This is a genomic window from Pseudactinotalea sp. HY160 (assembly GCF_009372055.1).
Classification (GTDB): domain Bacteria; phylum Actinomycetota; class Actinomycetes; order Actinomycetales; family Beutenbergiaceae; genus HY158.
Window position 1 is genome coordinate 115,344 of record NZ_WHMT01000001.1, and the last position, 112,030, is coordinate 227,373.

The window sequence follows — 112,030 nt, forward strand, 5'->3', positions numbered from 1 at the left end:
CAGCAGGACGAATCCGGTCAGTCCGATCACCCCGCCGGCGAGGAGGGTCATGTAGAGCTGGTTGTCCAGCAGGATGTACCGCTCGGGGGTGATCATCCCGGCTCCGCGGCCGAGCCACGGGCGCCGGCTCCACAGGTCGATCACATAGCCGGTGCGGGCGATCCGGTCGAGCACGCTCGGATCGTCGTCCACGTTGAGGAACAGCCCCTTGATCGTTCCCAGCACCCCGCGATTGACGACGTGGAATGCGGCCGTGGCGAGCACGGCGACGACCGCGGCGTTGTACCGATGCCGCCACGGCCACACCACGGCCAGCAGGCCCATCGTCATGACCACGGTGAGGATCGCGGATCGGGAGATCGACAACGGGATGCCGGACGCGATGAGGCCGACCGCGACCCAGCGCCATGCCCGGGTGCGCCCGCGGGGGGAGAAGAGCGCGTAGTGCAGCGCGATCGGCAGCACGATCGCGAGCACGACGCCGAATTCGATGTAGTGGTTCGCGGTGCCGGCCACCCTCGGGAAGTGGCCGTCGCCGCGCGCTCCGACGGCGATGAGGTCGGCATTGAGATGCAGTCCCGGAATGCGGATATACCGGGTGAGGTCCACGATCCCGGTGAACTGGAGCACCCCGACCACGGCCATCGCCGCCGCGACGGCCACGAGGGTCTGGAGGAGCCGGTCCACGTCGCGGCGGTCGTGGAGCCCGTCCGCGGCGGCGAGCGCGACCCCGGCCATGGCGACGATGAAGATGAGCCACATATTCGCCGCACTCAGTTCACCCGCCGTGGGGCCGCGATCGACCCCGACCGCGTAGCCGAACAGCTGCAGGGCCACGAAGAGGCCGAGCACCAGTCGAATCGGCGTGACGCCCCCGGGCAGCCGGTGCGGGCGGACGGCGCACAGGCACCACAGGAAGGCGATCATCACCCCGACCGCCACCGAGGGGCGCCCGACGGCCCCCATCCCGCCGATGACGAGCCGGGACGGGATGAGGAACTGCAGGGCGAGGAAGGCGACGAGCAGGCCGAGCACGGTGACCTGCCGGCGCCGGAGCAGCAGCGGGATCCAGTGCGTCCGGAGCCGCCGGAGCACGGTCGGCGTGCGCAGCAGCGCGGGTTCCCACTCGTCGCGGGATGCGGCGCGCGGGAGTGTGGACGTGGGCGCCCGGCCGGACCGGCTCATCCGCGACTCACCCCGCAGGCAGGGCCGGCATTGCCGGGATCAGCGGGATCGCCGGGATCGTTGGTATCGACGGCATCGATGGCACAGCGGGTGCGCGGCGGCTCCCCGTCATCGCCGCTCATCCGTCCAGGAGGAGCCGGACAGGTCGAGTTCGCGTCCCGGGTCGGGGGCGGACTCCCCGGACGGGCGCGCCGGTGAATGCTCGATCGGGCCGGTCGCGACGCCTGGGGCCGGACCGGCGGGGGAGGTGGCCCCGGAATCGTCCGGATCGGCCGGATCGACCGGCGCGCTCGCGGCCGGCGCAACCGCGGGCGCCTCCCGCCGGTCGCGCCGATCCTCCCGCAGGCCGCGGCGGCGCCGGACGAGCCCGACGATGTCGTCGAAGAGCACGGCGACGACGAGTGCCACACTGGCGCCGAGCAGGCCGACGATGGCCTGGATGCGGGTCCTGCCGTCGTAGACGACGTCGAGCACGGAGGGGGGCGCGAGCACGGCGATGCCGAACCGGCTCGCCTTCGCCACTCCCGCCGCCTGCTGGCGGGCGGCCAACTCCGACGTCGCCAGATCGAGCACCGCCGCCCCGGTGGCGATCGCGGTGTCCGCATCGTCCGCGCGCACGGTGAGCCGCATGATGGAGCTGCGCGTCTCGGGCGTGACCACATAGTCCGTACTCAGCCCCTGGGCGGCGATCGCCGCGTGGGACTCGGCGCTGTTGAGCACGATCCCGACGGCCTGGTTCGCGTCGTTGAGCGAACCGTAGGGATTCGGGATCGTCGCCTCGGCCTGCCCGGGGGTGAGCATCGCCGTGGCATCGACCTCGTACTCGGGATGGACACTGTGACCGGCCGACACGGCCGCCCAGCCGGTCAGGGCCAGCAGCGGAATGAGGATGTACCACCGCCGTAGTGCCGCAAGCGTGATTCGCCAGACGTCCACCGACGCCACCTTCTCTCACGATGAGCCGTGCTCCCTCGACTCCTGCCATCCTAGGGGCGGTCGGTGCACCGGGCGCAAGGTCGATGCGAAACCGGCACAGTACATTCCCACGAGCCACACCCGCGGCTCATACTGGGCGTATGTCCGGACTTCGGGTCGTGCTCGCCGGTGCGGCGATCGGCAACGGCAATCGGGGGGTCGAGGCCCTCGGCCGATCGGTGGCGGACGCGGTCGAGCGGAATGCCCCCGACAGCACCGTGAGCGTGCTGGACGACGGCTGGGGCACCCGGCCGGATGTGGTGGTCGGGCCGGTCGGGCCGGGCGGGCCGGGCGGGCCGGGCTGGCACGGCGGGCTCGGCACGGTGGAATACGTCGGCGTCCGACGCTCGCGCCGGTGGTATCGCCCGGAGAGCTGGGCGCAGGTGCGTTGCGCGCAGGCCGTGGGCCCCTGGGCCAATCCGGTCGCGCGCCGGATCGCGCGCGCCGACGCCGTGCTGGACCTGAGCGCCGGGGACAGCTTCACCGACCTGTACGGTCCGGGCCGCCTCGAATCCGTCTCCGCCCCCAAGCGCGCCGCGCTCCGGGCGAGGCGGCCACTCGTGCTGCTGCCGCAGACCTACGGGCCGTTCACCACGATCGCCGGGCGCCGCCTCGCCGAACGGCTGGTCCGGGCCGCCACGCTCGCCTATGCGCGCGATGGGTGGAGCTACGACCGGCTGCTCGAGCTCGCCGGGCCGGACGCGGACGCCGACCGGCTCCGGCGCGGCGTCGACGTCGCCTTCGCGCTCGAGCCGCGCCGGCCGCCCGCCGAGGTCGCCACCCACCTGGAGCGGCTCGCCGGGCTCGTGGTGGCCGGGGTCAACGTGAGCGGGCTGCTCCACGGCCCGGCCGCGGCGGGACGGTTCGGCCTGGCGGGGGACTACCTCGCCACGATGACCGACCTGATCCGGGCGCTCATCGCGCGCGGGGCGCACGTCGTGCTCGTGCCCCACGTGCACCTGCCCGGCGGGCGGGGGGAGAGCGACGTGACGGCGATCGCCGCCGTGCGCTCGGCCTTGAGCGACGCCGAGCGGCGCCGCACCACCGTGCTGCCCGCGGAACTGGACGCGGCCCAGCTCAAGTGGTGCATCGGACGGCTCGACTGGTTCGCCGGCAGCCGCATGCACGCCACGATCGGGGCCCTGTCCTCACTCGTGCCCGCCTACGCCTACGCCTACAGTGACAAGGCCCGGGGGGTGTTCGAGACCTGCGGCATGGGCGACCAGGTGGGCGACGCCCGGGCCCTCACCGGGTCCGCGGCGGTGGCGGCGATGACGGCCGCCTTCGACGCCCGGGCGAGCACCGGGGCGGCGCTGTCGGAGGCCGCCCCCGCCGTGATCCGCCGCTCCCACGAGCAGCTGCGCGAGGTGCTCGACGACGTCCGGCAGTGGCAGCAGGGGCCCGCGACCGCCCGAGCGATCGCATGAGCAACCGCGACCTGAGCTCGATCGACGGCATCGTCGACGCGCACCTGTGCACCGGCTGCGGCGTGTGCGCCCACCTGCGCCCGGACGCGCTGCGGATGGTGGACGTCCCCGACGTCGGTCGGCGCCCGCTGCCGATCGCGGGGATCACCGGCGCAGTCCGCGGCGAGGCCGTGGCGGCGTGCCCGGGGGCCCGCCTCGAACACGCGGCCGGGACGCTCGACGGGGCCCCCTTCGGCGGGGAGTGGGGGCCGATCCTCGCCCTGTACGAATGCTGGTCCACCGATCCCGCCGTCCGGCACCGGGGATCCTCCGGGGGCGTGGTCAGCGCGCTCGCCGCCCACTGCGTGACCTCGGGCCGCGCCGTCGGCGCGCTGCAGGTCCAGGCGCGCGCCGACCGGCCGCTGCTCAACGAGACCGTGCTCAACCGCACCTACGACGAGATCGTCGGGGCGGCCGGCTCACGGTATTCGCCCGCGAGCCCCGGGGAGCGCCTCGACCTGGTCGAATCGGCGGACGGTCCGTGCGTGGTCGTCGGCAAGCCCTGCGACATCGCGGGCATCCGCACCGCGGCCGACCTGCGGCCCGAGCTCGCCGCGAAGATCGCCCTGTCCATCGGGATCTTCTGCGCCGGCACGCCCTCGACCCGCGCCACCGAGGAGATGGTCCGGCGCCTGCAGGCCGATCCCGCCGAGGTGACGAGGCTGGACTACCGGGGCGAGGGATGGCCCGGACGGTTCCGGATCCGCACCCGGGCCGGCACCGCGCGCTCGGCGAGCTATGAGGAGTCCTGGGGCGAGGTGCTGAACAAGCACCGGCAGTGGCGGTGCATGATCTGCCCGGATCACACCGGAGAGTTCGCGGACCTGTCGGTCGGCGATCCCTGGTACCGGACGGTGCGCGAGGGGGAGCCCGGCCGGTCCCTCGTCGTCGTGCGGACCGAGCGCGGCCGCGCCGCCCTGCTGGCCGCCCTGGCCGCGGGCGCCGTCGCCGGCAGCCCCCTGCCGATGCCTCGCCTGCCGGAGTCGCAACCGAGCCTGGCGAGCACCCGCGGCGCCGTCTGGGCGCGGGTGCTCACCCTGCGCCTGGCGGGCGTGGCCGCCCCCACCTACCGGGGAATGCCCGGGTTCCGGCCGTGGCGCCGGCTCCCGTTCCGCCGCAAGCTGGCCTCGGTCGGCGGCACGCTCCGCCGGATCCGGGTCCGCGGCCTGCGCCGACCCGAGTTCGACCGCGACGAGGCGACCCCGTGACCCGGCGCGCGGACGTCGTCATGATCACCTACCGCAGCGCCGGGTACCTCCACCTGAGCCTGCCCCGCCTGCTCGAGACCCTCGGCCCCGGCGACCGGGTCTGGCTCTGGCACAACGGCGACGACGAGGCCACCATCGAGGCGCTGCGCCCGTTCCGCACGGATCCGCGGGTGGAGCGCTACCACCACAGCCGCGAGAACGTGCGCCTGCGGGAACCGACGAACTGGCTGTGGCAGGAATCCACCGCGGACTTCGTGTCCAAGGTGGACGACGACTGCCTCGTATCGCCCGGATGGCTCGACACGTTCGAGTCGGCGCACGCGGCGAATCCGGAGTTCGGGGTGATCGGAAGCTGGCGCCATCCGGCCGAGGACTTCCGTCCGGCGCTCGCGGAGAAGAAGATCGAGGCCTTCGCCGGCGGGCACCGGCTCATGCGTAACCACTGGGTGCAGGGCAGCGGCTACCTGCTGCGGCACGCGCTCGTCGACCGGCACGGCGGGCTCCGACCCGAGGAGTCGTTCACGGGCTACTGCCTGCGGCTCGCCCGTGCCGGCGCGGTGAACGGCTTCTACTACCCGTTCGTGGCCGAGGAGCACATGGACGACCCCCGCTGCGCGCACACCCTCATCCATACCGAGGCCGACCTCGTCGCGAGAATGCCGCTGTCCGCCCAGGCGAACGGGGTGCGCACGGTGGCCGACTGGACCGCGCAGCTCGTGCGGAGCGCGCTGCTGCTCCAGGCCGCATCCCTGGACCTGCGCGCATACGAGGGCTGGCGACACGCGGTGGCCTCGGCGCGGCGCCGGATCAACCTCGCGCTCGGGCGGACGGCGCGTTGGTGAGCGGGCCCGTTCCGCCGCCGGCCGGTGCCCCCGCCGGCGCCGCCCCCGGCGGGGCCCCCGACGTCGTCCTCCTCGCCGTCACCTACGATTCGGCGGCGATCGTGCCGGAGTTCCTGCGGGCGCTCCCGGCGGCGCTCGCCGGGATCGACAGCGCCCGGGTCGTCGTGGTCGACAACGCCTCCACGGACGGCACGGCCGGGCTCGTGCGCACGATCGCACCGTGGGCGGAGGTGGTGGAGGCGGGCGCCAACCTCGGATACGGGGCGGCGATCAACCTCGGCCTGCGGCACGCGCGCCCCCGGCGCGGGGCCTACATCCTCAATCCCGACGCCGTGCCCTCGCCGGGGAGCGTGCTGACGCTGCTGCGGGCCGTCGAGGCGGACCCCCGGATCGGGATGGCCGTTCCCCGGATCCTCACCGATGCCGGCGACCTGAAGTACTCGCTCCGGCGCGAGCCGACGCTGCTGCGCGCCCTGGGGGAGGCGCTGCTGGGCGGGCGCCGCGCCGCCGCCTTCGCGCCGCTCGGCGACCTGATCCGGGATCCGGCGTACTACGTCGACGGCGCGAGCGCGGATTGGGCCACGGGCGCCGCGATGTTCGTGCCGGCCCACGCCGCACGCACCGTGGGGACGTGGGACGAGCGGTTCTTCCTCTACTCGGAGGAGACGGACTACGCCCTCCGGCTGCGGGACGCCGGGCTGCGGGTCCACCTCGTGCACGCCGCGTCGGTCGCCCACCCCGGGGGCGAGATGTCGAGCTCGCCCTGGCTGTGGAGCCTCGTGGCCGTGAACCGGACGCGGCTGTACTCGAAGCGTCACGGCCGCCTCGCCGCGGGCGCGTACTGGCTCGTCGTGCTCGGGAACGAGTCGGTGCGCTCCCTGCTCGGCCGCCCGACCCACCGGGCGGCGGCCATCGCGCTCGTGCGCGGCCATCCCGCGCTGCGCGAACGGGGCCTGACCGGGCTCAGCCGGCGGCGCGCGCGTGTGCCCGCCACTCCCCGGCCCGGCGCCGATAGTCGTTGAGCCAGGCCCCCGCGGCCCCGATACGGGCGAGGGCGAGCGCGGGGGTCGGGGACGAGCCCGCCCGCACGGCCGCGGCGGCGGCCGCGATCGCGTCGTCGTCGAGGAGCGAGCCGGATCCCAGCCCCGACTCGAGCAGGTCGGCCAGCCGGCCCGCGTACGCCGGCCGGCGGCGGAGGAACACGTCGGCGGGGAACACCGCTCGCCGGCCGTCCAGCCGATCCGCGGCCCGGTCGAGCGGGGGATACCCGCGCAGCCGCGCCGCGCCCACGTCGAGCACCCTGCGGCCGCCGCGCCGCACCCCGGCGACCGGATGGCGGGCGGTGAGCGCGACCATCTGCGCCGCGATCGACCGGTCCCCGGACCAGTAGACGTGATCGAGGGCGCGCGGCGGGTTGCCGTCGTCGCTGCGTTCGATGTCGGCGGCGGCCGAGAGCACCTCCCGATGCACCCGCAGGTACAGGGTCCCGTTGAGCCGCTGAGCCGGGGTCAGCCGGGCCGAGTAGGCGGCGAAGCGCCGGTCCAGGAACGGGGCCTCGAGCCGGATCCCGGCGCGGCGCAGGCTGTTGGTCAGCATGCTCCCCCAGCGCAGCATCTTGTTCGCCTGCTTCCAGAACATGACCATGTCGGCGCGCTCGCCGAAGTCCCAGCCCCGCAACGCGGCGTCGATGCCGGTCGAGACGATCCCGGCGAGACCCGGTCCGCCTCCGGTGCGGACGTAGGGGGTCGCGGCGCGCAGGGCCCCCGCGAACCGGTCCCGCAGCTGCCGCGCGACCGTGTCCGGGTCGCTCATCCCCATCGTCTTGTCGTCGCCCCACATCGGGCCCGCGATCATCCCGTTGACGACGACGTCGGCGAAGGAGCGCAGCGTGTCGTCGAACCAGGACTCGTACATCTCGCCCGGGCTGTGCGCGCCGTCCAGGGCGTCGAGGATGCGGGGCGCCCCGCGCAGCAGCCGGTCGTCGGTGACGGGCACGACCGTGTGCGGCAGGCGCAGGCGCTCGGCGACCCGGGTCGCGGTGCGGGTCTCCTCGTTGCGGGAGGAGCCGTACGTGTACGCCGCCGGGCGCCAGCCGATGCCGGCGGCGCCGACCGCGATCGCCCGGCTGTCCAGCCCCCCGCTCAGGGCCAGCACCGTCCGGCTCGCACCGCCCCGCCCGCGCACGCGGTCCAGCAGCTCCGGCCACAGGGCGGCGAACTCGGCGACGGCCTCCGCATCCGTCATCGCCTCCGCGCTCGGGGCGTAGAGCGGGCGCGCCTCCACCCGGACCGGCTCGCCGGCCCGCCAGCGCACGAGACCGCCGGGGGCGAGCAGCCGGGCCCGTTCGAGGAGCGTGCGATGGCCCCACGGGTGCATATGCACGAGGTATTCCGCCACGGCCTGCTCGTCGATGTCGGCGGGCAGGCCGAGGCTGACGAGCGAGGCCAGGTGCGTGGAGAGCACGAGTCCGTCGTCGGTCCGCCCCCAATACGCGGGCACGAACGCGAGCCCGTCGGTCGCCACCGTGAGCCCGTCGGGTCCGATCCGGGCGAGCACGTGGCCCGCCTCGGCCCCGAGCTCGTGCGGCCGGTCGGTGTCGACGGCCGCGCGCAGCCCGTCCTCGGTCACGGCGAGCGCCGCCAGCACGCGCTCGCCGTCCCGTTCGAGGACCGCGCTCGAGCCGCCGGCCGGTTCGGTGTGGACCAGGGCCACGGCCGCGAGCGGCGTCTCGACGAGCTCGTGGCGGACGGCGCCCGGTACCCGGCGCGCCGCGTGGGCGACCCGATCGAGCCGGTCGGCGTGCAGCCCCGGCGCGCCCGCGACGAGGAGAAGTTCGTGGCTCATGAGGCCGGCTCCCGGATCGGCTCGCCCGTCTCCTGCCAGACGTTGCCCCGCCACTCGTTCCCGCGGGAGCCCGCCGCGAACCCCGCCACCGGGCCGTACCGTCCGCACGTCGGGAAGTACCTGGTCGAGAACCTGTTGTCGATGAACCGGACGTCCGCGCCGTCCGGGAAGCTCTTCGACTCCACGCTGCCGCCGTAGGCGCAGTAGGAGCCCGTCGAGGCGATGACGTTGTGTTCGACCAGCACGCCGTCGACGGGGGCGTGGTCCCCGTACATCGTGATGGCCGCCGAGCAGCCGACGTTCTCGCAGATGATGACGTTGTTCCGCAGCACGATGTGCTCGCCCCCGTGCGTGCTCACCCCGCTGCGATGGGCACCCTCCCAGGTGCGGGTGAGGAAGATATAGGAGTTCTCGACCACGACGTCGTTCGCGATCCGGATTCCGCGGCCGACGTGATGGACGAGGCCGTGATCCAGGGTGAATCCGCATTCCGGGGAGTAGATGGGGATCGAATCCGCCGGGGCGCCGGAACCGTCCACCTCGACGTACTCGAGCCGCACATTCTCCGGGCACCCGCCCCCGGACTTCTCCTGCACGTAGATCATGTAGGTGCCCGTTCCGCGCACCGTGACGTCGCGAACCGTCACGTCGTCGTGGCTGATCGTCAACCGCCCGGTGATCGTGGTCCCCTCGATCGTCTGCCCGGCGCGGTCCGTCGCCACCGGGCCCGTGCTCCGGGCCGGGTCGCTGCGCGGACCCGTCGTGCTCACGGAGGGGACGGCGGTGCCGCTCGTCGATGCCTCGGCGCCCGGCTCGGGAGCGCTCGAGCTCTCGCCCGCGGGACTCGGGCTCGCTCCGTCGTCCGTACTCGAGGTGCACGCGGCGAGGGTGGCCGCGAGGGCGACCAGAGCGACGACGCCCCTCGCCCCCCGCCCGCGGGACGGCCCGTGGCGCCGGGCCACCCGCGCGTTCACACCTCGCCCCCGCCCGCTCGCGTGGCGGGTGTCGGCGGCGCGGCGGGACGGTCCGCGCGCACCTCCTCATCCGCGCGTCGTCGCGGACTGCGGTCGGCTCCCGGCCGCCGCCGGCGCCACGCGCGCTGCAGCACCCCCCGCACCTCCCGGTCGAGGGCGACGAGCGTCGCCGCGGCGCACAGCAGCCCGGCCACCCCGCCTGCACCCGCCGCGGCGACCGGGGCGGCCGGGCCCACGGCGTGGACCACCGCGCCGGCGGCCACGGCGGTGCACGCCGCGCTCACACCGGCCGGGACCCACGAGCGCGCGACGGTGCGCACGCGGATCCCGAGGGTCCGGGCGCTGACGATCGTGATCACCGTCGAGCTCAGCGCGGTCGCGCCGATCATGGCCAGGCACAGCGCCGTGAGCTCGTCGGGGCCGCCACCCGCGAGGAGCCACGCCCCGACGAGGGCGGCGGCCTTGATCCCGCCCGCGGACCAGAGCAGGATCGCGAGCGTGCCCGGATGGCCCCGGGCCTGGAGCGCCGGGCCGAGCAGGAGGGTCGCGGCGATGCAGAGCTGGACGAGTGCGAGCAGCTGGATCGCCCGCGCGGTGCCGTCCCACTCGGGCCCGAGGACCTGTTCGACGGCGGGGGCGACCCCCGCGACGAGGCCGAGCAGCGGAAACGCGAGCGCCGCCGTGATCCGCTGCATTCCGGACAGTCGCGTGGAGAAGGCGTCGCGGTCGTCCTGAACCTCGGCGAGGCCCGGGAGGGAGACCGACTGCATTCCCCGGGCCGTCACGTCGACCACCATGGCGGTGAGCCGCTGACCCATCCGGTACGTGCCGATCACGATGGGGCCGAAGAACGCCCCGGCGAGCACGATGTCCAGCCGGCCGCTGACGAACAGGCCGATGCTCGAGCCGGCGGACCGCATCGAGTACGAGCGGAGCTCCCGGGCCGCCACCCGGCTGAAACGCAGCCGTGGCCGCCAGGGGGAGACCCCCCACAGGGTGAGGGCCGCGACCGCCGCCATGACCATCTGCTGCGTCACGAGCGACCACACGCCCCAGCCGAGGATCGCCGCAGCGATGCCCGCGACCCCGCCCGCGATGACCGACGCCCACGTTCGGATCGTCAGCTTCCTGAACTCGAGACTGCGACGCAGGAGGGCCTCGTGCACGACGACCGTCGAGGTGAGGGGGACGGTGAGCGCGAGCACCTGGATCACCGGCCCGAGCTCGGGCAGGCCGTTGATCTCGGCCCAGAGGGGCGCCAGCGCGATGCCCGCGGCCGTGCACACGAGGCCGAATCCGGTGACGAGCCAGAACGCCGTGTCCGCGTGCTCGTCGCGGAGGACCTTGCGGGAGATGATCGCGGGCATGAGCCCCTGCTTCTGGAGCATCTCGATGAAGTTGGTGAACACCAGGGCCATCGCGATCACGCCGAAGGCGCGCGGCCCGAGCATGGCGGCCAGCACGAGCGAGAGGCCCAGGGTGATGACCATCTTGCCCAGGGAGAGCGCATAGGACCACGTGGCCGCGGTCCGCAGGCCACCGCTCGCGGGCCGGGCCTGGGTGGCGGGTGCCCTCATCGCCGGACCGCCCGACGGCGGGGCGCGTCGCCGAGCAGCGCGTCGAAGACCCCGACATAGGCCCGGGCCTGGTGGGACCACGCGAGCTCGCCCTCGATCCGGGCCCTGCCGATCCGGCCCATGCGCTCCCGTGCGGCCGGGTCGTCGAGGAGGTCGGAGATCGCCGCCGCCATGGCGATCGGTTCGCCCTCCGGAACGTAGACCGCGGCATCGGCGGCGCACCGGGCGGTCTCGCGCAGCCGGGTCGCGACCGTGGCCAGCTCGTGGGCCATGTACTCGAGCGTCTTGTTCATCGTGGAGCGGTGGTTGAACTCGTTCGGGGGATCCGGGGTCACCCCGAGGTCGGCGCTGGAGAGCCAGCGCCCGAGTTCGTCGTGGTCGACCCGCCCGGTGAACGTGACCCACGGATCGAGCTCGCGGCGGGTGCAGTCGGCGCGCAGGTCGGCGAGGGAGTCGCCGAACCCGAGGAGGGCGAACGTCGTGTCCGTGCGGCCCCGCTCGTGCACGAAGTGATCGATCGCGGCGAGCAGCCGGTCCACGCCGTCCTGCGGGCCCATGATCCCGACGTAGGTCACGAGGTGGCGGCGCCCCCGGCGCAGCTCGCGGCACGGTGCGCCCCGCCTCATCCGGGCGGCGTCGGGGGTGCTCATCACGACGGCGGTACGCCCGAGCGGGACCCGGCCGCGCTCCAGCGCCACGGCCTGATAGGCGGGGTTGGGGCACACCACCCGGTCCGCCACCCGGTAGGTCAGGGCCTCGAGCCCGAGGAGGACTCGGAACGGCACCCCGCGCCGGCCGAATCGAGCCTCGTACACCTCCGGGCACAGGTCGTGCTGATCGAAGACGTACGGCCGGCCGCGCAGCCGCCACAGCGCGCCGAGGAGCCAATAGGTGTCGGGCGGATTGCACGCCTGCAGCACGTCGAACCCCTCGGCGGCGGCCACCCGGCGGGAGAGCCGGGCGGTGCGCACCCAGCACACGAGGAACTCCCACAGATAGCTCCACAGGCCCCGGGATCCGGAGGGGGCCGGATAGCTGTGGACGACGACCCCGTCGAGCTCGTGCCGGTCGGGCTCGCCGGCATGCTCCTTCGGGCAGATGACGCTCACCCCGTAGCCGGCGTCGATGAGGGCGCGGCACTCCGACCGGACCCGCCGGTCGATGCGCAGCGGCAGGTTCTGGATGACCACGAGGACGCGGGGCGAACGCTCGGCCACGGTGGCGGCCGAACCGGTGCTCTCTCCGTTTCGCCACATCTGGTGCTGCTCCCGTCCGGGGCCGTCCACGATCGACACTTGTCAAGGCGGCCGGCGTCGTCGGACGTCCCGCGCCCGCGGGCTCGGCACGCCCGGACCCAGCTGGTCCTCCCCAGGCTAGGCGAGGCCCGCCGATCCCGGCCGGCCCGTGTGGGTGGAGCACGGGTGAACCTGGACCGCCCGAGCCGGTGGCGACCCCTCACCCCCGGGGTGAGGCGGCGCGGGCCGCGCCCTGTGATACTTCGGAGGTGGTCTCGATCGTCATTCCCGCGCACGACGAGGAACGCGTGCTCGCCCGGCTGCTCGACGCGCTGGGGGGCGGCGAGGTGCCCGGCGTGGAGATCGTCGTCGTGGCGAACGGCTGCACGGACCGGACGGCGGATGTGGCCCGCCGGTACCCGGTCGTCCTCGTGGAGACGCCCGTGCCGTCGAAGATCCGGGCGCTGGCCCTCGGAGACGCGCGCGCCTCCTCCTTCCCGCGGCTGTACGTCGACGGCGACGTCGTGCTGGGGATCGCGGACGTGCGGGCGCTCTGCGGGGCGCTCGGCGGCGAGGTTCATGCCGCCGGGCCGACCCGGTTCGTTCCCATGACGGGCGCCTCCCTCCCCGTGCGCTGGTACTACGACGTCTGGCAGCGCCTCGACGGCACCCGGGCGGAGCTCTACGGTCGGGGGGTGCTCGCCGTGGACCGGGCCGGGCACGAACGGGTGAGCCCGTGGCGGGAGGCGATGTCCGATGACCTGATGATCGCCATGAGCTTCGCCCCGGCGGAACGCCGCGTGGTTCCCGGCGCGACCGTGGTCATCATGCCGCCGCGCACGTACCGGAACCTCCTGCGGCGCCGGGTCCGGGCGATGACGGGGAATCGGCAGCTCGCCCATGACGGTGGTGCCCACCTGCGCCGGCCGGCCCCGCCGGGCCCCGCCCTGCGCCGGCTCGCCGCGGCCGAGCCTCGGCTGATCCCGCGGATCGCCCTGTTCCTCGCCACCGCGGCGATCGCCAAGGCCCGGGGTGTGGTCGCCGCCCGGCGGTCCGGGCAGACGTGGCTGCGGGACGACAGCCGGTCCTGACCGGGGCCGCAGGAACGCCACCCGCACACACGAACGCGGCCCCGCTCCGTGCAGGGAGCGGGGCCGCGTGGGTGGGAGTCCGTGTGTGGGAGTCCGTGTATGGGTGTCCGGGCCGGTGATCAGCGGCGGACGGGCTCTCCCGACTCGTGCCACACGTTGCCGGTGAACGTGTTCCCGCGCTCACCCGTGTCGTGGCTGGTGATCGGACCGTAGCGGCCGCACGTGTCGAAGTACTTGGTCGAGAAGTGGTTGTCGACGATCTTGACGTTCGACCCGTTCGGGTAGTTCTTCGACCCCACGCTGCCGCCGTAGACGCAGTAGGAGCCCGTGGTGGCGATGAGGTTCCCCTTGAGCAGGTAGCCGTCGACCGGGGCGTGGTCACCGTACATGGTGACGGCCGCGGAGCAGCCGGTCTTCTCGCACATGATGACGTTGTTCGTCACCTTGATGTTCTTGCCGCCGTGGGTGCTGATCCCCGCGCGGTGCGCGCCGTCCCAGGTCTTGGTCAGGTGGAGGTAGGAGTTGCTGATCGTCACGTCGTTCGCGATCCGGATGCCGCGGCCGATGTTGTGGACCAGGCCGTGGTCGAAGGTGAATCCGCACTCCGGTGCGTACATCGGGATCGCCGTGGCGGGCGCGTTCTTCCCGTTGATCTCCGTGTGCTCGACCCGGACGTTGGTCGGGCACGTGCCGTCGGCCGTCTTGACCACGTAGATCATGTAGGTGCCCGTGCCGTTGACGGTGACGTCCCGAACGGTGACGTTGTCATGGCGAATGGTCAGCCGGCCGTTCACCTCGGTGCGCTCGATCACCTGGCCGTCACGCGAGGTCTTGAGGGAGCCGGTCGTCTGCGTGGCCGCCGAGCGCGGGCCGGTCGTGGCCTTGGTCGGGAAGTCGCCCGAGGGCTCCGGGTCGGGGGTCGGCTCGGGGTCCGGGGCGGGCTCGGGGTCCGGGGTGGGCTCGGGGTCCGGGGTGGGCTCGGGGTCCGGGGTGGGCTCGGGGTCCGGGGTGGGCTCCGGGTCCGGCGTGGGCTCGGGCTCCGGCGTGGGCTCGGGGTCCGGGGTGGGCGTCGGCTCGGGATCCGGCGTGGACGCCTCGGTCGAGAACGGCACGCCGTCGACCGAGCTGTCGATCACCGTGGCGGGGTTCTTCTCGGAGAACATGAAGTCGTTGCGACAGCCCTCGAGGCTGACTCGCTCCGCGGTGTAGCCGCCGAAGACCACGCCGTTGGTCCGCGGTCCGGTGCACTCGACGGTGGTGTCGACGATCCGGGTGCCGGTGACCCCCGGGTAGATGCGAATGCTGTGGTATCCGCCGTAGGTGACGGTGGTGTTGCGGATGGTCACGTTGTCGGCGCGGACGGCGATCGAGCCGTTCACGTGCTTCGAATCGATCACCGTTCCGGCCTCGCGGACCGCGATGCTGTCCGACGGGGTCAGCTCGGCGGCGGCTGCGCCATCGGCCTCCGGCTGGGAATCGAACGGGTGGGCGGAGGCCGTGACGACGCCGGCCCCGGCGAGCAGCAGCGATGCTGCCATCGTGATGCCGGCGCGCAGGCGCCGATGAATTCGGACGTGGTTGGTCACGTAAGTCTCTCTCGGTTGCTCGGGTGTCCGTCGCGATGGACGGCCCGCCGGTGCACCTCGTTCGGGCGGACAAGCCGGCGGTCGGCTCCGGTCACAGAACCGGAAGCGCCATATTTGTAACGAGACCGTAACAGCCGAGAAAACGGTGCCGATCGGAGGGGTGACCGCGACCAATCGTCATGGTGACCAAGAGGAATGAACCGGCGCGAACGCGTGTGAGGTGCCTAACAGAATCGCACGGCTCAAGTCCTTGACGGCTCGGAGCCGGCCGGCGGCGGGCCTCGGTTCACCGGGAGTCGGCGCGCTTCCGCTCGACGAAGCGGGCGAGATTCTCGATGCTGTCCAGGTTCGCCGGAACGGTCTCGTGGTCGGCGACCGGCACGCCGAGGTCGTCCTCCAGGAACTCCACGAGCTCGAGCACGCCCGTGGAATCGACCACGCCGGCGGCGAGCAGCGACTCCGCGTCCCCCGGCATCCGGGCGGTGTCCCCGAACAGGAAGTTGGCGACGACGAATGCCCTCACCTGGTCGATTACTGCGGTGTCCATGTTGCCCCCACTGGCGATCCGACCCATGCTGTGATGTGACCCAGGTTACTCTATGAAGGTACGGCCGTGATGAGCGTGCGTCCGTGCAGCTTCCGGACGGAGGAGGGCAGATGGTCGAGGATCCCGCCAATGTCGGCGACTACCTCCTGGGCACCGGCCGCGGGGACGACGTCGCGCTCATCGACCGAACGGGAGCGCACACCTACGCGGATCTTCGCCGCGCGACCGCAGCGCTCGCGGGGCACATCGCGGGCTGGGGACTCCCCGCGGGATCGCGGATCGCCCTGCTGAGCCGGAACTCGCTCTTCTGGGCTGCGGCCTACCTCGCCATCCTGCGTTCGGGTCACGTGGTGGTGCCGCTCGCCACGGCGCTGACGGCGCGGGACGCCGTGCGCAACGCCCGATTCGTCGACTGCGCGGCCGTCGTCGTCGACTCGGCCCTCGCCGGCCGATTCGCGCCGCTGCTCCGGGTCGCCGATCACGTCGCCGACGAGCGCGCGATGACCGGCCCGGTTCCGGGTGCCGGCGGCCCCGTTCGCCAGGCGGGCACCACGGCCCCGGACAGTGACGCCGTCCTCGTCTTCACGTCGGGAACGACCGCCAGCCCGCGGGCCGTGCGGGTGAGCCATCGCAACATCCGCGCGAACACGGACTCGATCATCCGGTACCTGGAGCTGACGCGGGCGGACCGGGTCCTCGTGGTGCTGCCGTTCTCCTACTGCTACGGGGCCTCGCTGCTGCACACCCACCTGCGCGCCGGTGGCGGGCTCTCCATCTGTGACACCTTCGCCTATCCGGAGACCGTGATCGAGGCGATCGAACGCGACGGGTGCACCGGGCTCGCCGGAGTCCCGTCGACCTATCAACTGCTGTTGCGGGCCAGCTCGTTCGAGAGCACCCGGTTGCCGACGCTGCGCACCCTCCAGCAGGCCGGTGGGAGGCTGGCTCAGCCGCAGGTCGATCGGGTCGCCGCCGCCCAGCCGCAGGCGAGGCTCTTCGTCATGTACGGCCAGACCGAGGCGACCGCGCGCTTGTCCTACCTGCCGCCCGAGCTGTGGGAGGAACGGCGCGGCTCGATCGGGCGCGGAATCCCCGGGGTCTCGCTCACCGTCGTCGACCCGGACGGCCGCGAGGTCGCTCCCGGCGTCGTGGGGGAGATCGTCGCCCACGGCGAGAACATCACGAACGGATACTGGAACGACCCCGAGGGGACCGCCGCCAGGTTCGTCGACGGCGGGCTGCGCACCGGGGATCTCGCGCACGTCGACGAGGACGGCTTCGTCTATATCGACGACCGCCAGGCCGACTTCATCAAGTCCTGGGGCTTTCGGGTCTCGACCCACGAGATCGAGGACTCCGTGCTCACGCTCCCGGGCGTCACCGGCGCCGCGGTCGTCGGGCGCCCCGACGACGAGGCGGGCGAGGCCGTCGTCCTGTTCTACGTCACGGCGCCGGCGGGCGAGGTGACGCCCGCGCAGGTCCTCGCCCACTGCCGGACGGCGCTCGCCCGCCACCTCGTGCCCCGGGAGGCCCGCCGGGTGCCGGGGCTTCCCCTGAACCAGAACGGCAAGGTCGTCAAGGCGACCCTCAAGGAGTGGGCCGCGCGCGCGGACGGCCCCGGCGGGGAGTGAGGCCGTGGACATCGTCGGCGTCGGCACGGATCTCGTGGAGGTGGCCAGGTTCGAACGGCTCCTCCGGCGGGGCGGACGGCGCTTCCTCGACCGATGGTTCCGGGCGGCCGAGATCGAGTACTGCATCGCCCGGGGCGATCCGCACCGGCACGTCGCGGCCCGGTTCGCGGCGAAGGAGGCGGTGCTCAAGTCGCTGCGCCTGCCCCGGCCCGGCCCGGCCCGCTGGCGGGAGATCGAGGTCACCCGCGACGTCGACGGGCTGCCGGGCGTGGCGCTCCACGGATCGATGTGGGAGGCGGCCGCGGCGGCGGGCGTCGTCACGGTGCACGTCTCGCTCTCGCACGGCGGGACCTACGCGAGCGCCACGGCCACGGCCGTCGGCCGATCCGGCGGGCCCGAGCCGGCTCAGCCGCCGGGGTCGTAGGCGTCGATGAAGCCCTGGACGTCGGTGGACATGATCCGGCCCATCGCCCCGGTGAGCCGCTCCTCGCTCCAGTCCCACCAGCGGATGCGCAGGAGGGCCGCGATCTGCTCGGGCTCGAACCTGAATCCCGCGACCCGGGCGGGATTGCCCGCCACGATCGCATACGGCGGAACGCTCTGTCGCACGACGCTGCCGGCCCCCACGACGACCCCGTCGCCCAGGGTCACGCCCGAGAGGATGATGCTCCCGTGGCCGATCCAGACGTCGTTGCCGATCGTCACGTCCCCGCGGCTCGTCGAGGTCTCGGCAGGGAGGAGCCCGGCCGGGTCGCGGAACGGCGCGTACGCCCCGAATCGATAGGTCGAGACGAAGTCCGTGCGGTGCTCGCCGCCGAGCAGCACGTGGCAGCCGTGGGCGAACGAGCAGAACCGGCCGATCCGGAGCGTGCAGCCGGGAGTGCGGGAGGTGACGCTCAGGTGGCCCCACGAGTATCGCCCGATCTCGTACCGGCGCAGGTCCGGGCGCAGATCGAGTCGCTCCCCGGGCGGCAGCATCCCGGTTCGGCGGCGCTCGAGACGTCGCCGAAGCCGGCCGAGGCGGGCCCGCGCGCCGGTGAGCATCGTCAGATCTCCGGCACGGCGCCGGCGAGCACGGGCGCCAGGTGCAGATATTCGGTCGTGCTCCGCTTCTGATCGATGTCGCGGAACACCCGGTCGACCTGTTCGAGGGTGAGCCCGGCCGCGCGGGCGACCTGCTCGCGCGGCACGGCGTTGTTCTTGCCGTACAGGCACAGGTCCATCCGGTCGTGGGGGAGGGAGAAGTAGAACTCCTCCTGGGACTGCGGCAGGGAGTAGGTGTCGGTCGTCGAGGGGCGGGTGCGGATCTCCGCGGGCACGCCGAGGTGTGCGGCGAGCGCGTAGACCTGGCACTTGTACAGGTGCGCGATCGGCTTGACGTCGGCCGCGCCGTCGCCCAGCTTGACGAAGAAGCCCTGGTCGTACTCGAGCCGGTTCGGGGTGCCGGCGACCGCGTAGTTGAGGCGGTCGGCCCAGTGGTAGGCGAGCATCGTGCGCACGCGCTGCTTGAAGTTCGTGGCGGCGACGATCCCCAGGTAGGCCTCGGGCGAGAGCCGGTACTGCTCCTGCCCGCCGTCGGGGTCGACCACCACGACCGAATAGAGCCGGTAGCGGTCGGAGTCGATGACCGAGGGCAGCACGATCTTCGATCGGTAGCCGGGCCCGTAGTCCGGGCACACGAGCCGGATGGCGTCGTCCCGGCGGGCGTAGGCGCCGACCGCCTCGAGGATCGGGGTGATGTCCTCCACCTCCGAGCCGATCCCGAACGCGTCCGAGAGGCTCGTGCTGATGCGCAGGGTCTCGGGGGAGGACTCCCGCTCGGGCAGGTGGAGCCCGACGACCCGGTCCGGCCCGAGCGTCGTGGCGGCGAGCGCGGCGACCACGCTCGAGTCGATTCCGCCCGAGAGGGCGACGACGACGCCGCGTCGCCTCGTGCGTTGCAGGTAGTGCTCGAGCTGCTCGCCGATTCGCTCGGTCTCCGCTGCCGGGTCGATGTCGAGCGTGTCCCGCCCGAAGGGTGCCGCCATGTCTGTCTCCTACCGGGTTGTCACCAGATCGGTCACTGTCATCGGCTCGGCCGGGGCGTGGTCCGCCGGCGAGGATCCGTCGCCGTCGATGAACTGGCGATGCAGGAGCTGGGTCGAGAGCACGGCCAGGATGCGCATGTTGTCCGTGTTGCTCATCCGCACCCCGCCGGTGCGCCGGCACTTGGCGACGAGCGCGGCGACGGCCCGTGGCTGGAAGATCCCGGCGGCGGCGACGGCCTCGGGCCGGGTCGCCTCCTCGATCCAGGGCGGCGGGTCGGCGCCGAAGAAGGCGGCCGCGTCCGGCGCCCGGTACGGCTGCTTCGGGCGGGTGAGGATCTCGTCGGGGAGGAGGTCGGCGAACGCCCGCTTGAGGATGTGCTTCTCGTCGAGCCCCTGCAGCTTGTGGCGTCCCGGCAGCCGGCCGGCGAGGTCGACGACGTCGCGGTCGAGGAACGGGAAGCGTCCCTCGACCGAGTGCGCCATGAGCATCCGGTCCCCCTGGGAGGCGAGGATGTAGCCGGGCAGGAGCGTCGACATCTCCAGCCACTGCGCGCGGCTGAGCGGGTCCCAGCGGCGATGCGAGGGCGGCATGCGCTCGAGCAGCCCGGCCGTCACGTCCGACTCCCAGTCCGGGTGGGGCACGGTCATCCGCAGCAGGGCCGAGGTCGTATCCCACCGTGGCCGGTGCGAGAGCGCCGGGTCGGCGGCGTCCAGGTGGCGGCCGAAGAACTCCCGGGCGAAGGCGGGCGCCGCCCCGGGGGAACGCGCCAGCCACGGGTAGAGCAGCTCGAGGCCGCGCGCGCGGATCCGCGAATCCGGATCCCGTGCCAGGAACTCGCGCAGCCGGGCCTCGCGGAAGAGGTCGTAGCCGGCGAACACCTCGTCGGCGCCCTCCCCGGTGACCACGACCTTGTAGCCGTGCTCGCGGGCGAGACCGGACAGGAGGAACATCGGCACCGGCGCGGCCCGCAGCATGGGCGCCTCGGCGTGGCGGACCACCTCGGGGAAGGCCGCGCCGATGTCGCCGGCGCGCACCGTCACCTCGTGATGCTCGGTGCCGAGCCGGGCGGCCATGACCGACTGGAACGCCCCCTCGTCGAAGTCGGCGTCGGCGAACCGCAGCGAGAACGTCTGCAGCGGCACGTCGGTGTACCGGGCGATGACGGCGGCTGTGATCGCGGAGTCGAGCCCGCCGGAGAGATAGGCGCCGACGGGCACGTCGCTGCGCAGGAACCGCAGCCGCACCGCCTCGACCACCCGGTCGCGAACGGCCGCCGTGTTTTGCGTCAGGTCCTGCAGGGGCTCGGTGCCGCGCTCGGGGAAGTCGGGCTGCCAGAACGGGAAGAGCCGTTCGCCCCGCTCGTCGATGATCGCCACGTGTCCCGGCGGCAGCTGGCGGATCCCGGCGAAGACCGTCCGGGGGGCGACGGTGCTCCAGAAGGTCATCGTCTCGGCGAGTCCGACGCGGTCGAAGGCCCTCGGCAGCCGCGGATCGGCGAGGAGCGACTTCACCTCGGAGGCGAACAGCAGCCGGTGCCGGTCGCGGGTGAAGTACAGGGGCCGGACCCCGAGCCGGTCCCGGCACAGGATGAGGCGGCGGCTGCCGCGTTCCCAGATCGCCAGCGCCCACTGGCCGTTGAACCGTTCGAAGCAGTCCTCCCGCCACTGCTCCCAGGCGTGCACGATCACCTCGGTGTCACTCGCCGAGACGAATCGATGGCCGAGCCCGATCAGTTCCCGGCGCAGTTCGACGTAGTTGAAGATCTCGCCGTTGAACGTGACCCAGACCGAGCCGTCCGCGTTGCCCATCGGCTGGGCGCCGCCGTCCGCGTCGATGATGGCCAGCCGCGCATGGCCGAGGGCCACGTGCTCGTCTCGGAAGAGGCCGCTACCGTCCGGGCCGCGGTGCGGCACCCGCGAGAGCATGCGGATCGCCAGGTCGAGGTCGGGGGCGCCGTCGAACGAGCGCACCCCTACGATGCCGCACATCGCTCCCCTCCGGCGAGGGTGCACAGGAGGGACTCGATCGCCTCCCACCGCCCGAGGTGGGCGACGTCGATCGCGTCCTCGGGGAGCGTCACGCCGCAGGCGTCCTCGAGTGCGATCGCCATGCGGATCGCGTCGAGCTCGCCCGCATCCGGCCCGAGCGGGAGCGGGAGTTCGGCCAGAATCCGGCGTCGGTCGACGGTCATCCGCTCAGCTCCCGTTCCTGCGGTGTGAGGGCAGCACGTGCTCACCCCAAGGATGACACGCGGGGCGCCCGATCCGGCAGGGGGTGAGGGCCACGGATTCCGGAGCGCCCCGGCTCCGTGCCAGGTCCGGTCCAGGCCTGTGCCAGGCCTGTGCCGGGATCCGGGCGCGGATCGCTCGCCTCGGCCCACCCCCACCTCACCCCCGTCTCACCTCGAGCCGCCGTGAGGTTCACCCCTCGATCATGCGCCCGGGCGGCGGAGTCTGGGCTAGCTTCTCGAGTAGCCGGCGACGCTGCGGGGCGGGGCCGCCCGGTCGGCGATGGGAGGCCGAGATGAGGCTGCGGGTCGATGATGTCAGTTGTCGTGAGATCGACGACGAGATGGTGCTGCTCGACCTGAGGACGTCGACCTACCTCACGGCGAACCGGGTCGGCACGACGCTCCTGCGCCTGCTGGCCGAGGAGTGCTCCACGGCGGACCTGGCCGACGCGCTGGTCGCCGCGTTCGGGATCGAGCGAGCGGCCGCGCTCGCGGACACCCGCGCGTTCCTGGGGGATCTGCACCACCGCGGCCTGCTCGAGCGCGCCGAGCCCGGGATCGCCGCCGGGACGCCGGGCCGTGACTCCGATCCGTGAGGTGCCCGCGGTCGCCGCGGCGCTCCTGGTCGCCTGCGCCGTCGAGGTCGCCCTGCACCTGCTGTCGTTGCCGCGCACGGCCCGGGCGGTGGGCGCCCCGCTGCGCCAGGGGGGTGGCGCCGCCCCGGACGCGAGGGGAAACGCGCGGCTCGGCCCGCGCGGCCGCCGCCGGGTGCGAGCGGTGCGGCGCGTCATGCGGCACTGGCCGTTCGGGGACACGTGCCTGCGGCACGCGCTCGTCGCCGGCCAGCGGCTCCGCCGACTCCACCCGGAGCTCGTCGTCGGGGTGAGGAAGACCGGTGGCGTGGTGCGGGCGCACGCCTGGCTCGAGTTCGAGACCGGGCTCTACGATCCGCTCGGTGTCGCGCGGGCCTACCTGCCGCTCGAGCCGCTTCCGGGCGAGGAGGGTACGTGATGCGCACCGGGGCGCCGGGCCACTCCCGGCCGACCCAGCCGAACCGGCCGAACCGGCCGACCCGGCCGACTCGGCCGACCCGGCTGTACCGGCTCTACGGGCTCGTGATCGACAGCGAGATCGACCTGCACCAGGATCGGCCCGCGACGGGGCGGGCCGACCTCACGGTCCGGATCGGCGCCGCCATGACGGCGACCACCGCGCCACCGATCGGGCGCAGGCTGCTGCACCTGGAGACCGCGGAATCGGTCCTCGCCACGGCGACCACGACCGGGTCGGGCTATCACCTGCGCTTCTACGGAACGTGCGACGTCGAGATCGATCGCGCGCTGACCACGGTGGTGACGCACGCGGTGACCGGGGCGGATCCGGACACGGTGGCCGTGCTCGTCTCGGGAACCGTGCTCTCGTTCGTGCTCGCGATGCGCCGCGAGCCGGTGCTGCACGCGAGCGCGGTCGAGGTCGAGGCCGGCGCGGTGGCGTTCGTGGGCGGGTCCGGGATGGGCAAGTCCACGATGGCGACCCTCCTGTGCGCCGCGGGCGGCCGGCTCGTCACGGACGACGTGTTGCGCGTGGACCTGCGTGGGGCCCGGCCGCGGTGCTACCTGGGCGGGACCGCGCTGCGGCTGCGCAAGTCGGCCGCCGAACTCTCCGCGCTCTTCGACACGCGTCCGGCCCGCCGGGTCACGGGGGACGGGCGGGATGCGCTGACGATGGCGCCCGCCGTGCGGGAGCTGTTGCCGCTGGCCGCGATCGTCATTCCCGTGCCGCGCCACGACGCCCCCGGGAGCCGGCCCGAACTCGTGCGGCTGGACCCGGCGCGGGCACTGCTCGCGCTGCTCCGGTTCCCGCGCATCGTCGGCTGGGAGGATCCGGACACGCTCGATCGCCAGTTGCAGGAGCTCGGGGCGATCGTCGAGGCCGTGCCGGTTCACGTCGCCGGCCTCCCGTGGGGGCCGCCGTTCCCGGACTCGCTGGCCGCCGACGTGCTCGAGGGGGTCAGGGGCGAGGCGGAGCCGCGGGCGGGATCATCGGCAGGCCCTCCTGGTGCAGCCAGGCCATCTGCGCGAGGAAATAGCTCACCGGATGTGGCCGGTCGCTGAGCCAGACGGCACGGAGGCGTTCCTCGTCGATGAAGTCCGGGGAGAAGGCCCCGCCCCGGAAGCCCTCGGCGAACCGGCGCTCCCGCTCGCCCCACCGGGAGGCGTTGAAGGCCGCCTTCGACCGGCGAGCGAGGATCGCATCCGGGAGCAGGTCGGCGCCGAGGAGGCGGAAGAGGTTCGTCCGGCCCCGGAAGCCCCAGCCGCCCCCGGCGCGTGCGAGCGCGGCGACCACGGGGGCCTCGGCGATCGGATGCCGCAGGGTGAGCCCGTACTCGGCGGCGCTCGCGGTGGCGTTGTCCAGGCCGAGCCTCGTCGCGCGCCGGGAGTAGATCGCCCAGGTGGCCGCGTCCCAGCGCAGCGGGCCTCGTTCCGCCGCCTCGTCCCGGGCGAGGATGTCCCGTGCCGCCGGTCGCAGCCACCCGAGCGCGTCGGGGTCGGCGAACCTGCGCCGCGACTGCCGCCGCGCGACGACGGCCGGGCTCAGCGCCGCGGCCGCCGCCCGCACGAGCGCCCCGCTGGGGCGGCGACGCCGGCCGAGGAGCAGGTACAGGGGCGTGATCCGGCGTCCCTCGATGAACGCGTCACCGCCCTCGCCGGTGAGCACGGTCCCGGGGTCGAGCTGGTCGAAGAAGAGTGGTTGGGTATGCACGGCCTCCGGCCAGACGAGCCCGCGCCGGCGCAGGTGTCGGGTCGCCAGGTCGCCCAGCGTGGACCGCTCATGGGTGACCGGCACGACGATCCGCTCGGTGAGACCGAGGTGGCCGAGCACCAGGTCCTGCCATGCGGACTCGTCGGCCCGCGCGTCCCCCGGATACACGGCCGTGACCGGCACCGGATCCGGGACCCCGAGCGCGCGGGCAGCCCGGGTCGCCAGAGCGAGCACGAGGGAGGAGTCCCTCCCCCCGGAGAACAGCACGTAGCACGGGCCGTCGGCCACCGCGTCGCGGGCGGCGTGGTCCAGGGCGTCTCGGACCGTTCCGCCGTCTCGGACCGTTCTGCCGTCTCGGACCGTTCGACCGGGGACCATCGCCTCCCACGGCACGGGCATCGCCCCCAACGGCGCGCCGACGTCGAGCTCGCGGCCCGCGAGCCGCTCATACGTCGCGGCACGGTCGCGACGCGACGCCGCGTCCCGATCACGATCGGCACGCGGCGTCGTAGCCACGGTCAGCTGAACGTGCCCGGTGCAGGCACCGTCCACTTCCACAGCCGGATCTCGTCCGACCAGTCCTGCAGGTTGTGACCACCGAGGGTCATCTCGCGCACGCTGCCGACTTCGGTCAGCTTCGGTGCTTCGTAGTCATTCACGTCGTTCCCTTCCTTCTTCTCGTGCGAGGGACGCGCTGCCGCGCCTCATCGGATGGATTCCCAGGCGATCGACTCAGCCTAGGAGGCGGCCTGCTCCCGTGTTCGGGCGAAGCCGGATTCTCCGCGGGTGAATCGTGGGTGCGCGGGCGAGTGGCGGGGGGTGAGCAGGGTGAGGTCGTTGGGCCCGCTGTGTCCTCCGGGTCCGCAGCCGACTACGACGACCGGATCGCGCCCTCGACCCGGTCGAGATAGACGCCGAGGGCGCGCTGGCCGGCCACGACGCGATCGGCCCGGCCGGACCGGGCGGCCTGGGCGGCCCGGTCCCGCTGCAGCACGTGGCGGGCCACGCCCCGGGAGGCGGCCAGCGCCGTGCGGGCCGCCCCCGGCTGCGCGGCCCGGGCCACGAGCCGGGCGATGCCGGGCTCGGACCGGGTGCCCGGCACGGGGGCGATGCGGTCGACCGCCCCTGTCAGAGCCCGGAACGCCGGGGAGGACCCGAGGAGGCGGTCGAGGCCGATGGGCAGATCGCCCCCCAGGCCGGACCGGGCGCGTCGCAGCACGAGCGAGACGTGCGGGGCGGCCTTCCACGCGGCCGCCCGCCGGGCCACCTCGGCCCAGTCCGTGACCCGTGCGGCACTGCGTTGGGCGTCCACGAGGTAGAGCAGCCTGTTGGCGCCCGTGAGCGCGGCGTGGAGGCAGACGTGGATGAGCGTGTCCGCGGGGTCGAGGGTCCACCCGGGCACGAACCCGAGCCGGATCGGTACCCGCCGCTCGAGGATCCGGGCGGTCGGCACGTCGAGCCGCCGCCGCCGGCCGGCCGTGTTGATCATCGACCAGTGCAGGTCCATGAGCGCCCCGGACGGGCTCCGCCAGTGCATCTCGCCGGGGACGTCGGGATTGCCGAGCATGTCGTCGAAGTCGGCGATCGTCCACCCCGCCTCGAGCAGCCGCGCGCTCGCCGTCCGCAGGTCGCCCGGGGCCACGAGGAGGTCGAGGTCCCCGTAGCTGCGCAGGCCGGCCACGGGGTGGGCGACCTCGGAGAGCACCGGCCCCTTGAACACGACCCACGGGAGGTCCTCGAACAGGTCGCCGAGCGCCCCGACGAGGGTCGTCATGTGCAGGTGGGTCGCCCGCGCCCGGTCCCGGTCGTCCTCGACGAGCCGCGCCAGGTCCCCGGCCGTCTCGCGCAGCAGCGTGTGCGCCAGCGGGGCCAGGCGGTGGTAGCGGACGGCGCCCGCGAACGCCTCGGGGCGGGCCCGCACCGACGGCGCGATCGCCGGGGTCTCGCCCCGTGCGATCTGCACGAGCGCGTGCGAGAGGGCGGAGCGGGCTCGGCGCCGCGGGGGGCGGTCCGTGACCGTGCTGCGAAGTGACACCATTCCTCCCGGTTCGTCCACAGTGCGAGCGGGTCGGCGCTGTTCGCGGTCGTCTGTGGTATGAGACGATGCTACCTATGCGCGTCGCCGTCGTTGGTTGCGGATATCTCGGTGCCGTGCACGCCGCTGCCATGGCCGAGTTCGGGCACGACGTCATCGGCTTCGACGTCGACGAGCGCAAGATCGCGGCGCTGCGGGCCGGTGAGCCGCCGATCTTCGAGCCCGGCCTGCCCGAGCTCCTCAGCGCGGGGATCTCCTCGGGCCGGCTGAACTTCTCGAGCGACGTCGCGGACATCGCCGGCGCCTCGCTCAGCTTCCTCACCGTGGGCACGCCGCAGCTCAAGGACGGCCGAGCGGCGGATCTCAGCTACGTCGACGCGGCCATCACCGCGCTCGCCGGACAGCTGCGCCCGGGCGACGTCGTCGTCGGGAAGTCGACCGTGCCGATCGGCACGGCCGCCCGCCTCGCCGCCCGCCTCGACGACCTCGCCCCCGGCGCCGTGCTCGCCTGGAATCCCGAGTTCCTGCGGGAGGGGTGGGCGGTCCAGGACTCGCTCGCCCCGAATCGGCTCGTGTTCGGCCTCCCGCCGGCGGCGGATCGGGCCCACCTCGCCGAGGCGGCGCTGCGCGAGGTGTTCGCCCGGCCGCTGGCGAACGACACGCCGCTCATCGTCACGGACTACGCGACCGCGGAACTGGTCAAGGTCTCCGCCAACGCGTTCCTCGCCACGAAGATCTCCTTCATCAACGCCATGGCGGAGATCGCCGAGGTGACCGGCGCCGACGTCACCCAGCTCGCCGACGCGATCGGCTACGACGACCGGATCGGCCGCCGATACCTCGGCGCCGGGGTGGGATTCGGCGGCGGCTGCCTCCCGAAGGACATCCGGGCGTTCCGGGCGCGCGCCGAGGAACTGGGGCGCGGGGAGTCGGTCGCCTTCCTCGCGCAGGTCGACGCGATCAACCTCCGCCGCCGCAAGCGTCTCGTCGCCCATGTCATCGACCTGCTCGACGGGACGCCGCACGGCAAGGTCGTGGCGGTCCTCGGGCTCGCGTTCAAGCCGCAGTCGGACGACGTGCGCGACTCTCCCGCGCTCGACATCGCGGTGCGGCTCCACGGCCTCGGCGCGGTGGTCCGGGCCACCGATCCGAAGGCGATCGAGAACTCCCGGGCACTCCACCCGCAGCTCGACTACCGCGAGTCCTTCGAGGATGCCGTCACCGGGGCGGACGCCCTCGTGCTCGTGACCGAGTGGGACGAGTACCGGTACCTCGATCCGGACGCCGTGGGCGAGCTCGTGGCCGGGCGCAACGTGGCGGACGGGCGCAACAGTTACGATCCCGCCCGGTGGCGGGCGGCGGGATGGCGATACCGGGGACTCGGCCGGCCCTGAGTCCCGGCCGGAATAGTCGAAACCGGTCGGAACCGGCCGAAACCCGTCGGCGGAGGAGTCGGTCGGATCGCCCGGTGGACAGGAGGACGGAATGAAGGGAATCATCCTCGCCGGCGGGTCCGGCACCCGGCTGCACCCCATCACGATCGGCGTCTCCAAGCAGCTCATGCCGGTCTACGACAAGCCGATGATCTACTACCCGCTGTCGACCCTCATGCTCGCCGGCATCCGCGACATCCTCGTGATCACCACCCCGCACGACGCGGCGAGCTTCGAGCGCCTGCTCGGCGACGGGTCCCAGTTCGGCATCTCGGTCTCCTACGCCCGGCAACGCTCGCCCGACGGCCTCGCCCAGGCGTTCACGATCGGCGCGGACTTCATCGGAACCGGCCGCGTCGCCCTCGTGCTCGGCGACAACCTCCTCTACGGTCCCGGCCTGGGGCGCCGGCTCACACGCTTCACGAGGATCGACGGCGGGGCGATCTTCGCGTACTGGGTCGCCGAGCCGCGGGCGTACGGCGTGATCGAGTTCGACGACGCCGGGCGGGCGGTCTCCCTCGAGGAGAAGCCGGCCGATCCCCGCAGCAGCTACGCGGTCCCCGGCCTGTACTTCTACGACAACGACGTGATCGAGATCGCCCGCGGCCTGCGGCCCAGCGCCCGCGGCGAGTACGAGATCACCGACGTCAACCGCGCCTACCTCGAGCGTGACCGGCTCCGGGTCGAGGTGCTGCCGCGCGGAACCGCCTGGCTCGACACCGGCACGTTCGATCAGCTGACCGACGCGGCCGACTACGTGCGCACGATGGAGCGCCGCACGGGCCTGAAGATCGGCGTACCCGAGGAGGTCGCCTGGCGGCGCGGCTTCCTCACCGACGACGAGCTCCGCCGCCGCGGCGAGTCGCTCCCGAAATCCGGTTACGGTGCCTATCTCATGGGACTGCTCGAGCGGAGGATGGAATGACCGAGGTGCTCGTCACCGGCGGAGCCGGTTTCATCGGTTCGAATTTCGTGCGGTACCTCCTCGCCCACACGGATCATCGGGTGGTCGTGCTCGACGCGCTCACCTACGCCGGCAACCGCGCCTCGCTCGCGGGGCTGCCCGCGGACCGGCTGCGGTTCGTGCGGGGGGACGTCCGTGACGCCGCCCTCGTGGGCGAGGTCGTCGGCGCGCTCACGGGCGAGGGGGACGCCGTCGTGCACTTCGCCGCGGAGTCCCACAACGACAACTCGCTGCGCGACCCGGGCGCGTTCGTGGGGACGAACCTCGTGGGCACGTTCACGCTGCTCGAGGCCGTGCGCCGCCACGGCGTCCGGTTCCACCACATCTCCACCGACGAGGTCTACGGCGACCTCGACCTCGACGCCCCCGACCGGTTCACCGAGGCCACCGCCTACAATCCCTCCTCGCCCTATTCGGCCACGAAGGCGGGCAGCGACCTGCTCGTGCGGGCGTGGACGCGCTCGTTCGGGATCCGCGCGACCATCTCGAACTGCTCGAACAACTACGGGCCCTACCAGCACGTGGAGAAGTTCATTCCGCGCCAGATCACGAACGTGCTCCGCGGGATCCGACCCAAGCTCTACGGCGCGGGGCTCAACGTGCGCGACTGGATCCACACCGAGGACCACTCCGCGGCGGTGCTCGCGATCCTCGAGCGGGGCCGGATCGGGGAGACCTACCTCGTCGGCGCCGACGGCGAACGCGACAACCGGAGCGTCGTCGAGACGATCCTCGCTCTCATGGGCAGCCCGCCCGGCGCCTATGACCTCGTGCCCGACCGGGCGGGCCACGACCTGCGGTACGCGATCGACGCCGCGAAGCTGCGGACCGAGCTCGGGTGGGCGCCCCGGTACGACTTCGACGCCGGCCTGGCCGCGACCATCGACTGGTACCGCCGGAACGAGGACTGGTGGGCACCCGCCAAGGAGGCCACCGAGTCCGCCTATGCGGAGCAGGGCCGATGACCGCCGTCGACCGCCCGCTCACCCGCACCGACACCGCGATCCCCGGGCTCGTGATCGTCGACCTGCCCGTGCACGCCGATGCCCGCGGCTGGTTCAAGGAGAACTGGCACCGCGAGAAGATGCGCGCCGCCGGCCTGCCGGACTTCGGGCCCGTGCAGAACAACATCTCCTATAACGATCTGGTCGGCACCACTCGCGGCATCCACGCCGAGCCGTGGGACAAACTCGTCTCGGTCGCCGCCGGGAGGGTCTTCGGGGCGTGGGTCGACCTGCGCGAGGGACCGGGGTTCGGGCGGCTGGTCACCGCCGAGATCGACCCGGCGCGAGCCGTCTTCGTGCCGCGCGGCGTGGGGAACTCGTTCCAGACCCTCGAGCCCGGCACCGCCTACACCTACCTCGTGAACGACCACTGGTCGCCCGCGGCCGAGTACGCCGCCCTCGACCCGGCCGACGAGACGGTCGCGATCCCGTGGCCGATCCCGCTCGCCGGCGCCGCGATCTCCGCGAAGGACCGGACCCACCCGCGGCTGGCGGACGTCACCCCGGTCTCGCCCCGCAGGATCCTCGTGCTCGGTTCGGACGGGCAGCTCGGCCGGGCCCTTCGCCGGCGCCTCGGCGACGCCCCCCGGTTCGACTACGCGGACCACGCCTCGCTCGACCTGACCGATCCCGACCTCGCGGACGCCCGCAGCTGGCGCGACTACGCCGTGATCGTCGACGCGGCCGGCTACACCGACGTCGATGCCGCCGAGACCCTCGCGGGCCGGGCCGCCGCCTGGGCCGTCAATGCCACCGGCGCGGGGCGGCTCGCCCAGGTGGCCGCGGCGAACGGACTCACGCTCGTGCACGTCTCCACCGACTACGTGTTCGACGGCGCGGCGCCGGCCCCGTACCGGGAGGACGCGCCGCCCGCACCGCTCGGCGGGTACGGCCAGTCGAAGGCCGCGGGCGACCTCGCCGTCGCCGCCACGCCCCGGCACTACCTCGTGCGCGCCTCGTGGATCATCGGCGACGGCCACAACTTCGTGGCCACGATGGCCGGCCTGGCGCGCCGCGGGGACGATCCCGCGGTCGTCGGCGACCAGGTGGGCCGACTCACCTTCGCCGACGATCTCGCCGCCGCGATCGCGCACCTGCTCGAGAGTGAGGCGCCGTTCGGAACCTACAACGTGACGAATGCGGGCACGCCCCGCTCCTGGGCCGGCATCGCCCGGGAGGTGTTCCGGCTCACCGGGCACGATCCGGGGAGGGTGCGCGCGGTGACGACGGCCGAGTACAACGCGGCCCGGCCCGGCCCGACCGCCCCCCGCCCCGCGAACAGCGTGCTCGACCTCGCGAAGATCACCGCGACGGGCTTCACCCCGCGTGACGGCGATCTCGCGCTCGCACAATTCCTCGCGGCCGACGTTCTGATCCCCCCGAAGAAGTCGGGCCGCTCGCGTACTCGCCGACTGCCGCGGCGCGAGGTCGGCACGGCCGAGTCCATCGACGCGATGCTCGATGAGATGAAGGGCGAGTGGTGACGCGGTCCTTCCGCCTCGATCGCTGACGTATCAGGCGCCGCGCTCCCAGTCGCCGGACTTGCCGCCGGTCTTGCGCAGCAGCCGCACGCCGGCGATCTCGGTTCCCTTGTCCATGCCCTTGACCATGTCGACCACGGTGAGGGCGGCGATGCTCGCGGCGGTGAGCGCCTCCATCTCGACCCCGGTGCGGTCGGCGGTGCGCACGGTCGCCTCGATCCGCACGCCCGCATCGGTCACCTCGAGGTCGACCGTGGCCCCGTGCACGCCGATGACGTGCGCCAGCGGCAGCAGTTCCGCCGTGCGCTTGGCGCCGGAGATCCCGGCGATCCGCGCCACGGCGAGCACGTCCCCCTTGGGCACGGACTCGTCCCGCAGCGCCGCCACGACGCGGTCGGCGCAGGCCACGAAGGCCTCGGCCGTCGCGGACCGCACGGTCGGGGTCTTCTCGGTCACGTCGACCATCCGGGCGTGCCCGGCCGCGTCGAGATGGGTCAGGGTCACAGCTGATCTCCGTCCTGCCAGTACTGAACGACGTCGCCGGCGCGCACCGCCTCGACCTCCGCCGGCACCCGCACGAGACCGGTCGCCCGCGCGAGCGTGCCCACGAGATGCGAGCCGGATCCGCCCGCCGTCGCGGGCACCGCCGTGCCGTGCTCGATCCGGGCGGGAAGGTACTGCGCCCGTCCCGGCGGCGTGGCCCAGTCGGCGCCTGCGGGCACGTCGGCGAAGTGGGGAAGTTCAGCGCCGGCACCGGCGAGCGCGCGCAGGGCGGGCCGCACGAGCATCTGCGTGGACACGTACACGCTCACCGGGTTCCCCGGCAGCGCGAATACGCTCACGCCCCGGTACGTGCCCGACCCCTGCGGCTTGCCCGGCTGCATCGCGACCGGACCGAACCACATGTCCGGCTCCGGGGCGAGCACCTCCTTGACCACGTCGTAGGCCCCCACGCTCACCCCGCCGCTGAGCACGACCGCGTCGAAGCGCGGCTCCCCGGTCTCGTCCCGCGTGGAGACGGCGTCCAGCAGCTCCCGTAGTGCACTCGCCTCGTCCGGCACGAACCCCAGGTCGACCGTGGTGGCCACCGGGGCGAGGCAGGCCGCCACGAGCGTCGAGTTCGAGTTCGGGATCTGACCGAATCCGCATGCCTCGCCCGGCCCGCGCAGCTCCGAGCCCGTGGCGATGACGGCCACCCGGGGGAGCGGGTGGGCGAGCACCTGCCCGTGCCCCGCGGAGACGATCGACGCGAGCGCCCGCGCGGTGAGCCGCGTTCCGGCCCGGGCCACCACGTCGCCGGCCGCCAGGTCACCGCCGGCGCGGCGCACGAATCGGCCCGGCTCGCTCGCCCCGTGCACCTGGACCCGGTCCGTGCCGGCGTCGGTCAGCTCGACCTGCACCACGGCGTCGGCGCCGGCCGGCATCGGGCCCCCGGTCATGATCCGGGCCGCCGAGCCGCGGGGCACCGTCGTCGGCGCGGTGGCTCCGGCCGGGATGTCGCCGACGACCGGCAGCGTCACCGGCGCGGCCTCGCTCGCCCCGGCGACGTCGGCCGCGTGCACCGCGTAGCCGTCCATCGCCGAGTTGTCGAAGAGGGGGATGGGGTGGACCGATCGCACGTCGCCGGCGAGCACGAGTCCGTGGGCCGCGGCGACGGGCACGGTCCGGGCCGCCAGCACGGGCTGCGAGCGAATGAGGTGGTCGCGGTACTCGAGGTCGGATCTCATCGGGCGCCCGCCCGCGCCGGCTCCCCGGGGTGGGCACTCGACCACGCCGACCAGCCCCCCGCGAGCACGCTCACGTCGTAGCCGTCGGCGGCCAGTTCCGCGGCGGCGCGCTCCGCGCGGGGGCCCGTGCGGCAGTAGACGACCACCGGCTCCCGCCGCGACAGCTCCGCGCGGCCGACCGTGGTGAGCACCCGCGCGAGCGGGATGTGCACCGAGCCGGGGATCGCGCCGCCGGCGACCTCGTCCGGCTCACGCACGTCGAGGAGCGTCACCCCGGCGGGCACCTCGGCCACGACCGGGACGCCCGTCGGCTCAGGCGGCCCAGCCTGCCCCGTCGGCCCCGTCGGCCCCGCCGGCAGAGTCGGCAGAGTCGGTACTGCGGTCGGCGTCGACGGGCCGGGCCCTGCGGCCGGCGCGGTGGGCGCGGGGGTGAGCGACGTCGTCCGTAGGCCGGTGCGGCGGCGCAGCGGCAGCTCGCGCCAGGCGGCGGCGAGCGCGTCGAACACGAGCACCCGCCCCAGGAGCGGGTGACCGATGCCGGCGATGAGCTTGACCGCCTCCGTGGCCAGGAGGGAGCCGACCTGCCCGACCATCGCGCCGACCACCCCGGCCTGCGAGCACGAGGGCACGGCGCCGGGCGCGGGCGGATGTGGGAACAGGTCGCGCAGCGTGACCCCGTCGCCGGCCGGCGGGCGCGACCAGAACAGGGAGACCTGCGCGTCGAAGCCGAGCACGGAGGCCCACAGCACGGGCAGGCCGAGCTCGGCGGCGGCGTCGCTCACGAGGTAGCGGGTGGGGAAGTTGTCGGCGCCGTCGAGCACGAGGTCGTAGTCCGCGAGGATCCCGGGGGCGTTCTCGGCCGTGAGGCGCAGGCCGTGGGTGCGCACCCGCACGTGCGGGTTGAGCGCGGTCACGGCCGCGGCGGCGCTGTCGACCTTCGCCCGGCCGATGTCGGCGGTCGCGTGGATGACCTGGCGCTGGAGGTTGGACTCCTCGACCACGTCGTCGTCGATGATCCCGAGCGTTCCCACCCCGGCGGCGGCGAGGTACTGCAGCGCCGGCGCGCCGAGGCCGCCCGCGCCGAGCACGAGCACCCGGGCCGCCTTGAGCCGGCGCTGGCCCGGCTCGCCCAGCTGCGGCAGCAGCACGTGGCGCGAGTAGCGGGCGAACTCGGCCTCGGTGAGCGGCGCGGCGGGCTCCACCAGCGGGGGCAGGGCGATCATGGCCTCACCGTACCGCCGGGCGGCATGCGCAAGGCGCCGTCGAGCCGGATGACCTCGCCGTTGAGCATCGGGTTGGCCACGATGTGGCACACGAGGGCCGCGAACTCGGCCGGGTCGCCGAGGCGGTGCGGGTGCGGCGTGAGCTCGGCGAGGGCGGCGCGGGCCTCCTCGGGCAGGGAGGACATGAGCGGGGTGTCGAACGTGCCGGGGGCGATCGCCATGACCCGGATCGCGTCGCGGGCCAGGTCCCGGGCCGCGGTGATCGTGAGGGAGGCGACCCCGCCCTTCGACGCGGCGTAGGCCGCCTGCCCGATCTGCCCCTCGTAGGCGGCGACGGAGGAGGTCATGACCACGACCCCCCGCTCGCCTCCCGCCTCCTGCTGGGCGGCCATGACCTCCGCGGCGAGGCGCAGGGTGTTGAACGTGCCCACGAGGTTGATGGCGACGACCCGCTCGAAGTCCGCGAGCGGCAGCGTGCCGCGGGAGGACCGGATGCGCCCGGGTGGGGCGATCCCGGCGCAGCACACAACGGCCCGCAGCGGGATCGACGGCTCGCCCGCCCGCATCGCCGCCGTAAGGTCGGACTCGGAGCGCACGTCGGCCGGGGCGAACGTGCCGCCGAGCCCGGCGGCCACGGCGGCGCCCTCGGAGGCGGGAAGGTCGGCGATGATCACGTGCGCGCCGGCGGCGGCCAGCGCCCGGGCGGTCGCCGCGCCCAGGCCGGAGGCGCCGCCCGTGACGAGGGCACGGGTTCCGGTGAGATCCATGGGATCGAATCTAGCCCTGGGTGACGTGGTTCGGCTGTCTCGCAGCGAGCGGAGACAGTCGACTACCTCCCGCGTGGGCATCCATTCCCGCTCCGGGACGGCCGCGCTGAGCGGGGATGGATGCACCTCCGGGGTGGATGGATGCCCCCACTGCGGCGGGGGCAATGCGTGCTACGTCGGAAGGGACGCCCATCGAGGGGAGCGTAGGACAGCTTCATTCACAACGAATTGGGGTGCTCGGCCGGACGTTGCGTCGATGATCGCGCGCACTGCACTCGACCCGTTTCCAAGGGACATCTCGGACGTCCAGCCGATGCTGTGGGGAGTAAGCAGCACGTTCTCCAGCCGCCGCAGCGGGCTGCCAGGGTCGAGCGGTTCGTTCTCGAACACGTCGAGCGCCGCGGCGCGGATAGAGCGGGTGCTCAGCGCCGCGATGAGGGCGTTCTCGTCGATGATCGGTCCCCGGGCCACGTTCACGAGCAGCGCCGTGGGGCGCATACGGTCGAGGAAGTCCTCATCAACGAGGTGGAACGTATCGGGGGTGAGCGCGGCCATCACGACGATCACATCCGAGCGTGCGGCGAGTTCCTCGAGGTCGACGAGGGCCGCGTCGAACTCTGCGGCTCGCTCCGGGGCACAGTAGGGGTCGTAGGCGAGGATGTCGACGTCGAACGGCGCTAGGAGCCGCGACAGGTCGGTTGCGGTATTCCCAAAACCGATAATTCCGACGGTCGACCCCGTGAGACCACGTCCCATCCACTGCGCCCGTTCTCCCCAGCGGTCCCGGCGCACGAGTTCGTGCTTGATTCCCAAATTGAGAAGTCCCCCGAGTATCAGCGCGAGCGCCGCAGTCGCGACGGGTCGACGGGCGCCGTCGGGAGTGATGGTCACGGCGACGCCGGCTGCTGTCGCTGCGTCGAGGTCCACGGCGTCGTATCCGACACCGAACCGTGCCAGCAGGAGTGGTGGATCCTGAACTCCGTCGAATGTGCTGGTGTCGACGGCGGGCGCTGCGAACAGGACAGCCGGCCGACCGTCGATGTCGCTCGGGCGCAGGACGGAGACGTTCTCGGGCAGGTACTCCCACGGGATGCCTGCCTCGTCCAGCGCGCCGAGGCCGATGTCTCCCCACAGGTTCGTTCCGTCCTCGCCGAGGAAATCGTTGCTGATACCTACCGGTCGCATTGTGATCGCGTTCCTTAGCTCTCAGAAGACGGCGACGGGGTTGACCGGGGATCCGGTTCCCGCGGGGATGAGTAGTGGTTGGACGGAGTACAGGAATTCATACCGTCCTTCTTCAGCGGCGGCGTCGGAGAGGTCTTCGAGGTCGAGGTTGTCGAGGAGCGGGATGCCCAGGCATGTCAGCGCGAGGATGTGCACGGGCGAGTGGATTCCCGGCGTGGGGGATGGTCGGACGTCGCTGTCGCCATCCGACCCCAACATTGAGATCCGGCGCTCGGCGAGGAGCCGCATCGCCGAGGGGTGCAGGCCGGCACTCAGATCCGACGAGTCCCACGCGCCCAGCTCATTCCGGCGGCGTTGATGCCCGGTGCGGAGCAGGACGGCGTCGGCTTCCCCGATCTGCACACCGAGCGTCCGTTCCGCCTCGAGCAGGTCACCCTCCGTCACGGCTCGGCCGGGTTCGAGCCAGGAAGCGCCCATCACGGTCGGCATGTCGACGAGCACGCCGCGACCCACGAACGCACCGAGCGAAGCGACGGTACCGAAGTGCGCACCAGTGGCGCCGACCACCTCCCGTCCGACGCGCCCTCCGAAGAGTTGGCCGCGGTACGCGATATGCGACAGTGCATCCAGGTGGGTGGTGGACTTCCCGTGGAATGCGATCCCGATGAAGTCCTTGTTGGTGGACGGTTCGGGGGGCTCACGGTCCTGGAGATCGACCATGTGGTGGAGGGCCGGGACAGGATTGTCGATCGCCGGCTCCGTGGGCCAGGGCAGCGTCGTGGAGACCACACGACCCGATTTCACCGTGCCGGCGGCTGCCGCAGTGTGCGCCGGCGTCAGGCGGTTCCAGGCCCCGCGATCCACGTCCTCCCATTCGTCCCACGTCTTGATCGATTCGTAGAGAGCATCGAACTCATCGATGCTCATCGGCTCGGTGAACTGATGCTCGTCCGCGGAACTCATATCCTTCTCCCTGTTGTTTCGTTCGATCAGAGGGTGGCGGGGCGAGTACGCGATCAGCATGCCCACCCCGCCACCGCGGGCTACTTGCCCCAGGCCTGCTTGTAGATGTCTCGGTAGCCGCTGTCCGGATCGAATACGTCCGAGTCCGGCACATTCTCCTTCGTGATGAGCGCCGGAGCCGCAAGAAAGCCGGATGGGTCAGCGCCGGCAAGGGCACGGTTCGCTTCGTCCACGAGTTGCCATCCCTGCAGGATGAGCGGGTCGGCGACCGTCGCGGACTGGTAGTCGACGTTGCGGATGCGCTGGAACTCCGCCGAGTCACCATCGCCTGCAGCGACTGCCTTCGGTGGGCCGGCCGGGTCCTTCCCCGCCGCTCGCAGCGATGACTGTGCGCCACCGAAATAGTTCCCGTTGATGGCGAGCAGATACGTCAACTTGTCGTCATACTGCTGCAGCAGCGAGGAGATCAGCCCGGGCATGCGCTGATTCGCCTCTGCGATGGGCGAGTCCTCGTACGCGAGTACGGTGCACGCCTCGCACGCCTCGATATACGCCTTCATCGCGTCGGCCTTGAGTACGGCGATGTCGTATTGGCTGTCCGTGAAGATGACTGCTCCCGCCTTGCCATCGGAGTCCGCGACGGCGTATGCGGCGGCGAGCTGGGAGACCTTGAGGGGGTCGGTCGTGATGTTGGTGAACATGCCGTTCCCGGGGCCCGGCTCGGTTCCGGCATGCCAGCCGATGACGGGTATGCCCGCATCGGTGGCCTGCTTGATCGTGCTTGCTTGCTCGGTCGGGTCGAAGCCACCGACGATGATAGCGCCGGGATGTCCGGCGATGGCCTGGCCCATCGCATCGGATCGGCCTTGTGCGGAGGCTTGACCGTCGTAGGAATCCACCACCCAACCGATGGCTTCCGCGGCCTCCTGCACCCCGCTGTAGACGGTGTTGATGCCGCCGTTGGTCAGGTCACTGCCGACGTAGGCGATGTGTGTTCCCGGGGCCTGTGCCGTGGGCCCGTCCGAGGGGGGTGTGAAGCCTTCGGTCGAATCCAGATTCGATTCGACGAGCGTCTTGGAGAACTCGACCACATCCCCGGTGGGCAGGATCGTCGAGAAGTCTGCCGAGTCTTGGGTGGGGCCGGCTTCGCCGGTCTGGTCGTTGGTTCCCTGGCCGACCGAGTCGCTGGAGCATGCGACGAGTGCGAGGGCGATCGTCGCGGAGGCGGCCAGGGTGCTCAGCGCCCGGCGACGGGTCTGGGTGTGTGAGATCACGGCTAGTCCTTTCTATTCGGGGAGGTTGCGTCGATGAGGTCCTCCGGTGGGGGACCGTCGGGTTCGCCGGGTGGTTCGCCGGATTGGTCGGCGGCGGTGGCGATGGGAGTGGCATCGGCTTTGGCAACGCGTTTGCGTGCCGCGAGGGAGGCGATGGTGATCGCCGCGACAAGGGTCAAGCCGTTGAAGAGTGGCTCGAGGAAGAACCGCCCGGGGAAGACCTGCTGGAGCCCGGAGATGCCGATCGTCGCAATGGCGACGCCGAGGATTGTGCCGAGTCCGTTGACTCGCCCGGGTCGGATGGTGGTCGATCCCAGGAATGCCGCTGCCAGGGCAGGCAGGAGGTACTCGGGCCCGATATTCGCCTGCGCGACGCCCGCCTGCCGGGAGGCGAGGATGACTCCGGCGACTCCGGTCATCATTCCGGAGGCGACCATCGCCCCCACGACGTACTTACGACGGGGGACGCCGGTCAGCCTCGCGGCTGCGGGGTTGGCGCCGACGGCGTACAGGTATCGGCCCACGGGCATGTAGTCGAGGAAGAGCCATACGATGATCCCGAGTGCGAGCGCGATGATGAACGGTCCGGGTATCGGGCCGAGACTCCATTGTGATATCTGATCGAAAGCGGAGGCCCGCAGGCCCTCGGAGTCCGTGACCTGCCGTCCGCCGGTATACCAGTACGTCACGGAGAAGATCACCTGTCCGGTGGCGAGGGTGGCGATGAACGCGTCCACCTGTGCCAGTTCGATCAGGAGCGCGTTGAGGAGACCGATGACGCCGCCGCCGACAAGGACGAGCACTATGACGATCCGATAGTCGAGGCCTGCCATCTGCCACGACAAGGCCATCACCTGCCAGAGGCCGACGCCATAACCGATCGACAGGTCGATCTTTCCTGCGACCATCGGCAGGGTCGCGGCGAGCGCGAGGATGAGCAGCACGGACTTGCTCGATGCCAGCAGCTTGAAGTTGAGGGCCGTGGCGAACGTGTCGGGTTGGAGGGCCACGAAGAGGAAGAACAAGGCGATGGTCAGCAGCACCATCCCGTAATTGCTCGTCAGGCGTGTCCAGAACCGTGCTCCGGGAGCCGGTTCGAGGGAGGTCGAGGTGACCGTCGTGTTCATAGTCATGCTGCATCACCCTTCTGCGGTGAGGTTCCCGGGTGGGCGGCGTTCCCGAGGTCGGAGGCCGCGGCGATCAGGTTCGGAATGGTGAGGTGTTGGCCGGTCAGTTCTGCGACGATCCGGCCGCGGCCCATGACGAGGGCACGGTGCGCGATCTTCGCCACCTCTTCCATGTCGGTGGAGACGACGACCGCGCCGGTACCGCTTTCGGTCACTCGTCCCAGGAGTTCGTAGATCTCGGCCTTGGCGCCGACGTCGACTCCCATGGTGGGCTCCTCGAGGACGACGATGTTCCTCCCTCGGCCGAAGCTGCGGGCGAGGATGGCCTTCTGCTGGTTCCCGCCCGAGAACGTATCGAGCGGTAGTTCCGGATCGGCGGGCCTGATGGCGTACGGCGCGAGGATCTGGCGGGCCTCCTGCCCCTCGCTTCGCGCAGTTCTGGGCTGCCACGCGCGCCGCCCCCACACCTTGGGGTTGCAGAAGAGGTTCTCCCGCACGCTCAGTCCGGCGCCGACGGCCTCCTCCTCCCGGTTGGAGGTCGCGAAACCGACCCCGGCGGCCACCGCATCCTTCGGATCGGCTGGACGATAGGGCTCGCCGTCAAGTGACATCCGCCCACTCGCGAGCTTCGTGGCCCCGGCGATTGCGCGCCCGAGCACCTCCTGCCCTGCTCCGCGCAGGCCGCAGATGGCGAGCACTTCCCCCTCGTGGACCGTCAGGTCGATCGGGGCGGTGCCGCCGACCCGGATCTGCTCGAGCGCGAGCCGCACCTTCTGACCGGGTGCTTCGATCCGGGGCACGATCGTCTCGCGTCCGACGATGAGATGGACGAGTTCCTCGGGGCTGATCTCCTCGACCGGACGGTCGGCGACCAACTGGCCGTTGCGCATGATGACGCCGCGCTGGGAGATCTCGTAGATCTCGTCGAGGCGGTGGGATACGTAGATCATGCCGACGCCGGATTGCCGGAGCTGACGAAGGACGGTGAAGAGTCGTTCGACGTCGCTGGCCGGGAGGGAGGCGGTCGGCTCGTCGAGCACGAGTAGTGCGGGATTGCTGACGAGGCCACGCGCGATGGCCAGAAGGCTTCGTTCCGCGCGCGGAAGGTCGAAGATTCGAGTCTTCGGATCGATTCCGCCTCCGACCGCGGACAGGACCTCCTCAGCGCGCTGGACCATCTTGCGTTGACTGATGAGCCGTAGCGAGGAGCGCGGAAATCCTAGGGTGAGGGACATGTTCTCGGCGACGGTCATCCATTCGATCAGGCCGAGGTTCTGGTGGACGAACGAGATCCGTTTGCGAACCTCAGCGTCGACACTCTCGCCGTTGAGCCGGATTTCTCCGCCGTCTGGCTTGTAGACGCCCGCGAGCATCTTGATGATCGTCGACTTGCCCGCACCATTTTCGCCCAACAGGGCGACGATCTCTCCGGCTTCGACAGTGAACGACACGTCATCGACGGCGCGCGTGGCATAGAACGACTTGCTTAATCCGATTACTTCGAGCAGGGGAACCCGCGTGCTCGCCGGTCCGGTCTGGCCCATGTCCATCTCCTTCGATAGCCTCCACGCGTGGTGGAGTCGGGGCGTGTGTTCGTGCGGGGCGCTAGCGCGGGGAGCGGTCCTCGATGAACTTGCGTGTCACTGCGATGTCCTCCTCCCCGTGGCCCTGATCGACCAGTTCGCCGAATGCGGTGGACAGGGCGGGAAGTAGGGCCGTGTTGGTGTCGGTTGCTCCCGCGATCTCGGTGGCGAATGCGAGATCCTTTGTCATGTACTTCGCCACTCCGGACGGTGAATAGTCCGCAGTCACGATCTTCTCCTTGCGGGACTCCAAGAGGGTGCCGCCCGCGTAGCCCCCGCCCAGGAGGGCCCACATCCGTGCCAGGTCGAGGCCGGACCGCGAGGCCAGCACACTGGCCTCGCCGAGGGCCAGGATCGTGGCCGCGACGACCATCTGGTTGCATGCTTTGGCGACCTGGCCGGCGCCGAGGGGGCCGAGGTGGACCGGGTTCCCACACGGGGCCAGGGCGGCAGCGGCGTAGCGCGCGTCCTCCTCGGTCCCGCCGAGCATGATCGATAGGGTTCCGGCCGCCGCGCCGTCCTCCCCGCCGGAGACCGGGCAGTCGACCGTCCGAATCCGGTCACCTGATCGCTCTCGTAGCCGGCGGTCGAGGTCGCGCACCCCTGTGGCCGAGGAGGTCGAGCCGATCAGCAGGAGCAGCTCGTTGGTGTCGGCGAGGAGTCCGTCGGGTCCGGTAAGGACCTCCTCCACCTGGGGCAGGTCCGGCAGCATGAGGAGCACGATGTCGCAGGACGCGCCGAGCAGACGGGGCGTATCGGCCCAGATCGCGCCCGCCTCGACGAGGTCCGGGCGTGGGCGTCGGGCCGTGATGGTCACGGTCCGTCCGGCGTCGAGGAGACGATGGGCCATGGGAGTGCCCATCGCACCGAGGCCGATGATGCCGAGCGAGGTGTAGTCGTCCATAGGGCTATTTCTCCGGTCGATGCTGAACGAGGCGTACTGGGCTCAGAGGTCGTCGAAGCCGACGAGGACCTTGCCCGATGCCTGGGAATCCTTCGCGACGGCGAACGCGGCCAGGGCCGATTCCACCGGGAACCTGTGGGTGATGACCGGCTCGATCGACGCGTCGCTGGTGAGGAGCCCGACTGCGGCGTCGATTTCGTCGTTGAACCGGAACGATCCGTGCACGACCAGTTCCTTGGAGATCATCGGCGCCAGGTTGATCTTGCGAGGCTCGTCCGGAACCATGCCGAGTTGTACATAGGAGCCGGCCCGGCGCGCTGCGCGGAGTCCGCTGTTGATGGACGCAGGTGCACCGGAGCACTCGAGGACCACGTCATAGGACTCTGCGGGGAGTTCGCTCGAGCTCGCATCGAGTACGTGCGTGGCCCCGAGGGCGAGAGCGCGCTCGAGTGGTCCGGGCAGCACATCTGTGACCGTGACCTCGCGTGCTCCCTTCGCGATCGCCGCAGCCGTGGTGAGCAGTCCGATGGGACCGGCCCCGGCGACGAGTACCCGCTGACCGTCGATCCGGCCGGCCTGGTTGATGCCGTGGAGGCCGACGGCCAGCGGTTCGGCCAGCGCGGCCCGCGCGAGGGGGAGACCCTCCGGCAGTGTCCGGATCATCGATGCAGCGACCACGAGGAATTCGGACATGGCGCCCTGGGTGTGGGGCCACGTGGACGCGCTGCCCAGGTAGGAGCCACCCGGCCACAGGTGTGGGTGGTCTTCGATGCCGAGCTGAGACGTCCCGAAGGTGGCCGGGTGCACGGTGACCGGCGTGCCGGGCGTGAGCCGTCCTGAGGGATCGAGGTCGACCACCCCGGACACCTCATGGCCGGGGATGAGCGGTTCCCGAACCTTGAATGCGCCGTTTGCGCCATCGTAGTAATAGTGCAGGTCGGATCCGCAGATCCCGACGAACGAGGTCCGGATGCGAACCTGCCCGGGTTGCGGGTCCGGGGCCGGTAAGTCGGCCACCTCGAGTGATTCCTTACCGTGGATGATGACGGCACGCATGCTGGCTCCCTTCGACGTGAGCGCTAGACGACGGCCGTCATGCCGCCGTCGACGAAGATGTTCTGGCCGGAGACGAAGCGTGAGGCGTCGGAGGCGAGGTAGACGAGCGTGCCGACCAACTCCTCGGGAAGGCCCCATCGCTGTGCCGGGGTGCGGGCGAGGACCCATGCGTTGAAGTCGTCGTCGGCCACGAGGGCGGCGTTCATCTCCGTCTTGAAATATCCCGGCGAGATCGCATTGACCTGGATGTTGAAGCGGGCGAGGTCCGCGGCCATGCCCTTGGTCAACATCGCGAGGCCGCCCTTGGATGCCGTGTACGGCGCGATGGTCTGACGCCCGAGCAGACTCTGCACCGACCCGATGTTGATGACCTTGCCACTGCCGCGCTGCGCCATCGCGCGGGTGATCGGCTGCGAGACATAGAACGCGCTCGAAAGGTTCGTCGCGATGACGGTGTCCCAGTCCACCGGATCGAACTCGTTGAACGGGGCGCGCCGCTGCACGCCGGCGTTGTTCACCAGAATGTCCGGGACGCCGTGCTCAGTGATGACGGAGGCTATGCCGGCCTGGGTGGACTCCACATCGGTGATGTCGAACGACACCGTGGGTGCGGGCGCGCCGCCGGTCAATCGGCTGAGACGCTCGCTCGCTCGATCGAGTGTGCCAGGGTCCCGCCCGTGCAAGACGACCGTTGCACCCGCCTTCGCCAGCCCGGAGGCCAACGCAAGTCCAAGTCCCCTCGATGATCCGGTGACGAGAGCGAGCCTGCCTGTGATGTTGAACGGGTCCGTGCCGAGTTCCGGTCCGCGTCCGTTCGTGTGCTGCGCCATTCCCGACCTCCTCGATGAGCGGGTGTTCGTTGATCTCGCGATCAGAGTACACGCTATGGAACGAAGTTCAATAGACTGTACCCAAATTGTTACCGTGCGGGTGAGTGCCAGCAGGTATCGTCGGCCTCGACCCAGTGCTGAGGCGCGGATGGGCGCGCTGGGTCTGCACGATCAGCACGTGAGGCGGTGTCGTCAGCGCCCTCTCGCACCGACGACCGTAGGAGGGTCATGCCCCGCGCTATCGAAAACCGCGAGCGCGACCTCGCGCCCGCGCTGACTCGTGGGATCCGGATACTGGAGGTGCTCGCGGACGCGTCCGGGCGGCCGGTCACTCTGAGCGACATCGCACGGACCCTCGGTGCCGCGAAGTCGTCCACGTCGAACCTGTGCGGCGTGCTCGACGCGGCGGGACTCATCCGACGCGTCGAAGGTGGGTACGCCCTGGGGCATCGGACGGTCGAGTTCGGCGGCGCCTACCTGCGAACGTTCAATGAGGTGCGCGAGTTCTACGACTTCTGTAGTGCCTCGCCCGCGCTCTCCATGGAGGTCGTGCAGATTGCGATGCTCGACGGTTCAGACGTCGTCTATCTGGCGCGCCGCGAGGGGCATGCGCCACTGCGCCTGACGGCGACCATCGGGGAGCGGTTTCCCTCGGCGCCGACCGCGGTCGGGAACGTCCTCTTGGCGGCCCTCCCGGATGCCGAGATCGACGGGCTGTTCCAGGATCCGGCCGCGTTCCCTCGTCGTACGGGGCAGAGTGTGCGAACTCTCGACGATCTCAAGGCGAAGCTCGCCGCCGTCCGTGAGCGCGGCTATGCCGTGGACGAGAACGAGGTGCACCCCGGCATCTCCGGCATCGCCGTCCGAGTCCCGCCGCGCTCGAGTGCGGCGCCGCCGCTCGCGATCGGCTGCACGTTCATCACTGCGGTGACCACGGACGAGCAGCGCGCGGAACTGGTCAGTGAACTGCTCGACCTCAAGCGACTCCTCGAGAATCCCATGCAGCCGGCGTATCTGGAGTGACGCGTCGGCCCGCCCAGGGCGGCGCCGTCGGAGCGGGCCGGGTCAGTGCTCGTCCGGCTCGGCGCGCAGCAGGTCGGCGATCTCCTCCTCGGGCCTCGGGGGGATCGTCTCGTCCGGCTCGAGCATCGGCAGGTCGTCGTGGTGGTCCGGGGGGTCGGCTGGTGTCGACATCGCTACCTCCTCACGCGTCGACCGTAGCGCGGCGTCGGCCCGCGCGTCAGTGGTTCAGGGGTGCCATTCGGCGCGGCGCCTCGCCGGACCGGCGAATGCGGAGCCACGTGGTGAACTGTCCCGCATCTACGGACTATGCTCTCGAATCATGACGCATTATCGGATCAGTGAGGCGGCGCGGCTGCTCGGGGTCTCCGACGACACCGTGCGCCGGTGGATCGACGGCGGCCGGCTCACCTCCGTGCACGACGAGTCCGGGCGGGCGGCGATCGAGGGCGCCGCGCTCGCCGCATGGGCCCAGGAGCTCGCGCGCGCCCCGGAGGCGAGCGGACGCTCGAGCGCTCGGAACCGGTTCGTCGGCCTCGTCACCTCGATCCGGTCCGACGAGGTGATGGCCCAGGTCGACCTCCAGTGCGGCCCCTTCCGCGTGGTCTCGCTCATGTCGGCCGAGGCGGTGCGCGATCTCGGGCTCGAGATCGGCTCCCTGGCCACCGCCGTCGTCAAGGCCACCACCGTGATCGTCGAGACCCCCGAGCGATGAGGACCCCGATGCGGCTGCTCCCCCCGGTGCTGCTGACCGCCGCCCTGACCCTCGCCGCGTGCGGCGGCCCCGGCGGATCCAGCGGCCCAGGCGGTGTCGCCGAGGAGCCCGCGCCGACCGACACCCTGACCGTGTTCGCCGCCGCCTCCCTCGGGGCCGCCTTCGACGACCTCCTCGAGGCGTTCGGGGCCGACCACCCGGACGTGACGATCGAGCCCGCAACCTACGACGGCTCCTCCACCCTCGTGACCCAGCTCATCGAGGGGGCCCGGGCCGACGTCCTCGCCACGGCCGACCAGGCCACGATGGCCACGCTGCTCGACTCCGACCTGCCGACCGGCGACCCGGTCGACTTCGCCACGAACACCCTCGTGATCGCGGTGCCCGCGGGCAACCCCCACGGCATCGAGGACCTGCCCGACCTCGCGGGCCGCACCTACGCGATCTGCGCCCCCGAGGTGCCGTGCGGCGCCGCCGCCGGGCGCCTGTTCGCCCAGCGCGGGTTCGAAGCGGACGCGGTGAGCCTCGAGCAGAACGTCACCGCGGTGGTCCGGCGGGTCGCCTCCGGCGAGGTGGACGCGGGGCTCGTGTACGCGACGGACGTCGCCGACCGCGCGGGCGAGCTCGAGGCCGTGGTCCCCGCCGGCGATCCGATCGTCAACACCTACCCGATCCTCACCCTGACGTCCGATCCCGCGGCACGCGCATTCGCCGACTACGTGCTCTCCGACGCCGGCCGGGAGATCCTGGCAGAGCACGGCTTCGGCGCGCCGTGACCCGGGGGCCGATCCTCGCCGGGGGCGCCGCCGGCCGGCGCGCGGTCTCCGGTCGCGCGGGTTCCGGTCGCGCAGGCTCCGGGGCGCGGCCGCGGCGCGGGCTGCCGGCCTTCGTGCTCGTGCCGGCCCTCGCCGGGCTCGCGTTCGTGCTCGTTCCGCTGCTCGCGCTGCTGCCGAAGGTCGAATGGGGCCGCTTCATCGCCGACGTGACCGATCCGGTCACCCTCGCGGCCCTGGGACTGTCCGTGCGCACCGGGGCCGTCGCGACGCTCTGCTGCCTGGTGCTCGGCGTGCCGCTCGCGCTGCTCATCGCCCGCGCCGCGCCGCGCCGGGCCACCGTGCTCCGCACGATCGTCACCCTCCCGCTCGTGCTGCCGCCGCTCGTGGGCGGGGTCGCCCTGCTCGCCGTGCTCGGGCGCACCGGCCTGTTCGGTCCGGCGCTCGAATCGGTCGGGGTGAGCATCCCGTTCACCCCCGCCGCCGTCGTGTTCGCCCAGACGTTCGTGGCCATGCCCTTCCTCGTCATCTCCGTCGAGGGGGCGCTGCGCAGCGTCGGCACGGACTACGAGCGGGTCGCCGCGGGCCTCGGCGCGGGCCGCTGGCGCGTGCTCACCCGCATCACGCTGCCGCTCGTGGCCCCCGGCCTGCTCGCGGGAATCGTGCTGTGCTTCGCCCGTGCCGTCGGCGAGTTCGGCGCCACCGCGCTGTTCGCCGGCAACAAGCCCGGCGTCACCCAGACCATCCCGATGGCGATCTACACCGCGTTCAACGGCGCGGGCGTGAGCCGGCAGGCCGCCTTGGCGCTGTCCGTCCTGCTCATCGCCACCTCCCTCGTGGTCATCCTCGCCTTCCCCACGGGCCCGCGCCTGTTCGGCGGCGCCCGCCCGTCGCGTCGCGCCCGCCCGATCAGCGACGACGCAGCGCACCTCCCGCCCACGACCCCCGAGCCCGCGGCGACGCCCGCGCACGGCGACTCGGGCGCCGTCCTCACGCTCGACCTCGCCCACACCCGCGGCACCTTCACGCTCGAGGCGACACTCGACGTGCCCGCGGGGCGCACCCTGGCGGTCGTCGGCGCGAACGGCGCCGGCAAGTCCACCCTGCTCGACCTCATCGGCGGCACCCTCACCCCGGACCGGGGAACGATCCGCGTGGGTGCGCGCGAACTGAGCCGCGGGGGAGGGCGGCCCCGCGTCGTCCCGGCGGAGGAGCGCCGGATCGGCACGCTCACGCAGGACGCCCTGCTCTTCCCGCATCTGAGCGCGGTCGAGAACATCGCGTTCGGGCCGCGCGCGCGGGGCATCCCGGCCCGGGCGGCCCGGGCGGAGGCGGCCGACTGGCTCGAGCGCGTCGGCCTGCCCGGCACCGATCACCGCCGCCCCCGGGAGCTCTCCGGCGGTCAGCAGCAGCGGGTGGCGCTCGCCCGGGCGCTGGCCACCCGTCCCGGGCTCCTCCTCCTCGACGAGCCGCTCGCCGCCCTCGACGTGGCCACGGCCCCGCAGATCCGACTCCTGCTCGCCGACGAGATCCGCCGCACCGGCGTCACCGCGGTCGTCGTCACCCACGACCTCCTCGACGCGATCGTGCTCGCCGACGAGGTCGCGGTGCTCGCGGCCGGGCGGATCGTCGAATCCGGCCCGACCCTGCGCGTCGTCGAACGCCCGCGCACGCCGTTCGCGGCCGCGCTCGCCGGCGTCAACCTGCTCACCGATCCGGCCACCGGCGACCTCCTGCGGATCCGGCCGGCGGACCTCGCGCTGCATGCCGAACCCGGCCCGGGCCGATGGGCCGCGCGCGTGCTGGCCACCGAGGCGGCCGCGAGCGGGGTGCGGGTGCGGCTGATCATGGACGACGGGGCTCACCTCGCCGCGGACGTTCCGGCGGCCGCGGGGGCCGGCTTCCGTCCGGGCGGCCGGGTGCACCTGTCGGTTCGGGGCACGGGCGCCTGAGCCGGGCGGGCCGGCTACTCCGGGTGGGCCGCCGCCGGCGGCGGGGCTGCCGGACCGCTTCCAGGCGGGCGGGTCGGCAGGAGCACGACCATCGTCGCCCCACCGCCGGGGGTGGGTTCGTGGAAGACCCGGCCACCGTGGGCGGCGATGATCGTGGCCACGATCGCGAGGCCCAGCCCGGAACCGCCGTGGGTGCGCGCGCGGGCGGAGTCGGGCCGGTAGAACCGTTCGAACACCCGCCGGGAGTCGGCCTCGGAGATGCCGGGGCCGTGGTCGACGATCCGGATCATGGCGGTGCGGTCGTCGGCCCAGCGCACCTCGACGTCGACGGCCGTGCCCGGGGGAGTGTGCTGCACGGTGTTGCCGATGAGGTTCATCACCACCTGGCGGATCTTGTTCTCGTCGGCGGGCACGATCACGGGCTCGGAGGCCTTGAGCTCCGCCGGCCGGGTGGGATCGAGGGCCCCGAGATCGGCCACGCCGTCGCGGGCGATGGTCACGAGGTCGACCGGCGCCAGCGCGAGCCCCTGCCGCTCGTCGAGCCGGGTGAGGGCGAGGAGGTCGGCCACGAGCGCGCCCATCCGGGCGGCCTCGTTCTCCATCCGACCCATCGTGGCCGCGACCTCCTCCGGCGGCACCGCGCCCATCCGGTACAGCTCCCCGTAGCCCCGGATCGAGGCGAGCGGCGTGCGCAGCTCGTGCGAGGCGTCGGAGACGAACTGGCGCATCCGCGCCTCGCTCGCCTCCTGCTCGGCGAAGGAGTGCTCGAGGTTGGTCACCATCGTGTTGAAGGTGCTGGCGAGCCGGCCCACCTCCGTGTGCGGATCGTGCACCTCGACCCGTTGGCTCAGGTCCCCGGCGGCCACCGCCTGGGCGGTCCGGTCCATCCGCCGCAGCGCGCGCAGCGAGCGCTCCATCACGAGCGAGCCCACCAGTGCGGTGAGCACCATGACCCCCGCGCCCACGATGAGGACCGTGCGCGTCATCGCCTCGATCGTGCGGTTGACCGACGTGAGCGGCAGCGCGACGACGCCCCACGCGACCAGTTCCTGATCCGACTTCTTGTAGATCGGGAAGGCGCGGATGCGCCACTGAGTGGTCGACGGGGAGACGGAGCCGACCGTGGCGTACTGGTTCTCGGAGGCGAGGTCGAGGAGGCGGTCGAGGGTCGGCAGCTCCGGCTGCGCCATTCCCGTGGTCGTCGCGTAGGAGCGACCGATCTCCGAACCCTGAAGGTCCCAGAACTCGAAGAAGTAGTCGGTCGGACGGATCGCGCTCAGGCTCGGGTCCGGTGCCCACTGGGAAAGGGCGGCCGCGGTGAGCGGATCGGTGGCGGCACGCAGTTGCAGGTCGGACTGCTGGACGAGCGAGCTGCGCAGCAGCATGATCGCGGCACCCGAGGAGATTCCGAGGGCGATGAGCACGAGCGCCGCGGTGATCGCCGAGAGCCGGGCCCGCAGCGAGAGGCGTCGCCAGACCGTCATGCCCCAGACCCTACGTCAGCGACTCGGCTCACGCGGACGCGCCTCCGTCGGGTCCGGCGGTCCGGGTCAGGCCTGCTCGCGCAGGACGTAGCCCACGCCACGCTTGGTGTGGATGAGCGGTGGGGAGTCCGGGGCGAAGGGGGCATCGATCTTGCGACGCAGGTAGGAGATGTAGGACTCGACGATCGCGCCGTCGCCGCCCCAGTTGTAGGCCCACACGTGGTCGAGGATCTGGGACTTGCTCAGCACCCGGCCGGCGTTGAGCATGAGGTAGCGCAGCAGCGTGAACTCGGTGGGGGAGAGCTCCACGAGCTGCCCGCCGCGGCGCACCTCGTGGGCGTCGTCATCGAGCTCCAGGTCGCCCACGCGCACGACCGAATCGTCCTCGCCGGCGGTGGCCCGGGCCCGGCGCAGCACGGCGCGGATGCGGGCGATCACCTCGTCGAGGCTGAACGGCTTGGTCACGTAGTCGTCGCCGCCGACCGTCAGGCCCGCGACCTTGTCGGACGTGCCGTCCCGGGCGGTGAGGAACACGACCGGCATGTGCTTGCCCTGCTCGCGCAGCTTGCGCGTGATCGTGAAGCCGTCCATATCCGGGAGCATCACGTCGAGCACCACGAGGTCGGGGCTCGACTCGAGGGCGCGGCGCAGCGCCGTCTGGCCGTCACCGGCGGTGTCGACCTCGAATCCGTTGAACCGCAGCGATGCCGCGAGCAGTTCGCGGATGTTCGGTTCGTCGTCCACTACGAGCAGCTTGGCCTCAGACATGGCACCAGTATGCGCTCCCGTCCTGGGGATCGGTTGGGAGGTTCCTGGGAGATGCCTGACCTCGTCCTGTCGGCGCCGGGGTCGAGCGTTCGATCGCCAGACAGGATCGCTTTCGACTTGTATGGTTGATCGCCAATGGCGTCGGGGCCATCTTGAGTAGCAGGAGGAGATGAAGATGTCTTTCAAGAAGAGGGCTGGTGCGCTGATTGCGTCGATCGCGCTTGCAGCCGGATTGACCGTTGCGGTAACCGGGCCCGCGCAAGCGTGGTCCAGTCAGACGTTCAACTACTCTCCGGTTCAGTGCTGGGGTGGCTTCGTGGGTAGCAGTTGGTACTCGGGCTCGACTGCGAAGGCGTCGAGTGGTGGAGGAGGTGGGTGCATCCTTACCTCGCCGAAGTATCGCGCGGCCGTGCGATACACGTGGGGACGCAGTTCGGTGGTGTCGAATCATGACTACGCGCTCGCCACGGCGGGATACAATTCTGCCGCACTCGGCGGCCAGCATGCTTGGTATGCGGATGGGGCTCTCGGCTGGTCCTGGTTCAACTCGTGAATCGCCGCCATCCAGGCGAGTACATCCTGGCTGCGGTGGTGATGAGTTGGATGTTCGTGCTCGCGGCGTGCTCCGCCGGGGCGGAGGGAGGACCCCGACCTGACGATCCGGGCGCGCTCCGGCTGGCCGGGGAGTCATTTCTGCAATCTGGTGGAGATCCCGAGGTCGCAAGAGTTTTCGAGGACGGCGTGATCGACCGAGAGGACTACGAATTCGTGTTCAGTCGCTACCAGTCCTGCATTGAGGCCGCGGGCATGTCCCTTCGAAACGTCGCGATCAATCCTCTCGACTCCCTCACGTACAGCTACATGGTCCATTACAATTCATTGAGCGAAGAGGATGGGTGGAGCGAGTCGATTCGATGTGACAGGGAATATCTCGAAACTCCACAGTCCTGGTATCAGGAGACGAACCCTGCGGAGATCAACCCTAAGCTGATCGTCCCGATCCACGCGTGCCTCGACCGCGTCGGGGTCGATTACGATCCCGAAGCATCGACACTGCGTGGCCTCTTTCTGGCGGAAGATCCGACGTACAAGCAATTCGAGACGGTCAGCGAGTGTGCTGTCGAGGCGATGACCGAAAAGTTTCCCGAGGTCACGGGGTACGGTGTCGAATTCTGACGCCGAACGGACTTCGATGCGAACGGATGCAGGCGCCCGGCGAAGGCGAGCTGCACTCGGGGTGATCGTCGTCGCGTTGTGGCTCGCTGCACCGGTGCTCATGTGGCTGCAAGCACATGACGCCGCAACGCGCATCGCGCCCGCCGAAGTGCAGATGGATCGTGTGCAGCTGGTGGAATGGGTTGAGGCTGTGACAGCGCCGGCGGCCCTCGCGCTGCGATGGGAGGTTCCCCACAGCGTTCTCTCACCCGCGGCCGGACGTGTGCAGGAGGTGCTCGTTGCTCCTGGTGACGTGCTCGAGAACGGCACCGAGATGCTCCTGGTGAATAATCGCACGATCGTAGCGTTCGCGGCGGAGGTGCCGTTCTTTCGGCCGCTGTCGTACCTGGACGATGGGAGTGACGCTGCGGCGCTGAACGAGATGCTTGCGACGATGGGGCTCGAGTCGAGCCCGGGTGACGTCGTCACGGCGAGGACCGTCCGCGGAATCAAGGCGCTCGACCACAGACTGGGGGGCGGCCGAGGGGGCGGGACGTTCGATCCGACGTGGATCGCCTTCCTTCCCAGCGACGGTGAGACGGTGGAGAGCGTTCACACCGGTGTGGGTGATGCAGTCGCAATCGACGCCGAGATCGTAGGGCTGCGGCCATCTGTCGAATCCGCGACCCTCGTGGACGCCGAATCGGCCCCACACGCTGACGATGGATCGCTGGAAGCAGGCTCCGCCGCGGGCAACGGAAGGGCCGACGACAGTATGGCTACGGCGATGCCGATCCCTCCGGATTCACATGTCGAACTACCGGACGGTACCAAGCTCGACATCGATGATTCGGGCAACGTGACGGATGCCTCGATAGGCGCCGTCACCTCGGCATCTCAGCCCGGTGACGTGTCGACGGCCGTACGAATCGTCACGCCGCCGAGCGTCGGATCGGTCCTCGCCCCGGCGGGTGCAATCTATGTCGACACCCGCGGGAATCAATGCATGATCCGTGCCACGGCCGCGCAGGGAGGAAGCACGACGCCCGTTCGGGTCACGATCACGGGCTACACGCTCGGGGGAGTCGCGGTCCGCAGCGGCGATCTGTCCGAGGGTACGTGGGTCGTGTCTCGGCCCGGTCAAACCGACCGAGTCACATGCTGATCCAGGCCGAGCGGGTGAGTCACCGCCTTGGTGGGCGGCTCGTTCTGGACGACGTCTCACTCACAGTCAACGCAGGAGAGTTCATCGCGCTGCTTGGGCCCTCTGGTGCCGGAAAGACGACCCTACTGGGAATCCTTGGCGGCCTGACCACACCAAATGCCGCAGGCGCCGTGCTCGTCGGAGCGGGTCGACCCCGGATCTCGTGGGCGTTTCAGAGCGCGCCGTCACTCCTCCAGCGCAGTGCCCTCGAGAATGTCGCCCTCGGCGGCCTCGCCCGCGGGTTGGATCGCGACGCTGCGGTGCACTCTGCTGCCTCGACCCTCGAACGGTTCGGTCTCGCCGACAAGATGAGTGCGCGGGTTCGCCTGCTCTCCGGCGGAGAACGCCAGCGGGTCAGCCTCGCCCGCGCGCTGGAGTCGGGAGCCGAGATCCTCCTCGCAGACGAACCGACCGCGTCCCTGGATCGTTCGGCGTCGGACGGCGTGGTGGATGCGATGGTCGACCTGACACGCGATCGGGTAGCCGTCGTCGTGGCGACCCACGATCCATATGTCGCCGGCTGCGCAGACGTGCGAATCGCTATCCGCGATGGACGAGTGCGTGCCTCGACCGCCAGGGGTGCGTAGTCCATGCGGCTGCGTGAGATCGTACGAGAAGGCTGGGCGAACGTCACCGCCACGCTTCCAACGCAGTTCCTCGTCACGTTGGTCGGGATCGTACTCATCGGCGGTGCGCTCGGCTGGTCCGCCCGGGCGGCGACCGACGTGTCGAACGAGATCGCAAGGAATGACGCTGAGGGCGGTGCGATCCTCCGAGTTGTTGCGCTGGAGCCCGGAGGGGTCGACGCAATGCGCTGTGATGCCGCGTCCGGGCTGGCCGGTGTCATCGGAGCCGGAGGAGTGCTGCACAGCGATCGGGTGGGCATCGAGGGATACGGCCACGAATCCACCAGTCTTGTGATCGTCACCCCCGGGCTATTGCGCATCGCCTGGCGGGAGGTGGTCGTCCGCGGCGCAGTGGCGTCACGCCTGCTCTCCGAGCAGTACGGCTGGAATTCCGGCTCGCTCATTTCGCTGCGGCACGATTCCGGACGCATCGACGACATCCCGCTCACCGGGGTCGCCATATCCTCCGCGCGCGTTCCCGCGCTCGTCTCCGGCGTAGCCACCCCCGCTCCACCTACCGGCGGTGATCGAGTGCGCGAGTGCCTGGTGGAGTCCTCCTACGGCTCGCGCCGGTCCGTCGAGGAAGAGTTGCTCTGGTGGTTCGGCCGATCCGAGAACGTGATCGTGACACCGTTGATCGCAGATTCGACGGACTCGCGCGAGATCATGGAGGGTTACCGCACCACCACGGGTATCACCTGGGTGCCGAGCATCGCCGCAGGGCTCTACGGCGTGCTCCTGGTGTGCGAGCTGCTGGTGCGCCGTCGCGACTTCGCCGTCTACCGTGCCTTGGGCGTCGGCCGCGCGGGGATGGCGACACTCGTTGTGACGGAACGGCTTCCCGCCCTCGCGGTCGTCACAGGTGGGGCGAGCAGCCTCGCGCTCATGACCACGGCGACGTGGAGCCGCCTGGCCCTCGACGCGGTCACGCTCGAGATTGTGCAGGTCGTGGCCGTGCTTGTTGCCGGAGTCGTGGTTCAGGCCGTGCTGGCCGGCTCGATCTCGATCCAGCGGGCGATGAAATCGGCGTAGTGTCGCGGCCGGTCGAGATCAGTCGAGGAAGCGTGCCGGGTCGAAGGAGGCGAGCGGGATGATGCGCACACGGGGAAGGGGCGCGTTGAACGCGGCGACGTCGTCCTCGAGATCGTAGATGCGCAGCCCGCGCTCGGTCAGCTCCGAGAGCTTGGCCGAGACGAACTCGCGGAAGCAGACCACGCCCATGCGCCGGTCCGTGCCGAGCAGCGATTCCACCTGGGGAACGAAGTCGCCGTCGTGGCTCACGAGCAGGACGTCGCCCGGGCGATCGTGCAGGGCCTCGAGGGTGCGCTGGATGCCGATGTCGACGACCGACTCGTCCTTGCTGCCCGAGAGTGGGATGGGGTGGAAGTCGAGGGCGAGCAGGGCCTGCACGAACGACATCGGCATCTGCCCGTTCGAGGCGTTGAGGAAGAAGAGCCCCCGCACGTCCTGCGCCCAGATCCGGTGGGCGAACTCGAGGATCCGGTCCCACCGGGGCCGTTCCTCCGGCGCCGGGCGATGGCCCAGCACGCTCATCCCGAGCGTTGCATCGATGTTCTCACCGTCGACGAGGACGTAGGTTGGCCGGCTCATGGGCTCCAGCGTAGCCACCCGGCCGCTCACCGGCGTCACGGCGCCGTTCGCCGCCCCGGACGCACCGGTGGCGCCGGCCGTCACCGGGATTAGGAACTATCAGGTACGTGGAGTACCGTGCACCCGTGTTTGAATCGACTGCAATTCCCACGATCGTTCAGTTGGACGCGAGCGCGCCGGCGGCGCTGCTCACTCAGACCCTCCCGGATGCGCGGATCATCCGCTTCGGTGAGGGCGAGTTCCTGCCTCCGCTCACCTCGATCTCCCACCTGGTGGTCCTGGGCGGGGAGTCCTCCGCCTACGACAAGGCCCTCGCGCCCGTGGCCCAGCTGCTCACGCAGGCCGTCGACGCCGGCGTGCCCACCCTCGGGATCTGCCTCGGGGCGCAGCTGCTCGCCGTCGCCACCGGCGGCGCGGTCGAGGTGGACGCCCCGAGCGGCCCCGAGAACGGGATCGTCGAGATCCGCCTCCGCCCGGACGCCGCCCAGGACCCGGTGCTCGGGCGCGTGGCCGAGCGCCTCGGCCGCGACCTCCCGGTCGTGACCATGCACGCGGACGCGATCACCGACCTGCCCCCCAAGGCGACGTGGCTCGCGAGCTCGACCCAGTACCCGTTCCAGGCGTTCCGCATCGGCTCGGCGCTCGGCGTGCAGTTCCACCCCGAGGCCGACGCCGGCACGTACGCCGGCTGGCTCGAGCGCAAGACGGGCGCCGACCCGAGCGCCGCCCGCGCCGAGTGGGCCGCCCACGCCGACTCCCTCACCGCGCTCCTCGAGAGCCTCACGGCCGGCCTCCTGGCCACCGAGCCGCTCCACCTGGCGAACTGACCGACCTCAGCCCGGCTGCCCGGGCGAGGTGCCGGCGTCCATGATCCGGTAGGCGTAGCCCTGCTCGGCGAGGAACCGCTGCCGGTGGGCGGCGAAGTCCGCGTCCACCGTGTCGCGGGCGACGACCGTGTAGAAGTGGGCGGTGCGCCCGTCCTTCTTCGGGCGCATGATGCGGCCGAGTCGCTGGGCCTCCTCCTGCCGGGAGCCGAACGTGCCCGAGACCTGGATCGCGACCGCCGCCTCGGGCAGGTCGATCGAGAAGTTCGCCACCTTGCTCACGACGAGCACCCGGATCCGGCCGGTGCGGAACTCCTCGAACAGCTCCTGGCGTTGCTTAACGGTCGTGGCCCCCGTGATGAGCGGGGCCTCGAGATGACCCGAGAGCTCCTCGAGCTGGTCGATGTACTGGCCGATCACGAGTACCTGATCGTGTGGATGGGCCGCCACGAGCTGCTCGACCACCCGCACCTTGCCCGGCGCGGAGGCGGCGAGGCGGTACTTCTCCTCGGGCTCCGCGCTCGCGTAGACCATCCGTTCGCCCTGGGGCAGATCGAGGCGCACCTCGACGCAGTCCGCCGGCGCGATATAGCCCTGCGCCTCGATGTCCTTCCACGGGGCGTCGTAGCGCTTCGGGCCGATGAGCGAGAACACCTCGTCCTCCCGGCCGTCCTCGCGCACGAGCGTGGCCGTGAGCCCGAGCCGGCGCCGGGCCTGCAAGTCCGCCGTCATCCGGAAGATCGGGGCGGGAAGCAGGTGCACCTCGTCGTAGAGGATGAGGCCCCAGTCGCGGGCGTCGAGCAGGTCGAGGTGGGTGTAGACGCCCTTGCGGCGGGTCGTGAGCACCTGATAGGTCGCGATCGTCACGGGCCGGATCTCCTTGCGGGCACCGGAGTACTCGCCGATCTCGTCGGAGGTCAGGGTGGTGCGCCGGAGCAGCTCGTCGCGCCACTGCCGCGCCGAGACCGTGTTCGTCACGAGGATGAGGGTGGTCGCCTCCGCCCGGGCCATCGCCGCCGCGCCCACGATGGTCTTGCCCGCCCCGCAGGGAAGCACGACGACGCCGGAGCCGCCGTGCCAGAACCCCTCGACCGCCTCCTCCTGGTAGGGCCGCAGCGCCCACGTGTCGGTCACGAGGCCGATCGCGTGCGCTTCGCCGTCGACGTAGCCCGCGAGATCCTCCGCGGGCCAGCCGAGCTTGACGAGCACCTGCTTGAGGTGGCCCCGCTGGCTCGGGTGCACCGCGACGCTCACCTCATCGATCCGCTCGCCCACGAGGCCCGCCATCCGCTTGGACCGCAGCACCTCGGTGAGCACCGCCACCTCCACCGCGTGCAGCACGAGGCCGTGGGTGGGATGGGCCACGAGCTGGAGCCGGCCGTAGCGGGACATGGTCTCCGCGACGTCGACGAGCAGCGAATGCGGCACCGGATAGCGCGAATACGTGATGAGGGCGTCGACCACGTGCTCGGCGTCGAAGCCCGCGGCCCGCGCGTTCCACAGCCCCAGCGGCGTGAGCCGGTAGGTGTGGATGTGCTCGGGCGCCCGTTCCAACTCCGCGAACGGCGCGATCGCCCGCCGGCAGGCGCCCGCATCCGGGTGGTCGACCTCGAGCAGGAGGGTCTTGTCGGACTGGACGATGAGCGGGCCGGTGGTCATCCGCCCATTGTCTCAGCCTCCGCCCACGCGCCGGGTGAGTGATCGCACACCCCCGGACGCGCCTCGGCCCCGGCCCTCAGAAGATCCAGTCGACCACGGGCGCGACGGGCCACGACAGCGCCGTCGACGCCGCCGCGAGCGCCCCCGGGTCCGCCGCCGCGACGAGCCCGGCGCGCGCGAGCGCCGCGAGCGACGTCCCGCCCAGGTACGCCGCGCTCAGCTCGCGCACGTCGAGCGAGAGGTGAGCTGCGTCGTCCGTACGCGTGACCTCGGGGTGGTCCCACGCGCGCCCGCGCAGCCGCCAGCGCCCGGCGCTCGCGGGCAGGAGGTCGTCGGTCAGCTCGAGGACGACGTCCACGTCGCCCGCGAGCGTGCGCGCCGTGAGCGCCCCGGGCACGTCGACGAGGCGCAGCCAGGAGTTGTCCTGGTAGGTCGGGCTGCAACGGCGCAGGTCGAGCAGCCATTCGAGCAGCGGATCGTCGAGCGCGAGCATCGGCGTGCGGATCGTCGTCATGAGGTCGAGGTCGAGGAGCACCCGCCACAGCCGGTGGGTCGCGGCGGGGTCGAGGCCGACCGCCCCGCCCACGCGCACGACCCCGGTCGGGCCGGCCGCCTCCCAGGCGAGCGAGCGGCGGAACGTGGCATAGGCGCGCACCTCCGCGCCGCGCACGAGCACGACCTTGCGGGCCTCGAGACCGCCGCGCAGGGCGGGGGTGTCGGCGGCGCGGGAGGCCGCCAGCGCCGGGGTCTCCCACGTGGCCCAGCCCGGACGCCCCAGGCCCCGGCGGCCGTGCTCGCGATGCACCCCGGACACGAGGTCGGCGTGCACCGCGGGGTCCCAGTCGGCGATCTCGACGGTCAGCTCCGCGGCCTCGCGCGCGGCCGGGCCGGGCAGCGGGCGCAGCTCGGCGGCGCGCGGGATGGTCAACTCGAGGTGGCGGGTGGCCAGGCCGTAGCCGAAGCGGCCGTAGATCGCCGGCTCGGCGGCCGTGAGCCCGGAGACCACCTCGCCCGCCTCGACGCAGCCGGCCAGGTGCCGGGCGATCATCGCCCGGAGCAGTCCCCGGCGCCGATGCCCCGGATGCACGCCGACCCACGTGAGCCAGCCGCAGCGGGCGTGTCCGCCGGGCACGGGGTAGGCCGCGAGCGGGTGGGTCGAATGGATCGCGGCGAGCGGGCCGCCGGGTTCGGGACCCGATTCGATTCCCCACGTGCGCTCCCACGTGAGCGGATCGGGCGCGGTGAGCTGGTCCTCGAGGCTCGTGCCGGTGGGGAAGACCATCGTGTCCAGGCCCACGACCTCCCGCCGGCGCTCGGGGCCGAGCCGGACGAATCTGTACGGTGCGGGCACGGTCATGGGCCCAGTCTGGCGAGGCCCGGCGGGCGGGGCAATGGAATTCCGGTGCACGGTGCGCGATCGCCCGCCCGGAGGCGGACCTGGGTCCTATCGGCGCCGAAGTGCGGCGGATAGCCTGGGGTCATGCCTGTTGAGTCGCGGACCTCCACGCCCATCGATGCCCTGTGTGAACGCTTCCTCCTCTCCCTGGCCGAGCTGCAGCCGGAGCTGCGGATCTACCTCGGGCTCGCGGGCGACCGCACCGCGTTCACCGACCTGTCCCCGGCCGGGCGCGAGGCCGAGCGGGCGCTGTTCACCCGCACCCGGGCCGAGCTCGTCGGGATCGAGGTGAAGGACGAGGTCGACTGGGTCACGAAGATCGAGCTCGCCCGCGACCTGGGCCTGCGGCTCGAGGTGCTCGAGGCCAAGTGGGATCAGCGTGACCTGAACAACCTCGCGAGCCCCTCCCAGGAGATCCGGCAGAGCTTCGACCTGCTGCCCAGGGCGACCGAGGAGGACTGGGCCGTCGTCGCCGGCCGGCTCGCGGGGGTTCCAGGCGCGATGGCCGGCTACCTGACCACGCTGCGGGAGGGGATCGCCGAGCACAACACGCCCGCGCGCCGGCAGGCCGAGATCGTCGCCGCCACGCTCACCGACTACCTCGACGGCGAGGGCTACTTCGGGCGGTTCATCGCGCCGTCCGCCGGGCTCGTCGGCGCGGGGCTGCGGGCCGACCTCGAGCGCGGAGCGGCGGCGGCCACGGGCGCGTACGCCGAGTTCGCCCAGTTCCTGCGCGAGGAACTGCTCCCCGGGGCGACGCCGAACGACGGCGTGGGACGCGACCTGTACGACCTGCAGCTGCGCCGCTTCCTCGGCGCGACCGTGGAGCTCGACGAGACGTACGAATGGGGGCTGGCCGAGCTCGCGCGGATGCGCGCCGAACAGGAGGAGATCGCCGGTCGGATCGTGCCCGGGGGGACCGTGGCCGAGGCGATCGCCCACCTGGACTCCGATCCCGCCCGCCGGCTGCACGGCACCCGCGCGCTGCGGGAGTGGATGCAGGCCACGGCGGACGAGGCGATCGACGCCCTCGGCCGGGAGCACTTCGACATCCCCGCACCGGTGCGGACCCTCGAGTGCATGATCGCGCCGACGACGTCCGGGGAGATCTACTACACCCCGCCCTCGGACGACTTCTCCCGCCCGGGGCAGATGTGGTGGGCCGTGCCCGAGGGGGTGACGGAGTTCAACACGTGGCGCGAGAAGACCACCGTGTACCACGAGGGCGTGCCCGGACACCATCTGCAGCTCGGGCAGGCGGTCTACAACCGCGAGCAGCTCAACTCGTGGCGCCGGGCGGCGGGCACGTCCGGGCACGCGGAGGGGTGGGCGCTGTACGCCGAGCGCCTCATGGACGAGCTCGGCTATCTGAGCGACCCGGGCGATCGGCTCGGCATGCTCGACGGGCAGCGGATGCGCGCGGCCCGGGTGGTGCTCGACATCGGGGTGCACCTGGGCAAGGTCCGCCCGGACGGCGAGGGTCGCTGGACCTACGACTACGCGCTCGAGTTCATGCGCGAGAACGTGAACATGGACGACAAGTTCGTGCAGTTCGAGGTGAACCGGTACTTCGGCTGGCCCGGCCAGGCGCCCTCCTACAAGGTGGGTCAGCGCATCTTCGACGAGCTGCGTGCCGACGTGCAGGAGGTCGAGGGGGCCGGCTTCGACTTCAAGGACTATCACCGGAAGATCCTCGACATGGGCGGCGTCGGGCTCGACACGCTGCGGGCGGCGGTCGGTCGGCAGGTCGCGGGCCACCGGCATTAGCAGGGGCCGGCGCCGCGGATGCGGACAGCAGGCGGCGGTCATTCGCGAGGGGCCCTTGCGCTGGTCGCGTGCTGTAGCCACAATTGTGTACATGTCTACCGGGCCCCTTCGTGATATCCGCAACCGCTTCAGCGACGTCGTCGACCGCGTCCAGCACGAGCACGAACGCGTGACGGTCACGCGCAACGGGCGACCCGCAGCGGTCATCATCAGTCCCGACGACCTGGCCGCACTCGAGGAGACCTTGGCCGTACTGAGTGACCCGCAGGCACTGGCCGATATTCGCGAGGCCGATGCGGCCTACGCGGCCGGAGAGGTCGTTCGCGGCGCCGACGCGGCTCGTGCCCTGCGGCGGTGAACGAGGAGGAGGCACCGTTCGAATTGGTGCTGACGCCACCAGCGGTTCGGGCGATCCAGCAGGCCTTGCCCGAGGCGGTCGCGACCGCCGTCCTCGAGTTCGCCACCGGAGCGCTCGTGCGGAACCCTCGGAGGGTCGGCACGCCCCTTCGCGGCGAACTCGCCGGCATCTACTCGGCGCGACGAGGAACGTATCGCGTGCTCTATCGCATCAACGACGCCGACCACGACGTCGTCGTCCTACGGATCGAGCACAGGCGAGACGCGTATCGGGCACGCTGAGCAGGCGCTCCCGTCCGAGGGCCGAGAGTGTCGGCGCGGGCGGGAAACGCCGGTCGACATCGGGTGCACCTGGGCAAGGCCGGTTCAGGCTGGGTCGACCCGGATGAGCCGGTGCACCGCGAGCACGATCTCGGCGTCGCGGGTCACGTCGAGGAGCCGGATCCTGCCGCCGTCGACGCTCAGTACCCGCACCGTGCGTTCGTCGATGCGGCCCCGATCGGCGGCCACGGCGATGCGGACGTGGCGCCCGTGCGCGGCGGCGACCCGGAGCAGTTCCAGTTGGTCCGCCGTGACGGAGTCGCCCGCGGCGTCGAACTCCCCGGCGAGAACCGCCTCCTCCCGGGCATCGCCCTCGCGCAGCCGGGTCACGACCTGTTCGGCCGGCACCGGCGCCGCGGCCTCGGCTCGTCGCCGGGTCCGCGTGGCCCGCACCGCGGTGCGGGCGTCGGGGAGGAGCTCGCCACTGGCGGACTCGGGCCGGGCCGCCGCCCCCGCCTCGCGCAGCAGGCCCAGCACGGCCGCCTCCCCGAGCGTGCTCACGGCGACGGTCGGCGCGAGCAGCCGCAGGCCGAGCCGCGGGTCGGCGACGAGCTCGGCGAGGGCCGGCGCACTCGCGCGCACGTAGCAGCCCACGGCCCCGACACGGATCGAGCCGTGGCGACGGCCGGCGTCCTCGATCAGATACTCGAGCGCCTGCGGCAGCGGCGTACGACTCCGGGCGCGCAGCCGCTCGAGGAGCTCCTCCGCCGACAGGCCGCGCTCGAGCGCCGCGGCCACCGATCCGGGGGTGAACCGCACGGTGAGGCCCTGGCCGTGGCTCTCCGTCAGCGCGGCGAGCTCGACCAGCTCGCCCAGCTCCCGGCTCGGCGGTCCGGGCACGATGCCGGTGAGGTCTCCCTGGATGATCAGCTCGTCCACGGGAGCGGGCGCCACCCGCGCCCAGGCGGCGGCGAGCGCGTCCGGCCCGGCCCCGCCCCGGCCCGGGGGCTCCAGCACGGCCCGCCCGAGCACCGTGAGTGCACCGGCGGCCACGAGGCCCAGCTCGGCGGCCTCGGCGCACACGGCGGCGACCGTCTCCGCGGGCGGCGCCGACCGGGGCGAATGCCAGGCGAGGTGGGCGGTGAGGTCCGTGAGCGCGGGGGCGTGGGAGTCCGGCCAGGCGGCGAGCGCCTCGAGCACCTGCCGGCGCAGCGCGGGCGCCCAGGCGCGGTCGACCTCGGGGGTGAGCGCGGCCCGGATGCCGGTGCGCCGGGCCGTGTTGCCCGCGCTCCCCACGAGCCACGACACCTGCGTCTGCTCGAGCCATGCCCGCACGCACGCGGCCCACTGCTCCCCCGGGGACGACCCCGCCCAGCCGCCGGCCCGGAGCGTCGGCGCCCAGCCGTCGGCGTCGAGGCCCGCGTGGATCCCGATCAGGCCGGCGGCGTCGGCCACCTGAACGGCCAGCGCGAATCGGCCGAGGTCCTGCGGCCGCGCCGACGAGCTCTCGAGCCGGGCCGCGGCGGCGCGCAGCTCCCGCACCCCGAGTCCGCCGGAGCGAAGCACCGTGGCCGGTTCCTCGCCCCACAGGTCGAGCAGACCGCCGATCCGGCGCAGGAACGCGCCGGCCGCCTCGAGCGCCTCGGCGGTCACCATCGCCGCCATGCGCTCCGCGCCGGCCGGGGTCGGCGGGGCCGGGGGAGCGGCGGTGGCCACGTGCGGCGCGCGGACGGCCAGGCCCACCTCCCGCGGCAGCACCACCTGGGTCGGGCTGATCCGGGCGAGCACGTGATGGGCGAGGAGCCAGGTGACCGCATCCGGGACCTCCCCCTCGGGATGTGAGCCCGTGGCCGGGCCGCGGGCGAGGGAGCGCACCATCGCCGCCGCCGCGGGGGGCGCGCCGGCGAGGATCGCGGTGAGGGCCGCCGGCGTCGCGGGAACGAGCCCCGGGTCGGGCGCCACATCCGTGACGGCCGGCCCGAGACCGAGGGTGAGCCGGTGCCACGGCGTGCCCCGGAGCGCCTCGGCCGCGGCGGGCACGAGCTCCTCGTCGAGCACGAGTGCGAGCCGGGTGAGTTCGCCGAGCCGGTCGGACGCCTCGGCCGTGGAGGTGCCGAGTGCGCCCGCGAGCTCCGCGGGGGCGGCCGGGATCCGCCCGATGGCGAGCGCCTCGGCGGCGCGCAGGGGCGGTGCCGGAAGCCGGCCGAGCGCCCGGTGGACGGAGGCCGGGCTCAGTGCCCGCACCGCCAGGGCCGCGGTCGAGGAGGGCTGGGGTGTGGCCAGGTCCTGCCGGGCGTGCACCAGGGCCGTGAGTTCCCCATCGGAGGCCGCCCGCAGCCGCCGCATCAGATCGGTGCGCACGGATCCATGCTAGCGGCGGCGGGGAACCGGCCGGCCGGGCGAGGGTGGACGGTGCCGCCCGGACGGGGTCGCCCGGGTGGAGCCTGGACGGGTAGCCTATGGGTGTCGGCCCGCGGGGCCGGTCGCGCGCGTGCGTGCCGATCGTTTCGAGAGCAGAGGGATTCGCGTGCCCAGCGGCAAGGTCAAGTTCTACGATGCCGATCGCGGCTTCGGCTTCATCGCCTCCGACGACGGAAGCGAAGTGTTCCTGCACGCCTCCGCGCTGCCCGCCGACACTCCCGCCCCCCGCCCCGGTGCCCGGGTGGAATTCGGGGTGGCCGACGGTCGCCGTGGCCCCCAGGCCCTGGCGGTCACCGTTCTCGACGAGGGGCCCTCGGTCAGCCGCGCTCGACGCAAGCCGGCCGATCAGATGGTTCCCATCGTCGAGGACCTCATCACCCTCCTCGACCGTTCCGGGGGCCGGCTCCGTTCGGGCCGCTACCCCGAACGGGCGGAGGCCACCAAGATCGCCTCGGTCCTGCGGGCCGTGGCCGACGAATTCGACGCGTGAGCGAAACCATATGACTGCTTCCCCCATTCCCGCCGCCACCAAATCCGGAAAGGACGCCGTGCTGGCGGATGCGGTCGACCGCGCCCGCGAGGCGGCACTGGCCGACGGCGAGGACTTCGTCGGAGACCACCTCGGCTTCGTGCTCGAGGACGTGCGCCGCGGCACCCACTACTTCGCGTGCACCCACCCCGGGTATCACGGCTGGATGTGGGCCGTCACGGTGACCCGCATCGCCCGCGCCCGCAAGGCCACGGTGTGCGAGAGCGGGCTGCTGCCCGGGCCGAGCGCGCTGCTCGCCCAGGCCTGGGTGCCGTGGGCCGACCGGCTCGCCCCCGGCGACCTGCGCCCCACCGACCGGCTTCCCTACGACGGGGACGATGCGCGGCTCGAGTCCGGCTACGTCGCCACCGGCGACCCCGAGACGGACCGGGTCGCCATCGTCGAGCTCGGCCTCGACCGCACCCGGGTGATGACCCGACCCGCGCTCGATGCGACCGCAACCCGGTGGTACAACTCGGTCCACGGACCCTCCTCCGCCGGATCCAAGGCGGCCGAGGCGGACTGCAGCACCTGCGGCTTCCTGATCCCGCTCGCGGGCCACCTGGGAACGTTGTTCGGCGTGTGCGCGAACGAGTGGTCCCCCGACGACGGCAAGGTCGTCAGCCTCGACCACGGCTGCGGCGCCCACTCGGAGACCGACGTCGCCGACCAGGGCCCCGACTGGCAGCAGAGCGCGCCCGTGATCGACGAGAGCAACCTCGAACTCTCCGCCCCGGAACCAGCCGAGGCGGCCCCTGAGGCGACCCCGGAACCGGCCGTGGCCGATGAGGTCGACCCGGAATCGGCCGCCCCGGAGGCACCCGGTGCCGAGACGGACGCGCCCGCGCCGGCCCCCGAGGGCGACACGCCCGCGTCATGAGCCCCTCCCGGGACCCGCGCACGACGGGTGACCCGGTGACCGCCGGGATCACGTCGCTGCGCCCGCTCGTCCCGGGCGTGTACCTGCCCTCGCTGCTCTTCGAGATCGGCGTCGGCGCCGTGCTGCCGATGATTCCGGTCATCGCCTCCTCCCTCGGCGCCGACCTGGGCACCGCCGCGTTCATCGCCGCGCTGCTGCCGATCGGGCACATCCTCGCCGACGTGCCCGCCGGGGCGCTCGCCGCCAGATTCGGCGACCGGGCGGCCATGATCGGCTCCTCCGGCGCCGCGGTGATCGGCGCCGTCCTCGCCGGTCTGTCCGGGGTGACCGGCAGCCTGGCGATGCTGGCGATCGGCGTGCTCCTGCTCGGGGCGACCGAGGCCGTCTACGGGCTCGCCCGGCAGTCCTACCTCACCGAGGCCGTGCACCCGCTGCGCCGGGCCCGCGCCATGTCGACCCTCGGCGGGGTCCACCGGATCGGACTGTTCATCGGCCCCTTCGCCGGCGCCGGACTCGCCCTGGTCGCAGGCTCCTCGGCGGCGTTCTGGCTCGCCGGGGCGACCTCGCTGGCCGCCGCCGCGGTCGTCTTCTCCACCGCCGAGATCGCGGGCGAGCGCGCACCGACCGGGGGAGCCGGACGGGCGAGCATGGCGCAGGTGCTCCGCGACAACCGCGAGGTCTTCGCCACCCTCGGCGTGGCCATCTTGCTCATCGGCGCCGTCCGCGGGGCGCGGCAGGTCGTGCTGCCGCTGTGGACCGAATCCCTCGGCTACTCCCCGGCGGCGACCTCGCTCGTGTTCGGGATCGCCGGCGCCGTGGACATGCTGCTGTTCTATCCCGCGGGCAAGGTCATGGACCGGCTCGGACGGCTCTGGGTCGCCATCCCCTCGATGATCGTCATGGGCCTCACCCTGCTCGCGCTGCCGCTCGCCACCACATTCGCCTCGATCTGCGTGATCGCGGTCGTGCTCGGCTTCGGCAACGGCATCGGATCGGGCATCCTCATGACCCTCGGCGCCGACACCGCCCCGGCGGAGCAGCGCTCCCAGTACCTCGGCATCTGGCGCGTCTTCGCCGACTCCGGCAGCGCCACGGGACCCCTGATCGTCTCCGCCGGCGCCGCGGCCGGATCCCTCGCCGCCGGCATCATGGCCGTCGGCGTGCTCAGCGCGGGCACCGTGGCCGCGCTCGCCCGCTGGGTACCCCGGTGGTCGGTGCACGCGAACCGCCGCACCAGGCGCGAGGCCGGCATCGAGCCGGGCGCCCCGTGACGATCCGCGACCTCGACCTCGCGCCCGGCCGCCTGCCCGGCTGGATCGAACGGTTCGCGGCCGACCACGGCACCGGTGGCGGGATCGAGGCCACCGCGGATGCGGGGGCGCTCGTGCTGACCGGCAGCGACGCGGTCGTCGCGCGCCTGCGCGGATGGTTCCCGCTCGCCGCCGGGCCGACCGGGGCGATCGGTCCGGTTCCCGACGTCCCCGGCCCCCTCCTCGCCGAGCTCACCCGCGGCCCCGACCACGCCGGCCTCGTGCTGCTGCGCCGCGGCGGCTACGCGATCGGACTGGCCCACGGCGGGAGACTCGTCGCCCACAAGTGCGGCACCCGCTACGTGCAGGGCCGCACCGCCGCCGGCGGGCAGTCCCAGCAGCGCTTCGCCCGCCGCCGCGGCAACCAGGCGGACGCCCTCGTCGAGGCCGCCGCCGGCCACGCCGAGCGGATCCTCGCCCCGCTGCTCGAGCCGCGGGGCCTCGACCGGGGCGGCGCGCCGCGGGCGGGCCTGGTGCTCGGCGGCGACCGGATCCTGCTCGAGCAGCTGTTCGCGGGCCGCGCCCTCGCGCGGTTACGAAAGCTCCCCACCCGGGAGTTCCCGGACGTGACCAACCCGCGCTACGTCGTCCTCGAGCAGACCCTGACCCGCGCCCGAAGCGTGGCCGCGCGGATCGAGCACCCCGACGCGCGGTGAAGCGCCGACACGGCCGGGGCGGATCTGGCACCCTGGGCCGATGACCCTCGACACGCCCCCGTGCGCGGAACTGCACCTGCACATCGAAGGCACGCTCGAGCCCGAGATGGTGTTCGCGCTCGCCGACCGCAACCGCATCCGCCTCGATTCCGCCGGGCCGGACGAACTCGCCGCCCGGTACGCGTTCACGAACCTGCAGTCCTTCCTCGACCTGTACTACGCCAACATGGACGTGCTGCGCACCGAGGACGACTTCGCCGACCTCACGAGCGCGTACGTGCGCCGAGCCGCGGCGGGCGGGGTGCGCCACGCCGAGATCATGTTCGACCCGCAGGCCCACACCAGCCGCGGGGTCCCGCTCGAGGTGAGCGTCGCGGGCGTCGCCCACGGATTACGGACGACGGCCGCCGAGCTGGGCATGAGCACGCGCCTCATCGCGGCGTTCCTGCGGGACCGGCCCGAACAGGAGGCGATCTCCGTGCTCGAGCAGCTGCTCGATCAGGACGCGCCCATCGCCGCGATCGGTCTCGACTCGGCCGAGGTGGGCAACCCGCCGGCGAAGTTCACGCGGCTGTTCGAGCTGGCCCGGGCGCGCGGCCTCGACCTCGTGGCGCACGCGGGGGAGGAGGGCCCGCCCGAGTACGTGTGGCAGGCGATCGACCTGCTCGGGGTGTTCCGGGTCGATCACGGCATCCGCTCCGTGGAGGACTCCCGGCTCGTGGCCCGGCTCGTAGCCGACCGCACGCCGCTGACGGTGTGCCCGCTGTCGAACGTGCGGCTGCGGGCCGTGGACTCGATCGCGGCCCATCCGCTGGGGGTCATGCTCGAGGCGGGCCTGAACGTGAGCGTGAACTCGGACGATCCGGCCTATTTCGGCGGCTACGTGGACGACAACTTCCGGGCCGTCCGCGACGGCCTCGGCCTCGGACGCGATCAGCTGGCCACGCTGGCCCGGAACTCGATCGCCTCCTCCGTGCTGCCCGCGGGGCGCGGGGGCGAGTTGCTGGCCGAGATCGACGCGTGGGCGGCCGCGCCGGCCGACTGAACGGGCGCCCCGCCCGGAGGCGCCGGTCTCAGGGGTGGGTGCGGCCGAGCAACTCCTCCCCGGCGAGATGGCGGCGCAGGTTCTCCTCGATGAGCCGGCCCGGGTGCTGGGGTCGCCCACCGGCGGAATGCGGGGTGAGGATGAGGTTCGGCGCGGCCCAGAGCGGGGAGTCCGCCGGGAGCGGTTCGGTGCGGAACACGTCGAGCGCGGCGCCGGCGATCGTGCCCGCGCGCAGCGCCTCGAGCAGGGCGTCGTCGTCGACCACGGAGCCGCGGCCGACGTTGACGAACCAGGCGTGGGCGGGCAGTGCACCGAAGACCTCGCGCGAGATGATCGAGTCGGTCGCCGCCGTGCCCGGCAGGATCGAGACGAGCGCATCGGTCGCGGGCAGGATCCGCGGCAGATCGTCCGGGGTCACGACCGGGTGGCCGTGCCGGTCCCCGGCGCTGCGGGCCACCCCCGTGACCTGCGCCCCCATCGCGCTCAGGTAGCCGGCGAGCACGGCGGCGATGCCGCCGAAGCCCCAGATGGTCACGCGCGCCCCGGAGATCTGCGTGAATCCCGTGCGCTTGACGGTCTGGTTGCCACTGAGCGGCCGGAACCACTCGCTGCGCTGCTGGGCGAGCGTGGTCTGGTCGAGTCGGCGGGCGGCCGCGAGCAGGAGCGCCAGGGTGTGCTCGGCGACCGGCACGTCGTGGAGACCGACACCGCCGAGGATCGGCACCCCCGGGGCGAAGCCCGCGGCGTGGAGGGAGTCCGTGCCCGCCATGAGCCCCTGGATATACGCCAGGTTCGGCAGCTCGGCCGCCAGCGTGGCGAGCCGGGCGGGCGGGTTGAGCCAGCTCACGAGCACCGCGGCGTCGCGGTGCTCCGGCGGAATCGGCTCGCGGACGTCGTAGCGGACGTCTTCGACTCCTTCCGGCGGCGTGAACTCGATCGGGATGACGGTGGGCACGAGGATCTTCACGAGCCCCACCGTAATGGCCGGGCGCGGGGTCGGTGGCGAGCCGGCGCGCGGAGTGGCGCCGGGGAGGTTTCGGACTCGGGGTTAGGGTGAGGGCGCCCCTTCGCTCCCACACGTGAGGACATCGATGCGACGCCGTCTCCTGATCGTCCCGCTCACGGCTCTCGCCCTGACGCTTGCAGGCTGCACGGACCCCTCTCCGGAGGTGTCCGCGGAGGCCGGCGATGCGAGCCCGGCGGCGAGCGGCGCGGCGGAGCAGCAGGCGGCGCGGCCGCGTCCGGGAGACGACTGGAACGCGGCCGATCGCGAGTACGTGCCCGCCGTGCTGGCCGATCTCGAGGGGCTGGTCGTGCTGCACGAGGAGCTGCTCGGCGTGGAGGAGCTGCCCAAGCGTGCGCAGGAGCTGGCGAGCGGCCTCGATGCGGTGCTCACGATGGAGGTCGCGGAACTGACCGACCTCATGGATTCGGTCGACGGCCTCGAGCCCGTCCGGGCCGACACGACCGCGGCCGTCGAGGCCATCGCCTCCGCCGGGTCTCCCGCCGACGCGCTCGCCGTCTACCTGCCCGCGGTGACCGAGCTCTACGATTCCGCGATCGAGCGCAGCAACGACGTGCTCGAGGCGGGCGCGGCCGAACAGGTGCGCACCCTCGCCCAGGACCTGGCCGAGGGCCTCGCCGCGGACGCGGAGCAGGTGGCCGGGCTCGAGGCCGAGGCCGAGTAGCGCGCCGCCGACTCGGCGATCAGGCGGCCGAGTCCTCGTCCCGCGCGGGTTCCTGGTTCTCGGACATGCCCGCGTCGTCGATCAGGTGCATCCGGTGCGCCCAGGCGTAGCCGATGCTTCCCAGGACGATCCCGGCGATGCAGATGAGGAAGTAGCGGTTCGAGGGCGCGGCCCCCGCCAGGCGCATGATCGCGAGCGCGGCGATGGTCAGGATCCAGCCGACGATCCCGGCCAGGAAGATCGCCTTGGCGTTGACGCGGGCCGGGGACAGCTCGCTGGGAGGGGTCTCGCTCACCTGGGCGATGCTAGCGGGATTCACGCCGCGGTGCCCGCGGGGCGGCCCCGTGTCGGCCGGTCGTGGGAGGGCGATCCCGGTGTCGAAACGATTCGGCCGGATGTGACGTAGGGCATTTACTTAGCTTAACTAATGACCTAGGCTCGTCCGTGATGACGACCCCCACCCAGCCCATCCGCCGCACCGAGCCGCCGCTCGCCACCAGGCTGCGCATCACCCTGCTGCGCACCTCGCGCCGGCTCCGGAACGAGAGCGCGGGCACCCTGCCGGAGGGGCACCTGTCGGTGCTCTCCGCCCTGTTCACCCACGGCGCGCTCTCACCGGGAGAGCTGGCCGAGCGCGAGCACGTGCGCCCGCCGTCGATGACCCGCACCCTCCAGCATCTCGAGGGGGAGGGCTACCTCGAGCGGGCCACGCACCCCACCGACGGGCGTCAGGTCGTCATCTCCCTCTCGCCCGCCGGCGAGGAGTACATCCGCGAGACCCGGCGCCGCCGCGATCAGTGGCTGCAGCGACGGCTCGCCTCCCTCACCCGCGACCAGCGCGCGATCCTGGCTCAGGCCGAGTCCATCCTGCGGGAGGTGATCGACTGATGCGGCGGATCTTCGCCTCCCTCGTCTTCTACAACTACCGGCTGTGGTTCGCCGGGGCGCTCGTGGCCAACATCGGCACCTGGATGCAGCGCGTGGCCCAGGACTGGGTCGTGCTCACGGTCCTGACCGACAACTCGGGGTTCGCCGTCGGGGTCGTGACTGCGCTGCAGTTCATCCCCACGGTCGTCCTCACCCCCTACGCCGGGGTGATCGCCGACCGGTTCAACCGCCGCAAGATCCTCGTGCTCACCCAGGCGATGCTCGGCCTGCTCGCGCTCGGGCTGGGGATCTTCATCCTCACGGGGATCGCGGAACTGTGGCACGTGTACGTCTTCGCCTCGCTCCTCGGCGTCGTCTCCGCCTTCGACGCCCCCGCCCGGCAGGTGTTCGTCTCCGAACTCGTGCCGACCTCCCAGCTCGGCAATGCCGTGAGCCTCAACTCCGCCTCCTTCAACGCCGCCCGCCTGATCGGGCCCGGGGTCGCGGGCCTGGGGATCGCGGTCGTGGGCCCGGGCTGGATCTTCATCATCAACGCGGTGAGCTTCGCCGGAACCATCCTCGCCGTCGTCGTCATGCGAGCCTCCGAACTGCAGCCGGTGCGCAAGACGAAACGGGAGAGTGGGCAGCTCCGGGCGGGATTCGACTACGTGCGCCGCCGCACCGACATCCTCGTCATCATGGTGACGATCTTCGTCGTCTCGAGCCTCGCGCTGCACTTCCAACTCACGTCGGCGGTGATCGCGACCCAGGTCTTCCACCGCGGGGCCGGGGAGTACGGGATCCTCGGCTCGGCGATGGCGATCGGCTCCCTCGCCGGAGCGCTCATGGCGGCGCGCCGGAGCCGGCCGCGCGTGCGGCTCGTGGTGATCTCGGCGTTCGGATACGGGATCTCGGCCGGGCTCATGGCGATCATGCCGACCTACGAGCTCTTCCTGATCATGACGATCCCGGTCGGATTCTTCACGCTGACGATGATGACCGCCGCGAACGCCGCGATCCAGATCGGCTCGGATCCCGCGATGCGGGGCCGGGTCATGAGCCTGTACCTCGTAGTGCTCTTCGGCGCCAAGCCCGTCGGCGCTCCCCTGATCGGCTGGATCGCCGAGGCGGTGGGCGGGCGCTGGGCGATCGGCGTCGGGGCGATCGCCGCCATCCTCGTGGCGATCGCAGCCGCGATCTGGACCAAGCGCAATTGGGGCGTCGAGGTCACCTACAGCCTGCGCACCCGCCCCCACGTGCTCCTCACCCACCCGGAGGAGCGGGAACTGCAGGACCAGGTGGGAGTCGATCTCGCCGCCCAGCAGGCCCGGGACCGCGCGGCGTGAGTGGGCGGCGTCCCGCCCCGCGTCCGGTCACCGCCCCTCACGGCGGCGCGGAGGACGGCGGTGGCGGTCAGGCCGGGTCGAGATCGAATGCGTCGCTGATGGCGCGGGCCAGTGCCGGCTCCTGATCGTCGAAGAGCAGGCCGATCACCCGGCCGACAGCGGAGCGGGGAACCCTCATGATGTTGTCGCAACTGATGACGCTGTCGTGGTCGAGGCCGTTGCGGGGTCCGACCGGGACTTCGGTCGAGAGGCCGCGGATCGTGCTGGTGATCGGCGCGACGGAGACCCAGGTGAGCAGATGCAGTGCGGATTGTCGGGTCAGGATCAGGGCTGGGCGCCGCTTGTCCAAAAGCACCGCGGAGATCGTGCGCATCAATCCAGTGGTGGGTGCGGTGGGTCGAGCAGGCCGTCGAGGTCCGGGTAGACGCTCTCGCCCCGCTGCGTCGCGGCGCGTAGGGCGGCCTCGTCACGACGGTAGCGCTGCGAGCGTTGAAGTCGGGCGATACTGCGCCGGACGGCGTCGGAGCGGCTCGCGGCGCGACCCTCGGTGACCTCGTTGTCGAGTGCAGCCAACTCACGAGCGTCGAGCCTGATCGCGATCTGAGTGGTCATGCTTCAAGAATAGCCTCGACGTCAACCGTGTGGTATGCACGTTCAGGCATGTGCGGCCCCGACAAATCGGGCCGGCCGCTCAGCCCAGCGTGGAGCCCAGGTGTAGAACAAACGTCGAACGCGGTGCTGTGGCTCACCAGGTTTCGAGCGGACGCGGAGCCGCTCACGGGCGAGGACGTCACCGCGGAGCCGGAAGCTTGATGATTCGCGGAGCCGTATACCGGATCGATATCGGCCGGCCCCGGAACCATGAGCAGGGCGGCAAGCGTCTGGGTCTGGTCGTGTCCCCGGCGGACTCGCCGGACGGTCGAGGCGGATCCTGGTCGACCGGATCCGCTCGATCGACAAGGACTATGTCGTGGGTGATCCGGTCGACTATCCGACCCGGGACCAGCTCGCAGCGGTCGAGCTCGCGTTGGCCCACGACCTGGGCGTCCAAGGAGCCGGCTCTCCACGACCCTGATAGCCGCCCGCTGCGGGATCCCTCGGGTGAGCCCGAGTCAGAGCCGCTCGACCACGTAGTCGATGCAGGCGGTGAGCGCCTCGACGTCCGCCGGGGCCACGGCCGGGTACATCCCGATCCGCAGCTGGTTGCGGCCCAGCTTGCGATAGGGCTCCGTGTCGACGACACCGTTCGCGCGCAGGGTCGCCGCGAGCGACTTCGCGTCGATCCCCTCGTCGAAGTCGATCGTACCGACGACGGGTGAGCGGTTCGCGGTCGAGGTCACCCAGGGCCGGGCGAACGTCGAGCTCTCCGCCCAGCCGTACAGGGTCGCCGCGCTCGCCGCGCTGCGCTCCACGGCGAAGGGGAGCCCGCCGCCGGCGAACATCCAGTCGAGCTGCTCGGCCAGCAGCGCCAGCGTGACGATCGCCGGGGTGTTGAGGGTCTGCTCGAGCCGGGAGTTCTTGACGGCGGCGGCGAGCGAGAGGCTCTGCGGCACCCACCGCGAGCTCAGGCGCTCGATCCGCTCGAGCGCCGCCGGGGAGAGGAGCGCCAGCCACAGGCCGCCGTCGGAGGCGAAGGACTTCTGCGGCGCGAAGTAGTAGGCGTCGGTCTGGGCGAGGTCGATCGCGACCCCGCCCGCGGCGCTCGTGGCGTCCACGAGCATGAGCGCGCCCGCATCGGCGCCCGCGACCCGCCGGACCGGGTTGACCACTCCGGTCGAGGTCTCGTTCTGTACCCACGCGTAGGTGTCGATGCCGGCGCCCGCCCGGGGGCCCACGCCCGTCCCGGGCTCGGACGTGACCATGTCGGGTTCGGAGAGCCACGGGGCGGCGGCCCCGGCGGCGGCGAACTTGGCGCCGAACTCGCCCGCGTGGGCGAACTGGGCCCGGTCGTCGATGAGCTGGAAGGTCGCAGCATCCCAGAAGAGGGTCGACCCGCCGTTGCCGAGCACCACCTCGTAGCCGGCGGGTGCGTCGAAGAGCTCGGCGGTCATCCGGCGCACCCGCGCGACCAGATCCCGCACGGGCGGCTGCCGGTGGGAGGTGCCCACGACGCTCGGGTTGAGGCGCAGCACCGCCTCGAGTTGGGAGTCCCGCACGAGGCTGGGGCCGGCTCCGAACCGGCCGTCGTCGGGAAGCAGGTGCGCGGGAATCGTGATCACGGGCCGAGTTTATCCCGACTCCTCGGGCCACCCAGTAGGCTGGGCCCGGACCTGGGAGGGTATGTGAGTGACCTGATCGACACCACGGAGATGTATCTCAAGACCGTCCTGGAACTGGGCGAGGAGGGCATACCGCCGATGCGCGCGCGCATCGTCGAGCGGCTCGGCCATTCCGGGCCCACGGTGTCGCAGACCGTCGCGCGGATGGAGCGCGACGGCCTCATGGTCGTCACCGCCGACCGCCATCTCGAGCTCACCGACGAGGGGCGCGCCCGCGCCACCCGGGTCATGCGCAAGCACCGCCTCGCCGAACGCCTCCTGATCGACGTCATCGGACTCGACTGGCCGCACGTGCACGAGGAGGCGTGCCGATGGGAGCACGTCATGAGCGAGCAGGTCGAGCGCCGGCTCATCCGGCTGCTCGGCAATCCGCACTGGGACCCGTACGGCAACCCGATCCCCGGCCTCGACGAGCTCGGCCTCGACGCCTCGCCGGACGAGCCGGTGACCCCGCTGTCGGACCTGCTCGCCCAGGGGCGGGAGGCGGTCATCGTGCTCGCCCGGATCGGCGAACCGCTCCAGGTCGACACCGAGGTGCTCGCGCGCTTCGCCGAGCTGGGGATCGGCCCGGGGGTGGGGCTGCGGGTGGGTCACGACGGCCATCTGCTCACGCTCGCCCGCACGGACGACGCGGGCGAGGGTCCGGCCGGCGTGCTCGAGGTGCCGCTCGACCTCGCCAAGCATCTGTTCGTCGCCCGCCCGTAGTCGCTCTCGACCTTCGTATCGAGCAGGCTCGACCTTCGGGTGACCGGCCGTCGCCGTGTGATGTCCGCCACAGATGCCCGGGGTGCTGGGTGGCCGGGCCCTCGGGGTGGGGGTGGGACACCCCCGGGATCCTGCGGGTTCGGCTCCATCCACAGGGGGAGCAGGGTGGCCGGGGTCATCCCCAGGTATGAGAGCTCCGTAACCTTAACGTGACATGCGGGCGATCCGTCGGGTACGTTGGCGAACGTTCATCACGGAATTCTTGCCCATCGATGAGCCTGGACCCGGCCGCTCAGCCCCGTCACCGAGTCCTGATTCCCACCACATCTCAATAGGACGGGGGCGGAGGAACCATCAGCGGTGCCCAGCACCTTGGGGTGCAGTCCGAACCGGGAGTTCGATCGTCGATCGGCCCCACGGAACGGGCCAAGTGTTCTCCCACTTGAACCCGACAGCTTACTTCGCAGGCGTAAGGAGAGGTAGATCCTTGTCTCAGAGCAACACTGGCGCCCGGCACCGTGCGGCGCGCCGACCCATCACGCCGCTGCACACCCTCGGCCACGTCGTCACCGGCCCCGCCGGTCGCCGGACCGCCGTCGCGGCGGCCTCCTCGGGGCTGGTGCTCACCCTCACCGCCGGCGCGAGCCTCGCCGCAGTGCAGCCGAACGCTCGCGCAGCGCAGCCGGGCACGGCCCCGACCGCCGCGCTCGCCGTCCCCGGCGCGAACCAGATCAAGACCGAGCCCACGGTGAGCGTCGACTCGGACACCGAGTGGTCCTTCGTGACCGACGAGGTCTCCGCCGAGGCGCCTGAGCCGCTGCCCGAGCCGGAGCCGCGGGTCGCCCCGGTCTCCCGCTCCAACAACCGCAGCGCAGCGCCGGCACCCGCCGCCGCGGCCCCGGCCGAGAAGGCCCCCGTCGGCTCCGAGGCGACGCCCTCGGCCAGCGGCAACGCCATCGTCGACATCGCCCGCCGCTACGTCGGCACGCCGTACGTGCACGGCGGCTCCACGCCGTCCGGCTTCGACTGCTCCGGCTTCACCCAGTACGTCTTCGCCCAGCTCGGCATCTCGCTGCCGCGCAGCTCCGGTGCCCAGCGCGGCGCCGGGCGCGTCGTCTCCGCGAGCGAGGCCCGCCCCGGAGACCTGGTCTGGGCGCCCGGCCACGTCGGCATCTACACCGGCGGCGGCAACCACATCGCCGCCCGGCAGCCCGGCACGCCGCTGTACGAGAGCGTGATCTACATGTCGAACCCGACCTTCATCCGCGTCACCGGCTGACTGCCCGCCGCGGAGCGAACGGCCCGGTCCCCTCGGGGGCCGGGCCGTTCGCCGTCTCCGGGGGGACCGTGTAGGCCCCAGTGAGCCCCAGTGATGCTCAGTGAGCCCCGGTGAGCCCCGGTGAGTCCAGGTGAGCCCCCCATGAACCTCGGTGGGCACAGGGACCCCCGTGCGGCCCGTGCGCCTGGGTGGACTGGGTGAACGGACGGCCTTGCCCTCGCCCGGCGGCGGCGCATCGAGGTGCGGGACGGGTCACCCATGGTGGACAATGGCCGAAGAACAGCCCAGGAGATGGGGGTCGGAAGGTCATGACACGCGAACAAGTAGTGATGGTGGGGGTCGACGGATCCGCCGCGAGCCTGCAGGCGCTCGACTGGGCCGCCGCCTTCGCGGAACGGATCGGCTGGCGGGTGCACATCGTGTGCGCCTATGCGCTGCCGACGTTCGCGGCCGCGAGCATGGATGGCGGCTACGCCACCCTCGACGACGCGTCGATCCGCGACGGCGCCCAGGCCGTGCTCGACGAGGCCGCGGCACGACTGGCCGGGTGTGATCTCGAGGTCACCTCCGCCCTCGAGACCGGCGACCCCGCGGGGGTGCTGGTCGAGCTGTCGAAGAAGGTGTGCCTGACCGTCGTCGGCACGCGGGGTCACTCCGGCTTCGCCGAGCGGATCCTGGGAACCGTCTCCTCCGCGCTGCCGGCCCATGCACACTGCCCGACCGTGGTCGTGCCCCACCGCGACGACGCGGCGAGCAAGCTGCCGGTCCGGCGGATCGTCGTCGGCGTCGACGGCTCGGACTCGGCCAAGGTGGCGCTGAAGAACGCGATCGACCACGCCCAGCTGTGGGACGCGGAGCTCACCGCCGTCATCGGGCTGCCGATCGGCACGGGGTCGGGCCTGCTCGGCTGGCTCCCCGCCGCGGTCGACAGCGAACAACTCCTGGCCGACTGCAAGGAGGGCCTCGACGTCACGGTCAACGCGGCGCTCGAGGGCCACGAGGGCGTGACGGTGCGCCGACACGCGCTCGACGGGTCCGGGGCCGCGCTGCTGTCGGAGTTCTCCACGGCGGTCGATCTCGTGGTCGTGGGCACGCGCGGACGCGGCGGCTTCGCCGGCCTTCTGCTCGGGTCGACCTCACAGGCGGTGCTGCACCATTCCGAGTGCCCGGTGCTCGTCGTGCCCTCGCGCACCAAGGACGAGGATCTGCCGCCGCTCGCGCCCTGGAACCGCAACGTCCAGCCGTAGGCACGACGACCCGACGGCCCCGGAGCCGAACGGCCCGGGGCCGAACGGCCCGGGGCCGGTCGCCTCAGCGGCGGTCCTCGATCCAGCCACGGAGCACGACGGCCTGATTGTGTTCCTCGTCCTTGGCGGAGAAGAGCAGCGTCACCTCGCCCCGTGCGGCGGCCTCGAGGAGCGGAGCGGCCTGCTCCCGGTTCTCCTCGAGCTCGCCGCGGTACCGCTCCGCGAACTCCGCGAACCGCTTCGGGTCGTGCCCGAACCATCGGCGCAACTCCGTGCTCGGACCGGCCTCCTTGAGCCAGACGTCGTGCGGCAGGTCGGTCTTGGCCACACCTCGCGGCCAGAGCCGGTCCACGAGGAACACGCTCGGGTGGTCCGGACCCGTGAGCGCGGCCTCGACCGAGGCGTGAGCAGGATTGCCGCGGCGGGCATCGTAGACCCGCACCAGTTCGATCGCTGTCATGCCTCCAGTCTCCCGCCGTCGGGCAGTCTCGGGAAGGGGCCGGGAAGGGGCCGGGACAGGGCCGGGACAGGCCGGGAAAGCGCCCGGGAGGCGCCCGGGAAGCTCAGCCGGTGAGGCCGTGATCGGCGAGGAACGTGCTCGCGATGTCGGGGGTGGATTTCGCATCGACCTGGCTGGCCACGTTCAGGGCGATGAGGGCATCGGCGCTCAGGGCGGCGCTGACCGGGTCGATCACGTCCGCGATCTCGTCGGCCAGGTCGCTGCTCACGAGCGGCACGACGTTCGAGGCGAGGAACAGCCCGTCCGGATCCGCGAGCACCACGAGGTTCTGGGTCTGGATGCGCGGATCCGCCGTGAACACGTTGGCCACGTTCACGGTGCCGGCGAGCAGGTCCTCGACCGTCGTATCGCCGGTGGCCTTGAAGTCGACCGTGATGCCGTAGACCTCCTTGAGCCCGTCCGGGCCGTAGGGGCGCTCCGCGAGCTCCGGCGGTCCACCGAGCACGAGGTCGGTGTCCACGTTCGCCAGGTCCGCGATCGAGGCGAGCTCGTAGGTGTCGGCGAATTCGGAGGTGACCGTGTAGGAGTCCTGATCGCTGGCCTCGGCCGCGTCGAGCACGGTGAGACCCGCGGGCAGCGCCTCGACAAGCGCGGCGTACACGTCGTCGGGCTTGCGCGCCTCCGTATCGGGATCGAAGAACTGCAGCAGGTTGCCCGTGTACTCCGGGAACAGGTCGATGTCGCCGTTCTCGAGCGAGGGCATGTAGGCGTCCCGCTGGCCGATGTTGAACTGCCGCTGCACGGTGTGGCCGGCGTCCTCGAGCGCCTGGGCGTAGATCTCGGCGATGATCTCGTTCGAGTAGTACGCCTGCGAGCCCACCACGATCGTCTCCGTGCCCGCCGACCCCGTCGCGTCGTCGTCGCCCGCCGAGGGGTCGGGCGCGAGCGGGTCGGAGGAACTGCACGCCGCCAGGGTGAGCGCGAGCGCCGCGGCCGTGACGGCCCAGCCGGTCTTCGTTCGTTTCGTCATCGTGCCTTCCTTAATCTGACCTGTGGACGACGGAGCTCGCCTCCGCCCGATGGTCGAGGGTATCGCTGGGGGAGGGATCGCCGATGGTACCCGCCCCGTTCGACACGGCCCCGTCCGACACGGCGCCGGTCGCGGACCCGGAGGCACGGGAGGCACGGGAGGCACCGGCGGCCCGGGCGGTGCGCAGCCCCCGCGGGACGGCGGCGCGCTGCGCGAGCGCACCCGCGCCGTCCAGGATCAGGGCGGTGAGCGCGAGCACGAGCGCGCCGCCGAGCACCATGTCGTAGCGGCGCAGCGGGATCCCGGCGATGATGTACTGGCCGAGGCCGCCGAGCCCGACGTAGGCACCGATCGTCACGGTGGCGATCACCTGGAGCACGGCGGCGCGGATACCGCCGACGAGCAGTGAGCGCCCGAGCGGGATCTCGACCCGGCGCAGGATCTGCCACTCGGTCATGCCCACGGCCCGGGCCGCGCCGATGACGCGCCGGTCGATGGACTCGCAGCCGGCGTACGCGCCGGCGAGCAGGGAGGGGATCGCCAGCAGCACGTAGCTGATGAGCGCCGCGAGCGGCTTGTGCAGCACCCCGAACAGGAGCACGAGCAGCACGAGCAGGCCGAACGAGGGCACGGCTCGGGCCGCGCCCGAGACGGTCACCGCCACCTCCCGGCCGCGCCCGGTGTGCCCGATCCACCAGCCGAGCGGCACCGCGACCAGGGCCGCGAGCCCGACGGCGGCGAACGTGTAGGCCAGGTGCACCCCGATCGCCGTCCAGATGCCGTCGCCGCCCGCGAGCGGTTCGGCGGAGAAGAGCCAGGCCCAGGCGTCGGCGAGGAGGTTCATGCGCCGTTCCTCGCCTCGGTCGCCGTGGTGCGGCGATCGAGATGGGCCCAGGGCATGAGCCGGCGTCCGGCCAGCACGAGGAGCAGGTCGATGAGCGCCGCGATGAGCACCACGGTGAGCACCCCGGTGAGCACCTCGGGCACGATCCGGCGCTCGAGGCCGTTGGTGAACAGGTAGCCGAGGTTCGTCACGCCCACGAGGATGCCGACCGTGGCCAGGGCGATCGTCGAGGCGGCAACGACCCGCAGGCCCGCGAGGATGACGGGGCCCGCGAGCGGGAGCTCGACCGCCCGCAGCCGCCGGGCGGTCGAGTAGCCGAGGGCGGTGGCCGCGAGCCGCGTATCGGGGGAGACGGAGTCGAGCCCGTCGACCACGCTGCGCACGAGCAGGGCCGTGGCGTAGACGGTCAGGGAGATGACGAGGTTCGATTCGTCGAACGGGGCGATGCCGACGATGCCCGGCACGATCATGAGCAGGGCGAGGGAGGGGATGGTGTACATGAGGCCGGTCGTGGCCACGATCGGCCCCCGCAGGACGCGCCACCGCCACGCGACCCAGCCGAGCGGCAGGGAGACGAGCACCGAGAGCAGGACCGGCACGAGGCTCTGGCGCAGGTGCTCGAGGCTCAGCGTGCCGATGAGCCCGAGGTTCTCGCCGACCCAGGTCACGGCGCCTCGTCGACCAGGGTCCCGTACGGGCGGCCGTTCGCGTCCACCACGATCGGGCCGCGGTCGGTCTGCTCGATGTGCAGCGCCCGGTCGCCGTGATGGGCGCCGATGAAGTGGGACACGAACTCGTTCGCCGGCCGGGACATGATCTCGGTGGGCGTGCCCACCTGGGCGATCCGCGCCCCGGTCTCGACGATGGCCACCTGGTCGCCGAGCAGGAACGCCTCGTCGACGTCGTGGGTGACGAACACGATGGTCTTGCCGATCTCCCGCTGCAGGCGCAGGAGCTCCTCCTGCAGCTCGGCCCGCACGATCGGGTCGACCGCCCCGAACGGTTCGTCCATGAGGAGGATGTTCGGGTCGGCCGCCAGGCCGCGGGCGACGCCGACGCGCTGCTGCTGCCCGCCGGAGAGCTGGCTCGGGTAGCGGCGGGCGAGCGCGGGATCGAGCCCGACCGTGACCATGAGGTCGCGGGCCCGGGCCTGGGCGCTGCGCCGGCTCTGCCCGACGAGCCGGGGCACGGTCGCGATGTTGTCGAGGACGCTCACATGCGGCAGCAGCCCGGAGTTCTGCATGACGTAGCCGATCCGTCGCCGCAGCGCCACCGGATCGTGACCGGCGACGTCCTCGCCGTCGATCGAGACCACCCCGGAGGTCGGGTCGACCATTCGGTTGACCATCCGCATGAGCGTCGTCTTGCCGGAGCCCGAGGAGCCGACGAGCACCGTGGTCGAATGGGCCGGGATCTGCAGGGAGAAGTCCTCGACCGCGACCGTCCCGTCGGCGAACACCTTGGAGACGCCGTCGAATTCGATCATGGTGCTCCACCCTGCCGCCGGTTCCCTAGAGCCAACCACATTCACGGGGCCCGTGTCAGCACGTGTGCCCGCCTGTCGAGACCGGCACGTTCACTCCAGGGTCGACTTGATCGGCGCGTAGTCCTCGATGATCGCCTGGACCCGGGCGAATGCCGCCGCGTCCAGGCCCGCATCGCCGGTGACCTGACGCCACGCGCTCGGCACGACGTTGCCGAAATTGTGACCGTGATGGGCGGGCACCTGGTCGCCGAGCATCATGTCCACGAGCACCTGCAGACCCGTGACCACGGGGATCCAGCGCATCGAGGGGCTGACGTCGGCGCCGCGCTGATCGGGCTCGAGCCAGTCGGGGGACTGCCAGAACAGCCGGGGCCCGAGCCAGGTGACCGCGTCGGTGGCGTGCTGGAGGTAGAGCACGCGGGGCTTCTGCCACGGCTGCGGCAGGTCCGAGTCGTCGCCGGGCCGGGAGATCCAGCGCACCTCGCGGCCGCCGTCGAGCACGGGCTGCCAGGCCGGGCTGCCGGCATCCCGGGCGTCCTGGAGGTCGCGCCACAGCCGGGACCCGTTCGGGCTGCCCACGAACAGGGCGCCGTCGGTGCGCGTGCGCACGTCGGCCAGGTCGGCGAAGACGGCCTGGCTGCCGTGCGCGCCGAGGCTCAGGCCGTAGGAGACGAGCGTGGGCCGGTCGTCGGCGGGGAGCTGGGACCAGCGCTCGTACACGGCGTCGAAGAGGGTTCGTGCGGCGTGCACCGGGGCGTCGGGATCGAAGAGGAAGGAGTACCAGCTGGGCATGTAGGAGTACTGCATCGAGGCGATCGCCGTGTCGCCGGCGTGCAGGTACTCGAGGGCGTCGACCGCCTGCGGTTCGAGCCACCCCGAGCCGGTCGTCGTGGCGACCACGAGGATCGATCGGTCGAAGGCTCCGGTGCGCTCGAGCTCGGCGAGCACGAGGTCGGCCCGGGCGGCGTCGGTGGGGGCCGATTCCAGGCCCGCGTACACGCGGATCGGCTCCTTCGCGGCGAGCCCGGTCACCGCCTCGATCCGGGCCGCGGACGGGCCCCCGCCCACGAAGTCCGATCCATGGCGGCCGAGCGACTCCCAGGCGATCGCCGAGTCCGGGCCGGCGGATCGGTGGGCCGAGCCGGGCTCGGTCACCTCCGCGCTCACGCCGGAGTTGAGGCCGGAGAAGATCGAGTCCACCACGGCCAGGGCCCCCGCGCCGCCGGCGAGTGCCACCCCGGCGACGATGGACGTCGTCACCACGCCCGCGATGAGCGGGGAGAAGCGGCCGCGCAGGCGGCGGGAGAGGCGGCGCACGCCCTTGCCGATCGCGAGCAGCACCACGGTGAGCGGCACGAAGACGGCCAGGAACGCGCCCACATGGGTCGAGTCGGCCTCGGGCATCTCGACCATCCGGCGCACGTCGTTCTGCCAGTGCAGCGAGAGACCGGACAGGAGCGCGATCGAGGCGACCATCGCCGCGCCGTAGGCGATCCACGCGGCGCGCCCGCCGAGGCGCTGCTGCTCCGGGCGGATGAGACGGCGCAGCCACCGCCACACCAGCACGCCGATGAGGTAGCCCGCGCCGAAGGAGAGCGCCGTGATCGCGCCCTGCGCCGCGGCCGGGCGGGGCAGCAGCGACGGCGTGACCGACAGGATCGCGAACACGAGGCCGAGCGCGGCGCCGCCCGGGTCGAGGTGCCACCAGCGGCGCGCCTGCGGGGTGCGGGGTTCGTCCACGGAAAGCTCCCTGCTTCGGGCGCCTCGCATCGGTCCGGATCGCCGGTGCTGCACGGCCCAACTATAGGGCGGCCTCGGTCACGGGCCGCGTTGCGCGTGCCGCGTCTCGAGCGCCGGGATCTCGGCCGATAGGGTGGCCTCCATGCCCGAACCTCCCGCGGAGATGGAGTTGACGGTCGGAGAGGTCGACCGGTTGCTCGCCTCCCAGCACCCGGACCTGCGGGGCCCACTCGAGCGGGTCGCCCACGGCTGGGACAACGACGTGTTCCGCCTCGGCGAGGATCTGGCCGTGCGGCTGCCGCGGCGCCTGGCGGCTGCCGAGCTCGTGGTGAAGGAGCAACGGTGGCTGCCGCAAATCGCGCCGATGCTGCCGGTGCGGGTGCCCGTGCCCGTGGCGATCGGGCGGCCCGAGGGGCGTTATCCGTGGTCCTGGAGCGTCGTGCCGTGGTTCGAAGGCCGCCCGGCCTCCGAGGCGTCACCGCAGGAACGGGACGTGATCGCCGAGCAACTCGCTCAGGTGTTCACCGCCCTGCACGTGCCTGCGCCGGTGGATGCTCCGCCGAACTGGGCCCGGGGCGTGCCGCTGGCGGAGCGCGACGAGCACGTGTACGCCGCCCTGGCCGGGGAACCGCACCTGCGCTCCCTCTGGACTGCCGGCGTGACCGCGCCCCCGTGGCGGCGACCTGCGGTCTGGGTACACGGCGACGTTCACCCGGGCAACCTCGTGCTCGGGCATGGGCGTGAGTCCGGGATCGCCGCAGTCGTGGACTTCGGGGACCTGACGGCAGGGGATCCCGCCTACGATCTGGCGTGCATGTGGCTGACGTTCACCGAGCACGGGCGGCGCCGGTTCCGGGCTGCGCTGCCGGAGATCTATGACGACGCGGTCTGGCTCCGAGCGCGGGCGTGGGCCGCCTGGTTCGCCCACCTGCTCGCCGGCACGAGGGATCCGGGCAATCGGCGAGTGGGGCAGCACGGACTGAGCGGGCTCGCGGCGGAGCGGTAGCGGGACCGAGGGCGTGAGCCGGGCCCTCGCGGAATGTGGGCGCCGGCGGCGCCCACCCCCTTCTGGCCGGGCCCGGGCGGTGTTTCAATGGGGATGCATGAGGGCCATCTGGAGTGGTGCCATCGCCTTCGGCCTCGTCAACGTGCCGGTCAAGGCCTACGCGGCGACGTCCGACCACGACGTGCACCTGCACCAGGTGCACGATCGCGACGGCGGGCGGATCCGCTACGAGCGGCGCTGCGAGGTGTGCGGCGACAAGGTCGAGTACGCCCACATCGACCGTGCGTACGACGACGGCGAGAAGACCGTCGTGCTCGCGGCCGAGGACCTGGGGTCACTGCCCGCGGCCCAGCGCCGGGAGATCGAGGTCGTGCAGTTCGTCCCGAGCGCCCAGATCGAGCCGATCACCCTGTCGAGCAGCTACTACCTCTCCCCGGATCCGAAGGCGGCCAAGGCGTACACGTTGCTGCGGCGCACGCTCGAGAGCTCCGACGTGACGGCGGTCGTCACGTTCGCGCTGCGACAGCGCACGAACCTCGGGGTGCTGCGGGTGCACGAGGGGGTGCTCGTGCTCCAGGCGATGATCTGGCCGGACGAGTTGCGGGAGGTCGACCCGCCGGAGGAGGCGAGGGTCTCCGAGCGGGAACTCGGGCTGGCCGCCGACCTGGTGGATCAGCTGCGCGGCGACTTCGACGCCGATTCCTACGAGGACACCTACCAGGTGGAGCTGCGCACGCTCATCGACGCGAAGCTCACGGCGGGGGAGTCCGTGGACACGGCGGCCACGTTCGGTGAGGTCGCGGCCGAGACCGAGGACGGGGGCACCGTGATCGACCTCATGGAGGCACTCCGGCGCAGCATCGACGCCCGCAGGAAGCCGGCACAGGGCGCCTGAGGCGAGTCGCGTCGTCCTCCCGCTCGGCGGCGGGATCAGCGGGACCGGAGGATCCGCCGGTAGCCGCGGTCCCACGAGCGTTCGGTCAGTGGGACCACGACGTCCACGCCCTGGGACATGCGCGCGAGCACGCCGGCGCGCACGCCCATGAGGGAGCCGAGCATCGCGAGCGTGGAGATCGCTCCGATCGCCGCGATCGAGGCCATGGCCCAGCGGTAGTCGTGGATCGTGGTGGCCGAGCCCGCGGAACTGACGTCGAGCACGACGCCGACGGTCAGGGAGGCGATCATCGCGCCGGTGAACCCGCCTGCGTTGACCAGCCCGGTCGCGGTCGAGATCCGCACGGCCGGGTTGTAGTCGCGGGCGAGGTGGAAGCCGATCTGCGAGGTGGGTCCGCCGAGGGCGAGCACGACGAACACGAGGGTCACGACCGAGGCCGGCGGGCGCCCGCTGGGCCAGGCCGCGAGCACGGCGACGGCGAGCACGCAGGCGGCCGAGATCCCCAGTCCCATCGGGGTGCGCCAGCTGGGGCGGCGTCCGGCGAGCGGGCCGATGACGAAGCTGGCCACGAGGTTCGCCACCACGTAGATCGACAGCTGCGAGGCTGCGGCCTCGGCGGAGTAGCCGAGCCCCTCGGTCAGGTACGGATAGCCCCAGACGAGGGAGACGACCACGCCCGCGGTCATCGTGCCCTGATGGGTCCAGAATCCGAGCCGGGTCTCCCGGCGCGCCCAGGAGGAGCGCACGTTCCCCGCGGCCTCCCGCAGTGCCGACGGGGTCGCCGTGGTGGCTCCGGGCTCGGGGGCCGGTGGCAGCTCGCGATACGGCGCGGACACGGCCGGCCGCAGCAGCAGCAGCGAGTACACGATCGAGATCCCGCCCGTGAACAGGAACGTGCGGGTCCAGCCGAACTCGTCCAGCGCGAGCACGAGCGGCACGGTCGCGGCGAGGTTGCCCGCCATCCCGGCCAGCCCGGTGGCCATCGTGAGGATCGCGTACCGGCGCTTCGGGAACCACATCGCCGCCAGCCGCAGGACCGCGATGAACACGGCGGAGTCGCCGAGGCCGAGCAGTGCGCGCGCGCCGAGGGCGAGCGGATAGTTCGGGGCGATCGCGAACAGGAGCTGGGCGGTGCCGAGGATGAGGGTCGCGGTGAGCAGCACCTTCCGGGCTCCCCAGCGGTCGATCGCCAGGCCCGAGGGCACCTGCATGAGGGCGTACATTCCGAGCTGGACCATGACGAACGTGCCCAACTCGGTGGCCGAGATGTTCCAGCGCTCGACCGCGTCGGGGCCGGCGACCCCGAGGGAGGATCGGTGCAGCACCGCGAGGAAGTACACGCCGATCCCCACGAGCCAGACCAGCCAGGAGGACCGCCGGCTGCGGTCGTCGAGTCGGGTGAAGGCGGTGGTCACCCCGCCAACCTACCGAGACCCGTGCCGCCGGGGCACGTCGGTGGTCACGATGTCCACGGCGGCGACCGCGACGTCGGCCGGTGCCGTGCCCGGGCGGTGGTGGAACCATCTCCATGCGGTGCCGGTCACGGATAGCATCTCGTTCACAGAGAAGGGCAGGAGGGCATATATGGCGGATCTCGACTATGCGTAAAATCTGTTGCCTGGAGAGGAGAGGACCCGTGAGTATCGCCATCGCAGTTGACCAGGATGCCGACGCCGCCTACATCCGGTTGTCGACCGAGACCGTCGTCGAGACCCGAGAGGTCACCGAAGACGTGATGGTGGACCTCGATATGAACGGGATCGCGGTAGGAGTGGAGGTGCTTGGCCTCGACGCGGATATTCCGTACACCACCTTGTGCACTGAGTTCCACGTGCACTCCGACGTGGTCGACCTGCTGCGCCAGATCCGCCCGAGTGTGAGCGGCTTCGTCTCGCTGCGTTCCGCCTCCGGTGGAACGAGCATGAACACTCCCTCGTTGACGCGGGCCTGAGAACCGGCGCCCGGCCGAGAACTGTGCGCCTAGCCCTGCCGTGAGGTGGGTTGGCGCCGTGGCCGTCTCGCAGCGATCGGTATGCCCGGCTGCTGTCGGTGCGTGATACGAGGCGTTGCTGTCCGGGTTGTCGCACGTGGCGCCGTCGCGCCGATCTAGACCGTTGCTCCGGTGGGCGCCCCCGGCGCGATTCGAACGCGCGACCTACCGCTTAGGAGGCGGTTGCTCTATCCCCTGAGCTACGGGGGCGGGCGGCCGGATAGGGCCGGGGACATTGTGTCACGAGTCGGCACCGCACCGGTGACGCCGACCGGGGACCTCGCGCCGGCCGGTGTGCGGCCCGGTCGGGCCGTGCGGCCGTGCCGGGCCGTCGGCCGGGGCGGAGCGTGCGTCGCCACGCTCGAGCCGTAGCGAACACAAAGCACTTTGTGATACAAAGTTGTCATGTCGAACACGCCCCCACGCCCACCCGGATCCGGCGGGCCTCCGCGCCCCGACCCGGACGGCGATCACGCGCTCGACCCGCAGCGGATGCTCGCGCTCATCGACGCGCAACAACACGCCGTCGACGGTCTTCATCTGCGCCCGGTGGCCTGGCTGTACTCGATCTGGGCCGTGGCCTGGTTCGTCGGCTACCTGCTGCTCTGGTCCGCCTACGACGGCGGCAACCCCTGGTTCCGCGTGTCCACGGTCGCGGCGGGATGGACCTTCGGCGTCCTCATCGGCTCCTCGATCCTGGCCAGCATCCTCATCGGCACCAGGATGGGACGCGGCGTGCGAGGCCTCTCCTCGTTCCAGGGCGGCATCTACGGCTGGTCCTGGGCGGGACTGTCGACCGCGGTCGGCGTGCTCGGGTCCGTTCTGGCCGAGAAGGGAGGCTGGGAGGTCTCGGCCCTCTACTTCCCCTCCGCCTACGCGGTCGTGGCCGGGGCGATGTACCTGTTCGGGGCGGCGCTGTGGCACTACCGCAGCCAGCTCGTGCTCGGCACCGTGCTCCTCGCGGCCGCGGCGATCGCCCCGTTCGCGGGAGTCCCCGGCACCTACGGGGTCATGGCGATCGCCGGCATCGCCTTCGGCGTGGCCGCGCTCGTGACCATCGCCAGGCTGCGCCGGAACGGTCGCGATCCCGCCCGGGGGGAGCTGCGTCGTCCCCGCGAGAGCGAGGAGCGATGAGCGAGCTCGACCCGGTGATCCACGCGACCGCCCGGCTGCGCATCACCGCCACGCTTGCGGCCCTGCCGGCCGGCGATCAGATGTCGTTCCCGCGGCTGCAGGGCCTGCTCGACATGACCGCCGGCAACCTCTCCACGCACCTGCGCAAGCTCGAGGACGCCGGCTACGTGTCCCCGACCAAGACCTTCGAGGGGCGCACACCCGCGACCTACGTCGAGCTCACCACCCGCGGACGCCGCGCGTTCGAGGACTACACCCACACCCTCCGCGAATTGCTGGGAGACCCATCATGACCCTCGCCCGCCTCACCGGCGTGACCAAGACCTTCGGCGACGTGACCGCCCTCGATTCCGTGGACCTGACGATCGAGCCCGGCACGCTCGTGGGCATGCTCGGCCCGAACGGCGCCGGCAAGACGACCCTGCTCGGCCTCGTCCAGGGGCTGCGCGCCCCGAGTTCGGGCACGGTCGAACTCTTCGGAGCCGATCCGCGCGACTGGCGCGCCCGACGCCGGCTCGGATCCACCCCGCAGGAGACCGCCCTGCCGCCGACGCTGCGGGTGGGGGAGGTGATCGACTTCGTCGCCGGGCACTTCCCCGACCCCGTGCCGCGCGACGAGCTCGCCGCGGAATTCGGGCTGACCGACCTGTTGCGGCGGCAGACGGGCGCACTCTCCGGCGGCCAGAAGCGGCGCGTGTCGGTGGCGCTCGCATTCGTGTCCCGGCCCCGGCTCGTGCTCCTCGACGAGCCCACCACCGGGCTCGACGTCGAGGCCCGCCACGCCCTGTGGGAGGCCGTCCGGCGCCAGCACGAGCGCGGCGCGACCGTGGTGGTCACGAGCCACTACCTCGAGGAGATCGAGGCGCTCGCCCGCCGGGTCGTCGTGATCGATTCGGGTCGGGTGCTGATCGATGACGACGTCGCCTCCGTTCGCGATCGCGTCGGGCTGCGCATGCTCACGCTCCGTACCGCGGACGCCGCGGACACCGCGACGATCGCGGCGCTGCCGCAGATCGTCGACTCCCGCGCGGGCGCCGACGGCGCCACGACCTTCTACACCGACGACGCCGATGCCGCGATCCGCGCGATCGTCGGCTCCGGCGCAGACTTCCACGACCTGACGATCCGCGGGGCCACCTTGGAAGAGGCGTTCCTCACCCTCACCGCAAAGGCTCACTCATGACCTCGACCACCTCCACCACCTCCACTACCGCCCCGAGCGCGGGGCCGCGCCCGTCCGCCGGCCCCTCGCCGGTGCGGCTCGCGCTGCTGCACGCCCGGTACGGGCTCATCGAGACGTTCCGGATCCCGATCGCGATCATCGGCACGATGGTCTTCCCGGCGCTCGCGCTGCTGTTCTTCGTGGTGCCGCAGCGCGAGGTGGCGGACAACCCGCTCTTCGCCACCCAGGCCGTCATCTCCCTGGCCGTCTTCGCCGTCATGGCCAACAGCCTGTTCAGCTTCGGCATCTCGATCGCCGAGGACCGCGAGAAGCCGTGGGATCCGTATCTTCGCACGCTGCCCGCACCCGGCGGGGCGCGGGTGCTCGCGCACATCCTCTCCACCGGGATGCTCGGGCTCGCCTCGATCGTGCCGGTCGTGGTGGTCGGGGCGGTCTTCACCGCGGCCGACGCCTCGCTGCTCGGGATCGTCGGCGGGCTCGTGGCGATCTCGGTCTCGTCGCTGCCGTTCATGCTCATCGGGATCGCGATCGGGTACTCGATGCCCTCGAAGGCCGCGATCGCGGTGGTGCAGGTGATCATGTTCGGCTTCGCGTTCGCCGGCGGGCTGTTCCTGCCGCCGCTCATGTTCCCGCACTGGCTCGAGACGCTCTCGACGTTCTTCCCCTCCCGGCAGGCCCGTGAGCTGGTCATCTGGGCCGCCACCGGGGAGGCGCTGCCCGCGTGGTCGTGGCTCGGGCTGGCCGCCTGGATCGCCGGCACCATCGCGCTCGCGCTGTGGCTGTTCCGCCGCGATCAGGGCCGCCGGTTCCGGTAGCGGCGAGGATCGGGAGGACGGTCGATGGAACGCGGTGCACGGATCCGCATCGAGGCTCCCGCCGGCGAGGTCTTCGACTGGCTCACGACCCTGACCCACCACGGCCGACTCATCCCGCTGACCCGGGTGGCGGCACCGACCAGGCCCGCCGCGGTGGGGGACGTCGTGACCGCCGTGACGCTCGGGCTCCTGCGCGACGTCATGGTGGTCACGCGGGTGGAGCGGCCCGCTGAGCCCGCCGGCCCGGGCGGCCCCGTGGGCCGGGCGACGTTCTCCAAGACCGGGCCGATGCTCCTCGGGTGGGCGAGTATCGAGGTGGTCCCGGCGGGCGAAACCGCCTGCGAGGTGCGCTGGACCGAGTCGATCCACGCCTCCGTCTGGGGGCGGCGCACCGGCGGCGCGCTGCTTACCCGGGGCGGCGGGCTCATGGTCGCCCTCGCGCTGCGGCGTGCCCGCCGGATCCTCGCCCGAGGCCGGCGGCCCCGAGGGCCCGGCTGCCCGTGACGCCCGGCCGCCCCGCCGATCTCCTGCGTGGGCGAGGCGGCCGGTGTGACAATGGCGCTACCGCCGCAGAGTGCGATCCGTATGGCCCACCGGCCGGAAAGAAGGCAGCGTGCGCGACTACCTCATGTGCCGTCCCACCCACTACACGGTCTGCTACGAGATCAATCCGTGGATGGATTCGGCCCGGCCCACCGCGACCGCCCTGGCGATCGAGCAGTGGGAGCGGCTGCGCTCGACCTACCTCGACCTCGGCCACACGGTCGAACTCATCGACCCCCTGCCGGGCTGCCCGGACATGGTCTATGCGGCCAACGGGGCGACGGTCGTCGACGGCGTCGCCTACGCCGCGAACTTCCGCTACGAGCAGCGCCGGCCCGAGGCCCCCGCCTACCTCAAGCGCCTCGCGGACCTGGGATTCGCCCCGGCCGCGGCGGAGTTCGTCAACGAGGGCGAGGGCGACATGCTCTTCACCGGCACCTACGTGCTCGCCGGCACCGGCTTCCGGAGCGAGCCCGCCGCCCACCGGGAACTGCAGGAGGCGATCGGCCGGCCGGTGATCACGCTCGAGCTCGTGAACCCGCGCTACTACCACCTCGACACCGCCCTGGCGGTGCTGACCGGCGACCTCATCGCCTACTACCCGCCGGCCTTCACCCCGGGCAGCCGGGCCGTGCTCGAGCACCTGTTCCCGGACGCGATCATCGCGGGCGAGGCGGACGCCGCCGTGCTCGGGCTCAACGCGGTGAGCGACGGGGAGCACGTGGTCGTCGCCCCGCGGGCCACCCGCCTCGCCGCCCAGTTCGCCGAACGCGGCCTCGAGCCGATCCCCGTGGACACCTCCGAACTGCTCAAGGGCGGCGGCGGGGCCAAGTGCTGCACCCTGGAGCTGCGCCGATGACCTCGCTCGCACACAACTACGAGCCGCTGCCGGTGACCCTCGCCCACGGCGAGGGGATCTACGTGACGGACACCTCCGGCGTCCGTTATATCGACTGCATAGCCGCCTATTCCGCCCTCAACTTCGGCCACCGCCACCCGGTACTCGTCGAGGCGGTGGCCGCCCAGCTGGGCCGGCTCACCCTCACCTCCCGCGCGGTGGGCCACGACCGGCTCGAGGCATTCGCCGACCGGATCACCGACCTGACCGGATTCGACGTCATGCTGCCGATGAACACCGGCGCCGAGGCCGTGGAGACGCTCATCAAGACCGCCCGGAAATGGGCCTACGAGGTCAAGGGCGTGCCGCCCGGCCGGGCCGAGATCATCGTCGCCGCCGGCGCGTTCCACGGCCGCACCACCACGGTCGTCTCCGCCTCGACCGATCCGGAGGCGCGCGGCGGGTTCGGTCCGTACACGCCGGGCTTCGTGATCGTGCCGTACGGGGACGCCGACGCGGTCGCCGCCGCGATCACCCCCGCCACCGCCGGCGTGCTCCTCGAGCCGATCCAGGGCGAGGCGGGCGTGATCATCCCGCCCACCGACTACCTCGTCCGGGTGCGCCGCGCGTGCGAGGCGGCCGGCGCGCTGCTCATGTGCGACGAGGTGCAGTCGGGCCTCGGGCGCACCGGGGCGACGCTCGACCAGGACAACGTGGGCGTGCGGGCCGACCTCACCGCGATCGGCAAGGCGCTCTCCGGCGGGATCATCCCCTCCTCGGCGGCCCTCGGCCGGGAGGACGTCATGGCGGTCATGACCCCGGGCGTGCACGGGTCGACCTTCGGCGGCAACCCGATGGCCGCGGCGGTCGGCATCGCCGTGGCGGAGCTCCTCGCGACCGGCGAGTTCCAGGAACGTGCCCGGGTGCTCGGCCGGGTGCTCGCCGCCCGGGCGGCCGAACTGCTCGAGGCCGGCCTCCTCGCCGGAGTGCGCTGCCGCGGCCTCTGGCTCGGGGTCGACGTGCCGCACCTGTCCGGGCGGGCGGTGGCCGAGCGGATGGCCGGGCGCGGGGTGCTCGTCAAGGAGACCCACGATCACACGCTCCGGCTCGCCCCGCCGCTCATCATCACCGAGCCCGAACTGCACCGGGTCATGGACACCCTCGCCGACGTGCTGGCCGAGCCCCACTGACTCCCGGTCGTGCGGGGGCGTTCGTCCCGGCCCGGTGACGTGGCACCCGGAGGCGGTGCACTCGCGGCCGAGTTCGGGCCGGTTTCGGGCCGGGTTCGGTGCCCGGTCGGCGGGTCATCGGCCCGGGCGCGACGGGATTGGTTAGCGTGGGTGGGTGACCCCTCCCGTTCGCCCGACCAACGGCCCGCGCCAGCCCCGTTCGCGCTGGCGCCTGGGCCGCCGCTCCGGAACCGACGTGGGCACCGAGGGGCAACCCGCTTCCGAGACGGCCGACCGTGCCGACACGGCGGGCACAGCGGCCGCACCGGCCTTGGGGGACGCCGGCGACGGGACCGCTCGGCCCGCGGCGCAGACCGACCCCCTCGGTTCCCTCGGCCGGCCCGAGGAATCGAGCACCCCCCACCCGGACGCCGGTCCCGACACTCCCGCGGGCACCGAGGGGGACACCGGACCGGCCACCGGACCGATACCCGCAGGCGACCCGTCCGGAACCGAGGTCCGCGTCGGCGCGACCGGCGGCGAGGACGGGGCCGCGACCGGTGGCGAGCCGGGGCCGGCCGAGTCCGAGAGCGTGCGCCCGGCGGCGCCGTCCACACCCGCCGAGCGGGTCGCAGCCACGATCGACACATGGCGTTCGGAACTGCTCGAGCTCGCGGGCGGGTCGGCGTTGTGGGATATCGACACCCTCGGAGACGCGCTCGTGGAACTCACGGCGGCGCACCCGTCGGGGATCGCACAGCTCTTCGCGGGACGCCGCACGCGGCTGAGCAACCTCGCCCGCGAGGGGTCGGCCCTGACCCAGGTGCGCCGGCACACCCGGATCGTGGCCGCCCGCGCCGAGGATCTGGCCCAGCGTTTCGGCGTGGCCCCCACCTATGTCGCGATGGGGGTGGCGAGCTGGTTCATGCCCGAACCGGGTGCGCCCGTGCCTCCGGACTTCGACCCGAGCCCGATGCCCGGACGGATGGTGCACCTGCCCGTGCTGCTGCGGCCCGTGCGGACCCTCACGGTGCCCGGCAGCGCCGACATCGAACTCGAACTGGACCCGCAGGTCGAGGTCAACGCGGTGCTCGTGCGGGCGCTGCGCGCCCACGGGGTCGACATCGACCCGGCCGGGCTCGTGGAGTCCACGAACCGCGATCACGGCTTCAGCCCGCGCCCCGCACTCGACACGATCGCCGCCCTCGGCCGGGCCCTGCCGCAATTCGACCTCGAGTCGCGGATCGTGCTCGGCACCTTCATCCACCCGGGACAGGCGCTCGCCGACGACCTCGACGCCCAGGCCGACGACCTGGCCGGTCACGAGGTGGTGCGGGCCCTCGCCGGGGACCCCGAACCGCTGCACGCGCGCACCCGGCCGCTGCCGGCGGTGCGGCTGAGCGATCCGGACCCGGACCAGGAGCGCGGCGTCGGCGACCTCGCCCCCGGACAGCACCGCGTGCTCGACGCCGTCGCCGGGGGTGGGCACCTGTTCATCGACACCCCGCCGGGGGCGGACGTTCCGGGAACGATTGCGGCCCTCATGGCCCAGGCCACGGCGGCCGGCCAGCGGGTGCTCTACGTGCCGGGCACCCACCGCGCCGGGGCCGCCACGATGGACGCGCTGCGCGGGGTCGGCCTGAGCGACCTGGCCCTCGACCTGAGCAACGATGCGAGCTGGCGCAAGCAGGCCGCGACCCGGCTGATCGACGGCCTCAATCCGCCGGTGCCGGACGACGACCCCGAACTCGCGGGCACCCGTGAGCGGCTCCGCGGCGCCCGAGCCACCCTCGGCGGCTTCATCGCGGCCCTGCACACGCCCCGGGACCCGTGGCAGTCCTCCGCCTATCACGCGCTGCAGGCGCTCGCCGAGCTCACGTCGAAGCGGCCCGGCCCGCGCACCCAGGTGCGACTGAGCTCGAGCGCCGTGCGCTCCCTCGACGACGCCGCGCGGGCGCGGATGCGAGCCGCGGTCATCGAGGCGGCCGAGCTCGGCGCGTTCCGCCTCCGGGCCTCGGACACCCCGTGGTACGGGGCGCGCCTGCGATCCACCCGCGAGGCGGAGGAGACGATGGCCGCGGTGCGCGACGTCGTCCGCACGCTGCCGGTGCTCCGCGACCAGGCCGCCACCGCGGCGGCCCAGACCGGCCTCGACGAGGCCCGCACCCTCGCCGACTGGGCCCGCCAGCTCGACCTGCTCGACGGCATCCGGCAGTCTCTCGACGTGTTCCTGCCCGAGGTGTTCGAGCGGTCCGCGGCGGACATGGTCGCCGCCACGGCGACCAGGCAATGGCGCGAGGAGCACGGCTCGACCCTGAGTTCGGGGGTCCGGCGGCGGCTGCGCAAGCAGGCGCGGGACCTCGTGCGCCCGGGCGTGGCGGTCGAGGACCTGCACGCCGAGCTCGCCGACGCGGCGCGACGGCACGAACAGTGGCGCGAGCAGTGCTCCGGCGGTGGCTGGCCGCGGCTGCCCGAGGCGATGGCCGCCATCACGGCCACGAGCGCGACGCTCCGGACCGACCTCGAGGCGCTCGACCCGGTGCTGCGCCCGACCGTGGGCGAGCGGGCCCTCGTCGACGTGCCGCTCGGCGACCTGATCTCGAAGTTCACTCGGCTCGCCGCCGACGAGGCGACCCTCGAACGGCTGCCGCAGCAGGCGTCCGCACTCGCGACCCTCGCCGCGGCCGGCCTCGGGGACCTCGTGGACGATCTCACGGCTCGCCGGGTCGCGACCTCGCTCGTCGGCGCCGAGTTCGACCTCGCGTGGTGGTCGAGCGTGCTCGAGGAGATGCTCTCGGACGACCCGGCGATGGTCGGCCTCGAGTCGGCGGCGCTCCAACGCTCCCTCACCGAGCTCCGCAGCCTCGACCGGTCCCAGGCGGAGAGCCTGCGGGACCCGATCCTGCGGGCGCACGCCGAGCACGTGCGCGCGGCGATCGACGCCGATCGGGGCGCGGCGCAGGAGTTCTACCGGTCGGTCAAGCGCGGCGAGGCGGACCTGCGCACGCTCACCGACCGCTTCGACCGGATCGCCTGGGCGCCGCGCCCGATCTGGATCGTGCCGCCGATGGTCGTGCCGCAGGTGCTTCCGGGGGGCCGGTGCGTGGATCTGGTGATTCTGGACGCCGTCGCTCACCTCGGCGTCGAACAGCTCATCCCCGCGCTCGCCCGCGGCCGTCAGATCGTGGTGGCCGGCGACGCCCGCAGGCGGGGCGCCCCCGCCCTCGCCGCGCTCGCGACGCTGCCGCGGGTGGACCTGCCGGCCGACCGGGTGGACCGGGACAGCGAGATCGCCGAGTTCCTCGCAGCGCACGGGTACGCGGACGTCGTGCAGCCCGTGCCGAGCCCGCCGCGGCCCGCGCGCATCGGCCTGCACGTGGTGGCCGGGAGCGGCATGCCCGCCCCGGGAAGCGACGTGGTCGAGAGCGTGCAGGCGGAGGTGGACCGGGTGGTCGACCTCGTGATCGACCACGCGCTCACACGGCCGGAGGAGTCGCTCGCCGTGGTCGCGCTCAACACCCGGCACGCGGACCGGGTGCGGGAGGCGATCGCGCTCACCGCGGCCGATTCCCCCGCCGTGGCCGCGTTCTTCGATCCGGCCGCTCCCGAGGCGTTCTCGGTCGTGAGCGTCGAGTCGGCGGCCGGGCTCCGGCGCGATGCCGTGATCCTCTCGGTCGGCTTCGGGAAGACCCCGCACGGGCGCATCCTGCACCGCTTCGGCGCGGTCAGCGGCGCCGACGGCGCGGGGCTGCTCGTCGACGCGATCGACGCGTGCCGGCGCCGGCTGACCGTCGTGGCCTGCATGAGCGGGGACGAACTCGATCCGCAGCGGCTGCGTTCCCCCGGGGCGATCATGTTGCGCGACCTGTTGGTCTTCGCCGAGGCGGGCCGGGTGGGGGCGGCGGCCGTGCCCGCGGAGCCCGCGGACCCCGCGAACCCCGCGGACCCCGCTAACCCCGCGGACCCAGGGGAGCCGGCGGATGCCGCGGCGGCGGAGGAACGGTCCCCGGACCGGCTGCTCGTCGACCTCGCCGAGCGGCTGTGGCGGCTCGGCCTCACGGTCGTACCCCGGTACGGGGTGCCGGGCGGCGTGCGGATCCCGCTCGCGATCGGACACCCGAGCCTGCCGGGCGAACTGCTCGTGGCGATCGTGACGGACGACCACGACTACGTGGCCGAACCGAGCCTGCGGCGCCGTGATCGGCACTGGGTGGACCGGCTCACCGCCCGCGGGTGGCGCGTGCACGCCGTGTTCTCCTCGGCGCTGTTCATGGATCCCCAGGGCGAGGCGGTGCGGATCGCCGAGGAGGTCACGGCGATCCTGACCGAGCGGGGCGTGACCACCGGACCGGAAGGCTCGGGCGGGCAGCCGATCTCCGGGATCGAGGTGCCGGCGGAGTTCGCCGACGACGACGCGGAGGTGCCCGTGACGGCGCCGGACCCGGCCGCCGCGCGTTCCCGGGCGCCGTCCCCGGTGCGCGTGAGCGCCCGCGGGGAGCGGATCGCCGGAACGACCACCGCGTCCATCCCGCGGATCGTCACGCCCGGGATCCGCTCCGAGCGGCCGCCGGTCACGCCGGGCCTGCCGGTGAGCGGCTACAGCGACGACCAGCTCGACGCGATGGTCGCCTGGCTCGCCTCCGACGGCCGAGACCGGGTGGCCGAGCAGTACGTGGCCGAGCTGCGGGCCGAGCTCGGGCTGACCCGCCGGAGCGCCCACGTGACCTCGGTGCTCACCGCGGCCGTGGCCCGAGTCGGGGTCGCCGTGGCCGCCGAATCCGACGCTTCCGACGGATCTGATGGATCTGACGGATCTGATGGATCTGACGGATCTGATGGATCTGACGGATCTGATGGATCTGACGGATCTGACGGATCTGATGGATCCTATACGTCGCAGCAGACCGGTGAACCGGGTGAACCCGATGAACCCCATGAACCCCATGAACCCGGTGAGTCCGATGAACCGGGTGAACTCCATGAACCCCATGAACCCGATGAACCGGGTGAGTCCGGTCAGTCCCAGGAGTCCGACGGGGTGGAGGAGTCCGACGTGTCCGAGGAGTCAGAGGAGTCCAGTGAGGCCGATGCGTCCCGCGAGTCCGAGGGCGGGCGGAGGCCCGTGGCCCACCAGCCCACCCTCGAGGGACTCGAGGGTGAGCCGGTGACGAAGCGATCGCGGCGGGCCGTGCGCCCCGGCACGGAGGATCCGGAGTTCGCCGAGGCGGACTGGCAGGGAGAGGCGGCCATCCCCACGAGCGCCGACGACGAGCGGATCCTGCGGGAGAAGCCGCCCCACTGGGGCTGAGCTGCCCCGAGCGCGGCCCCGCAAGCCCGGCTGAGCCTCGAGCCCGGCTGAGACTCGAGCCCGGCTGAGCGAGCCCGGCTGGGCTTCGTTCCGGGTGAGCGTGCTCGATTGCGGGTGCGCTCAGCCCACGCGTCGCTCGGCGAGGAGGTCGCGGATCTCGGTGAGGAGCTGCAGGTCCTCGGACAGCGGCTCGGGCTCCGGTTCCGTGCCCCGGGCGCGGCGCTCGGCGAGCTTGTTCATCGGCACGATGATCGCCAGGTAGACCGCGAGCGCGATGAGCAGGAAGTTGACCAGCGCCGTGAGCACGGATCCGACGAGGATCTCGGAGTCCGTCGTGGTGATGACCCAGATCCGGTCGAGGTTCGGCTGCCCGAAGACCCAGCCGATGAACGGGTTGATCACGTTCTCCACGAGGGCCGTGACGACGGAGCCGAATGCCGCGCCGATGATGATCCCGACGGCCATCTCGATGGCGTTTCCGCGGCTGATGAAGTCCTTGAAACCCTGCAGCATGACGTCTCCTTGTGTGTGGGGGACGAGCGGTCGACCGTCCGCGGCTGCCACCGCTACGGAGCCAGGACCACCCGGAACGGCGCCAGCCCCGCGGCGCCTGTGAGCACGCTAGCGCGTTCCGCGTCGATCGCGGCGACGATGACGGACGAGTCGACCGTCGCCGCGGGAACCCCGAGGAGGCCCGTGCTCTCCGCGGCCGAGGGAAGGGCGAGCACGAGGGCCCCGCGGGCGATGAGGCGGGACTCGCCCTCGAGCGCGCCCGAATCGGTCGGCGCCTGGTAGAGGTCGACCCGGTCGCCGGGGCGGATCAGGGTGAGCACGGCCGGATCGGCCACGTGGATCGGCACGACCACCGTGCCGGGTGGAGCCGCAGCCGCCAGCCCCGGACCCGTGACGAGCGAGGGCACGAGCGGCATCCCGGCGGGCACCGCGACCGTGGTCCGGGAGCCCGTCGCATCCTCGACGGCGAGGGTCCGGCTCGGTGCCTCGGGCCAGTGGACGGTGCGCAGCTCGCGCGCGGCGATCTCGTGTCCCGCGGGCAGGTCGACCGCGGCCACGAGCACCACCTCGCCCGGCGGGGGCGCGGGCCGCAGGTCCTGCAGCACGAGGAGACCGGCGAGGGCGAGGAGACCCGCCGCGAGCACGACCCGCCATCGCCACAGGAGTGCGCGCCACCGGATCGATCTCATGCCCGCGACGCTAGCCCCGCCACGCCGCGGGGGCCTTGGTCCACGGCCGCCCTGTGGACGACGGGGCGGCTTGGGGACGGCGGGGCTGCTTGGGGACGGCGGGGCCGGTTGGGGAGGGCGGCTACGCGCCGGTCGACCCCGAGGCCGCCGAGGAGGACCCGCTCGCCGACGTGCTGCTCGGGGCGCTCGTGCTCGCCGCGGCGGACCCGTTCGACCCGCTCGTCCCGTTCGACCCGCTCGTCCCGTTCGATCCGCTGGTCGTGCTGGTCCCGTTCGACCCGCTCGCGGAGGTGGAGCCGGCCGCGCCGCGCGAGCCGGTCTTCGAATCGGCACGGGAGTCGTTGCGGTAGAAGCCGGATCCCTTGAACACGACGCCGACGCTGTTGAACTTCTTGCGCAGCGTGCCCTGGCAGGTGGGGCAGGTGGTCAGCGCATCGTCGGTGAACGACTGGTAGATGTCGAAAGCGTGGCCGCAGTCGGAGCACGCATAAGAATAGGTGGGCACGAGTGTTGATTCTACGGCGTTTTCCCCGAACCGATACCCTGACGGGTGTGAAGCAGAGCAATATGGTGCGGCGTGTGCTGGTGGCGACCGCGGCGGTTCTCGCCGTCGTTCTCGTGGTCGGCGCGATCACCGTGGTCTCGGCGCTTCGCAAGCCGCTGCCGGCCCAATCGGGCGAGTTCCGCCTCTCCGGGCTCGACTCCTCGGTCGAGGTGATCCGCGACGAGCTGGGCATCCCGCAGATCTACGCCGACTCCTCGCACGACCTCTTCTTCGCCCAGGGCTACGTGCACGCCCAGGACCGCTTCTTCGAGATGGACTATCGCCGCCACCTCACCGCCGGGAGGCTGAGCGAACTCGTGGGCGAGAACGAGTCGGCGCTCGCCGCCGACCAGGTGATCCGCACGATGGGCTGGCGCCGCGTGGCCGAGGCCGAGTGGCCGCTGCTGGACCAGTCCTCCCGCCAGCACCTGCAGGCCTACGCCGACGGCGTCAACTCCTATATCTCCGATCGCAGCCCGAGCGAACTGGGCCTGGAGTACACCGTGCTCGGCTTCGAGGTCGAGGTCGGCGACGTCGCCCCCTGGGATCCGATCGACTCCCTCGCCTGGCTCAAGGCGATGGCCTGGGACCTGCTCGCCAACTTCGACGACGAGCTCGGCCGGGCCGCGATCTACGGCGATCTCGCGCAGGCCTACGGCGAGGAGACGGGAATGGACATGGTCGAGGCGGTCTTCCCCGCCTACCCGACCGCCCGGAACCTGCCGATCGTCACGACCCCCGACCTCCTCGCCGCGCACGAGGAGTTCCTCGCCGCGGAGGCCTCGGAGCGGCCGCAGACCCCGGCACCCGATGCCGGCATCGATCGCGGCGACGCCGCGTCGTCGCCCGAGGTGACCCCCACCGAAGCGCTCGCGGCCGTGGCCGACGCGCTGGGCGCCGTCCCTCATCCCCTCGGAGAGGGTGACGGGATCGGCTCGAACTCGTGGGTGGTCGCCGGCGAATACACGGCCTCCGGCGCGCCCATCCTCGCGAACGACCCGCACCTGGGGATCTCCCAGCCCGGGATCTGGTATCAGCTGGGGCTGCACTGCCGCGTCGTCGGCCCGGACTGCCCCTACGAGGTCTCGGGCTTCACGTTCGCGGGGCTGCCCGCCGTCGTCATCGGCCACAACGCCGACCTCGCCTGGGGATTCACGAACCTCGGGCCCGATTCGGCCGACCTGTTCCTCGAGCGCACCTTCCCCGACGGCACCTACCTTCGGGACGGCGAGCGCGAGCCCCTCGTCGAGCGGCACGAGACCGTCAAGGTCAACGGCGGGGACGACGTCTCCCTCACCGTGCGCTCGACGGTGCACGGCCCGATCATCTCCGACGTCATGACCGACGCGCGGCAGGCGGGCGACACCCCGCTCGAGGATCCGCCGGCGTCGGGCCTCGGCGGCTACGCGGTGGCCCTGGAATGGACCGCGCTCACCCCCGGCCGCACCGGGGACGCGCTGTTCGCGTTCGCCACGGCCACCGACGCCGAGGACATCGCCCACGCCGCCACCCTGTTCGAGGTGCCCTCGCAGAACATCGTCTTCGCCACGACCAGCGGGGACATCGGCTACCAGGCGCCCGGAAAGGTGCCCGTGCGGGCCGCCGTCCCAGGCGCGCCCGTGCCCTCGGACGGACGCTGGCCCCGGCCGGGCTGGGACTCGCGCTACGACTGGACCGGCTTCGTGCCGCCCGAGGAGATGCCGAGCCTGCTCAACCCCGCCGAGGGATTCGTCGTCACGGCCAACCAGATGGTCCAGGCCCCCGGGGTCGCGCCGTTCATGACCCTCGACGCCGCCTACGGGTACCGCTCCCAGCAGATCCGCGACCGGATCACCGCCCAGATCGACTCCGGCGAGAAGTTCACGGTCGGGGACATGAACGACATCCAGCTCGACGTCGCGAACCCGTTCGCGGAGATGCTCCTGCCCTCCCTGACGAGCGTGTACCTGAGCGACCCGTTCATCCGCGAGGCCCAGGACCTGTTCACGGACTGGGACCGGCGCAACACCCCCGACTCCGCCGCGGCCGCCTACTTCTCCGCCGTGTGGTCGAACCTGCTCAAGCTCACCTTCTGGGATCAGGTGCCCGAATCCGAGCGGCCCTCCGGCGGCGGACGCTGGCTCGAGGCCGTGCGCGGGCTGCTGGAGAACGAGACGAGCCCGTGGTGGGACGACCGGGCCACCCTCAACGTGGTCGAGACCCGGGACGAGATCCTCACGCGGGCGCTCGTCGACGCCCGCAACCAGCTCACCGTGCTCCTCGGCAAGAACCCGAACGGATGGGAGTGGGGCCAGCTGCACCAGGCCGCGCCCGAACACGCCGTGCTCGGCGGCGAGGGCGTCCCGGGCGTCGTGCGGGCCCTGGTCAACCCCAGCCCGATCCCGGTCGGGGGCGGCTCGGCGATCGTGGACGCGAACGGCTGGGACGCCGCCGACTGGGACGACGACTTCCCCACCTTCGGGGTGACGACCGTGCCGTCGATGCGGATGGTCGTGGACATGTCGGACCTGGATGCGGCCACGTGGGTCAACCTCACCGGCAACTCCGGCCATCCGTTCTCCGACAACTACGACGACCAGTTCTCCGCGTGGGCCGAGGGCTCCACGTTCGACTGGGCGTGGAGCCGCGCGGCCGTCGAGGCGAGCGGGGACCGCACGATGACCCTGCTCCCGCCGGGAGCCGAGTAGCCCCGCCGCCGGGGCGGGCCGGGTCAGTCGTCGCCGAGTTCGTGCACTCCCGCGGGGGTGATGACGCCGTCGACGGGCCGGTCGTGCTCGGCCGTGGGCAGTTCGGGCTCGCTCAGCTCGTCGTCGAAGAGCACGGCGTACACGCGCACCCCCGGACGCACGTAGCGCAGCGCCCGGTCGTACCAGCCGCCGCCCTGCCCGAGGCGCGCGCCGCGGGCGTCGACCGAGAGGGCGGGGGCGAGCACGAGGTCGGCGCGGCTGATCGCGGTCTCGCCCAGGCCGGGCCCGGACGGCGCGGGCGGGCGCCCGGGGGCCTGCTCGCCCAGGGTGTCGCCCCGCCGGTAGAACGCCCAGTCGCGGCTCAGCCCCGGTCCGAGCATCGGCAGCATCACCTGCACTCCGGCCTCGTGGAGGAGGTCGAACACCGGGCCGGTGTCCGGTTCGGAGGGGCGGGCCGCGAATGCGGCGACGGTCCCGATCGGGCCGAGTCGCGTGAGCAGCTCGGCGACGTGGGCGGCGATCGCCTCCCCGGCGCTGGAGCGCTCGCGGGGGCTGCGCTCCCCGCGGTGCTGACGGATCTCGGAACGGATGAGCGACTTGGCGTCTTCGATCTCGATGTCGTCACCGATGACAACCGAGCCTTGGGGCGTCCACATGCCTCCAACTCTGCCCCACGGCGGGCTCGTAGGCCACTCCCGCGCCGGGGCTGTGCACGAACATTTCGCTCACCGCCGAACTCGAACGAAGTCCGGCCGGTAGGCTCGGCGGGTATGAGCCAGATACGTAAGGTCGTCATCCCCGTGGCGGGCCTGGGCACCCGATTCCTGCCGGCCACCAAGGCGGTTCCCAAGGAGATGCTCCCGGTGGTCGACACCCCCGCCATCCAGTACGTGGTGGAGGAGGCGGTGGCCGCCGGTCTGACGGACGTGCTCATGATCACCGGCCGCAACAAGGGTGCGATCGAGGATCACTTCGACGACGTCGCCGAACTCACCGCCGCGCTCGAGGCGAAGGGCGACGCGGATCGGATCGCCCGCGTGCGCCGCTCCACCGAGCTCGCCGACGTGCACTTCGTGCGCCAGGGGGCCCCGCTCGGGCTCGGCCACGCGGTCGGGCGGGCCCGCGAGCACGTCGGGGGGGAGGCCTTCGCCGTGCAGCTCGGCGACGACCTGATCGACTCGGCGAATCCGCTGCTGCCCGACATGATCGCCACCCAGGAGCACCTCGGCGGCTCGGTCATCGCCCTCATGGAGGTGCCGCGCGAACAGATCTCCCTCTACGGCAGCGCGGTGGTGGAACCGGCCGACCTGGTTCCCGGAACGACGTTCCCGGTGCATCGGGTGACGGGCCTGGTGGAGAAGCCGGCGCCCGAGGAGGCGCCCTCGACCCTCGCCGCGATCGGGCGCTACGTGCTCCACCCGGCCGTCTTCGACGTGCTCGACCGCACCGCCCCGGGGCACGGCGGGGAGATCCAGCTGACCGACGCCCTCGCCACCCTCGCGGGCATGCCGGCCTCGGAGGGCGGCGGCGTCCACGGCGTCGTGTTCTCCGGAAAGCGGTACGACACGGGCGACCGGCTCGACTACCTCAAGGCCGTCGTCCAGCTCGCCCTCGAGCGGCCCGACCTCGGCCCGCCGCTGCGGGAGTGGCTCGCCGAACACCTCGCCGAATGAGGCGTGGCCCGGCCCCGCGGACCGGGTAGGTTGGCGACGTGAAAGAGGTCTCCGAACACCTGGCCGCAGTGCTCGATCTCGTGGGTCCGCTCCCGCCGCTCGACGTGGTGCTCCACGACGCCTCCGGCTGCGTGCTCGCTGAGGACGTCGCCGCGCCGGCGGATCTGCCCGCCCGCGATCTCGCCGCGCTCGACGGATACGCCGTGCGCAGCCACGACGTCGAAGGCGCCGGTCCCGACCGGGAGGTGACCCTGCGGGTGCTCGACGACCTGCGCGCCGGTTCCGTCTCGGCCGGGGCGCTCGTGCCCATGACGGGCGTGCGGATCGCCTCGGGTGCGCCGATGCCCCGCGAGGCGGACGCCGTGGTCGCCCTGACCGACACCGACCGGGGTGACGCGTCGGTGCGGGTGTTCGCGGCCGTCCGTCCCGGCGCGAACGTGCGCCGCCAGGGGGAGGACCTGCGCTCCGGCGAGATCGCCCTCGCCGCCGGCGTGCGGATCGGATCTCGCCACATCGCCCTGCTCGGGGCCCTCGGGCGGCAGCGGGTCGGGGTGCATCCCCGCCCACGCGTGGTCATCATCTCCGTGGGCGACGAGCTCGTGGAGCCCGGACGGCTCGCGGGTGAGGGGCAGGTGTTCGACGCGAACGGGCACGCGCTCGCGACCGGAGTCCAGGACGCCGGCGGTTCCACCTTCCGGGTCGCCGCCGTGCCGGACGAGCGGGCCGAGCTGCGGGAGGTGCTCGAGGATCAGCTCGTGCGCGCCGATCTCATCCTCACCACCGGCGGCCTGAGCTTCGGCGCGAACGACACGGTCAAGGAGGTGCTCAGCCCGCTGGGCACCGTGCGGTTCGACAACGTCGGGATCACCCCCGGCCGACAGTACGGCGTGGGCACCGTCGGGGAGGGCACCCCGATCCTGTGTCTGCCCGGGGATCCGGTGGCGGCCCAGATCGGCTTCGAGGTGTTCGTGCGCCCCGCGCTGCTCGCGATGGCCGGCAAGCGGGAGCTCTACCGGCCGACCGTGCGCGCGCGCGTGACCACCGGGTGGCAGTCGCCGTGGGACCGGCGCGAATTCGTGCCGGCGACGATCGTGGGATCACCCGCGGACGGGTATCGGGCCACCCCGGCAGCCGCCCCCACGAGCCCCGCCCTGTCCGCGCTGGCCCGCGGGAACGCGCTCGTCGTGGTTCCCCAGGACATGCAGAACGTCGCCGCCGGCACCGAGCTCAACTGCCTCCTCCTGGACTCCTGAGGCCCGCGTGATCGAGATCGCCGGCGCCGGACTGAGGCTGCGCCCGCTCGGCCGGCGGGACCGGGCCGAATGGGACGAGCTGCGCCGGATCAACGCCGACTGGCTGCGCCCGTGGGAGGCGAGCAACCCCGACCCCGGCGCCACGCTGCCCACGTTCGCCGAGTACGTGCGCGCGCAGGCCGCCGCCACCCGGCGCGGGGAGAGCTTCGGGTGGGCGATCACCGCCGGCCGGGCGATGATCGGGCACGTGACGCTGAGCCAGGTGGCCCGCGCCTCGCTCCAGTCCGCCACGATCGGCTACTGGGTCGGCCACGCCCACGCCGGCCACGGCGTGGCGCCGCGGGCGGTCGCGCTCGTGTGCGACTACGCCTTCTTCACCCTCGCCCTGCACCGGGTCGAGATCAACATCCGCCCCGAGAACGCCGCGAGCCTGCGGGTCGTGGCCAAGCTCGGCTTCCGCGACGAGGGCATCCGGCGCCGATACCTGCACATCCAGGGCGACTGGCGCGACCACCGCACCTTCGCGCTCACGGCGGAGGAGGCCCCGCACGGGGTGCTGGCACGGCTGACGCACGAGCCGCCGTCCTGACGCCGTTCGACCGGGAACCACGAGGCGGGCGGCGACACGCCGCGCGGGATCGCGCCAACCGACCACGGCGCACTCTACGGTCAAGGCGTGGGTTTCGACGGCTTCATCCTCCTCGCGATCCTCATGCTGTTCTTCGCGTATCTCCTGCCGACGCTCATCCGCACGGCGCAGGTCGCCCGCGACGCCCGTGGCGACGACCGATTCTCGGCCGACCTGCGAATCGTGGCCCGGGCGGGGGAGGCGGCCGCCCCACCCATCGTTCACCAGACCCGCACCCAGTTGCACCGGAAGACGGAGGCACCCATGGAACCCCCCGTGGCCTACAAGCTCATCGCCGCCGACGCCCGTCGGGTGGCGGCCGCGCGTGCCGCCCGGGCCGCCGCCGCGAGCCGCCGCGCCGCCGCCGCGCGCCGCCGACTGCTGCTGACCGCGGCGCTCGGGCTGCTCACCGTGGGCCTGTGGGTGCTCGCCGGGGCGACCCCCGTGTCGGTCTGGGCCGCGATCGTGCCCACCGCCGTGACCGTGGGCGTCGTCGAGTTGGGACGACGCGCTGCCGCGGCCGGGCGGTCGGCCGACGCCCGGCTCGCGGACGCCGTCCGTATCGCCGAGCGGCAGTCCGTGTCCGCGGCGGTTCGCGCCGCCGCGCCGAACCTGCGCGTCGACGTGGACCCGGCCCGGGTCGCGCCCGAGCCCGCCGAGCGCACCGTCGTGGCCGGAACCGACGCCGCAGCGAGCGGGGAGTCCGCGTCCTGGACGCCGGTGCCCGTGCCGCCGCCGGCGTACACGCTCAAGAAGGCGGCCCCGCGCCGATCCGTCTCCGCCGTGCTCGTGGACGACGCCGGCGCGGCGCAGGCCGCCCCGAGCGATGCGGAGACCGAGTTCATGCCCGCCGTGCAGGTCGAGGCCCTCACCGCCGCACAGCTCGCCGGCGCCCGCGCCGAGCGGGAGGCCGCGCTCGCCGAGGCGGAATCCGCGGCGGAGCCGGAGGCGGCGACCGGCTCGAGTCTCAACGTGCAGGAGATCCTCGCCCGCCGCCGGGCCGTGGGGTGAGGCGGCTCATAGCCGCGCACCGGCCGCCTGGCACGGAGTGACCCGCTGCGGGTGCTAAGCTGGTGCACGCCTTGGGGCTATGGCGCAGTTGGTAGCGCGTCTCGTTCGCAATGAGAAGGTCGGGGGTTCGAATCCCCCTAGCTCCACCATTCGCACAAGGCTCGAACCCCGGTCAACGTCTCCGTTGGCCGGGGTTCGATCCTTGGCGGAGGCGGCATGCACGCTCCGGCAGCGGCTGCCGGGAATGCGTCGGCATGCCCCGCATCTGATCGACGCCGAGGTGGGCAACGTGCTTCGTCGGCACGAACGGAGCGGCCGCATCAGCGTCGACCGAAGACTCGCCCGGGCGCCCGGTCTCGCCTGTCAGGTGGAGATCATCTGATCGACGTGCATCCGCAGCGAGGGGAACACATCGACATGGTGGTCGGCTACCGGCAGCTCTCCCTAGGCGACGGGTTGCTGCGAGAGCGCGCGGAGTCGGTGCGCGAAGCCGCGGGCATCCTCGCGTCGCGCAACCGCGTCCTGCGCTCCATGGGTGCCGATGAGTGGCGGGGCGACACGACACATCGGTGCGCCGGAGGAGCCACCGGAGACGATCCGAACGGAGATATGCGGCCCGACCGGGTAGCATATTGTCTACTCAGGAGGTCTCCATGCCCAAGACGATCAGTATCGGCGAGTTGCGGCAGAATCCAACACGCATGCTTCGTGAGGTCAAGGCCGGCGCCACCTACATGGTGACCGATCATGGCGAGCCGATCGCCGAGATCGCGCCTCGGCGGCAGCCGCGCTGGGTGTGTGGTGAGGAGATCGACTCCGTCCTGCGCGAGCTCGGTGCGGACGACTCGTGGGCCCGGGAGATCGCGACCGAACGCAGTGTCGTCGACGTGTCCGACCCCTGGCAGGGCGCCCGGTGAAGGCGATTCTCGACACGAATCTGCTCGTCGCCGAAGCGCTCTCGCATCGCGACTACCAGGTGGCCGTCTCGTCGTTGTCGTGGGCCGAGCTCGGCTTTGGGGTCCGCGCGGTCGCGAACCCGATCGAACGGGCACGCCGTGAGACTCGCATGGCTCGCCTGCGGGCCATTCTCGGTGCGGGCATCCCCTTCGACGATGCAGCGGCGGACGCCTACGAGACGGCCTGCGGTCTCGTCCTCGCGAGTGGTCGCCTGGTTCGAGGGCGGGCGATCGATCTGATGATCGCGGCGACCGCCGCCGCGCACGGCGCAGTCGTGCTCACCCGCAACGCCGACGACTTCGCCGGCCTCGAGGGTCTCGTCACCGTCGTTTCAGGCTGACGCCGGCGGACACTCGTTCGGTCCGCGGGGCTTGCCGACTTGATACCCTACGGGGGTATAGTAGGGATCGAAGTTCCGGGCACGCCTGAGCGAAGGTGAATCACACATGACTGTCGAGCAGCACGCACATCACGGCTATATCGGCCACAAGGAGGCCTACCTCACGCGCCTGCGCCGGATCGAGGGCCAGGCCCGCGGCCTCCAGCGCATGGTCGAGGAGGAGCAGTACTGCATCGACATCCTCACCCAGGTCTCGGCGATGACCAAGGCCCTGCGCGCCGTCTCCCTCGGCCTGCTCGAGGAGCACCTGAGTCACTGCGTGGTCGAGGCGGCCGCGAAGGGCGGTCCCGAGGCCGAGGCGAAGGTCAAGGAGGCCTCGGACGCGATCGCCCGCCTCGTTCGGTCCTGATCGCCCCCGGATCCGACTTCGATCAAGTAGACAATCCCCACGCAAGGAGCACCACCATGAGCACGAGCAGCACCTACGCGGTCACCGGCATGACCTGCGGCCACTGCGTGTCGTCGGTGACCGAGGAGGTCGGCGAGATCGCCGGCGTGAGCGACGTCCGGGTCGAGCTGGAGTCCGGCCGGATGACCGTCACCAGCGACGCGCCGCTCAAGGCCGCGGCCGTCCGGGCGGCGGTCGAGGAGGCCGGCTACCAGCTGGCCGACGCCACCTGATGGCACGAAGCGCGCGAGGGCTGAGCGCCCGGGCGCGGCTCACCGCCTACCTCGCGATCCTCGCCGTGGTGTTGGCCGGGGCCTACGGCATCGGCAGCGCGGTGGGACCTATCGGGTAGTCCCCACACGGCCCGACTACGGACGTCCGCACGAAAGGAAGAACCATGAGCAGCATGCCCCCGGCGGCCGAGGAGCCCGGCGGCGAGGTCGAACTCGCGATCGCGGGCATGACGTGTGCCTCGTGCGCGAACCGGATCGAACGCAAGCTCAACAAGATCGACGGGGTCACCGCCACGGTCAACTACGCGACCGAGAAGGCGACGGTCACCTACGGCGAGGGTATCGGCACCGCGCTCCTGCTCGACACCGTCGAGCAGGCCGGCTACAGCGCGGCCCTGCCCCAACCGGCGTCGATCGGCCGGCGCGGCGGCGACAGCGGTGCGGCCGACGACGACCCGGCCGCGGAGGACGGCCCGGTGCGCGCCCTGCGCGACCGGGTGATCGTCTCGGCGGTGCTCTCGGTGCCCGTGATCGCGATGGCGATGGTGCCCGCGCTGCAGTTCACCTACTGGCAGTGGCTCTCCCTCACCCTCGCGGCCCCGGTCATCGTGTGGGCGGGCTACCCGTTCCACCGGGCGGCGTGGAAGAACCTCCGGCAGGGGACCGCCACGATGGACACGCTCGTCTCCATGGGCACGCTCGCCGCCCTGCTGTGGTCGCTCTATGCGCTCTTCCTCGGCACGGCCGGCATGCCCGGCATGACCCACGCCTTCGAGCTGACGATCTCCCGCACCGACGGCGCAGGCAACATCTACCTCGAGGTCGGCGCCGGCGTCGTCACCTTCATCCTGCTCGGCCGCTACTTCGAGGCCAGGGCCAAGCGCACCTCCGGGGCGGCGCTGCGCGCGCTGCTCGAGCTCGGGGCCAAGGACGTCGCGGTGCTCCGGGGCGGCCGGGAGCAGCGGATCCCCATCGGCGACCTCGCCGTGGGGGACCGGTTCGTCGTGCGCCCGGGCGAGAAGATCGCCACCGACGGCCGGATCGTCGAGGGATCCTCGGCGGTCGACGCCTCGATGGTCACCGGCGAATCCGTGCCCGTCGAGGTCGGCCCCGGCGACGACGTGGTCGGCGCGACCGTCAACGCCGGGGGCCGGCTCGTGATCGAGGCGAGGCGGGTCGGCGCCGACACCCAGCTCGCGCAGATGGCCCGGATGGTCGAGCAGGCGCAGACCGGCAAGGCCCGGGCCCAGCGCCTGGCCGACAGCATCTCGGGCGTCTTCGTGCCGATCGTCATCGCCCTCGCCGTGGCGACCTTCGGCTTCTGGGCCGGCGCCGGCGACTCCCTCGCCGCCGCGTTCACCGCCGCGGTCGCGGTGCTCATCGTCGCCTGCCCGTGCGCGCTCGGCCTCGCGACGCCGACCGCGCTCATGGTCGGCACCGGCCGCGGCGCCCAGCTCGGCATCCTCATCAAGGGCCCCGAGGTGCTCGAGACCACCCGCCGGATCGACACCATCGTGCTCGACAAGACCGGCACCGTGACGAGCGGCCGGATGAGCCTGCTCGACGTGGTCACCGCCGACGGCGAGGACCGCGCGCAGGTGCTGCGCCTCGCCGGGGCCCTCGAGCACGCCAGCGAACACCCGATCGCCCAGGCGATCGCCACGGGCGCCGCAGCGGAAGTCGGCGACCTCCCGGAGGTCGAGGACTTCGCGAGCATCGAGGGCCTCGGCGTGCAGGGCATCGTGCAGGGCATCGTGCCGGGCACCGTGACGGGGGGCCGGGACGATGCGGCGAGCCACGCGGTCGTCGTCGGCCGCCCGAGCCTGCTGGCCGAGTGGTCCCAGCCGCTGCCGCCCGTGCTCGAGGCTGCGATGGCGGGCGCCACCGAGCGGGGCCGCACCGCGGTCGCGGTCGGCTGGGACGGGCGGGCCCGCGGCGTGCTCGTCGTCGCCGACGCGATCAAGCCCACCTCCGCCGAGGCCATCACGCAGCTCCGGGAGCTCGGCCTCACCCCGATCCTGCTCACCGGCGACCACGCCGCCGTGGCCCGATCCGTCGCGGCCGAGGTCGGCATCGACCCCGAGCACGTCATCGCCGGCGTCCTGCCCGCCGACAAGGTCGCCCACATCCAGCGCCTCCAGGCCGGCGGCAGGCGGGTCGCGATGGTCGGCGACGGCGTGAACGACGCCGCCGCCCTCGCCCAGGCCGACCTCGGGCTGTCGATGGGCACCGGCACCGACGTGGCGATCGAGGCCTCCGACCTCACCCTCGTGCGCGGCGACCTGCGCGCCGCGCCCGACGCGATCCGACTCTCCCGCCGCACCCTCGGTACGATCCGCGGCAACCTGTTCTGGGCGTTCGCCTACAACGTCGCGCTCATCCCGGTCGCGGCCACCGGCCTCCTCAACCCCATGCTCGCCGGTGCGGCGATGGCGTTCTCCTCCGTGTTCGTCGTGTCGAACAGCCTGCGGCTGCGCACGTTCAAGGCCGCGAACTCCGCTCCGCCCGCTCAGTCCGGCCCGTCCGATGGCCCGATCATGGACGACGCCCGCTCGCCTCGGGCGGTCCGCTCCTGACGCGGGCGTGAGTCAGCGGGCGTGAGTCAGTCGTGCGGCCACCGCGCGATCGCCCGGTCGATCGCGCGGGCGGTCGCCGCCGTCACGTCCCCCACCAGGTGGATCTCCGGGCCGGGGCGGGCCGGCGGGCGCGCCGGCAGCCACGTGCCCACCACGACGCCGTCGAGGAGGATCGCCGGCCGGAACACGCCGTTGCCGCCCGGGACGACCGCCTCGAGCGCGGCGGGCGTGGCCACGAGCGAGCGGTCCGAGTAGCCGAGCAGCCACTCGTCGAAGCCCGGCACGAGCCGCACACCCGTGCGGGGTGGGGGCGTGTTCGGCAGCAGCTCCTCGAGCAGGTAGGCGGGCCGGCCCGCCACCGTCACCTCGACCAGATCCTCGAGCCGCGCCGCGTACCCGCGCAGCAGCGCCTTGGGCAGCTTGGTCCACCACGCCAGATCCTCCAGGCTCACCGGCGCCCGGGAGGCGATGAACG

At 72.3% G+C, this 112,030-nt stretch carries 110 protein-coding genes, 2 tRNA genes, 1 pseudogene and 1 riboswitch (2 of these 114 only partly in view); of the genes and pseudogenes, 61 read left to right on the top strand and 52 right to left on the bottom strand.

The genetic code is table 11. The annotated features are described in order from the left end of the window. Together GCG21_RS00460 and GCG21_RS00465 are read right to left on the bottom strand one after the other, a co-directional pair. Window positions 1–1,185, bottom strand: partial view of an O-antigen ligase gene (locus GCG21_RS00460; protein ID WP_152817309.1) — the 5' portion only. It extends 423 nt beyond the left edge of the window; 1,185 of the gene's 1,608 nt are visible here — the first part of the coding sequence; its start codon is at window positions 1,183–1,185; the stop codon falls past the left edge of the window. Window positions 1,186–1,293: 108 nt separating this feature from the next. Continuing rightward, entirely contained in the window at window positions 1,294–2,121 is an 828-nt protein-coding gene (locus GCG21_RS00465; protein WP_152817311.1) for a hypothetical protein, read from the bottom strand. Window positions 2,122–2,261: 140 nt separating this feature from the next. On the opposite strand from GCG21_RS00465, the gene GCG21_RS00470 reads away from it, so the two are divergent. Genes GCG21_RS00470 through GCG21_RS00485 form a run of 4 tightly spaced genes read left to right on the top strand, consistent with a single transcriptional unit; the run spans window position 2,262 to window position 6,698 of the window. After that, window positions 2,262–3,587: a polysaccharide pyruvyl transferase family protein gene (locus tag GCG21_RS00470; protein WP_194164863.1), complete on the top strand. Its 1,326-nt coding sequence runs from the start codon at window positions 2,262–2,264 to the stop codon at window positions 3,585–3,587. Then, complete coding sequence (locus GCG21_RS00475; protein WP_152817315.1) at window positions 3,584–4,834, top strand: Coenzyme F420 hydrogenase/dehydrogenase, beta subunit C-terminal domain; 1,251 nt, start codon at window positions 3,584–3,586, stop codon at window positions 4,832–4,834. Before GCG21_RS00470 ends, GCG21_RS00475 begins: the two co-directional genes overlap by 4 nt. Beyond that, on the top strand, window positions 4,831–5,676 hold the full coding sequence (locus GCG21_RS00480) for a glycosyltransferase (protein WP_370517175.1): 846 nt from the start codon (window positions 4,831–4,833) through the stop codon (window positions 5,674–5,676). The genes GCG21_RS00475 and GCG21_RS00480 overlap by 4 nt, the downstream gene beginning before the upstream one ends. Further along, window positions 5,673–6,698 (top strand): glycosyltransferase family 2 protein, encoded by a 1,026-nt coding sequence (locus tag GCG21_RS00485; RefSeq protein WP_194164864.1) that lies wholly within the window; start codon window positions 5,673–5,675, stop codon window positions 6,696–6,698. Before GCG21_RS00480 ends, GCG21_RS00485 begins: the two co-directional genes overlap by 4 nt. On the opposite strand, the gene GCG21_RS00490 is transcribed toward GCG21_RS00485, so the two are convergent. From GCG21_RS00490 to GCG21_RS00505, 4 genes are read right to left on the bottom strand one after another with little or no spacing between them, the layout of a single operon-like run. Continuing rightward, window positions 6,640–8,520: an asparagine synthase-related protein gene (locus tag GCG21_RS00490; RefSeq protein ID WP_152817319.1), complete on the bottom strand. Its 1,881-nt coding sequence runs from the start codon at window positions 8,518–8,520 to the stop codon at window positions 6,640–6,642. The two genes, GCG21_RS00485 and GCG21_RS00490, sit on opposite strands and share 59 nt — an antisense overlap. Next, window positions 8,517–9,482, bottom strand: coding sequence for a right-handed parallel beta-helix repeat-containing protein (locus GCG21_RS00495; RefSeq protein WP_152817321.1), 966 nt, complete (start codon window positions 9,480–9,482; stop codon window positions 8,517–8,519). Before GCG21_RS00495 ends, GCG21_RS00490 begins: the two co-directional genes overlap by 4 nt. A gap of 8 nt (window positions 9,483–9,490) precedes the next feature. Beyond that, entirely contained in the window at window positions 9,491–11,071 is a 1,581-nt protein-coding gene (locus GCG21_RS00500) for a lipopolysaccharide biosynthesis protein (RefSeq protein ID WP_152817323.1), read from the bottom strand. Next, a complete protein-coding gene (locus GCG21_RS00505; RefSeq protein WP_152817325.1) occupies window positions 11,068–12,327 on the bottom strand; it encodes a glycosyltransferase family 4 protein in 1,260 nt (419 codons plus the stop codon). The genes GCG21_RS00500 and GCG21_RS00505 overlap by 4 nt, the downstream gene beginning before the upstream one ends. Before the next feature lie 248 nt (window positions 12,328–12,575). On the opposite strand from GCG21_RS00505, the gene GCG21_RS00510 reads away from it, so the two are divergent. Continuing rightward, the gene (locus GCG21_RS00510; protein ID WP_370517176.1) at window positions 12,576–13,397 is read left to right on the top strand and encodes a glycosyltransferase family 2 protein; all 822 of its coding nucleotides are present in this window, start codon (window positions 12,576–12,578) and stop codon (window positions 13,395–13,397) included. Window positions 13,398–13,516: 119 nt separating this feature from the next. Here the strand turns inward: GCG21_RS00510 and GCG21_RS16035 are convergent, their stop codons facing one another. Together GCG21_RS16035 and GCG21_RS00520 are read right to left on the bottom strand one after the other, a co-directional pair. After that, window positions 13,517–14,983 carry a hypothetical protein gene (locus tag GCG21_RS16035; RefSeq protein WP_194164865.1) on the bottom strand — a complete coding sequence of 489 codons (1,467 nt, stop codon included), beginning with the start codon at window positions 14,981–14,983 and terminating at the stop codon, window positions 13,517–13,519. Between the two features lie 286 nt (window positions 14,984–15,269). Further along, entirely contained in the window at window positions 15,270–15,557 is a 288-nt protein-coding gene (locus GCG21_RS00520; protein WP_227992841.1) for an acyl carrier protein, read from the bottom strand. A gap of 83 nt (window positions 15,558–15,640) precedes the next feature. Between GCG21_RS00520 and GCG21_RS00525 the strand changes: the two genes are divergently transcribed. After that, window positions 15,641–17,161, top strand: coding sequence for a class I adenylate-forming enzyme family protein (locus tag GCG21_RS00525; protein ID WP_152817327.1), 1,521 nt, complete (start codon window positions 15,641–15,643; stop codon window positions 17,159–17,161). Between the two features lie 4 nt (window positions 17,162–17,165). Then, the gene (gene acpS, locus GCG21_RS00530; protein WP_152817329.1) at window positions 17,166–17,585 is read left to right on the top strand and encodes a holo-ACP synthase; all 420 of its coding nucleotides are present in this window, start codon (window positions 17,166–17,168) and stop codon (window positions 17,583–17,585) included. Here the strand turns inward: acpS and GCG21_RS17075 are convergent. The 4 genes from GCG21_RS17075 to GCG21_RS00550 are packed head-to-tail and all read right to left on the bottom strand — an operon-like array spanning window position 17,567 to window position 21,380. Beyond that, window positions 17,567–18,205, bottom strand: coding sequence for a CatB-related O-acetyltransferase (locus GCG21_RS17075; RefSeq protein ID WP_152817331.1), 639 nt, complete (start codon window positions 18,203–18,205; stop codon window positions 17,567–17,569). The genes acpS and GCG21_RS17075 overlap by 19 nt on opposite strands. 2 nt (window positions 18,206–18,207) lie before the next feature. Continuing rightward, complete coding sequence (gene nadE / locus GCG21_RS00540; protein WP_152817333.1) at window positions 18,208–19,188, bottom strand: NAD(+) synthase; 981 nt, start codon at window positions 19,186–19,188, stop codon at window positions 18,208–18,210. A 9-nt stretch (window positions 19,189–19,197) separates the two neighbouring features. After that, window positions 19,198–21,177 (bottom strand): asparagine synthase (glutamine-hydrolyzing), encoded by a 1,980-nt coding sequence (gene asnB / locus GCG21_RS00545; RefSeq protein WP_152817335.1) that lies wholly within the window; start codon window positions 21,175–21,177, stop codon window positions 19,198–19,200. Next, window positions 21,162–21,380: a hypothetical protein gene (locus GCG21_RS00550; protein ID WP_152817337.1), complete on the bottom strand. Its 219-nt coding sequence runs from the start codon at window positions 21,378–21,380 to the stop codon at window positions 21,162–21,164. The genes asnB and GCG21_RS00550 overlap by 16 nt, the downstream gene beginning before the upstream one ends. A 332-nt stretch (window positions 21,381–21,712) precedes the next feature. Between GCG21_RS00550 and GCG21_RS00555 the strand changes: the two genes are divergently transcribed. The 3 genes from GCG21_RS00555 to GCG21_RS00565 are packed head-to-tail and all read left to right on the top strand — an operon-like array spanning window position 21,713 to window position 23,533. Beyond that, window positions 21,713–22,015, top strand: a complete 303-nt coding sequence (locus tag GCG21_RS00555; RefSeq protein WP_152817339.1) for a PqqD family protein — start codon at window positions 21,713–21,715, stop codon at window positions 22,013–22,015. Then, window positions 21,999–22,430: a lasso peptide biosynthesis B2 protein gene (locus tag GCG21_RS00560; RefSeq protein ID WP_152817341.1), complete on the top strand. Its 432-nt coding sequence runs from the start codon at window positions 21,999–22,001 to the stop codon at window positions 22,428–22,430. The genes GCG21_RS00555 and GCG21_RS00560 overlap by 17 nt, the downstream gene beginning before the upstream one ends. After that, entirely contained in the window at window positions 22,430–23,533 is a 1,104-nt protein-coding gene (locus GCG21_RS00565; RefSeq protein WP_152817343.1) for a hypothetical protein, read from the top strand. The genes GCG21_RS00560 and GCG21_RS00565 overlap by 1 nt, the downstream gene beginning before the upstream one ends. On the opposite strand, the gene GCG21_RS00570 is transcribed toward GCG21_RS00565, so the two are convergent. The 3 genes from GCG21_RS00570 to GCG21_RS00580 form a co-directional block, all read right to left on the bottom strand. After that, window positions 23,430–24,698: an asparagine synthase-related protein gene (locus tag GCG21_RS00570; RefSeq protein ID WP_152817345.1), complete on the bottom strand. Its 1,269-nt coding sequence runs from the start codon at window positions 24,696–24,698 to the stop codon at window positions 23,430–23,432. The two genes, GCG21_RS00565 and GCG21_RS00570, sit on opposite strands and share 104 nt — an antisense overlap. A gap of 2 nt (window positions 24,699–24,700) precedes the next feature. Then, a complete protein-coding gene (locus GCG21_RS00575) occupies window positions 24,701–24,841 on the bottom strand; it encodes a lasso RiPP family leader peptide-containing protein (protein ID WP_152817347.1) in 141 nt (46 codons plus the stop codon). 212 nt (window positions 24,842–25,053) lie between these two features. Continuing rightward, window positions 25,054–26,217 (bottom strand): nucleotidyltransferase family protein, encoded by a 1,164-nt coding sequence (locus GCG21_RS00580; protein WP_194164866.1) that lies wholly within the window; start codon window positions 26,215–26,217, stop codon window positions 25,054–25,056. A gap of 77 nt (window positions 26,218–26,294) precedes the next feature. Between GCG21_RS00580 and GCG21_RS00585 the strand changes: the two genes are divergently transcribed. The 4 genes from GCG21_RS00585 to GCG21_RS00600 all read left to right on the top strand — a co-directional run bounded on the left by GCG21_RS00585 (window position 26,295) and on the right by GCG21_RS00600 (window position 31,102). Beyond that, window positions 26,295–27,611, top strand: a complete 1,317-nt coding sequence (locus GCG21_RS00585) for a UDP-glucose/GDP-mannose dehydrogenase family protein (protein ID WP_152817350.1) — start codon at window positions 26,295–26,297, stop codon at window positions 27,609–27,611. A gap of 91 nt (window positions 27,612–27,702) precedes the next feature. Then, complete coding sequence (gene rfbA, locus GCG21_RS00590; RefSeq protein WP_152817352.1) at window positions 27,703–28,575, top strand: glucose-1-phosphate thymidylyltransferase RfbA; 873 nt, start codon at window positions 27,703–27,705, stop codon at window positions 28,573–28,575. Then, complete coding sequence (gene rfbB, locus GCG21_RS00595) at window positions 28,572–29,579, top strand: dTDP-glucose 4,6-dehydratase (RefSeq protein ID WP_152817353.1); 1,008 nt, start codon at window positions 28,572–28,574, stop codon at window positions 29,577–29,579. The genes rfbA and rfbB overlap by 4 nt, the downstream gene beginning before the upstream one ends. After that, the gene (locus tag GCG21_RS00600; protein ID WP_152817354.1) at window positions 29,576–31,102 is read left to right on the top strand and encodes a bifunctional dTDP-4-dehydrorhamnose 3,5-epimerase family protein/NAD(P)-dependent oxidoreductase; all 1,527 of its coding nucleotides are present in this window, start codon (window positions 29,576–29,578) and stop codon (window positions 31,100–31,102) included. Before rfbB ends, GCG21_RS00600 begins: the two co-directional genes overlap by 4 nt. A 30-nt stretch (window positions 31,103–31,132) precedes the next feature. On the opposite strand, the gene moaC is transcribed toward GCG21_RS00600, so the two are convergent. From moaC to GCG21_RS00660, 12 genes are all read right to left on the bottom strand, one after another. Continuing rightward, a complete protein-coding gene (gene moaC, locus GCG21_RS00605) occupies window positions 31,133–31,603 on the bottom strand; it encodes a cyclic pyranopterin monophosphate synthase MoaC (RefSeq protein ID WP_153877271.1) in 471 nt (156 codons plus the stop codon). Next, entirely contained in the window at window positions 31,600–32,826 is a 1,227-nt protein-coding gene (gene glp, locus GCG21_RS00610; protein ID WP_152817355.1) for a gephyrin-like molybdotransferase Glp, read from the bottom strand. Before glp (GCG21_RS00610) ends, moaC begins: the two co-directional genes overlap by 4 nt. Continuing rightward, entirely contained in the window at window positions 32,823–34,049 is a 1,227-nt protein-coding gene (moeB, locus tag GCG21_RS00615) for a molybdopterin-synthase adenylyltransferase MoeB (protein WP_152817356.1), read from the bottom strand. The genes glp (GCG21_RS00610) and moeB overlap by 4 nt, the downstream gene beginning before the upstream one ends. Next, the gene (locus GCG21_RS00620) at window positions 34,046–34,816 is read right to left on the bottom strand and encodes an SDR family NAD(P)-dependent oxidoreductase (RefSeq protein ID WP_152817357.1); all 771 of its coding nucleotides are present in this window, start codon (window positions 34,814–34,816) and stop codon (window positions 34,046–34,048) included. Before GCG21_RS00620 ends, moeB begins: the two co-directional genes overlap by 4 nt. A 171-nt stretch (window positions 34,817–34,987) precedes the next feature. Next, window positions 34,988–36,001: a D-isomer specific 2-hydroxyacid dehydrogenase family protein gene (locus GCG21_RS00625; protein WP_152817358.1), complete on the bottom strand. Its 1,014-nt coding sequence runs from the start codon at window positions 35,999–36,001 to the stop codon at window positions 34,988–34,990. 21 nt (window positions 36,002–36,022) lie between these two features. Further along, window positions 36,023–37,024: a cyclase family protein gene (locus GCG21_RS00630; protein WP_227992845.1), complete on the bottom strand. Its 1,002-nt coding sequence runs from the start codon at window positions 37,022–37,024 to the stop codon at window positions 36,023–36,025. A 20-nt stretch (window positions 37,025–37,044) separates the two neighbouring features. Next, the gene (locus GCG21_RS00635; RefSeq protein ID WP_194164867.1) at window positions 37,045–38,055 is read right to left on the bottom strand and encodes a substrate-binding domain-containing protein; all 1,011 of its coding nucleotides are present in this window, start codon (window positions 38,053–38,055) and stop codon (window positions 37,045–37,047) included. 185 nt (window positions 38,056–38,240) lie between these two features. Then, window positions 38,241–39,371 carry an ABC transporter permease gene (locus GCG21_RS00640; protein WP_227992847.1) on the bottom strand — a complete coding sequence of 377 codons (1,131 nt, stop codon included), beginning with the start codon at window positions 39,369–39,371 and terminating at the stop codon, window positions 38,241–38,243. Then, window positions 39,368–40,909 carry a sugar ABC transporter ATP-binding protein gene (locus GCG21_RS00645; RefSeq protein ID WP_152817360.1) on the bottom strand — a complete coding sequence of 514 codons (1,542 nt, stop codon included), beginning with the start codon at window positions 40,907–40,909 and terminating at the stop codon, window positions 39,368–39,370. The genes GCG21_RS00640 and GCG21_RS00645 overlap by 4 nt, the downstream gene beginning before the upstream one ends. Before the next feature lie 61 nt (window positions 40,910–40,970). Beyond that, on the bottom strand, window positions 40,971–41,852 hold the full coding sequence (locus tag GCG21_RS00650; RefSeq protein ID WP_152817361.1) for an NAD(P)-dependent oxidoreductase: 882 nt from the start codon (window positions 41,850–41,852) through the stop codon (window positions 40,971–40,973). Between the two features lie 42 nt (window positions 41,853–41,894). Beyond that, the gene (locus tag GCG21_RS00655) at window positions 41,895–42,908 is read right to left on the bottom strand and encodes an L-idonate 5-dehydrogenase (protein WP_152817362.1); all 1,014 of its coding nucleotides are present in this window, start codon (window positions 42,906–42,908) and stop codon (window positions 41,895–41,897) included. A 23-nt stretch (window positions 42,909–42,931) separates the two neighbouring features. Beyond that, the gene (locus GCG21_RS00660) at window positions 42,932–43,738 is read right to left on the bottom strand and encodes an SDR family oxidoreductase (protein WP_152817363.1); all 807 of its coding nucleotides are present in this window, start codon (window positions 43,736–43,738) and stop codon (window positions 42,932–42,934) included. Window positions 43,739–43,966: 228 nt separating this feature from the next. Between GCG21_RS00660 and GCG21_RS00665 the strand changes: the two genes are divergently transcribed. Next, the gene (locus GCG21_RS00665; RefSeq protein ID WP_152817364.1) at window positions 43,967–44,761 is read left to right on the top strand and encodes an IclR family transcriptional regulator; all 795 of its coding nucleotides are present in this window, start codon (window positions 43,967–43,969) and stop codon (window positions 44,759–44,761) included. Window positions 44,762–44,803: 42 nt separating this feature from the next. Here the strand turns inward: GCG21_RS00665 and GCG21_RS16925 are convergent, their stop codons facing one another. After that, entirely contained in the window at window positions 44,804–44,932 is a 129-nt protein-coding gene (locus GCG21_RS16925; protein ID WP_255471573.1) for a hypothetical protein, read from the bottom strand. Between the two features lie 148 nt (window positions 44,933–45,080). Between GCG21_RS16925 and GCG21_RS00670 the strand changes: the two genes are divergently transcribed. From GCG21_RS00670 to GCG21_RS16485, 4 genes and pseudogenes are all read left to right on the top strand, one after another. Then, window positions 45,081–45,473 (top strand): molybdopterin-binding protein, encoded by a 393-nt coding sequence (locus GCG21_RS00670; protein ID WP_152817365.1) that lies wholly within the window; start codon window positions 45,081–45,083, stop codon window positions 45,471–45,473. Between the two features lie 8 nt (window positions 45,474–45,481). Then, a complete protein-coding gene (modA, locus tag GCG21_RS00675) occupies window positions 45,482–46,249 on the top strand; it encodes a molybdate ABC transporter substrate-binding protein (RefSeq protein ID WP_152817366.1) in 768 nt (255 codons plus the stop codon). Between the two features lie 101 nt (window positions 46,250–46,350). Beyond that, window positions 46,351–47,094 (top strand): annotated as a pseudogene (locus tag GCG21_RS16480) (ABC transporter permease); the annotation flags it as partial. A 198-nt stretch (window positions 47,095–47,292) separates the two neighbouring features. Then, window positions 47,293–48,198, top strand: a complete 906-nt coding sequence (locus tag GCG21_RS16485) for an ABC transporter ATP-binding protein (protein ID WP_370517224.1) — start codon at window positions 47,293–47,295, stop codon at window positions 48,196–48,198. 14 nt (window positions 48,199–48,212) lie between these two features. Here the strand turns inward: GCG21_RS16485 and GCG21_RS00685 are convergent, their stop codons facing one another. Continuing rightward, the gene (locus tag GCG21_RS00685; protein ID WP_152817368.1) at window positions 48,213–49,682 is read right to left on the bottom strand and encodes a HAMP domain-containing sensor histidine kinase; all 1,470 of its coding nucleotides are present in this window, start codon (window positions 49,680–49,682) and stop codon (window positions 48,213–48,215) included. Between the two features lie 66 nt (window positions 49,683–49,748). Then, window positions 49,749–50,450, bottom strand: a complete 702-nt coding sequence (locus GCG21_RS00690) for a response regulator transcription factor (protein ID WP_152817369.1) — start codon at window positions 50,448–50,450, stop codon at window positions 49,749–49,751. 175 nt (window positions 50,451–50,625) lie between these two features. Here GCG21_RS00690 and GCG21_RS00695 point away from each other — a divergent pair, with 175 nt between their 5' ends. The 5 genes from GCG21_RS00695 (at window position 50,626) to GCG21_RS00710 (ending at window position 54,467) form a co-directional block, all read left to right on the top strand. Next, the gene (locus tag GCG21_RS00695) at window positions 50,626–51,003 is read left to right on the top strand and encodes a hypothetical protein (RefSeq protein ID WP_152817370.1); all 378 of its coding nucleotides are present in this window, start codon (window positions 50,626–50,628) and stop codon (window positions 51,001–51,003) included. Further along, window positions 51,000–51,626, top strand: a complete 627-nt coding sequence (locus GCG21_RS00700; protein WP_152817371.1) for a hypothetical protein — start codon at window positions 51,000–51,002, stop codon at window positions 51,624–51,626. Before GCG21_RS00695 ends, GCG21_RS00700 begins: the two co-directional genes overlap by 4 nt. Window positions 51,627–51,687: 61 nt before the next feature. Then, entirely contained in the window at window positions 51,688–52,770 is a 1,083-nt protein-coding gene (locus GCG21_RS16040; protein ID WP_194164868.1) for a hypothetical protein, read from the top strand. Beyond that, window positions 52,764–53,396, top strand: a complete 633-nt coding sequence (locus GCG21_RS00705; RefSeq protein WP_194164869.1) for an ABC transporter ATP-binding protein — start codon at window positions 52,764–52,766, stop codon at window positions 53,394–53,396. The genes GCG21_RS16040 and GCG21_RS00705 overlap by 7 nt, the downstream gene beginning before the upstream one ends. A 138-nt stretch (window positions 53,397–53,534) precedes the next feature. Continuing rightward, a complete protein-coding gene (locus GCG21_RS00710) occupies window positions 53,535–54,467 on the top strand; it encodes a hypothetical protein (RefSeq protein ID WP_152817373.1) in 933 nt (310 codons plus the stop codon). Between the two features lie 18 nt (window positions 54,468–54,485). Here the strand turns inward: GCG21_RS00710 and GCG21_RS00715 are convergent, their stop codons facing one another. Next, on the bottom strand, window positions 54,486–55,046 hold the full coding sequence (locus tag GCG21_RS00715; RefSeq protein WP_152817374.1) for an NYN domain-containing protein: 561 nt from the start codon (window positions 55,044–55,046) through the stop codon (window positions 54,486–54,488). A 125-nt stretch (window positions 55,047–55,171) separates the two neighbouring features. Between GCG21_RS00715 and GCG21_RS00720 the strand changes: the two genes are divergently transcribed. After that, entirely contained in the window at window positions 55,172–55,873 is a 702-nt protein-coding gene (locus GCG21_RS00720) for a type 1 glutamine amidotransferase (protein WP_370517177.1), read from the top strand. 6 nt (window positions 55,874–55,879) lie between these two features. On the opposite strand, the gene GCG21_RS00725 is transcribed toward GCG21_RS00720, so the two are convergent. Further along, complete coding sequence (locus GCG21_RS00725; RefSeq protein WP_152817375.1) at window positions 55,880–57,529, bottom strand: DNA repair helicase XPB; 1,650 nt, start codon at window positions 57,527–57,529, stop codon at window positions 55,880–55,882. Window positions 57,530–57,605: 76 nt separating this feature from the next. Then, window positions 57,606–58,886, bottom strand: a complete 1,281-nt coding sequence (locus GCG21_RS00730; protein ID WP_152817376.1) for a GNAT family N-acetyltransferase — start codon at window positions 58,884–58,886, stop codon at window positions 57,606–57,608. A gap of 123 nt (window positions 58,887–59,009) precedes the next feature. On the opposite strand from GCG21_RS00730, the gene GCG21_RS00735 reads away from it, so the two are divergent. The 3 genes from GCG21_RS00735 to GCG21_RS00745 all read left to right on the top strand — a co-directional run bounded on the left by GCG21_RS00735 (window position 59,010) and on the right by GCG21_RS00745 (window position 61,331). Beyond that, the gene (locus GCG21_RS00735; protein ID WP_152817377.1) at window positions 59,010–60,692 is read left to right on the top strand and encodes a DUF885 domain-containing protein; all 1,683 of its coding nucleotides are present in this window, start codon (window positions 59,010–59,012) and stop codon (window positions 60,690–60,692) included. Window positions 60,693–60,783: 91 nt separating this feature from the next. Next, entirely contained in the window at window positions 60,784–61,050 is a 267-nt protein-coding gene (locus GCG21_RS00740) for a type II toxin-antitoxin system Phd/YefM family antitoxin (RefSeq protein ID WP_152817378.1), read from the top strand. Then, window positions 61,047–61,331 carry a type II toxin-antitoxin system RelE/ParE family toxin gene (locus GCG21_RS00745; RefSeq protein WP_370517178.1) on the top strand — a complete coding sequence of 95 codons (285 nt, stop codon included), beginning with the start codon at window positions 61,047–61,049 and terminating at the stop codon, window positions 61,329–61,331. Before GCG21_RS00740 ends, GCG21_RS00745 begins: the two co-directional genes overlap by 4 nt. An 84-nt stretch (window positions 61,332–61,415) precedes the next feature. Here the strand turns inward: GCG21_RS00745 and GCG21_RS00750 are convergent, their stop codons facing one another. After that, window positions 61,416–63,671: a helicase-associated domain-containing protein gene (locus tag GCG21_RS00750; protein WP_152817379.1), complete on the bottom strand. Its 2,256-nt coding sequence runs from the start codon at window positions 63,669–63,671 to the stop codon at window positions 61,416–61,418. Between the two features lie 166 nt (window positions 63,672–63,837). On the opposite strand from GCG21_RS00750, the gene GCG21_RS00755 reads away from it, so the two are divergent. From GCG21_RS00755 to GCG21_RS00775, 5 genes are read left to right on the top strand one after another with little or no spacing between them, the layout of a single operon-like run. After that, window positions 63,838–64,221 (top strand): cold-shock protein, encoded by a 384-nt coding sequence (locus GCG21_RS00755; RefSeq protein ID WP_153877292.1) that lies wholly within the window; start codon window positions 63,838–63,840, stop codon window positions 64,219–64,221. A gap of 10 nt (window positions 64,222–64,231) precedes the next feature. Next, window positions 64,232–65,140 carry a DUF3027 domain-containing protein gene (locus tag GCG21_RS00760; RefSeq protein WP_152817380.1) on the top strand — a complete coding sequence of 303 codons (909 nt, stop codon included), beginning with the start codon at window positions 64,232–64,234 and terminating at the stop codon, window positions 65,138–65,140. Beyond that, window positions 65,137–66,411 carry an MFS transporter gene (locus tag GCG21_RS00765; protein ID WP_152817381.1) on the top strand — a complete coding sequence of 425 codons (1,275 nt, stop codon included), beginning with the start codon at window positions 65,137–65,139 and terminating at the stop codon, window positions 66,409–66,411. The genes GCG21_RS00760 and GCG21_RS00765 overlap by 4 nt, the downstream gene beginning before the upstream one ends. Beyond that, entirely contained in the window at window positions 66,408–67,106 is a 699-nt protein-coding gene (locus GCG21_RS00770; protein ID WP_370517179.1) for an acVLRF1 family peptidyl-tRNA hydrolase, read from the top strand. Before GCG21_RS00765 ends, GCG21_RS00770 begins: the two co-directional genes overlap by 4 nt. Window positions 67,107–67,146: 40 nt before the next feature. After that, window positions 67,147–68,151, top strand: a complete 1,005-nt coding sequence (locus tag GCG21_RS00775; protein WP_152817382.1) for an adenosine deaminase — start codon at window positions 67,147–67,149, stop codon at window positions 68,149–68,151. Between the two features lie 28 nt (window positions 68,152–68,179). Here the strand turns inward: GCG21_RS00775 and GCG21_RS00780 are convergent, their stop codons facing one another. Continuing rightward, a complete protein-coding gene (locus tag GCG21_RS00780; protein WP_153877297.1) occupies window positions 68,180–69,118 on the bottom strand; it encodes an NAD(P)-dependent oxidoreductase in 939 nt (312 codons plus the stop codon). Window positions 69,119–69,242: 124 nt separating this feature from the next. On the opposite strand from GCG21_RS00780, the gene GCG21_RS00785 reads away from it, so the two are divergent. Next, window positions 69,243–69,839, top strand: a complete 597-nt coding sequence (locus tag GCG21_RS00785; RefSeq protein ID WP_152817383.1) for a hypothetical protein — start codon at window positions 69,243–69,245, stop codon at window positions 69,837–69,839. Window positions 69,840–69,858: 19 nt separating this feature from the next. Here the strand turns inward: GCG21_RS00785 and GCG21_RS00790 are convergent, their stop codons facing one another. Further along, entirely contained in the window at window positions 69,859–70,134 is a 276-nt protein-coding gene (locus tag GCG21_RS00790) for a DUF2530 domain-containing protein (RefSeq protein ID WP_152817384.1), read from the bottom strand. Between the two features lie 152 nt (window positions 70,135–70,286). On the opposite strand from GCG21_RS00790, the gene GCG21_RS00795 reads away from it, so the two are divergent. Beyond that, window positions 70,287–70,727: a MarR family winged helix-turn-helix transcriptional regulator gene (locus GCG21_RS00795; protein ID WP_152817385.1), complete on the top strand. Its 441-nt coding sequence runs from the start codon at window positions 70,287–70,289 to the stop codon at window positions 70,725–70,727. Continuing rightward, window positions 70,727–72,052 carry an MFS transporter gene (locus tag GCG21_RS00800; protein ID WP_152817386.1) on the top strand — a complete coding sequence of 442 codons (1,326 nt, stop codon included), beginning with the start codon at window positions 70,727–70,729 and terminating at the stop codon, window positions 72,050–72,052. The genes GCG21_RS00795 and GCG21_RS00800 overlap by 1 nt, the downstream gene beginning before the upstream one ends. 67 nt (window positions 72,053–72,119) lie before the next feature. Here the strand turns inward: GCG21_RS00800 and GCG21_RS00805 are convergent, their stop codons facing one another. The 3 genes from GCG21_RS00805 to serC form a co-directional block, all read right to left on the bottom strand. Beyond that, a complete protein-coding gene (locus GCG21_RS00805; protein WP_152817387.1) occupies window positions 72,120–72,425 on the bottom strand; it encodes a type II toxin-antitoxin system PemK/MazF family toxin in 306 nt (101 codons plus the stop codon). Beyond that, a complete protein-coding gene (locus GCG21_RS00810) occupies window positions 72,425–72,664 on the bottom strand; it encodes a hypothetical protein (RefSeq protein ID WP_152817388.1) in 240 nt (79 codons plus the stop codon). Before GCG21_RS00810 ends, GCG21_RS00805 begins: the two co-directional genes overlap by 1 nt. Window positions 72,665–73,164: 500 nt before the next feature. Beyond that, window positions 73,165–74,268, bottom strand: a complete 1,104-nt coding sequence (serC, locus tag GCG21_RS00820; protein ID WP_370517225.1) for a phosphoserine transaminase — start codon at window positions 74,266–74,268, stop codon at window positions 73,165–73,167. 66 nt (window positions 74,269–74,334) lie between these two features. On the opposite strand from serC, the gene GCG21_RS00825 reads away from it, so the two are divergent. The 3 genes from GCG21_RS00825 to GCG21_RS00835 all read left to right on the top strand — a co-directional run bounded on the left by GCG21_RS00825 (window position 74,335) and on the right by GCG21_RS00835 (window position 77,562). After that, window positions 74,335–75,036 (top strand): metal-dependent transcriptional regulator, encoded by a 702-nt coding sequence (locus tag GCG21_RS00825; protein WP_153877300.1) that lies wholly within the window; start codon window positions 74,335–74,337, stop codon window positions 75,034–75,036. A gap of 309 nt (window positions 75,037–75,345) precedes the next feature. Continuing rightward, a riboswitch (cyclic di-AMP (ydaO/yuaA leader) is annotated at window positions 75,346–75,520 on the top strand. A 3-nt stretch (window positions 75,521–75,523) separates the two neighbouring features. After that, complete coding sequence (locus tag GCG21_RS00830; RefSeq protein WP_227992851.1) at window positions 75,524–76,315, top strand: C40 family peptidase; 792 nt, start codon at window positions 75,524–75,526, stop codon at window positions 76,313–76,315. A 308-nt stretch (window positions 76,316–76,623) separates the two neighbouring features. After that, window positions 76,624–77,562 carry a universal stress protein gene (locus GCG21_RS00835; protein WP_152817390.1) on the top strand — a complete coding sequence of 313 codons (939 nt, stop codon included), beginning with the start codon at window positions 76,624–76,626 and terminating at the stop codon, window positions 77,560–77,562. A 64-nt stretch (window positions 77,563–77,626) separates the two neighbouring features. Here GCG21_RS00835 and GCG21_RS00840 read toward each other — a convergent pair whose 3' ends face one another. From GCG21_RS00840 to GCG21_RS00865, 6 genes are all read right to left on the bottom strand, one after another. Continuing rightward, a complete protein-coding gene (locus GCG21_RS00840; RefSeq protein WP_152817391.1) occupies window positions 77,627–78,022 on the bottom strand; it encodes a DUF488 domain-containing protein in 396 nt (131 codons plus the stop codon). Window positions 78,023–78,125: 103 nt separating this feature from the next. Beyond that, entirely contained in the window at window positions 78,126–79,052 is a 927-nt protein-coding gene (locus GCG21_RS00845) for an ABC transporter substrate-binding protein (protein WP_152817392.1), read from the bottom strand. 10 nt (window positions 79,053–79,062) lie between these two features. After that, window positions 79,063–79,896, bottom strand: a complete 834-nt coding sequence (locus tag GCG21_RS00850; protein ID WP_152817393.1) for an ABC transporter permease — start codon at window positions 79,894–79,896, stop codon at window positions 79,063–79,065. Continuing rightward, entirely contained in the window at window positions 79,893–80,564 is a 672-nt protein-coding gene (locus GCG21_RS00855) for an ABC transporter permease (RefSeq protein ID WP_153877306.1), read from the bottom strand. The genes GCG21_RS00850 and GCG21_RS00855 overlap by 4 nt, the downstream gene beginning before the upstream one ends. Next, window positions 80,561–81,382, bottom strand: coding sequence for an ABC transporter ATP-binding protein (locus tag GCG21_RS00860; RefSeq protein WP_152817394.1), 822 nt, complete (start codon window positions 81,380–81,382; stop codon window positions 80,561–80,563). The genes GCG21_RS00855 and GCG21_RS00860 overlap by 4 nt, the downstream gene beginning before the upstream one ends. A gap of 90 nt (window positions 81,383–81,472) precedes the next feature. Next, complete coding sequence (locus tag GCG21_RS00865; RefSeq protein WP_194164870.1) at window positions 81,473–83,122, bottom strand: alpha/beta hydrolase; 1,650 nt, start codon at window positions 83,120–83,122, stop codon at window positions 81,473–81,475. A gap of 142 nt (window positions 83,123–83,264) precedes the next feature. Here GCG21_RS00865 and GCG21_RS00870 point away from each other — a divergent pair, with 142 nt between their 5' ends. Both GCG21_RS00870 and GCG21_RS00875 read left to right on the top strand, forming a co-directional pair. After that, entirely contained in the window at window positions 83,265–84,128 is an 864-nt protein-coding gene (locus GCG21_RS00870) for an aminoglycoside phosphotransferase family protein (RefSeq protein ID WP_152817396.1), read from the top strand. A gap of 97 nt (window positions 84,129–84,225) precedes the next feature. After that, complete coding sequence (locus tag GCG21_RS00875; protein WP_152817397.1) at window positions 84,226–85,023, top strand: Ku protein; 798 nt, start codon at window positions 84,226–84,228, stop codon at window positions 85,021–85,023. A gap of 35 nt (window positions 85,024–85,058) precedes the next feature. Here the strand turns inward: GCG21_RS00875 and GCG21_RS00880 are convergent, their stop codons facing one another. Then, complete coding sequence (locus GCG21_RS00880; RefSeq protein ID WP_152817398.1) at window positions 85,059–86,438, bottom strand: MFS transporter; 1,380 nt, start codon at window positions 86,436–86,438, stop codon at window positions 85,059–85,061. Between the two features lie 221 nt (window positions 86,439–86,659). On the opposite strand from GCG21_RS00880, the gene GCG21_RS00885 reads away from it, so the two are divergent. After that, a complete protein-coding gene (locus GCG21_RS00885) occupies window positions 86,660–86,974 on the top strand; it encodes a DUF2283 domain-containing protein (protein WP_194164871.1) in 315 nt (104 codons plus the stop codon). Between the two features lie 176 nt (window positions 86,975–87,150). Here the strand turns inward: GCG21_RS00885 and GCG21_RS00890 are convergent. After that, window positions 87,151–87,223, bottom strand: a tRNA-Arg gene (locus GCG21_RS00890). Between the two features lie 195 nt (window positions 87,224–87,418). Between GCG21_RS00890 and GCG21_RS00895 the strand changes: the two genes are divergently transcribed. The 8 genes from GCG21_RS00895 (at window position 87,419) to GCG21_RS17135 (ending at window position 98,003) form a co-directional block, all read left to right on the top strand. Beyond that, a complete protein-coding gene (locus GCG21_RS00895; protein ID WP_152817400.1) occupies window positions 87,419–88,147 on the top strand; it encodes a hypothetical protein in 729 nt (242 codons plus the stop codon). Then, window positions 88,144–88,440, top strand: a complete 297-nt coding sequence (locus GCG21_RS00900; RefSeq protein WP_152817401.1) for a transcriptional regulator — start codon at window positions 88,144–88,146, stop codon at window positions 88,438–88,440. Before GCG21_RS00895 ends, GCG21_RS00900 begins: the two co-directional genes overlap by 4 nt. Next, a complete protein-coding gene (locus GCG21_RS00905; protein ID WP_152817402.1) occupies window positions 88,437–89,330 on the top strand; it encodes an ABC transporter ATP-binding protein in 894 nt (297 codons plus the stop codon). Before GCG21_RS00900 ends, GCG21_RS00905 begins: the two co-directional genes overlap by 4 nt. After that, window positions 89,327–90,145, top strand: coding sequence for an ABC transporter permease (locus GCG21_RS00910; protein ID WP_152817403.1), 819 nt, complete (start codon window positions 89,327–89,329; stop codon window positions 90,143–90,145). Before GCG21_RS00905 ends, GCG21_RS00910 begins: the two co-directional genes overlap by 4 nt. Window positions 90,146–90,169: 24 nt before the next feature. Next, a complete protein-coding gene (locus tag GCG21_RS00915) occupies window positions 90,170–90,649 on the top strand; it encodes an SRPBCC family protein (RefSeq protein WP_152817404.1) in 480 nt (159 codons plus the stop codon). Window positions 90,650–90,773: 124 nt separating this feature from the next. Then, complete coding sequence (gene ddaH / locus GCG21_RS00920) at window positions 90,774–91,547, top strand: dimethylargininase (protein ID WP_152817683.1); 774 nt, start codon at window positions 90,774–90,776, stop codon at window positions 91,545–91,547. Further along, a complete protein-coding gene (gene rocD / locus GCG21_RS00925) occupies window positions 91,544–92,716 on the top strand; it encodes an ornithine--oxo-acid transaminase (RefSeq protein ID WP_152817405.1) in 1,173 nt (390 codons plus the stop codon). The genes ddaH and rocD overlap by 4 nt, the downstream gene beginning before the upstream one ends. A 154-nt stretch (window positions 92,717–92,870) precedes the next feature. Further along, on the top strand, window positions 92,871–98,003 hold the full coding sequence (locus GCG21_RS17135; RefSeq protein ID WP_152817406.1) for a hypothetical protein: 5,133 nt from the start codon (window positions 92,871–92,873) through the stop codon (window positions 98,001–98,003). Window positions 98,004–98,123: 120 nt separating this feature from the next. Here the strand turns inward: GCG21_RS17135 and mscL are convergent, their stop codons facing one another. The 3 genes from mscL to GCG21_RS00945 all read right to left on the bottom strand — a co-directional run bounded on the left by mscL (window position 98,124) and on the right by GCG21_RS00945 (window position 99,710). Further along, window positions 98,124–98,516 (bottom strand): large conductance mechanosensitive channel protein MscL, encoded by a 393-nt coding sequence (gene mscL, locus GCG21_RS00935; RefSeq protein ID WP_152817407.1) that lies wholly within the window; start codon window positions 98,514–98,516, stop codon window positions 98,124–98,126. Between the two features lie 53 nt (window positions 98,517–98,569). Further along, complete coding sequence (locus tag GCG21_RS00940) at window positions 98,570–99,205, bottom strand: RcpC/CpaB family pilus assembly protein (protein ID WP_152817408.1); 636 nt, start codon at window positions 99,203–99,205, stop codon at window positions 98,570–98,572. Window positions 99,206–99,326: 121 nt separating this feature from the next. Then, window positions 99,327–99,710, bottom strand: a complete 384-nt coding sequence (locus GCG21_RS00945) for an FmdB family zinc ribbon protein (protein WP_370517180.1) — start codon at window positions 99,708–99,710, stop codon at window positions 99,327–99,329. 47 nt (window positions 99,711–99,757) lie between these two features. Between GCG21_RS00945 and GCG21_RS00950 the strand changes: the two genes are divergently transcribed. Beyond that, entirely contained in the window at window positions 99,758–102,436 is a 2,679-nt protein-coding gene (locus tag GCG21_RS00950; protein ID WP_370517181.1) for a penicillin acylase family protein, read from the top strand. A 23-nt stretch (window positions 102,437–102,459) separates the two neighbouring features. Here the strand turns inward: GCG21_RS00950 and GCG21_RS00955 are convergent, their stop codons facing one another. Next, window positions 102,460–103,092: a 5-formyltetrahydrofolate cyclo-ligase gene (locus GCG21_RS00955; protein ID WP_152817409.1), complete on the bottom strand. Its 633-nt coding sequence runs from the start codon at window positions 103,090–103,092 to the stop codon at window positions 102,460–102,462. Window positions 103,093–103,206: 114 nt separating this feature from the next. On the opposite strand from GCG21_RS00955, the gene GCG21_RS00960 reads away from it, so the two are divergent. The 10 genes from GCG21_RS00960 (at window position 103,207) to GCG21_RS01005 (ending at window position 111,555) form a co-directional block, all read left to right on the top strand. Then, window positions 103,207–104,109, top strand: coding sequence for a UTP--glucose-1-phosphate uridylyltransferase (locus tag GCG21_RS00960; RefSeq protein ID WP_152817410.1), 903 nt, complete (start codon window positions 103,207–103,209; stop codon window positions 104,107–104,109). Window positions 104,110–104,147: 38 nt separating this feature from the next. Beyond that, entirely contained in the window at window positions 104,148–105,362 is a 1,215-nt protein-coding gene (glp, locus tag GCG21_RS00965) for a gephyrin-like molybdotransferase Glp (RefSeq protein ID WP_153877326.1), read from the top strand. Between the two features lie 7 nt (window positions 105,363–105,369). After that, on the top strand, window positions 105,370–105,951 hold the full coding sequence (locus tag GCG21_RS00970) for a GNAT family N-acetyltransferase (RefSeq protein WP_370517182.1): 582 nt from the start codon (window positions 105,370–105,372) through the stop codon (window positions 105,949–105,951). 87 nt (window positions 105,952–106,038) lie between these two features. After that, the gene (locus GCG21_RS00975) at window positions 106,039–107,001 is read left to right on the top strand and encodes a hypothetical protein (protein ID WP_152817411.1); all 963 of its coding nucleotides are present in this window, start codon (window positions 106,039–106,041) and stop codon (window positions 106,999–107,001) included. A gap of 73 nt (window positions 107,002–107,074) precedes the next feature. Further along, window positions 107,075–107,150: transfer RNA gene (locus GCG21_RS00980), tRNA-Ala, on the top strand. A gap of 504 nt (window positions 107,151–107,654) precedes the next feature. Beyond that, on the top strand, window positions 107,655–107,918 hold the full coding sequence (locus GCG21_RS00985) for a type II toxin-antitoxin system Phd/YefM family antitoxin (protein WP_152817412.1): 264 nt from the start codon (window positions 107,655–107,657) through the stop codon (window positions 107,916–107,918). Then, window positions 107,915–108,298 carry a PIN domain-containing protein gene (locus GCG21_RS00990; RefSeq protein ID WP_194164872.1) on the top strand — a complete coding sequence of 128 codons (384 nt, stop codon included), beginning with the start codon at window positions 107,915–107,917 and terminating at the stop codon, window positions 108,296–108,298. The genes GCG21_RS00985 and GCG21_RS00990 overlap by 4 nt, the downstream gene beginning before the upstream one ends. A 106-nt stretch (window positions 108,299–108,404) precedes the next feature. Then, window positions 108,405–108,707, top strand: coding sequence for a metal-sensitive transcriptional regulator (locus GCG21_RS00995; protein WP_152817414.1), 303 nt, complete (start codon window positions 108,405–108,407; stop codon window positions 108,705–108,707). A gap of 56 nt (window positions 108,708–108,763) precedes the next feature. Continuing rightward, on the top strand, window positions 108,764–108,979 hold the full coding sequence (locus GCG21_RS01000; RefSeq protein ID WP_152817415.1) for a heavy-metal-associated domain-containing protein: 216 nt from the start codon (window positions 108,764–108,766) through the stop codon (window positions 108,977–108,979). A gap of 164 nt (window positions 108,980–109,143) precedes the next feature. After that, on the top strand, window positions 109,144–111,555 hold the full coding sequence (locus tag GCG21_RS01005) for a cation-translocating P-type ATPase (protein ID WP_152817416.1): 2,412 nt from the start codon (window positions 109,144–109,146) through the stop codon (window positions 111,553–111,555). 26 nt (window positions 111,556–111,581) lie between these two features. Here GCG21_RS01005 and GCG21_RS01010 read toward each other — a convergent pair whose 3' ends face one another. After that, window positions 111,582–112,030, bottom strand: the 3' end of a protein-coding gene (locus tag GCG21_RS01010; RefSeq protein WP_152817417.1) for a winged helix DNA-binding domain-containing protein. The gene runs 625 nt beyond the window's last position; 449 of the gene's 1,074 nt are visible here — the last part of the coding sequence; the start codon falls outside the window, past its right edge — the gene reads right to left on this strand; its stop codon occupies window positions 111,582–111,584.

Excerpts from the sequence above, each read along its gene's own strand:
- GCG21_RS00840 (WP_152817391.1), bottom strand. The coding sequence starts at position 78,022 with ATGACAGCGATCGAACTGGTGCGGGTCTACGATGCCCGCCGCGGCAAT.
- asnB (WP_152817335.1), bottom strand. The coding sequence starts at position 21,177 with ATGTGCGGCATCGTAGGGGTGCGCTCGTTCGACGGCGCCCCCGACCTC.
- GCG21_RS00705 (WP_194164869.1), top strand. The coding sequence starts at position 52,764 with ATGCTGATCCAGGCCGAGCGGGTGAGTCACCGCCTTGGTGGGCGGCTC.
- GCG21_RS00850 (WP_152817393.1), bottom strand. The coding sequence starts at position 79,896 with ATGAACCTCCTCGCCGACGCCTGGGCCTGGCTCTTCTCCGCCGAACCG.
- GCG21_RS00735 (WP_152817377.1), top strand. The coding sequence starts at position 59,010 with ATGCCTGTTGAGTCGCGGACCTCCACGCCCATCGATGCCCTGTGTGAA.
- GCG21_RS00785 (WP_152817383.1), top strand. The coding sequence starts at position 69,243 with ATGCGACGCCGTCTCCTGATCGTCCCGCTCACGGCTCTCGCCCTGACG.
- glp (WP_152817355.1), bottom strand. The coding sequence starts at position 32,826 with ATGAGATCCGACCTCGAGTACCGCGACCACCTCATTCGCTCGCAGCCC.
- GCG21_RS00810 (WP_152817388.1), bottom strand. The coding sequence starts at position 72,664 with ATGACCACTCAGATCGCGATCAGGCTCGACGCTCGTGAGTTGGCTGCA.
- GCG21_RS00670 (WP_152817365.1), top strand. The coding sequence starts at position 45,081 with ATGACGCATTATCGGATCAGTGAGGCGGCGCGGCTGCTCGGGGTCTCC.
- GCG21_RS00550 (WP_152817337.1), bottom strand. The coding sequence starts at position 21,380 with ATGACCGTCGACCGACGCCGGATTCTGGCCGAACTCCCGCTCCCGCTC.
- GCG21_RS00695 (WP_152817370.1), top strand. The coding sequence starts at position 50,626 with ATGTCTTTCAAGAAGAGGGCTGGTGCGCTGATTGCGTCGATCGCGCTT.
- rocD (WP_152817405.1), top strand. The coding sequence starts at position 91,544 with ATGACCTCGCTCGCACACAACTACGAGCCGCTGCCGGTGACCCTCGCC.
- GCG21_RS00555 (WP_152817339.1), top strand. The coding sequence starts at position 21,713 with ATGAGGCTGCGGGTCGATGATGTCAGTTGTCGTGAGATCGACGACGAG.
- GCG21_RS00685 (WP_152817368.1), bottom strand. The coding sequence starts at position 49,682 with ATGACGGTCTGGCGACGCCTCTCGCTGCGGGCCCGGCTCTCGGCGATC.
- GCG21_RS00760 (WP_152817380.1), top strand. The coding sequence starts at position 64,232 with ATGACTGCTTCCCCCATTCCCGCCGCCACCAAATCCGGAAAGGACGCC.
- mscL (WP_152817407.1), bottom strand. The coding sequence starts at position 98,516 with ATGCTGCAGGGTTTCAAGGACTTCATCAGCCGCGGAAACGCCATCGAG.
- GCG21_RS00725 (WP_152817375.1), bottom strand. The coding sequence starts at position 57,529 with ATGACCACCGGCCCGCTCATCGTCCAGTCCGACAAGACCCTCCTGCTC.
- GCG21_RS00730 (WP_152817376.1), bottom strand. The coding sequence starts at position 58,886 with ATGACCGTGCCCGCACCGTACAGATTCGTCCGGCTCGGCCCCGAGCGC.
- GCG21_RS01005 (WP_152817416.1), top strand. The coding sequence starts at position 109,144 with ATGAGCAGCATGCCCCCGGCGGCCGAGGAGCCCGGCGGCGAGGTCGAA.
- moeB (WP_152817356.1), bottom strand. The coding sequence starts at position 34,049 with ATGATCGCCCTGCCCCCGCTGGTGGAGCCCGCCGCGCCGCTCACCGAG.
- GCG21_RS00650 (WP_152817361.1), bottom strand. The coding sequence starts at position 41,852 with ATGGACGACTACACCTCGCTCGGCATCATCGGCCTCGGTGCGATGGGC.
- GCG21_RS00910 (WP_152817403.1), top strand. The coding sequence starts at position 89,327 with ATGACCTCGACCACCTCCACCACCTCCACTACCGCCCCGAGCGCGGGG.
- GCG21_RS00995 (WP_152817414.1), top strand. The coding sequence starts at position 108,405 with ATGACTGTCGAGCAGCACGCACATCACGGCTATATCGGCCACAAGGAG.
- GCG21_RS00940 (WP_152817408.1), bottom strand. The coding sequence starts at position 99,205 with ATGAGATCGATCCGGTGGCGCGCACTCCTGTGGCGATGGCGGGTCGTG.
- GCG21_RS00585 (WP_152817350.1), top strand. The coding sequence starts at position 26,295 with ATGCGCGTCGCCGTCGTTGGTTGCGGATATCTCGGTGCCGTGCACGCC.
- GCG21_RS00835 (WP_152817390.1), top strand. The coding sequence starts at position 76,624 with ATGACACGCGAACAAGTAGTGATGGTGGGGGTCGACGGATCCGCCGCG.
- GCG21_RS00630 (WP_227992845.1), bottom strand. The coding sequence starts at position 37,024 with ATGCTGATCGCGTACTCGCCCCGCCACCCTCTGATCGAACGAAACAAC.
- GCG21_RS00715 (WP_152817374.1), bottom strand. The coding sequence starts at position 55,046 with ATGAGCCGGCCAACCTACGTCCTCGTCGACGGTGAGAACATCGATGCA.
- GCG21_RS00660 (WP_152817363.1), bottom strand. The coding sequence starts at position 43,738 with ATGGCGCAGCACACGAACGGACGCGGACCGGAACTCGGCACGGACCCG.
- GCG21_RS00895 (WP_152817400.1), top strand. The coding sequence starts at position 87,419 with ATGTCGAACACGCCCCCACGCCCACCCGGATCCGGCGGGCCTCCGCGC.
- GCG21_RS00470 (WP_194164863.1), top strand. The coding sequence starts at position 2,262 with ATGTCCGGACTTCGGGTCGTGCTCGCCGGTGCGGCGATCGGCAACGGC.
- GCG21_RS00520 (WP_227992841.1), bottom strand. The coding sequence starts at position 15,557 with ATGGGTCGGATCGCCAGTGGGGGCAACATGGACACCGCAGTAATCGAC.
- GCG21_RS00625 (WP_152817358.1), bottom strand. The coding sequence starts at position 36,001 with ATGCGACCGGTAGGTATCAGCAACGATTTCCTCGGCGAGGACGGAACG.
- GCG21_RS00905 (WP_152817402.1), top strand. The coding sequence starts at position 88,437 with ATGACCCTCGCCCGCCTCACCGGCGTGACCAAGACCTTCGGCGACGTG.
- GCG21_RS00870 (WP_152817396.1), top strand. The coding sequence starts at position 83,265 with ATGCCCGAACCTCCCGCGGAGATGGAGTTGACGGTCGGAGAGGTCGAC.
- GCG21_RS00765 (WP_152817381.1), top strand. The coding sequence starts at position 65,137 with ATGAGCCCCTCCCGGGACCCGCGCACGACGGGTGACCCGGTGACCGCC.
- GCG21_RS00875 (WP_152817397.1), top strand. The coding sequence starts at position 84,226 with ATGAGGGCCATCTGGAGTGGTGCCATCGCCTTCGGCCTCGTCAACGTG.
- ddaH (WP_152817683.1), top strand. The coding sequence starts at position 90,774 with ATGTGCCGTCCCACCCACTACACGGTCTGCTACGAGATCAATCCGTGG.
- GCG21_RS00740 (WP_152817378.1), top strand. The coding sequence starts at position 60,784 with ATGTCTACCGGGCCCCTTCGTGATATCCGCAACCGCTTCAGCGACGTC.
- GCG21_RS00645 (WP_152817360.1), bottom strand. The coding sequence starts at position 40,909 with ATGGGCCAGACCGGACCGGCGAGCACGCGGGTTCCCCTGCTCGAAGTA.
- GCG21_RS00620 (WP_152817357.1), bottom strand. The coding sequence starts at position 34,816 with ATGGATCTCACCGGAACCCGTGCCCTCGTCACGGGCGGCGCCTCCGGC.
- GCG21_RS00845 (WP_152817392.1), bottom strand. The coding sequence starts at position 79,052 with ATGACGAAACGAACGAAGACCGGCTGGGCCGTCACGGCCGCGGCGCTC.
- GCG21_RS00915 (WP_152817404.1), top strand. The coding sequence starts at position 90,170 with ATGGAACGCGGTGCACGGATCCGCATCGAGGCTCCCGCCGGCGAGGTC.
- GCG21_RS00800 (WP_152817386.1), top strand. The coding sequence starts at position 70,727 with ATGCGGCGGATCTTCGCCTCCCTCGTCTTCTACAACTACCGGCTGTGG.
- GCG21_RS00805 (WP_152817387.1), bottom strand. The coding sequence starts at position 72,425 with ATGCGCACGATCTCCGCGGTGCTTTTGGACAAGCGGCGCCCAGCCCTG.
- GCG21_RS00490 (WP_152817319.1), bottom strand. The coding sequence starts at position 8,520 with ATGAGCCACGAACTTCTCCTCGTCGCGGGCGCGCCGGGGCTGCACGCC.
- GCG21_RS00600 (WP_152817354.1), top strand. The coding sequence starts at position 29,576 with ATGACCGCCGTCGACCGCCCGCTCACCCGCACCGACACCGCGATCCCC.
- modA (WP_152817366.1), top strand. The coding sequence starts at position 45,482 with ATGCGGCTGCTCCCCCCGGTGCTGCTGACCGCCGCCCTGACCCTCGCC.
- rfbB (WP_152817353.1), top strand. The coding sequence starts at position 28,572 with ATGACCGAGGTGCTCGTCACCGGCGGAGCCGGTTTCATCGGTTCGAAT.
- GCG21_RS00565 (WP_152817343.1), top strand. The coding sequence starts at position 22,430 with ATGCGCACCGGGGCGCCGGGCCACTCCCGGCCGACCCAGCCGAACCGG.
- GCG21_RS00795 (WP_152817385.1), top strand. The coding sequence starts at position 70,287 with ATGACGACCCCCACCCAGCCCATCCGCCGCACCGAGCCGCCGCTCGCC.
- GCG21_RS00655 (WP_152817362.1), bottom strand. The coding sequence starts at position 42,908 with ATGCGTGCCGTCATCATCCACGGTAAGGAATCACTCGAGGTGGCCGAC.
- GCG21_RS00690 (WP_152817369.1), bottom strand. The coding sequence starts at position 50,450 with ATGTCTGAGGCCAAGCTGCTCGTAGTGGACGACGAACCGAACATCCGC.
- GCG21_RS16925 (WP_255471573.1), bottom strand. The coding sequence starts at position 44,932 with ATGTCGACACCAGCCGACCCCCCGGACCACCACGACGACCTGCCGATG.
- GCG21_RS00525 (WP_152817327.1), top strand. The coding sequence starts at position 15,641 with ATGGTCGAGGATCCCGCCAATGTCGGCGACTACCTCCTGGGCACCGGC.
- GCG21_RS01000 (WP_152817415.1), top strand. The coding sequence starts at position 108,764 with ATGAGCACGAGCAGCACCTACGCGGTCACCGGCATGACCTGCGGCCAC.
- nadE (WP_152817333.1), bottom strand. The coding sequence starts at position 19,188 with ATGGCGGCACCCTTCGGGCGGGACACGCTCGACATCGACCCGGCAGCG.
- GCG21_RS00955 (WP_152817409.1), bottom strand. The coding sequence starts at position 103,092 with ATGTGGACGCCCCAAGGCTCGGTTGTCATCGGTGACGACATCGAGATC.
- GCG21_RS00640 (WP_227992847.1), bottom strand. The coding sequence starts at position 39,371 with ATGACTATGAACACGACGGTCACCTCGACCTCCCTCGAACCGGCTCCC.
- GCG21_RS00500 (WP_152817323.1), bottom strand. The coding sequence starts at position 11,071 with ATGAGGGCACCCGCCACCCAGGCCCGGCCCGCGAGCGGTGGCCTGCGG.
- GCG21_RS00665 (WP_152817364.1), top strand. The coding sequence starts at position 43,967 with ATGCCCCGCGCTATCGAAAACCGCGAGCGCGACCTCGCGCCCGCGCTG.
- GCG21_RS00960 (WP_152817410.1), top strand. The coding sequence starts at position 103,207 with ATGAGCCAGATACGTAAGGTCGTCATCCCCGTGGCGGGCCTGGGCACC.
- GCG21_RS17075 (WP_152817331.1), bottom strand. The coding sequence starts at position 18,205 with ATGCTCACCGGCGCGCGGGCCCGCCTCGGCCGGCTTCGGCGACGTCTC.
- GCG21_RS00900 (WP_152817401.1), top strand. The coding sequence starts at position 88,144 with ATGAGCGAGCTCGACCCGGTGATCCACGCGACCGCCCGGCTGCGCATC.
- GCG21_RS00860 (WP_152817394.1), bottom strand. The coding sequence starts at position 81,382 with ATGATCGAATTCGACGGCGTCTCCAAGGTGTTCGCCGACGGGACGGTC.
- GCG21_RS00505 (WP_152817325.1), bottom strand. The coding sequence starts at position 12,327 with ATGTGGCGAAACGGAGAGAGCACCGGTTCGGCCGCCACCGTGGCCGAG.
- GCG21_RS00475 (WP_152817315.1), top strand. The coding sequence starts at position 3,584 with ATGAGCAACCGCGACCTGAGCTCGATCGACGGCATCGTCGACGCGCAC.
- GCG21_RS00985 (WP_152817412.1), top strand. The coding sequence starts at position 107,655 with ATGCCCAAGACGATCAGTATCGGCGAGTTGCGGCAGAATCCAACACGC.
- GCG21_RS00775 (WP_152817382.1), top strand. The coding sequence starts at position 67,147 with ATGACCCTCGACACGCCCCCGTGCGCGGAACTGCACCTGCACATCGAA.
- rfbA (WP_152817352.1), top strand. The coding sequence starts at position 27,703 with ATGAAGGGAATCATCCTCGCCGGCGGGTCCGGCACCCGGCTGCACCCC.